Below are 111,088 nucleotides of genomic sequence, written 5' to 3'. Positions count from 1 at the left end.
GGGCGTGCGTGCCCAGTCCGGTGAAAAAACCGGTTTTGCCTACAGCAATGCCATCACCCTTGAAGCCCTGGGCCTGGCGGCTCGCGCTGCCCGTTCGATCTCCCGTGCCGGCCAGAACGGCACGGTGCAGGCGTTCAGCACCCAGGACGCGGCCCAGTTGTATGCGCCGGATAACCCGCTGGAAGTGATCAGCCGCGCCGAAAAGGTCGAGCTGCTCAAGCGTGTGGACGCCGCGACCCGCGCCCTGGACCCGCGCATCCAACAAGTCACCGTGAGCATGGCCGGCGTGTGGGAGCGCATCCTCGTGGCCTCCACCGATGGCGGCCTGGCGGCGGATGTGCGGCCACTGGTGCGTTTCAATGTCAGTGTGATTGTTGAGCAGAACGGCCGCCGCGAGCGCGGTGGCCATGGTGGTGGCGGGCGTACCGACTACCGTTATTTCCTCACCGAAGACCGCGCCATGGGGTATGCCCGTGAAGCGCTGCGCCAGGCGCTGGTCAATCTGGAAGCGATTCCGGCTCCGGCCGGTACGTTGCCGGTGGTGCTGGGTTCCGGCTGGTCCGGCGTGCTGTTGCATGAAGCGGTGGGCCACGGCCTGGAAGGTGACTTCAACCGCAAGGGCAGTTCGGCCTACAGCGGCCGCATGGGCGAGATGGTTGCGTCCAAGCTCTGCACCATCGTCGACGACGGCACCCTGGCCGGGCGTCGTGGTTCGTTGAGCGTCGATGATGAAGGCACGCCGACGGAGTGCACCACCCTGATCGAAAACGGCGTGCTCAAGGGCTACATGCAAGACAAGCTCAACGCTCGCCTGATGGGCGTGGCCCGCACGGGTAACGGTCGTCGCGAGTCCTACGCGCACCTGCCGATGCCGCGCATGACCAATACCTACATGCTCGGTGGCGAAAGCGACCCGGCGGAAATCATCGCCTCGGTGAAGCGCGGCATCTACTGCGCCAACCTCGGTGGCGGGCAGGTGGACATCACCAGCGGCAAGTTTGTGTTCTCCACCAGCGAGGCGTACTTGATCGAAGACGGCAAGATCACCGCGCCGGTCAAGGGTGCAACGTTGATTGGCAATGGCCCGGAAGCCATGAGCAAGGTGTCGATGGTCGGTAACGACCTGTCGCTGGACAGCGGTGTGGGGACGTGCGGGAAAGATGGGCAGTCGGTGCCGGTGGGTGTCGGCCAGCCAACCCTGAAAATTGATGCGATCACCGTGGGTGGCACGGGGTCGTAAGAACGGGAGCTTCGGGTGGCGAAGGCCGCCACCCGGGGAAGAGGGTCAGCGCAGGCCGCGTTGACTATCGTCCAGCTCACGGATGTATTTGAAGATTTTTCGGCTGGAAGCCGGTGGCTTGCTTTGCGCCAGTTCGTGCTGGGCCTGACGGATCAGGGAGCGCAATTGTTGGCGATCGGCATCCGGGTATTCGATGACGAACTTCTCCAGCACCGCGTCGTCGCCGGCGATCAGGCGATCACGCCAGCGTTCCAGGTTATGGAAGCGCTCGTTGTACTGGCGAGTGGAGGCGTCGAGTTGATCGAGCAACGTCAGAATCGCGTCAGTGTCCTGGTCGCGCATCAGTTTGCCGATAAACATAAGGTGCCGTTTACGCGCGATATTCGCGGTGTGCTTGGGCGCATCGTTCAGAGCCCGGCGCAGGGCGTCGGTCAATGGCAGTTTTGCACACAAGTCAGGCTTGAGTGTTGTAAGGCGCTCGCCGAGGTCAACCAGAGCATGTAGCTCACGTTTGACCTGAGATTTGCTTTTCTCCCCATCGAGGGAGTCGTCGTAAGAATCAACCATGGTGGCAGTCCGCAAAGAAACGCCGCCATGATAACCAGTCGGGGGCCGCTTGTCCGGCCCGGTCGCTAGAAGGCCTTAACCGAAAGCAGAATTTGAGTGGAGAAAACCATGAGTGCAGCCCAAAGCGTCGGTCCGCAAGCGTTACCGGCACTGCAGGAACAAGTCGAGCAGATCATTGCCGAGGCCAAGCGCCAGGGGGCCAGTGCCTGTGAAGTGGCGGTGTCCCTGGAGCAGGGGTTGTCGACTTCGGTGCGCCAGCGTGAAGTGGAAACCGTCGAATTCAACCGCGACCAGGGGTTTGGCATCACCTTGTACGTGGGCCAGCGCAAAGGCTCGGCCAGCACCTCCGCCAGTGGCCCGGAAGCGATTCGCGAAACCGTCGCCGCCGCACTGGCGATTGCCAAGCACACTTCCGAAGACGAAAGCTCGGGCCTGGCCGATGCGGCCTTGATGGCGCGTGACCTGAAGGATTTTGACCTGTTTCACGCCTGGGATATCACCCCGGAGCAGGCCATTGAACAAGCGCTGACCTGTGAGGCGGCGGCCTTTGATGCCGACAGCCGGATCAAGAACGCCGATGGCACCACCTTGAGCACCCACCAGGGCTGCCGTGTGTATGGCAACAGCCACGGTTTTATCGGCGGTTATGCCTCGACGCGTCACAGCCTGAGCTGCGTGATGATTGCCGAAGCCAACGGCCAGATGCAGCGTGATTACTGGTACGACGTGAACCGCCAGGGCGATTTGCTGGCGGACCCGGTGAGCATTGGCCAGCGTGCCGCGCAACGGGCCGCCAGCCGCCTGGGCGCGCGTCCGGTGCCGACGTGCGAAGTACCGGTGCTGTTCTCGGCGGAACTGGCCGGTGGTTTGTTCGGCAGTTTCCTTGGGGCGATTTCCGGCGGCAACCTGTATCGCAAGTCGTCGTTCCTGGAAGGGGCGATCGGCCAGAAGCTGTTCCCGGAGTGGCTGACCATCGATGAGCGTCCGCACCTGATGCGCGCCATGGGCAGTTCGTCGTTTGACGGTGATGGCCTGGCCACCTATGCCAAGCCGTTCGTCGAGAACGGTGAGTTGGTGTCCTATGTGCTGGGCACCTATGCCGGTCGCAAGCTCGGCCTGCCCAGCACCGCCAACGCCGGCGGCGTGCACAACCTGTTCATCACCCATGGCGATGAAGACCAGGCGGCGCTGTTGCGCCGTATGGGGCGCGGCTTGCTGGTCACCGAGTTGATGGGGCATGGCCTGAACATGGTCACGGGCGACTACTCCCGTGGCGCGGCGGGTTTCTGGGTTGAAAACGGCGAAATTCAGTTCGCCGTGCAGGAAGTGACCATCGCCGGCAACATGCGCGACATGTTCAAGCAGATTGTCGCGGTGGGTAATGACCTGGAACTGCGCAGCAACATCCGCACCGGTTCGGTATTGATCGAGAAGATGACCGTCGCTGGCAGCTAACCCTTCGAAAGACGCTGTAAACAAGGCGCGCCACCCATTGGGTGGCGCGTTTTTTTTTGTGCCTGGAATTCCGAGTGATTTTTTCAGGCTCTTGTTTTGATTCTCAATATCATTTAATAATAAATATCATTACCGAATGAGCGTGGATCATGAGTTCTGTCCTGCATGAGGATCCCTACCTGGAAAGCTGGCGTTGGATGAGCCGTCAGATTCGCTGCGGCCTTGATCCCGACGAGCCCCGCCTGATCGAACATTACCTGGCCGAAGGCCGGTACCTCGCCTGTTGCACGGCGACCCATCCGTGGACCATCGGCGAGACCTCATTCCGCCTGCTGCTCGACACCGCCTCCGACATCGCCTTGCCCTGGCACTGGCGGTCCATGTGCCTGGACCAGGCCTGGCGCCCGTTGCGCGACCTGGAAAAACTGTCCCACTGTGCCTGCCGCCTCAAGCGCTGGCAGACCTTTGCCTGGCAATTGGCGACCTGCGAATTGCTGCCATCGATTTCTCACTCTGACCTGGTGCAAGGATCTTCCGATGAGTAACACCCGTATCGAACGCGACAGCATGGGCGAACTGCAAGTGCCGGCCGAGGCACTGTATGGCGCACAAACCCAGCGAGCGGTGAACAACTTTCCCATCAGCCATCAACGTATGCCGGCGCAATTCATCCGTGCGCTGATCCTGGCCAAGGCCGCCGCCGCCAAGGCCAACGTGGAGCTGAAACAACTGAGCGAAGCCCAGGGCAAGGCCATCGTTGATGCGGCCCAAGGCTTGCTGGAAGGCGACTTCATGCAGCATTTCCCGGTGGATATCTTCCAGACCGGTTCTGGCACCAGCTCCAACATGAACGCCAACGAAGTGATTGCGACCCTCGCCAGCCGTTTGCTGGGCGAGCCGGTCAACCCTAACGATCACGTCAACTGCGGCCAGAGCAGTAACGACATCATCCCCACCACCATCCATGTCAGCGCGGCGCTGGTGCTGCACGAACAAACGCTGCCGGCACTGCTGCACCTGGTGCAGGTGATCGAACACAAGGCCGAAGAGGTGCATCGCTTCGTCAAGACCGGCCGGACGCACCTGATGGACGCCATGCCAGTGCGCATGAGCCAGGTGCTCAATGGCTGGGCCCAGCAACTCAAGGCGAATATCGGCCATCTGCAAGACCTGCTGCCGAGTTTGCAGGCGCTGGCCCAGGGCGGTACCGCCGTCGGTACCGGGATCAATGCCCATCCGGAATTTGCGGCGCGTTTCAGCCAGCAACTGAGCGGCCTGACTCAGGTTCAATTCACACCCGGCAAGAACCTGTTTGCACTGATTGGCTCCCAGGACACTGCCGTCGCGGTCTCCGGGCAACTCAAGACCACTGCGGTGTCCTTGATGAAAATTGCCAACGACTTGCGCTGGATGAACTCCGGCCCGTTGGCCGGCCTCGGTGAAATAGAACTGGAGGGCCTGCAGCCGGGCTCCTCAATCATGCCGGGCAAGGTCAACCCGGTGATCCCGGAAGCCACTGCGATGGTTGCCGCGCAAGTCATCGGCAATGACACGGTGATCACCATCGCCGGTCAGTCCGGCAACTTCGAACTCAATGTGATGCTGCCGATCATTGCCCAGAACCTGCTCGGCAGCCTGGAATTGCTGGCCAACTCAAGCCGTTTGCTGGCGGACAAGGCCATTGCCAGCTTCAAGGTCAACGAAGCCAAGCTCAAGGAGGCGCTGTCGCGCAACCCGATCCTGGTGACCGCACTCAACCCGATCATCGGTTACCAAAAGGCCGCCGAAATCGCCAAGAAGGCCTATCAACAAGGCCGTCCGGTGATTGATGTGGCGCTCGAACACACCGACTTGCCCCGCAGCCAACTGGAAATCCTGCTGGATCCGGAAAAGCTCACGGCCGGCGGCGTGTAATCACCGACCCTGCTTTGGAGGCTCACCATGGAGCACTGGAAACGCACGATCGAACGGGCCAATCGCTGCTTTATGGCGGGCGAGCTGGTAGATGCCCGCGAGGCCTACCTGCAAGCCCTGGCCCTGGCTCAAGTGTTGTTTGAGCGCTGGGCGGATGCCGACGAAGCAGTGGCGGCTTGCGTCATTTCCCATCACAACCTGGCGGACCTGCATCTGCGCCTGAACCAGCCGGAAGAAAGCGCGGAATACCTCTGCGCCATTCACCAGCGCCTGTTGCAGACCATTCAGGACACCCGTCTTAACCCGCTACTGAGGGAAGCGGCCCTGCGCCAGAGCAGCAAGACCTACGTCGAGCTGCTGAATTTCATCAGCGATCACGGTGAGTACCCGCGTACTCATCGCTTGCTGGGCAGCAACGTGGCGCCCTCGGATGCGTCGACCCGCAACAGCCCTTTTTATGGAGCTCATTGATATGTCCTACACCTTGCCGGCGTTGCCTTACGCCTACGATGCCCTTGAACCGCATATCGACGCGCAAACCATGGAGATCCACTACACCAAGCACCACCAGACCTACATCAATAACCTCAACGCGGCTGTCGAAGGCACCGAGTTTGCCGGTTGGCCGGTGGAGAAACTGGTGTCCAGCGTGCAGCAACTGCCGGAAAAACTCCGGGCGGCGGTGATCAACCAGGGCGGCGGTCACGCCAACCACTCGTTGTTCTGGGCCGTCATGTCGCCCAAGGGCGGCGGCAAGCCAGACGGCGCGCTGGGCAAAGCCATCGACGAGCAGTTGGGTGGTTTCGACGCCTTCAAAGAGGCCTTCACCAAGGCTGCCTTGACCCGCTTCGGCAGTGGCTGGGCGTGGTTGAGCGTTACCCCGCAAAAGATCCTGGTGGTGGAAAGCAGCGGCAACCAGGACAGCCCGCTGATGAACGGCAATACGCCGATCCTCGGCCTGGACGTCTGGGAGCACGCTTACTACCTGCTGTACCAGAACCGTCGCCCGGAATACATCAACGCGTTCTACAGCGTCATCAATTGGCCGGAAGTTGCCGAACGGTACCAGGCTGCGCTGGGCTGAAACTCCTCTATAACAAGATCTAAGGCCGACTATGGGCACTGAAACACTGGCGATCAGCAGCGTGCGAATGTTTCGTTATGCGTTTGGCTCGCTGCTGCTATTGGCAGGAACTGCATTGCTGGTGGCCCAAGGGTTGGCCTGGCTTGACCTGGAGCCCCGCATCCTGCGCGCGTTGCAGGGGGGGGCCATTTGCGCCCTTGGCACCGCCTTGGGCGCCGTGCCGGTACTGGTGATTCGCCGGATGCCATTGGCGGTGAGTGACACGCTGCTGGGCTTCGGTGCGGGGGTGATGCTGGCGGCCACCGCGTTTTCGCTGATCGTGCCGGGTATTGCTGCTGCTGAAAACCTCGGGCTGACGCCTTGGGCCGCCAGCGGCTTGATCAGTTTTGGCATCATGCTGGGCGCATTCGGGCTGTATCTGGTAGATCGCAAGGTCTCCGGCGCCAGCCCGGAAATGCTGGTGGGCAGTCCGGAACATCCGGTGATTCCGCCGCGCATCTGGCTGTTTGTGTTCGCCATCATTGCCCACAATATTCCCGAAGGCATGGCAGTGGGTGTCTCGGCGGGCGGCGGCATGCCCGATGCCGACAGCCTGGCCATGGGCATTGCCTTGCAGGATGTGCCGGAGGGCTTGGTGATTGCCTTGGTGCTGGCCGGGGCAGGGATGTCGCGGGTCAAGGCGTTCCTGATTGGCGCGGCGTCCGGGTTGGTGGAGCCGGTGTTTGCGGTGCTGTGTGCCTGGCTGGTAAGCCTGGCGGAGGTACTGTTGCCGTTGGGGTTGGCGCTGGCGGCCGGGGCGATGCTGTTGGTGGTGACCCACGAAGTGATTCCCGAATCGCGGCGCAATGGCCATGACAAGCTCGCCAGCCTGGGACTGTGTATCGGGTTTTGTTTGATGATGGTGATGGATACAGCGTTGGGGTGAAGCCGCTTGCGGGCTTCACCCTGTCACAGGGGAGGCGGGTTCTACTCGCCTTCGTCAAAATAGTTGTTGATCAACGCCACCAGCGCATCCATCGCTTCCTGCTCTTGCTCGCCTTCCGTCTTCAAGTGAATCTTCGTGCCCTTGCCCGCCGCCAGCATCATCATGGCCATGATGCTTTTGCCGTCGACCATGGATTCCGGGGTGCGCCCGGCGCGAATCTGGCAAGGGAACTGGCCGGCGACGCCGACGAACTTGGCCGAAGCCCGGGCGTGCAGGCCCAGCTTGTTGATGATTTCAATTTCCAGAGCGGGCATCGCGGGGGTGTTCCTTTCAGCTAAGGTCGCGGTGGCGAACCTGGACGTTCTTGAGGGTTTGTTGCAGCACCTTGCCCAGGCGTTCGGTCAGGTAGACGGAACGGTGATGGCCGCCGGTGCAGCCAATGGCGATGGTGACATAAGCCCGGTTGCTGGCCGCAAAGCGCGGCAGCCATTTGAGCAGGTAGCTGGAGATATCCTGGAACATCTCCTCTACATCCGGTTGCGCTGCCAAATATTCCGCCACAGGTTCGTCCAGCCCGGACTGATCGCGCAGTTCCGGCTTCCAGTACGGGTTGGGCAGGCAGCGCACATCAAACACCAGGTCGGCATCCACCGGCATGCCGCGCTTGAAGCCAAACGACTCCACCAGAAACGCGGTGCCCGGCTCCGGCTGATTCAGCAGGCGCAGCTTTATCGCATCGCGCAGTTGATACAGGTTCAGGCTGGTGGTGTTGATCTTGAGGTCGGCCAGGTCAATGATCGGCCCCAGCAGTTTGGTCTCGTCCTCGATGGCTTCTGCCAGCGAGCGATGCGGGCTGCTCAGTGGGTGGCGGCGACGGGTCTCGGAGAAACGCTTGAGCAGGGTTTCTTCGTCGGCGTCCAGGTACAGCACATCGCAGTGGATGTGCTTGGCCCGCACTTCTTCGAGCAGTTCAGGGAAGCGGGTGAGGTGGCTGGGCAGGTTGCGGGCGTCGATCGAGACAGCGACCAGCGGTTGCGCCAACTCGGTATGGATCAGTGCACGTTCCGCCAGTTCCGGCAGCAGGCCGGCGGGCAGGTTGTCGATGCAATAGAAGCCGTTGTCCTCAAGAACATTGAGAGCCGTGCTTTTTCCTGAGCCGGAGCGGCCGCTGACGATGATCAAACGCATGATTACTGCCCGTTTTGTTCATCCAGTACAACCTGATAAAGCGCCTCATTGCTGGGAGCGCTGCGCAGTTTGTCGCGTACTTCCTTGCGGTCGAGCATGCTGGCGATCTGCCGAAGCAGTTGCAGGTGCGCATCGGTGGCAGCTTGCGGGACCAGCAGAACAAACAGCAGGTCGACCGGCGCGCCGTCGATGGCGTCGAAATCGATGGGGGCGTCCAGGTGCAGCAGGGCGCTGACTGGAGACTCACAGCCTTGCAGGCGGCAGTGAGGAATGGCGATGCCGTTGCCAAAGCCGGTCGAACCGAGCTTTTCACGGGCGATCAGTGCCTCATACACAGCTTGCGTATCCAGCTCGGGCACTTCGCGGCCGATCAGGTTGGCAATTTGTTCGAGGGCACGTTTTTTACTGCCGCCCGGCACGTTCACGAGGGAACGGCCGGGGGTCAGGATGGTTTCAAGTCGAATCATGGGTGGGGAGTGTTAGCGGCCAGTGCCTTGAAGAAGACTCTGCTGCTTTTCCTTATGCTTTTTGATTTGGCGATCCAGCTTGTCGGTCAGGTCGTCAATGGCAGCATACATATCTGAATGCTCGGCATTGGCGACTACTTCCCCGCCGGGTATACGCAAGGTGGCTTCGATTTTCTGCTTGAGCTTCTCGACAGTCATGATGACTTGCACGTTGGTGATCTTGTCGAAATGCCCCTCAATTCGTTTGAGTTTTTCGCCGATATAGGCGCGCAGCGGTTCGGTCACTTCCAGTTGGTGTCCACTGATGTTGACTTGCATACAGCTTCTCCTTCGTTGCCAGTGCATAAAGCGGCAGGCCGGGGTGCCTGCCACTGGAACGCTATGGCCCGCCCGTCACATCAAACGTTTACGCTCGCTGGAAGGCGCGATCCCCAGGGACTCGCGGTACTTGGCGACGGTTCGACGGGCGACCTGAATGCCTTGTGCCTCCAGTAAACCAGCGATCTTGCTGTCACTCAACGGCTTTTTCTGATTTTCCGCGGCAACCAGTTTTTTGATGATCGCGCGGATCGCCGTGGACGAGCATTCGCCGCCTTCGGAGGTGCTGACATGGCTGGAGAAAAAGTATTTCAGCTCATAAATACCCCGTGGGGTATGCATGAATTTTTGCGTGGTCACCCGGGAAATCGTTGATTCGTGCATGCCCACCGCCTCGGCGATGTCGTGCAGTACCAGCGGCTTCATCGCCTCATCGCCGTATTCCAGGAAGCCGCGCTGGTGCTCGACGATCTGGGTGGCGACTTTCATCAGGGTTTCGTTGCGGCTTTGCAGGCTCTTGATGAACCAGCGGGCTTCCTGCAACTGGTTGCGCATGAAGGTGTTGTCGGCGCTGGTGTCGGCGCGGCGTACAAACCCTGCATATTGCGGGTTGACCCGCAGGCGCGGCACCGATTCCTGGTTCAGCTCCACCAGCCAGCGCTCGTTGTCCTTGCGCACGATCACATCGGGGACGACGTATTCGGCTTCGCTGGACTCGATCTGCGAGCCGGGGCGCGGGTTGAGGCTCTGCACCAGCTCGATGATCTGGCGCAGGTCATCTTCCTTGAGCTTCATGCGGCGCATCAGCTGGCTGTAGTCGCGGCTGCCGAGCAAGTCGATGTAGTCGGTGACCAGGCGCTGCGCTTCGGCCAGCCAAGGCGTCTTGGCCGGCAGTTGGCGCAGTTGCAACAGCAGGCACTCGCTGAGGCTGCGGGCGCCGATACCGGCTGGCTCGAATTGCTGGATGCGGTGCAGGACGGCTTCGATTTCGTCCAGTTCGATGTCCAGTTCCGGGTCGAAGGCCTCGAGGATCTCCTCAAGGGTCTCGTCCAGGTAGCCCTGATTGTTGATGCAGTCGATCAGGGTGACGGCGATCAGGCGATCGGTGTCGGACATCGGTGCCAGGTTCAGTTGCCAGAGCAAATGGCTCTGCAGGCTCTCGCCGGCGGAGGTGCGGGTGGTGAAGTCCCACTCGTCATCGTCATTGCTGGGCAGGCTGCTGGCGCTGGTCTGGTAGACGTCTTCCCACGCGGTGTCGACGGGAAGCTCGTTGGGAATGCGTTCGTTCCATTCACCGTCCTCGAGGTTGTCCACCGTGGGGGCGGTTTCCTGGTAGGAGGGTTCCTGTACGTCGGGGTTGGGTTTTTGCTCGATGTTGTCGGCCAGCGGGTCTGCATTATCGAAGTCGTCGCCTTCTTCCTGGCGTTCGAGCATCGGATTGGACTCCAGGGCCTCCTGGATTTCCTGTTGCAGGTCCAGGGTCGACAATTGGAGCAGGCGGATGGCCTGTTGCAGCTGCGGTGTCATCGTCAGCTGCTGGCCCATTCTCAGGACTAGCGATGGTTTCATGGCAGGGGCTTAACACCTTATTCGCCGGCGCAATGCGCCATCCACGACAGGGCGCGTGAGCGCCAAACATAAGCAAATTATATGCCTGATATCGGGGGCTTTGCCTAGAGCGCGGTAACAATAAAAATACTGAGGTTTTTATTGACTCCCGCGCTCCATGGCGAATGGCCTGATACCACCGTGTTTACAGGCGGAACTCGTGACCCAGATACACTTCCTTGACCAGTTCGTTGGCCAGGATAGTGGCAGAGTCACCTTCGGCAATCAGCTGTCCATCGTTGACGATGTAGGCGGTTTCGCAGATATCGAGGGTCTCACGGACGTTGTGGTCGGTGATCAACACACCGATGCCCTTGGCCTTGAGGTGATGGATGATCTGCTTGATGTCGCCGACGGAAATCGGGTCGACACCGGCGAAAGGTTCGTCCAGCAGGATGAACTTTGGCGCAGTGGCCAGGGCGCGGGCGATTTCCACGCGACGACGCTCGCCGCCGGAAAGGCTCATGCCGAGGTTGTCGCGAATGTGGTTGATATGGAATTCCTGCAACAGGCTTTCCAGTTCTTTCTTGCGCCCGGCGCGGTCGAGTTCCTTGCGGGTCTCGAGGATCGCCATGATGTTGTCGGAAACCGACAGTTTGCGGAAGATCGACGCTTCCTGGGGAAGATAGCCGATACCCGCCTGTGCACGACCGTGCATCGGCTGGTGGCTGACGTCCAGGTCGTCGATCAGCACGCGGCCTTGATCGGCCCGAACCAGGCCGACAATCATGTAGAAACAGGTGGTCTTGCCGGCACCGTTGGGGCCGAGCAAGCCGACGATCTGGCCGCTGTCGATCGACAGGCTGACGTCGCGCACGACCTGACGGCTTTTATAGGCCTTGGCCAGATGCTGGGCTTTCAGGGTTGCCATTAATTCGCCTTCTTCGCGTCGGTTTTCGGCGTCGGCTGGGCGGCGTCGGCTTTCTGCTTCGGCTGGATAACCATATCGATGCGCGGCTTCGGCGTGCCGATCTTCGTACCGGTGGCACGACCGGCCTGGGCAATCTGCTTCACCGTGTCATAGACGATTTTTTCGCCGTCAGTGGTGTTGCCGTCATTGATGACCCTGGCCTGATCGATCAGCACGATGCGGTTTTGCTGCGCGTGGTACTGGATCGTCTTGCCGTAGCCTTTGACCGGTGTAGGGTCGCCCACTTTTTGCAGTTGTTCGAAATACGCCAGGTTGCCGACCGAAGTAACCACGTCGATATCGCCTGCCGGGGTGCGAGTCAGTGTCACGGTATTACCCGTCACTTTCATCGAGCCTTGAGTGATGATGACGTCGCCGGTGTAGGTCGCAATACCTTTCTTGTCATCCAGTTGCGCATCATCGGCCTGAATGTGGATCGGTTGCTGGCTATCGTTCGGCAGAGCCCAGGCGCTCACGCTTCCCAGTGCTGCGCCCAGGCCGAGCAAAATAGGGAGGGTTTTAACGAGCCTCATACTGTCCTCTTACGTTCGATAGCAGGTGTATCCTGCTTTCTTTCAAATACGCTTTCATTCCCTTGCCAGTCGATACACCGCCAGCGCCGTCGATTCTAACGTCTTGCTCGGTCTGCGCATATTGCTTCTGTGGGAATACGGTCATGCGACTGCTGGTAATAATGGTGTCGCGGTTCTTGGCGTCGGTACGGGCTACACGCACCGAGTCAATCAATTCCACCTGGGTGCCGTCCGGGTTGACCTCGCCACGCTCACTGGTGACGTGCCACGGGAATTCGGCGCCGCGATACAGGTTCATGTCCGGCTTGGTCAGCAAAGTGACCTCGGATGCCTTCAAGTGTTCGACCTTGTCGGAGGTCATTTCATACTGAACCTTGCCATCGGGCAGGTACTGGATGCTGTGGGCGTTGATGGCGTAATAGTCGATAGCGCTCTCGTCGACCTGCGCAACAGGCTTGTCGAGGAAGCGCTCCGGGCTGATATTCCAGTAGCCGACCGCGAGAAACACGGCGGCGATGACGGCGAATATCAGAAAATTGCGAATCTTTTTACTCAGCATAAAACGCTCTATAGGTAGGCGGCGTGAGCCGCTTCAAGGCTGCCTTGGGCGCGCAGAATCAATTCGCAGAACTCGCGGGCGGCGCCTTCGCCGCCGCGGGCGGTGGTCACACCATGGGCGTGTTCGCGAACGAACGCCGCCGCATTGGCCACGGCCATGCCCAGGCCGACCCGGCGAATCACCGGCAGGTCGGGTAAGTCGTCACCGAGGTAGGCGACCTGTTCATAGCTTAGGTTGAGTTGGCCAAGAAGCTCGTCCAGAACCACCAGTTTATCCTCGCGGCCCTGATACAGGTGAGGAATCCCCAGGTTTTGTGCGCGGCGTTCCACAACCGGGGTCTTGCGACCGCTGATGATGCCGGTTTGCACGCCCGCGGCCATCAGCATCTTGATGCCCTGGCCATCGAGGGTGTTGAACGTCTTGAACTCGCTGCCGTCTTCCAGGAAGTACAGGCGGCCATCCGTCAGTACGCCGTCGACGTCGAAAATCGCCAGCTTGATGTTCTTGCCCCGTTGCAACAGATCGGTGGTCATTTACATCACTCCTGCACGCAGCAAGTCGTGCATGTTCAGGGCGCCAACCGGGCGGTCGTCGCCGTCGACCACCACCAGCGCCAGGATTTTATGGTCTTCCATGATCTTCAGCGCTTCGGCTGCGAGCATGTCGGGGCGGGCGGTCTTGCCGTGAGGCGTCATGACTTCGTCGATGGTTGCGGTCTGGATGTCGAGGTTGCGATCCAGGGTGCGGCGCAGGTCACCGTCGGTGAAAACCCCGGCCAGGCGCCCGTCGGGCTCCAGGATCACGGTCATGCCGAGGCGCTTGAGGGTCATTTCCATCAAGGCGTCCTTAAGCAAGGTGCCGCGCGCCACTTGTGGCAACTCGTCGCCGGCATGCATCACGTTTTCCACCTTCAGCAGCAGGCGACGGCCCAGGGCGCCACCCGGATGGGAGAACGCGAAGTCTTCGGCGGTAAACCCGCGAGCTTCCAGCAATGCCACGGCCAGTGCATCGCCCATGACCAGGGCGGCAGTGGTGGAGGAGGTGGGTGCCAGGTTCAGTGGGCAGGCCTCTTCGGCAACGTGCACGTTCAAATTCACTTCGGCTGCTTTGGCCAGCGTCGAGTCCGGGTTGCCGGTCACGCTGATCAGCTGGATGCCCAGGCGCTTGATCAGCGGCAGCAGGGTCACGATTTCGTTGGTGGTGCCGGAGTTGGACAGCGCGAGGATGATGTCATCCCGCGTGATCATGCCCATGTCACCGTGGCTGGCTTCGGCCGGGTGCACGAAGAACGCGGTGGTCCCGGTGCTTGCCAGGGTGGCGGCGATCTTGTTGCCGACATGCCCGGATTTGCCCATGCCGACCACGACTACGCGGCCCTTGCTGGCCAGAATCATCTCGCATGCGCGTACGAAATCCGCGTCGATATGGGCCAGTAAACCTTCTACGGCTTCAAGCTCGAGGCGGATGGTGCGTTGTGCGGATTGAATAAGGTCGCTGGATTGGCTCATGTCTGAAATCGTATAGCCTGACGAAAAGTCGGCGATTATAGCGGTAATGATCAATTCCCTCACGCAAGTTCGTCAGGCTTTATTCATTACCCTCTGTGGTTGAGATTGATCCTCAGCAAGGATTTTTTACCTGTCCTGTTTCTGAACAAGCTCTGTTCCGGCCTTGGGGGCGCTGTACCAGCAGTGATATAGTTCGCCGCCAGTTCGGTCCGCACAGCCTTTATGTCTATTCGGCGCAAGCATTTGTCGAAAATAAGGTGTCTGAGTGAAAGGCTGCATCCCAAGGAGTTTAGATGAGTGCCGATAACGCCTACGCGGTCGAGCTGAAGGGCCTTTCCTTCAAGCGCGGTACGCGCAGCATCTTCAATAATGTGGATATTCGCATTCCCCGTGGCAAAGTCACGGGCATCATGGGGCCTTCCGGCTGCGGCAAGACGACGCTGCTGCGGCTGATGGGCATGCAATTGCGCCCCTCCGCCGGTGAAGTCTGGGTCAATGGCCAGAACCTGCCGACCCTTTCGCGCAGCGACCTGTTCGATGCCCGCAAGCATATGGGCGTGCTGTTCCAGAGCGGTGCGCTGTTTACCGACCTCGACGTTTTCGAAAACGTGGCGTTCCCGCTGCGGGTGCATACACAGCTGTCCGATGAAATGATTCGTGACATTGTGTTACTGAAACTGCAGGCCGTAGGACTGCGCGGTGCCATCGACCTCATGCCCGACGAACTGTCCGGTGGTATGAAACGTCGCGTGGCCCTGGCGCGTGCCATCGCCCTCGACCCGCAGATTCTCATGTACGACGAACCGTTCGTTGGCCAGGACCCGATTGCCATGGGTGTCCTGGTGCGCCTGATCCGCCTGCTCAATGATGCGCTGGGTATCACCAGTATCGTGGTCTCCCACGACCTGGCCGAGACCGCGAGCATTGCCGACTACCTCTATGTAGTGGGCGATGGCCAGGTGCTGGGGCAGGGCACGCCTGAAGAGCTGATGAACGCAGATAACCCGCGCATTCGCCAATTCATGACCGGCGATCCCGATGGCCCGGTGCCTTTTCACTTTCCGGCAGCGGACTACCGCTCAGATCTTCTGGGGAAGCGTTGATGCGCAAGACATCTTTACTCGAAAAGGTTCGCCTTTTCGGCCGCTCCGGCATCGATATCATTGGCGTGCTGGGCCGTTCGACGATTTTCCTGTTTCATGCCTTGCTCGGCCGCGGCGGTATTGGCGGCGGCTTTGGCCTGTTGATCAAGCAACTGCACTCTGTGGGCGTGATGTCCCTGGTGATCATCGTGGTTTCCGGGGTGTTCATCGGCATGGTGCTGGCGCTGCAGGGCTTCAATATCCTGTCCAGCTACGGTTCGGAGCAGGCGGTGGGGCAGATGGTTGCCTTGACGCTGTTGCGTGAACTGGGTCCGGTGGTGACTGCGTTGCTGTTTGCCGGGCGCGCCGGTTCTGCGCTGACAGCCGAAATCGGCAACATGAAGGCCACCGAGCAGCTGTCCAGCCTGGAAATGATCGGTGTCGATCCGCTCAAGTACATTGTTGCCCCGCGCCTGTGGGCTGGCTTCATCTCTCTTCCACTGCTGGCAATGGTGTTCAGTGTGGTGGGGATCTGGGGCGGTTCGTGGGTGGCGGTTGACTGGCTGGGGGTCTACGACGGCTCCTACTGGGGCAACATGCAGAACAGCGTGACCTTCAGTGGTGACGTGCTCAATGGCATCATTAAAAGTATTGTTTTCGCCTTTGTAGTGACCTGGATCGCCGTATTCCAAGGCTATGACTGTGAGCCCACGTCTGAAGGGATCAGTCGCGCCACCACCAAGACCGTTGTGTACGCCTCGCTGGCGGTACTGGGCCTTGACTTCATTTTGACCGCCTTGATGTTTGGAGATTTCTGATGCAAAACCGCACTGTGGAAATCGGTGTCGGCCTTTTCTTGCTGGCTGGCATCCTGGCTTTACTGTTGCTCGCCCTGCGAGTCAGCGGCCTATCGGCCAGCCCCACCGCCGATACTTATAAACTTTACGCCTACTTCGACAATATCGCCGGTTTGACTGTCAGAGCTAAAGTGACCATGGCCGGTGTAACCATCGGCAAGGTCACGGCGATCGATCTGGACCGCGACAGCTTCACCGGCCGTGTGACCATGCAGGTGGACAAGAAGGTGGATAACCTGCCGACTGACTCCACTGCGTCTATCCTCACCGCTGGCCTGCTGGGCGAGAAGTACATCGGTATCAGCGTGGGCGGGGAAACAGCCCTGCTCAAGGATGGCTCGACCATTCATGACACACAGTCGTCGTTGGTGCTGGAGGACTTGATCGGTAAATTCCTGCTCAATACCGTCAATAAAGACGCCAAATGAGGAATGTGTTCATGATCTCTACTTTGCGACGTGGCCTGTTGGTACTGCTCGCGGCACTGCCGTTGATGGCTAACGCCGCTGCTGGCGGTTCCGCACATGATCTGGTGCAGGACACTACCAACAAGATGTTGGCTGACCTGTCGGCCAACAAGGAAAAGTACAAGCAGGATCCAAGTCAGTTCTACAACGCGCTCAACACCATCGTGGGCCCTGTTGTCGATGCTGAAGGTATTTCCCGCAGCATCATGACCGTCAAGTACTCGCGCAAGGCGACCCCTGCGCAGATGCAGACGTTCCAGGAAAACTTCAAGAAGGGCTTGTTCCAGTTCTACGGCAATGCCCTGCTCGAATACAACAACCAGGGTATTACTGTCGCTCCGGCCGGTGACGAATCGGGTGATCGCACCAGCGTCAACATGAGCGTCAAGGGCAACAATGGCGCGGTGTACCCGGTGCAGTACACGCTGGAGAAGGTCAACGGCGAGTGGAAACTGCGTAACGTGATCATCAACGGCATCAACATCGGCAAGCTGTTCCGTGACCAGTTTGCGGATGCAATGCAGCGCAATGGCAACGACCTGGACAAGACCATCAATGGTTGGGCCGGTGAAGTGGCCAAGGCCAAGGAAGAAACCGACAAAGCTGCCGGGAAGCCTGCCCAATGACCGAGTCGGCCATTCGCCTTGGCGAGTCCGGTGAGCTGCTGCTCAGCGGCGTGCTGGATTACAGCACCGGGCCAGCCCTGCGCAAGCAGGGGCAAGCGCTGATCAATGCCAGTACGGCGTCCGCGCTGGTGCTGGATTGCTCGGCGGTGGTGAAGTCCAGCAGCGTCGGCTTGTCGTTGCTGCTGTGTTTCATGCGTGATGCGCAGGCCGTCAAAAAGCCGGTAAGCATCCGTGCATTGCCCGAAGACATGCGTGAAATCGCTGAGGTTTCCGGTCTGACCGAGCTGTTGGCGCATCCTTAATACACATTATTAAAGAAGCCCCCCGTCAGAGTCCTGCTATGCGGGGTTCGCAGGCGCGGGGCTTTTTTGTATGATGTGCGACCCGCGCGCACTGGGCGCCCATAGAGGTTGATCATGCAGGCCCTAGAAGTTAAAAGCTTCCTTGAAGGAAAGCTGCCCCAAACTAATGTTGAAGTTGAGGGCGAAGGCTGCAATTTCCAGCTGAACGTGATTAGCGATGAACTGGCGGCGTTGAGCCCGGTCAAGCGTCAACAGCAGATCTATGCCCATTTGAACCCGTGGATCACCGATGGCAGCATCCATGCGGTCACTATGAAATTTTTCAGCCGCGCGGCCTGGGCCGAGCGCACCTGAGCCCCCAAGGCGTCGAGATTCTTATGGATAAATTGATTATTACCGGCGGTGCTCGTCTTGATGGCGAGATCCGCATTTCCGGGGCGAAGAACTCCGCCCTGCCGATCCTGGCAGCGACCTTGCTGTGCGATGGCCCGGTTACCGTGGCCAACCTGCCGCACCTGCACGACATCACCACCATGATCGAACTGTTCGGTCGCATGGGCATTGAGCCGGTGATCGACGAGAAACTCAGCGTCGAAATCGACCCGCGTACCATCAAGACCCTGATCGCGCCGTACGAACTGGTGAAAACCATGCGCGCCTCGATCCTGGTACTGGGCCCGATGGTTGCCCGTTTCGGCGAAGCAGAAGTCGCACTGCCTGGCGGTTGCGCCATCGGTTCACGTCCGGTTGATCTGCACATTCGTGGCCTTGAAGCCATGGGCGCAACCATCGACGTCGAAGGCGGCTACATCAAGGCCAAGGCGCCGGAAGGCGGCCTGCGTGGCGCGAACTTCTTCTTCGATACCGTCAGCGTGACCGGTACCGAGAACATCATGATGGCTGCTGCCCTGGCCAACGGCCGCAGCGTGCTGCAGAACGCCGCGCGCGAGCCGGAAGTAGTCGACCTGGCGAACTTCCTGATCGCCATGGGTGCCAACATCACTGGCGCCGGCACCGACACCATCACCATTGAAGGTGTTAAGCGCCTGCACTCGGCCACCTACAAAGTGATGCCGGACCGCATCGAGACCGGTACCTACCTGGTGGCTGCTGCCGTTACCGGTGGCCGCGTCAAGGTCAAGGACACCGATCCGACCATCCTTGAATCCGTCCTGGAAAAACTCAAGGAAGCCGGCGCTGAAATCACCACCGGTGAAGACTGGATCGAGCTGAACATGCACGGCAAGCGGCCAAAAGCCGTCAACGTGCGTACCGCTCCGTACCCGGCGTTCCCGACCGACATGCAAGCGCAGTTCATTTCCCTGAACGCGATTGCCGAAGGCACCGGCGCTGTGATCGAGACCATCTTCGAAAACCGCTTCATGCACGTGTATGAACTGCACCGCATGGGCGCCAAGATCCAGGTCGAAGGCAATACTGCCATCGTGACCGGCATCGAGAAGCTCAAGGGCGCGCCAGTGATGGCCACCGACCTGCGTGCCTCGGCCAGCCTGGTGATCTCGGCGCTGTGCGCTGACGGCGACACCCTGATCGACCGCATCTACCACATAGACCGTGGCTACGAGTGCATCGAAGAGAAACTGCAGATGCTCGGCGCGAAAATCCGCCGCGTACCGGGCTAATACCCGTAACTGCAAAGACCGTCACTGTGGCGAGGGAGCAAGCTCCCTCGCCACAGGAAGGTGTTTGTTGTTAAATGGTTTGTTTCAAATCGAGGCTGTAATGGCCTCGATCTGTGTCTGGCGCCGATTGCGACCGGACAGCAATAGCCTGATGAAGGACTGACGTTTCCCATGTTGACCATCGCACTGTCCAAGGGCCGCATCCTTGACGACACTTTGCCGCTTCTGGCTGAAGCGGGCATCGTGCCGACCGAGAATCCGGACAAGAGCCGCAAGCTGATCATCCCCACGACCCAGGACGACGTTCGTCTGTTGATCGTGCGGGCCACCGACGTGCCAACCTACGTTGAGCATGGCGCGGCCGACCTGGGCGTGGCGGGTAAAGACGTGTTGATGGAATACGGCGGCCAGGGCCTGTACGAGCCGCTGGACCTGCGTATTGCCCTGTGCAAGCTGATGACCGCCGGCCGTGTCGGTGACGTCGAGCCTAAGGGCCGCCTGCGGGTGGCAACCAAGTTCGTCAACGTCGCCAAGCGTTACTACGCCGAGCAAGGCCGCCAGGTCGACATCATCAAGCTTTACGGCTCGATGGAGCTGGCGCCGTTGATCGGCCTGGCCGACAAGATCATCGACGTGGTCGACACCGGCAACACCCTGCGCGCCAACGGCCTGGAGCCCCAGGACTTTATCGCCGACATCAGCTCCCGCCTGATCGTCAACAAAGCTTCGATGAAAATGCAGCACGCCCGTATCCAGGCGTTGATCGACACCCTGCGCAAGGCAGTGGAGTCTCGACACCGCGGTTGACTCACCCGCGCGGCCCTAAGCCGCGCCCGTCTATCCGCCTCATAGCCAGAATTCTCAGGTGCCCAAGCGGAAACGACTGCTAGTTTAGGGCGCCTGAGTTTTTGCCAATTCTATTGAGGCCCTCGCTATGACCACGTCCACTGCAATTGCCCGACTCAACGCTGCCGACCCGGATTTCGCCCATCATCTGGATCATCTGCTGAGCTGGGAAAGCGTGTCCGACGATTCGGTCAACCAGCGGGTGCTCGACATCATCAAGGCCGTGCGCGAGCGCGGTGACGCGGCGCTGGTGGATTTCACCCGGCAGTTCGATGGCCTGGACGTCGCCTCCATGGCCGACCTGATCCTGCCTCGCGAACGCCTGGAACTGGCCCTGACCCGCATCACCGCGCCCCAGCGCGAAGCCCTGGAAGTAGCGGCCGCGCGGGTGCGCAGCTACCACGAAAAACAGAAACAGGACTCCTGGAGCTACACCGAGGCCGACGGCACCGTGCTGGGCCAGAAGGTCACGCCGCTGGACCGCGCCGGCCTGTACGTGCCGGGCGGTAAAGCGTCGTACCCGTCCTCGGTACTGATGAACGCGATTCCGGCCAAGGTGGCCGGCGTGACCGAAGTGGTCATGGTGGTGCCGACCCCGCGTGGCGAAATCAACGAACTGGTGCTGGCCGCCGCGTGCATTGCAGGGGTTGATCGCGTGTTCACCATCGGCGGCGCCCAAGCGGTAGCCGCCCTGGCCTATGGCACTGAAAGCGTGCCGAAGGTCGACAAGGTGGTGGGCCCTGGCAACATCTACGTGGCCACCGCCAAGCGCCACGTGTTTGGCCAGGTCGGCATCGACATGATCGCCGGCCCTTCGGAAATCCTCGTGGTGTGTGACGGCCAGACCGACCCGGACTGGATCGCCATGGACCTGTTCTCCCAGGCCGAGCACGACGAAGACGCCCAGGCGATCCTGGTCAGCCCGGACGCCGAATTCCTCGACAAGGTCGCCGCCAGCATCGCCAAACTGCTGCCGACCATGGAGCGCGCCGAGATCATCGAAAAGTCGATCAACGGCCGTGGTGCTCTGATCCAAGTGCGCGACATGGAACAAGCCATCGAAGTGGCCAACCGCATTGCCCCGGAACACCTGGAGTTGTCCGTCGCCGACCCGCAAGCCTGGCTGCCGCTGATTCGTCACGCCGGTGCGATCTTCATGGGCCGCCACACCAGCGAAGCCCTGGGCGACTACTGCGCCGGTCCCAACCACGTGTTGCCGACCTCGGGCACCGCGCGTTTTTCCTCGCCGCTGGGTGTGTATGACTTCCAGAAGCGTTCGTCGATCATCTTCTGCTCGCCCCAGGGCGCGTCGGAGTTGGGCAAGACCGCTTCCGTGCTGGCCCGTGGCGAGTCGCTGACTGCCCACGCCCGCAGTGCCGAATACCGCATCGTTGACGATAAGCCGCAGGGGAACTGAAACATGAGCAAATTCTGGAGCCCGCTCGTCAAGGATCTCGTTCCTTACGTGCCCGGTGAGCAACCGAAGCTGACCAAACTGGTCAAGCTGAATACCAATGAAAACCCCTACGGCCCATCGCCCAAGGCGCTGGCCGCCATGCAGGCCGAGCTGAACGACAACCTGCGTTTGTACCCGGACCCCAACAGCGACCTGCTCAAGCAGGCGGTGGCGAAGTATTACGGGGTCGACGCGGGCAAGGTGTTCCTCGGCAACGGTTCCGACGAAGTCCTGGCGCACATCTTCCACGGTTTGTTCCAGCACGACTTGCCGCTGCTGTTCCCGGACATCAGCTACAGCTTCTACCCGGTGTACTGCGGCCTGTACCGCATTGCGTTCGACGCGGTGCCACTGGATGAACAGTTCCAGATCCGCGTGTCGGACTACGCCAGGCCCAACGGCGGGATCATCTTCCCCAACCCGAACGCGCCGACGGGTTGCGTGATGGCGCTGGACGCCGTGGAGCAGATCCTCAAGGCCAGCCCGGATTCGGTGGTGGTGGTCGATGAAGCCTATATCGACTTCGGCGGCGAGACCGCCATCAGCCTGGTGGACCGCTACCCGAACCTGCTGGTGACCCAAACCCTGTCCAAGTCGCGCTCCCTGGCCGGTTTGCGGGTGGGCCTGGCCGTGGGCCATCCGGACCTGATCGAGGCGCTGGAGCGGGTCAAGAACAGCTTCAACTCCTATCCGCTGGATCGTTTGGCGATTGTCGGCGCGGCCGCTGCGTTTGAAGACCGTGAGCACTTCCAGAAGACTTGCCAGTTAGTGATCGACAGCCGTGAAAAGCTGGTGGCGCAGTTGCAGGCCAAAGGTTTTGAGGTGCTGCCGTCTGCAGCCAACTTCATCTTTGCCCGTCACCCACGGCACGACGCCGCCGGGCTGGCAGCCAAGGTGCGGGAGCAAGGGGTGATTGTGCGGCACTTCAAGCAGGAGCGGATTGCCCAATTCCTGCGGATCAGCATCGGCACGCCTGAGCAGAATCAGGCGCTGATTGATGCGTTGGGTGAGCTGTAATCTTTATTGACTGAACCGGCGCCATCGCGGGCAAGCCCGGCTCCCACATTGGAATGCATTGTCAGAAAGAATGCAGTCCCCTGTGGGAGCCGGGCTTGCCCGCGATGGCGCCATCAGCAACACCAAAAAGCTAAAGCCTTACAGCAACGGCTCATCCGGTTTCTTGTTCTTCCAGCCGTCATTGCCCGGCAGCAGCAGATTCAACGCAATCGCTACCACCGCACACAGGGCAATGCCCTTCAGGCCAAAGTCATCCGGGCCGGTGCCGGTACCTACCAGCACACCGCCAATCCCGAACACCAGGGTCACCGACACAATCACCAGGTTGCGTGCTTCGCCGAGGTCTATCTTATGGCGGATCAGGGTGTTCATCCCCACCGCGGCAATCGAGCCGAACAGCAGGCACAAAATACCGCCCATCACCGGGACTGGAATGCTTTGCAGCAGCGCGCCGAACTTGCCGATAAACGCCAGGCTGATGGCAAACACTGCCGCCCAGGTCATGATCTTCGGGTTGTAGTTCTTGGTCAGCATCACCGCGCCGGTCACTTCCGCGTAGGTCGTGTTGGGCGGGCCGCCGAAGAGGCCGGCAGCGGTGGTGGCGATACCATCACCCAACAGCGTGCGGTGCAGGCCAGGCTTTTTCAGGTAGTCGCGACCGGTCACGCTGCCCACGGCAATGACGCCGCCGATGTGTTCGATCGCCGGGGCCAGGGCCACCGGGACGATAAACAGGATCGCCTGCCAGTTGAATTCTGGCGCGGTGAAGTGGGGCAGGGCGAACCATGGTGCGGCGGCGATCTTCGCGGTGTCGACGACACCGAAGTAGAACGACATGGCGAAACCCACCAACACACCGGAGATGATCGGCACCAGGCGGAAAATGCCTTTGCCGAACACCGCGACGATCAATGTGGTCAGCAGCGCTGGCATCGAGATCAGCATGGCGGTTTGGTAGTGGATCAACTCGCTACCGTCGCCCGCCTTGCCCATTGCCATGTTGGCGGCAATCGGCGCCATGGCCAGGCCGATGGAAATGATCACCGGCCCGATCACCACCGGCGGCAGCAGCCGGTCGATGAAACCGGTGCCCTTGATCTTCACAGCCAGGCCCAGGAAGGTGTAAACGAAACCGGCCGCCATCACGCCGCCCATGGTCGCCGCGAGGCCGAATTGGCCTTTGGCGAGAATGATCGGGGTGATAAACGCAAAGCTCGACGCCAGGAACACCGGCACTTGGCGCCCGGTGACCACTTGGAACAGCAAGGTGCCCAAGCCTGCGGTAAACAGGGCGACGTTTGGATCGAGACCGGTGATCAGCGGCATCAACACCAGCGCGCCAAATGCCACGAAGAGCATCTGTGCGCCAGACAGGATCTGGCGCCAAAGCGGGTCGTTGAACTCATCCTGCATGGTCACGCGTCCTTCTGCTTGGTACCGAAGATCTTGTCGCCGGCATCGCCCAGGCCCGGGATGATGTAGCCGTGTTCGTTCAGGCGTTCATCGATGGATGCGGTGTAGATCAGCACGTCCGGGTGGGCTTTCTCGACGGCGGCGATGCCTTCGGGAGCGGCCACCAGCACCATGGCGCGGATGTCCTTGCAACCGGCTTTTTTCAGCAGGTCGATGGTGGCAACCATGGAACTGCCGGTGGCGAGCATCGGGTCGATGATCATCGCCAGGCGTTCGTCGATTTCCGGGACCAGTTTTTCCAGGTAGGTGTGGGCCTGCAGCGTCTCTTCATTGCGGGCCACGCCCACGGCGCTGACCTTGGCGCCCGGGATCAGGCTGAGTACGCCTTCGAGCATGCCGATACCGGCGCGCAGGATCGGTACCACGGTAATCTTCTTGCCGGCGATTTTCTCGACCTGGACGGGACCACACCAACCGGCGATCTCGTAGTTTTCCAGGGGCAGGTCTTTGGTCGCCTCGTAGGTGAGCAGCGCTCCGACTTCCTGAGCAAGCTCACGGAAGTTCTTCGTGCTAATGTCGGCGCGGCGCATAAGGCCGAGTTTATGTCGGATCAGCGGATGGCGGATCTCACGGATGGGCATGGGGAAAGGCTCCGGCGGCGGGCAAAAAAACCGGCCTAGATTAATCTATCCGAGGGTGTTGTCCTATAGACATCTAGTACGTTAGTCCATTAAGGCTTGAACGTTGCGCCTCACATGCGTACCTTTGCCCGCTTTTCTTGCCACAGCACCCCCTTGGAGAGCGCCATGTCCGCTGATCTCGAGCATATCCGTCAAATCATGCGCGAGGCTGACTGCCTGTACACCGAAGCGCAAGTCGAAGAGGCCATCGCCAAGGTCGGCGCGCACATCTCCCGCGAAATGGCCGACACCAACCCGGTGGTCTTTTGCGTGATGAACGGTGGCCTGATTTTCGCCGGTAAATTGCTCACCCATCTGCAATTCCCGCTGGAAGCGTCCTACCTGCACGCCACCCGCTATCGTAACGAAACCAGCGGCGGCGACCTGTTCTGGAAAGCCAAGCCGGAAGTCTCGTTCATTGACCGCGACGTGCTGATCATCGATGACATCCTCGACGAAGGGCACACCCTGGGCGCCATCATCGACTTCTGCAAACACGCCGGCGCGCGCAACGTGCACACCGCCGTGCTGATCGACAAGGACCACGACCGCAAGGCCCGCCCGGACCTGAAAGCCGATTACGTGGGCCTGCCGTGCATCGACCGTTACATCTTCGGTTACGGCATGGACTACAAAGGCTACTGGCGCAACGCCAACGGGATTTACGCCGTTAAAGGGATGTAAGCGGGATTCAGGCGCAGGGCTGTCATGCTATCGTGCTTGGCCCCTGCGTCTGGAGCTGTTCATGAGCCTGTTGATTCGCACCTGCGCCGCCCTGGCGCTGACCTTCAGTTTGCCCCTGGCGGCCGCTCCTGCGCCGTTGCACGGCCAGTTCCTTCCTCCCGACGACCTTAATCTGCGAGCCGAAGCTGCGGACCAGCAGCAATTGCTGCAAGTCACCGACTATTCGGTGGTGGTGGGCAACCAGCGCCAATCCACCCAGCAGCCGATTCCGGTGACCTCGCCGTTGATGATCCGCCTCAAGGGCAAATCCTTGAACAAGGGCGCGACCATCGCCCAGGTGATCCTCAACTTTGACGCCGAAAGCAAAAGCCTGAAAAAACCGGTGTTCGACGATAAAAGCAAAACCCTCACCTTGTCGTATCCGATGACCCAGTACCGGGTGATTGTCGACCTGTTGCGCAATGACACGGTCTACGTGCAATTCCTCATTTACGCCAATGGCCATATCTGGGCTGATTTGCACACCGGGGCCGTTCGCGCCAAATAATCCAGTCGACGCGGATTCGGCCGTGTAAATACAGTCAATGTGGGAGCTGGCTTGCCTGCGATAGCGATGCATCAGTAACAGATGGGCCAACTGACCCACCGCTATCGCAGGCAAGCCAGCTCCCACATTGGTTCGCGTAGCTTTCGAAGCCGCTGTGCCGCAGGTAAACTGCTTTTCCCGTGTAAATGTCTGCAGGCTGGAGTCGGTAATGCGTAAAGATAAGAAACAGCTGATTGGTGATGAAATCGGCGACGAGCAAATCAAGCTGTTCCTGGATTTCGAGCCGGTAGACGCCACTTCGCCGTCCCTGCACAAACTGATCAAGGCTTACCGTGGCCTGCGCATCGATGATTTCGAGCGTTTCCTGGTTTTCTTCAAGGAAGCCGGCCTGGACCTCGATGGCAAGGATGAGCATGGCCTGACGTTTGTTGACGTGATCAAGGACCAGCGCAACGCCGCCGAGTACATCGAGCTGATCGAACAAGCCCGCGGCTGATTGCTACGGACAAAAAAAACGCCCCATCGGGGCGTTTTTCGTTCCCACGCTCTGCGTGGGAATGCATCCACTGACGCTCTGCGTCACGACGCTCAAGCGTAGCTTTCGGTCTCGCTGCTTTGCTCAACCAGTTCCAGGCTGATGTTGTTCTGCGTGTTGATCTTGCGATACAGCTGCGCATCGGTCTCCAGGACCTTTTCCCGAGCCGGGAAGATCTCGTGCAGCTTGGCTGCCCACTCACCGGCCGCTTTCGTCGGGAAGCAGCGTTCGATGAGTTCCAGCATGATCGACACCGTCACCGAAGCACCCGGAGATGCGCCCAGCAGGGCGGCCAACGAACCGTCCTTGGCCGCAACCAGTTCGGTACCGAATTGCAGCACGCCGCCTTTCTTCGGGTCTTTCTTGATGATCTGCACCCGTTGGCCGGCCACTTCCAGGCGCCAGTCTTCGGCTTTCGCTTCAGGGTAGAAGCGGCGCAGGGATTCCAGGCGCTGCTCCATGGACTGGCGCACTTCGCTGACCAGGTACTTGGTCAGGTCCATGTTGTCCCGGGCCACGGCCAGCATCGGGCCGATGTTGCCTGCACGAATCGACAGGGGCAGGTCGAGGAACGAACCGTGCTTGAGGAACTTGGTGGTGAAGCCGGCATAGGGCCCGAACAACAGGGACTTCTTGCCATCCACCACGCGGGTGTCGAGGTGCGGTACCGACATCGGTGGCGAACCCACGGCCGCCTGGCTGTAGACCTTGGCCTGGTGGTGCTTGACCACTTCCGGGTTGTCACAACGCAGCCATTGGCCGCTGACCGGGAAGCCGCCGAAGCCTTTGCTTTCTTCGATGCCCGAGGCCTGCAGCAGCGGGAGGGCCGCGCCGCCGGCGCCGAGGAACACGAACTTGGCGTCCACATCACGGGAATTGCCGCTGTTGACATCCTTGATGCTCACGGTCCAGCCGGCGCCGTTGCGCTTGAGGCCGGTGACGCGCTTGCTGTACTTGACCTGGGCATCCGGCGCGCTGGTCAGGTGCGAGAGCAACTGGTTGGTCAGGGCGCCGAAGTTGACGTCGGTGCCATTCATCACGCGGGTGGCAGCGATTTTTTCGTCCAGCGGGCGGCCGGGCATCATCAGCGGCATCCACTCGGCCATTTCGCTGCGGTCTTCGGTGTAGTGCATGTCCGAGAACGCGTGGTGCTGGCTGAGGGTTTCAAAGCGCTTCTTGAGGAACGACACGCCTTTCTCGCCCTGCACGAAGCTCAGGTGCGGCACGGGGCTGATAAAGGACTTGGACGACCCAAAGGTGCCTTTCTTGGTCAGGTAGGCCCAGAACTGCTTCGACACCTCGAATTGGGTGTTGATGTGCACGGCTTTCTTGATGTCGATGGAGCCGTCGCCCGCCTGCGGTGTGTAGTTCAGCTCACACAGCCCGGCATGGCCGGTACCGGCGTTGTTCCACGGGTTGGAACTTTCCGCGGCACCCGAGTCCATCAGCTCAACGACTTCCAGCTTGAGGCCGGGGTCGAGCTCTTTGAGCAGTACGGCGAGGGTGGCACTCATGATGCCCGCACCTACCAGTACTACGTCGACTGCTTCGTTATGCGCCATTTAACGCGTCTCCAAAATCTGCAGCACCAAATTGACGGCATGGCTGCCAGGAGTGACGGGGCGGTTCACGTGATGCCCCAGGTTACCCATGGCCAGGATCGCCATGTCCGATTCTTCGCAATTTATCGCAAGCGGACGCTGCCGACCGGGCCTGATCTGCGTATGAACGCATTTACGGGCGCCTGTGGCAATTCGACTTATGGTCAAGCTCGTCCGATCGTGCAACCAAATCCGTAGCGGACAGGCTTCAAGCTCCGGTTCTTGAGGAGTACTCGGTCCTGTGTGGTGGGGCTGTTCCAGACGCTGATGGTGCTTGTACAAACGCAAAACTATTCATTTGCTCGCCACACTCTTGTGAAGTTGTGAAAACCCGTTTTTTTCACGCTCTTTTGAAGACGTGAACCTCAAAAAAGGGCTGCCCCAGCCTGGCACCTGGCCCGAAATCACTGCCGGCAAGCGGCAAAACGGGCAAACAACTCAAGTGGCCGAGCGCATGGCAGCTCTGGCAGATTCGGGTAAAGACGATGGTTTGCAGAGAAAACAGCAAGCTCGCCAGCTTCACTCGATCTGTGTGGGCGGCTCTCTGTGGGCGGTGCGGGGAGCTAATACAAGCGCATTAGCGATGCTGCGAGGCCCGATCAGGAGACGTCCTTATAATCGGGGGAGATTGTAGCGAAGAAATGCGCGCAAATGGACGTGTTTAATGACTTTTATTAGCAGTCTGGTCAGGAGACCAACGCATGCCGTGGCTGTGGCTGCGAAACCCGTGGGCTGACACGGGCGCTGGCGGGCAGCGGACGGTGCATCCAGCTCAGGCGGGTCTCTTCGACTTCGACCCAGCCTTCACCGACGGGCGGCAAGCTGCACTGCTTGAAGGCCTGGCAGCAGCCTTGGGCATCGAGCAGGGCAAAGTGGCGATGGCTGGTGTGGGAAAAGAACAGTGATTTGAGAAGGCGCATGGTTTTGTACCCGGTTCGTTACATGCTGCGAAGGTTGGCAGTCTGGCATGACATTGAGGTGACGGTTCTGTGTGAAAATTGTAATTTCGCCGACAGTTCAGCCACCGTTCAGGAATTCTGGTGAGTGGCGAGCGCTCACCGTTATACTGGCGCCCTGTTTGCATCTAGTCCTGGAGAAATGAGTATGTTGCAACGCCTGTTGTTCGGTTTGATCACTGTGACCAGTTTGACCCTGGTTGGCTGCGCCCACAGCCCGCAACAACTCAGCCCGCAACCGAAAATCACCACCCAGTTGGCGCCTGTCGGCCATGGCCAGCCGGTGTCGGTGCGTGTGGTTGACGGGCGTCCGTCGCCGACCCTCGGCACCCGTGGCGGCCTGTACCCGGAAACCAGCGCCATCACGGTGACCGGTGCCGACGTGCTGCCCAAGCTGCAAGCCCAGGCCGAAGCGGCTGTGCGCCTGCTGGGCTTCACCCCGGCCAACTCGCCCGGCGCTCCACAACTGACCATTACCCTGGCCGAGCTGAAGTATCAGTCGCCCAAGGAAGGCCTGTACGTGACTGAAGCCACCATCGGCGCGACCTTCAAGTCCGACGTGACCGCCGGCACCCGTCGCTACACTGGCCGTTACGGCGCTTCGCTGGACCAGCGCTTCGGCATGGCGCCGAATCAGGAAACCAACACCAAGCTGGTCAGCGATGTGTTGAGCGATGCCCTGACGCGTCTGTTCAAGGACCCGAGCATCGGTTCGCTGCTCAGCTCACAGTAACCGTTCATAAAAAAACCGGGCTCGTCACTGAGCCCGGTTTTTTTTCGCCTGTCGGTGTCATGCAGCCGTTTCGACATAAAAGTCCAGCACACTCACACCCGTGAGCAAATCCAGCTCCGGCAGGTCGGCATGCTGATGCCCGCCGAGGGCGCAATACACCAGCCAGTGGCGGTCCTGAACATTGAACGCGAGGCCGCCCACCAGTGCTTCCTGCTCATCGCTTGGGGCAATCAGATACAGCCGATCCTGGTTTTGCGCGTGCAACATGACAAGCTCCCGGGCTTTCGAAGGGCAACAGAGTGGCTTGTTAAGGTGACGTTCAGGTGACGCTGTAAATTACTGGATACATTAGCCGTCAATGGGGAAGGAGCAATGACGCGCAGGCGGCGCATATCATTCAGGTTTGTATCTGAACTGATACCAAGACACTGATACATCGAGGTTTGCGATGTCGCTGACCGCACTACTGCTCAATTCCCTTGCCCTGTTGCTGGCCTGCCCGGCAGCCTGGTTGCTGTTTGTCACACGCCTGCACGAACAGCGCGCGATGGCCCGGCTTGACGCGCAAAGCGCACTGCGCGCGATTGATCAACCGATGCTGCTGCTTGATGTGCTGACGCAGCGCACCCATCGCCTGTTCTACCGGCTGGGGTTTGCCTGTCTTGGGCTGGCGTTGCTGGTTTCCTTGCTGAGCAAACACCTGTAGGCGCCTGCTGGCACCTACAGGTGATCGTCTTTAGAGCGCAATCCCGGCCTTGACCCGGTACTGATTCCTCACCGGCGTCGCGTATTGCAGCACCAGATACGGCCGATGCTCGGCCGGGCATGCGTTCAACCGCCGCTCCCACTCCGCTTTTGCCTTGGCCAACTCATCCGCCGGGAACACTTCGGCGGCGGTCGGTACCTGCAATTGCGGGTCGGCATCGCTCCATTGGGCGTACGCCAGGTAATGCACCGGGAACAACCGATAACCGCCCAGGATCTGCCGGTCCATCTCGATCGCCAGCAGCTTGGTGTCTTCGAACGCCTCGGTGATCGGCGGCGCGAAGTTGACGTGCACCCGGCCCTTGTAGCCGGTGATGCCCAGGGCAATGCTCACGTCATCTTCCCCCGGTGCCTTGCTGTAGGTGCCGGTGGTGGCGCGGATGTATAGCTCGCGGGCCTTGGCTGCATCGCACGGGTCGTATTCGTAGCTGATGGACACCGGCGTCAGGTTCAGTGACTGGATGACCTCGGCGAACGGCTCGTCCTTGCGGCTCATGTGGAACATCTTGAGGATCGCCGACTCGGTGCGATCATCCCCATCCTTGGCGCGGCCTTCGGCCTGGGCGATCCAGATCGACTGGCAGTCGTTGCGAATCGAATGGTTGATGTAGGCCGACAGCAGCTGGTAAGCGGCCATCTTCTCTTTGCGCCCGGTGATCGAGCGGTGCACGATGAAACTCTTGTTCAGGCGCATCAGGTCGCTGACAAACGGCTTTTGCAGCAGGTTGTCGCCGATGGCGATACGTGGCGTGGGCAGGCCGGCGTGGTACACGGCGTAGTTGACGAAGGCGGGGTCCATCACGATGTCGCGGTGGTTGGCCAGGAACAGGTAGGCGCTGCCAGACTTGAACTGCTCCACGCCGGTGTACGTCACGCCGTCGGTCGCGCGCTCGATGGTGTGGTCGACGTAAAACTCGACTTTGTCCTGCAGCGTGGCCACGGTGGTGACGCCGGCGAACTCACGGCGCAGCTTGTGGGCGATCATCGGCTTGAGCAGCCAGCCAAAGGCGCCGGCAAAGCGCGGGAAGCGAAAGTGGGTCAGGATGTCCAGAAAGGCCTTGTCACTGAACAGTCGGGCCAGCACTGCCGGGACTTCGCTGTCGTTGTAAGGTCGGATGGTATCGAATTCGCCCATCATGCTCTCTTGTTAGAAACGGCTAGGGTAAGTAAAGGTTTGGAACAATAAATATCAGGGCGTGGTCCGGGCAATTGGCCGGGACGAAAAATAGCCCTGTAAATAGACCGGCGATTATACGCACAAGTCACCTGGGAGACCGCGATGGAAGAGGAGTCGTACGAATGTCCTTATTGTGGAGAGGTAGTTACCGCGTTACTGGACCTGTCCGGGGGCGATCAGCACTATATTGAGGACTGCCCGGTGTGCTGCCGGCCCATTACCTTCATCCTGCAGATTCATGGTGATGAATGGATGCTCGAAGTGCGCAGCGAGAACGAATAAAGGTACGCCCATGCAGCGAATCTACGAACCGGAAAACCTGATGGAAGGCGAATTGCTGCAGGGCATGCTCGAGAGCGAGGGCATCACTGCACACCTGGTGGGGCGCGATTTGCTGGGTGGCACCGGTGAGTTGCCGATCTACGGCCTGCTGGCGCTGGCGGTGGAGAACGATCAGGCCGCCTACGCCCGTGAGTTGATCACCGCCTACAACGGGGCCCAACCCGTGCCGGGTGATGAACCCGACAGCTTCCCCGACGTGTTGGTCTGTTAGGCTGTCGGCCAGTTTCTCCAAGAGTCGTGTTGCCCCATGTGTGGACGTTATGCCCTGTTTCGCTGGAACCCCGCGTTTGCTGCCTTGCCGGGCTTTCCGGCCGACCAGCAGGCCCAGTGGAACATTTCTCCCAATGATTCGGTGCTGATCCAGCGCCTGAGCGACGGCCAGCACACCCTGGCGCGGGCGCGCTGGGGCCTCACGCCGCCCTGGCTGACCGATCTTTCCCGTACGCCGGCCCACGCCCGGGCGGAAACCCTGGCGGAGCAACCGATGTTTCGCGAAGCCTTTCGTCAGCGCCGCTGTTTGTTGCCGGCCAACGGTTTCTACGAATGGCGCGGTACCCAGCGCAAGCGCCCGTATTGGCTGACGCCGGGGGAGGGCAGCACGCTGTTCTTTGCGGCGATCTGGGAAGCGTATCCAGTGCAGGAGCAGGTGTGGTTGAGTACGGCGGTGGTGACCCAGGCGGCGCAGAGCCAGCGGCGGCCGCTCATTCTCGACGCGGCGGGGCAGGCAGCCTGGCTGAACCCCGAGACGCCGTTGCACACCTTGCAGGCCTTGTTGGCCAGTGAACCCACCGCGTTGCGCGAGCGGGTGCTGGCCAATATGGTCAACGATCCGAAACTCAATGGGCCGGAGTGCCTGACGCCGGGTTGAACCTGCAGGTTTTTGCTTGGGTTTAGGGCCCTATCGCAGGCAAGCCAGCTCCCACCTTTGATCTGTGAATACATTCAAAGTGTGGGAGCTGGCTTGCCTGCGATGAGGCCCTGAACTTCACCCAATAACCTCAAACCTTGAACTGATTGATCAGCCGGCGCTGCTGCTCCGCCAGCTTGGTCAAATCCGCGCTGGCCGCGCTCGACTCGTCCGCCCCGCCCGCCACTTCATTGGCCACTTGCCCGATATTGATCACGTTACGGTTGATGTCTTCGGCCACTGCGCTCTGTTCCTCGGCGGCGCTGGCGATCTGGGTGTTCATGTCGTTGATCACCGACACCGCCTGCGTGATGGTCTCCAGCGCCTGTGCCGCCTTGGCTGCGTGTTGCACGCTTTCGTCGGTGCGGTTCTGGCTGTCTTCCATCACCCGCACCACGTCGCGGGTGCCTTGCTGCAGTTGCTGGATCATGGTCTGGATTTCTTCGGTGGCCTTCTGGGTCTTCTGCGCCAGGTTGCGCACCTCGTCGGCCACCACTGCAAATCCGCGTCCTTGCTCACCGGCCCGCGCCGCCTCGATGGCTGCGTTGAGCGCCAGCAGGTTGGTCTGCTCGGCAATCCCGCGAATTGCCGTGAGGATGGCGTTGATGTTCTCGCTGTCCTTGGCCAGCGCCTGCACCACACCGACCGCTTTGCCGATTTCCTGGGCGAGGGCGCCGATGGAGGTGGAGGTGTCGCGCACAATCTGCATGCCCTGGCTCGCCGCCTGGTCGGCGTGGCTGGCGGCTTGGGCAGCCTGGGTGGCGTTGCGCGCCACGTCCTGGGCGGTTGCGGTCATCTCGTGTACGGCGGTGGCCACCTGATCGATCTCGACCATCTGCTTGTGCACGCCCTGGTTGGTGCGAATCGCGATGTCGGCGGTGTGTTCCGACGAGTCGCTGACCTTCTGCACCGAGCTCACCACCTGGGTAATCATCCCCTGCAATTTGGCCAGGAACGTATTGAAGCCACTGGCAATCGCCCCCAGTTCGTCGGTGCGATCACTGGTCAGGCGGCGGGTCAGGTCGCCTTCGCCCTGGGCGATGTCATTGAGCATCGCCACCATTTGCTTGAGCGGCCGGGCAATGCCGTGGCCCACCAGCCAGATCACCAGCAAGCCGATGCCGGCAATCAGCAATCCGGCCACGGCCATGCCGAAAATATCGGTTTTGCGCTGGGCGTCGAGGTCATGCTGCATGGCCTGCAAGTCGGCCATGACTGCGCTCAGGGGCAGCTGCAGCATCAGCGTCCAGCGGGCGTCGGTCTGGCCGATGTTGAACGGCAGGAACAACTCGATATGCCCGTGTTCCTTGTCCACGTCGTAGCGTACTTCGCCGATCTTCAGTTGGCTGAGGTTCGCCAGTTCGTTGCTGTCGAGCAGGTCACTGGCTTTTTCCCCCAGCTTGCTGGCGTCCTGGGTGTAGGCCACCAGGCGGCCGTTGCTGGAAATCAGCGCCAGTTCACCGGCGCCGTTGTACAAATTCTGATCAGCCTTGGTGAGCATTTCCTGGATGAAGTTCACCGACAGGTCGGCGCCGACGATGCCCTGGAAGGTGCCGTCGATCATGATCGGTTCGATAAACGAGGCGAGCATCACCATCGCGTTGCCCACCTTATAAGGGGCCGGGTCGATGGCGCAGGGCTTTTTGCTTTCCTTGGAGCAGAGGTAGTACTCACTGGCGCGCACGCCGGTAGAGAGGATGGTCTGGTCGGCCACGTCCGCGAGTTTATCCAGGCCCAGGCTGCCGTCGGCATTGCGGAACCACCAGGGCAGGAAGCGGCCGTTGGTTTCGATACCGACCACCGGGCTGTTCACATAGGCGGCGTCGTTGTGGTCGATGGCGTTGGCTTCCCAGCCTATATAGGCACCGAGAATCTTCGGGTTGCGCACCACGGTTTCGTGGATCAGGTTGATCAACTGTTCCCGGGAGACCGCCAGTTGCGGGTTGCCGTTGGCGTCTTTCATGCCCATCAGGGCGTTGGCGGTGGCCAGGCCCTTGGCGGTTACCAGCGGCGCTTCCAGTTCCCGCTGGATCAGCGTCGCCTGGGTTTGCGCCAGCGCGGTCAGGCGTTGCTCGATGATCTGTTCGAATTGCCCCTGGGTGCGTTCCTGCACCATCTCCTGGGTACGCGCCCCGGCGAACAAGGCGTACAGCACCAGCACCGCCACCACGCTCAGGACAATGGCCCCGGCCAGTGCCGCGACAGAAAATTGAATCGACTTGAACTTCATGACGGCTCCGGGCGCAGTGGGAGATTGGCTGCTTTTTTATATCGGCCGCGAGCGGGGGAGACATGAGGGGCATACCCTCGAAATGACTGTGCCGGATCGGCGAATGTCGCAAATGGAAAGGTCGTCGGCGGTTTATGAATTTTTTGCGGCAGTGTGGGATGTATCTGAAAATAGGCGGCTACACGTCTGTTGTATCTGGCGCCGATACATTTGGCCGACTACGATACGCGCCATGTTTTCAGGGAGCAGGTTGATGAAAAAGACAGTGGCGGTATGTGCGTTGGGCGCGGCGGTATTGCTCGCCGGTTGCCAGTCGGTCAACACCACCAGCGGCGGTGCCGTGGGTGTTGAGCGCAAGCAGTACATGTTCAGCATGTTGTCGAGCCAGGAAGTCGACCAGATGTATGCGCAGTCCTACCAGCAGACCCTGGGTGAAGCCAGCGGCAAAGGCCTGGTGGACAAGACCAGCGCCAACGCCAAGCGCGTGCAGGCGATTGCCAACCGCCTGATCGCCCAGGCGCCGACGTTCCGGCCGGATGCGGCGCAGTGGAAGTGGGAAGTGAACCTGATCAAAAGTGACGAGATGAACGCCAACTGCGGGCCTGGCGGCAAGATCTTCGTGTACAGCGCGCTGATCGACAATCTCAAGTTGACCGACGATGAACTCGCCGCCGTGATGGGTCATGAAATTGCCCACGCCTTGCGTGAACACGGTCGCGAAGCCATGTCCAAGGCCTACGGTATCGAGATGGCGAAGCAGGGGGCCGGCGCCTTGTTCGGGCTGGGTCAGGACAGCATGGCGTTGGCCGATACCGTGGCCAACTATGGCATGACCTTGCCCAACAGCCGCAGCAATGAAAACGAAGCGGACCTGATCGGCCTGGAGCTGTCGGCGCGTGCCGGTTACAACCCGAACGCGGCGATTACCCTGTGGAACAAAATGGCCAAGGCCTCGGAAGGCTCGCCACCTGAGTTCATGAGCACTCACCCGGCCTCCAGCAGCCGGATCGCCTCTTTGCAGGCGGCGATTCCGAAGGTGATGCCGTTGTATCAACAGGCCAAGAAGTCCTGATTCATAAGGCTGAAATGCAAATCTAAATGTGGGAGCCCGGCTTGTGTGGGAGCCGGGCTTGCCCGCGATGCAGGCACCTCGGTGTGTCAGTTGCACCGAGGTGATGCTATCGCAGGCAAGCCAGCTCCTACACAAGCCCAGCCCCACATGGGGTCGCGTTTAGATCCAGCCACTGCTCTGCATGGCCTTGTACACCGCAACAATGGCCAGGATGAAAAACGCCGTGGCCGCCAATCGACGAATCAGCGTCAGCGGCAATTTATCCGCCGCAAAATTCCCTGCCAGCACCACCGGTACGTTGGCAATCAACATGCCCAGGGTCGTGCCGATAATCACCAGCCACAGTTCCGGGTATTGCGCCGCGAGCATCACGGTAGCGATCTGGGTCTTGTCGCCGATTTCCGCGAGGAAGAATGCGATCAGCGTGGTCAGGAACGGCCCGAACTTGCGGGAGGTGCTGGCTTCGTCATCGTCGAGTTTGTCGGGTACCAGGGTCCACAGCGCCGTGGCGCAGAAGCTCGCCGCGAGGATCCAGTGCAGCACCGCGTCCGAGAAGAAACTCCCGAACCAGGCCCCCACGGCACCGGCGGCCGCATGGTTGGCCAGGGTCGCGGCGACGATGCCGGCGATGATCGGCCAGGGTTTGCGAAAGCGTGCAGCAAGAATGAGCGCGAGCAGTTGCGTCTTGTCGCCAATTTCGGCCAAGGCAACGATTGCGGTAGGGACGAGCAGAGAATCCAGCATCAGGTAAGTTCCAGGGGCGGGTCGACACGGCTATGACACGTACAGCCTTCCCGCCCCGGGTAAGGTGTTCGTGTCATAGGTCTTGTCAAACCCCGGTCCGTCTGTGCGGACTCCTGGGTCGCATACGCCATGGCCTGTTGACCAAGTATGTTGACGTATGCCGGACGAGCGTGGCGCTCGTGGGAGACTACTCCCCTAGGACGGAGCGGATTCTGCCTAGGCAAAATCCATTCGGCAAGCCTTCTTTTGGAAAAAAAGTTCAGCCGCGCTTGGCACGGTAAATGCGAAAACCCTGGCCTTCTGCCTTGATTGCGCACACGCCCAGATGCTCTTCGATCAGCGGTTGGTACTTCAGGAAGCTATTCGCGACCAGGCGAAGTTCGCCGCCTTTTGCCAGATGTTTGGCTGCTTTTCGCAGCAAATTCTCGGTGGCGAAATAATCGGTGTGCACCCCGACATGAAACGGCGGGTTGCTCAGAATCGTGTTCAGATTCATCGGTGCTGCGTCGATGCCATCACCGGTCAGCACCTCGGCTTCCAGGCCATTGGCCGCCAATGTCAGGCGACTGCTGGCAGCGGCAAAGGCATCCACGTCGAGCATCGTGACCGTGTTATGCGGATAGCGACGTTTGACCGCCGCCCCGAGCACGCCCGCCCCGCAACCGAAATCCAGCAAATGACCACTCGGCAACTTGTCCAGATGCTCCAGCAGCAGCGCCGTACCGCGATCCAGCCGACCGTGACTGAACACGCCCGGCAGGCTCACGACTTTTAGCGGCCCTTCAGCCAGCGGCACCTCGAACACCTGCGCCAGGCTTTCCAGCGCTACCGGTTCGGGGGCGTTGGCCACCGTGACCAGCCACAACTGACAGTGCCGCGCGTTATCGAGCTTGCGTGGTTTGCCGAACGGGTTCAGTTGTTTGGCGGCGCTTTCGATGCCGCCTTTCTTTTCCCCCACCAGGTACAGCTCTTTGCCGGGCAAGCGCGCCGCCACGGCATTGAGCAGGTAGTCGGTGAGGTCCTTGGACTTGGGCAGGAACACCACCGCCGTCTCGAACGAACGCTCGGGCACGTTCACGCCGAACTGGCTGCGCTCGGCAAAGCGTGCGTCCAGTGCCGCCTGATCGCCGGCGTGCCAGCTCCAGCCATGGGCATTGGGCAGGCGGCCCAGCAGGTCATCGGCGGGCAAGCCCACCAGCAGCACGTCGCCCTGAAAAAGTTCGGCCTGACGAAGCAGTACTTCACTGCGCGGATCCATGGTCTGCTCCTTGAAAAGGGGCGCAGTTTATCAACTGACGACGCGCAGCGGGGCGCCGCTGAAAAAGCCCTCGGCGTTTTCGATCAATTGGCCGACGATCCGCTGCCGGGCTTCGCGGCTGCCCCACGCATTGTGCGGCGTGACGATCAGTCGAGGGATGTCGCCGGCCAGCAGCGGGTTGCCGTTGACCGGGGGCTCCACGCTCAATACATCGGTCGCTGCGCCGCCCAGGTGTCCGCTGCGCAAGGCATCGGCCAGTGCCTGTTCGTTGATCAAACCACCGCGGGCCGTGTTGACGATAAACGCGCCGGGCTTGAGCAGCGCCAGTTCGCGGGCACCGATAAAGTCGCGGGTGTGCTCGTTGAGCGGGCAGTGCAGGGTCAGTGCGTCGACTTGCGCCAGCAACTCGTCCAGCGGCACGCGATCAGCCCGGGCAGGGCGTCCCGGGATCGCGCCGAGGATCACCCGCATGCCAAAGGCTTCAGCCAGGCGCGCCACGGCACCGCCCAATTCGCCATGGCCCAGCAGGCCCAGGGTCTTGCCTTCCAGTTCCACGATTGGATAGTCCAGCAGGCAGAACTGCTTGGCTTGCTGCCAGAGCCCAGCGTTTACATCCCGCTGATAGTCGTTCAGGCGTGTCGCCAGGTTGAGCAGCAGCATGATCGTGTGCTGCGCCACCGACGGCGTGCCGTAACCCTGGCAATTGCTCACGGTCACGCCGTGGGCGCGGGCGGCGTCGAGGTCGACGTTGTTGGTGCCGGTGGCGGTCACCAGGATCAGCTTCAGGTCGGGGCAGGCCGCCAGGGTCTCGGCGTTCAGCGCGATCTTGTTGCTGATGGCCACCTGCGCGCCTTGCAGGCGCTCTACAACGTTCTGCGGGGTGGTCTGCTCGTACAGGCTCAGTTCGCTGAAGATGGCCCGCAACCCGTTGAGGTCCAGGTCCCCGAGGTCCAGGGAAGGGTGATCAAGGAAGACGGCGCGGCGATTGTTCGTCATCAACTGTACCTTTTGCGGCGGGATGTGAAGGCGTAATCTGCCGAGCCTATCAGATGAAATAATCAGTTACTTCCTGGAGTGTGCATGTACCTCACCGAGTTCTTGACCGTGGCACTGATTCACCTGTTGGCGGTGGCCAGCCCTGGCCCGGATTTCGCCGTGGTGGTACGTGAAAGCGTGACCCATGGCCGGCGCGCCGGCACCTGGACGGCGCTGGGCGTCGGTTCGGCGATTTTCCTGCACGTGGGGTATTCGCTGTTGGGCATCGGCTTGATCGTGTCCCAGTCCATCGTGCTGTTCAACGCGCTGAAATGGGCGGCGGCGGCCTACCTGCTGTACATCGGCTTCAAGGCCCTGCGCGCCCAGCCGGCCAAGCCTGCCAGTGAAGAAGACCTGCACCTTGAGGTGGGCGAGCGCACCGCGCGCGGCGCGTTCACGTCGGGGTTTGTCACCAACGGCTTGAACCCCAAGGCCACGCTGTTCTTCCTGTCGCTGTTCACCGTGGTGATCAATCCCCACACGCCGCTGGCGATCCAGGCCGGTTACGGCGTGTACCTGGCCGTGGCCACCGCGATCTGGTTTTGCCTGGTGGCGATGCTGTTCAGCCAGCAACGCGTACGCGCCGGTTTTGCGCGGATGGGGCATTGGTTTGATCGGACGATGGGCGCGGTGCTGATTGCCATCGGTGTGAAGCTGGCGTTTACCAGCATGAAATAAGCCGGATGCTGGCGCAAAGCTAGCATTCATTGGGCTCTGCAAATCATTCCTTTGGCTGATTTGGCTGAAACATAAGCGCTCTACAGTGCAGATGTTTCAGCCAAGACCGTGCAGTCAGATAAGGGATTCGTATGTTGCAGACTCGTGTTATCCCGCCCGCCGAAGGCGCCTACCAATACCCGCTGTTGATCAAACGCCTGTTGATGTCCGGGACGCGCTACGAGAAGACCCGGGAAATCGTCTACCGCGACCAGTTGCGTTACACCTATCCAACCCTGATCGAGCGCGTCGCCCGCCTGGCCAATGTGTTGACCGAAGCCGGGGTCAAGGCCGGTGACACCGTGGCCGTGATGGACTGGGACAGCCATCGTTACCTGGAATGCATGTTCGCCATCCCGATGATCGGTGCGGTGATCCACACCATCAATGTGCGCCTGTCGCCGGAACAGATTCTCTACACCATGAACCACGCCGAGGACCGCTTTGTGCTGGTCAACAGCGAGTTTGTGGGGCTCTACCAGGCCATCGCCGGCCACCTCACCACCGTCAAAAAAACCCTGCTGCTCACCGACGGCGCAGAAAAAACCGCCGAGCTGCCCCACCTAGTGGGTGAGTACGAAACGCTGCTGGCGGCGGCAAGCCCCCGGTACGACTTCCAGGATTTCGACGAAAATTCCGTCGCCACCACCTTCTACACCACCGGCACCACGGGCAATCCCAAAGGCGTGTATTTCACCCACCGCCAACTGGTGCTGCACACCATGGGCGTGGCAACCATCATGGGCAGCGTCGACAGCGTGCGCCTGCTGGGCACCAACGATGTCTACATGCCGATCACCCCGATGTTCCATGTGCACGCCTGGGGCCTGCCGTATGTGGCGACCATGCTCGGCCTGAAGCAGGTCTACCCCGGCCGCTACGACCCCGAATACCTGGTGGAGCTGTGGCGCAAGGAGAAGGTCACGTTCTCCCATTGCGTGCCGACGATCCTGCAAATGGTGCTCAACGCCAAGGCCGGGCAGGGCGTGGATTTTGGCGGTTGGAAAATCGTGATCGGCGGCAGCGCCCTCAACCGTTCGTTGTACGAAGCTTCCAAGGCCCGCGGGATTCAACTGACGGCGGCGTACGGCATGTCCGAGACCGGGCCGCTGGTGTCCTGCGCCCACCTCAATGAAGAATTGATGGCCGGCACCGAAGACGAGCGCACCACCTACCGCATCAAGGCCGGCGTGCCCGGGCCGCTGGTGGAGGCGGCGATCATCGACGGTGACGGCAACTTCCTGCCCGCCGACGGTGAATCCCAGGGCGAGCTGGTACTGCGCGCGCCGTGGCTCAGCGAAGGCTATTTCAACGAGCCGCAGAAGGGCGCCGAACTCTGGGCCGGCGGCTGGATGCACACCGGCGACGTGGCGACCCTCGACGCGTTTGGCGTGATCGATATTCGTGACCGCATCAAGGACGTGATCAAGACCGGCGGCGAGTGGATCTCCTCCCTGGCGCTGGAAGACCTGGTCAGCCGCCACCCGGCGGTACGCGAAGTAGCGGTGGTGGGGATTGCCGACCCGCAGTGGGGCGAGCGCCCGTTTGCGTTGCTGGTGGTGCGTGATGGCCATGTGATAGGGGCCAAGGAGCTCAAGGAACATCTCAAACCGTTTGTGGAGTTGGGCCACTTGAGCAAGTGGGCGATTCCAAGCCAGATTGCCGTTGTTACGGAAATTCCCAAGACCAGCGTCGGCAAGCTCGACAAAAAACGTATCCGTGTCGACATCATCGAATGGCAGGCCAACAACAGCACCTTCCTTTCCACCCTCTGACGCTGCTTGCCGTGCCCTCGCGGGCACGGCAGCGCTCTAGTCCAAGCCTTCACTTGTGATTTGCCGATTTTCAGCCATCCTTGCCTCGCTGGTCTTCGCCAGCATGGCGAAAGGACTGTGGCAGACGGGTTGGTGATGCAAATCACACTTTAGAGGGATCAAGCGGTACCCCCTGCTGGCTATAGTCCATCCCAGAGTTTTTCAAGGTGCGGTGCTGTGAGCCCGGCGGGTTCATGTGTTCGCCCGGCATTGGAATCGTTGTATTCCGGCCGTTACAAGCCCTTAGAAACGACTCACTGCCATAACAATAATGCACATGGAGTAGCGTCGATGATCTCAGCACACCAGTTCTGGCGCCGGGCAAAACTGCCTTTGGCCGTCAGCCTCGCCTCTACGCTCGCCGGGCCTGCATTCGGCGTCAGTTTCAACATCGGTGAAATCGAAGGCAGCTTTGACTCGTCCCTGTCGGTCGGGGCCAGTTGGTCGACGGCGGGTCGCAACAAAGACCTGATTGGCGCCAACAATGGTGGCAGGGGGTTGTCGCAAACCTCTGATGACGGTCACCTGAACTTCGACAAGGGTGATTCCTTCTCGAAGATCTTCAAGGGTATCCATGACCTCGAGTTGAAATACGGCGACACCGGCGTGTTTGTCCGGGGCAAGTACTGGTATGACTTCAAGCTCAAAGACGACGACCTCGACTTCAAGAACATCAGCGACAAGGGTCGCCCGATGGGCGCCAGGTCCTCGGGTGGGCAGATTCTCGATGCGTTTGTCTACCACAACTACTCGGTTGCCGATGAGCCAGGCTCCGTGCGGTTTGGTAAACAGGTCATCAGTTGGGGGGAGAGTACGTTCATCGGTGGTGGTATCAACGCCATCAACCCGATTGACGTGGCCGCGTTCCGTCGTCCAGGCGCCGAGATCAAGGAAGGCCTGATTCCGGTCAACATGTTCTATGTGTCGCAGACCCTGACCGATAACCTGTCGGCAGAAGGCTTCTACCAGTTGGACTGGGACAAGACCGTCACCGATAACTGCGGGACGTTTTTCTCCCAGCCGGACATTATTACCGGTGGCTGTAACGACAATCTGCGGGTGCTGAACAGCTCTCGCACCCTGCCGGCAGCGCTGGTTCCTGCGCTGTCTCGCTATGGTGTGGATGTGAACAGTGAGGGTGTTCTGGTTCGTCGCGGCCCTGATCGTGACGCGAGAGATGGCGGCCAGTTCGGCGTGGCGTTCCACTACAACTATGAGCCGCTCGACACCGAGTTCGGCGCCTACGCCATTAACTATCACAGCCGGGCGCCGATCTTCAGCGCCCACGGTGCTCCGCAATCTGCTTACACCGGGGCGACGCCGGGGTTGCCGGCGCAACTGCGTCCATTGATTGTTGCGGGTAACTCCAATTACTTCGTCGAATACCCGGAAGATATACGTCTCTACGGCTTGAGCTTCTCCACCACCCTGCCTACGGGAACTGCCTGGAGCGGTGAGGTCAGCTACCGTCCCAATGCGCCGGTGCAGCTGAACTCCACTGACATTCTGTATGCCGGTGTTCGCCCTATTGGCGCCCCGGTGCTCAAAGATGCCTCGTTGTTGACCGGAGTGCCCGGCCAGGACTTGCATGGCTACCGCCGCAAGGAGATCACTCAACTCCAAACCACGTTCACCCACTTCTTTGACCAAGTGATGGGCGCCAGCCGCCTGACGCTGGTGGGCGAAGTCGGCATGACCTATGTCGGTGGTTTGGAGAGCAAGTCCAAAGTTCGCTACGGACGTGATCCGGTGTTTGGCCCAGGTACCCTGCCTAACGGCGCATGCCCTGCGCTCAACAACTCCACTGCCCAGGGCGCTGGCCTGCCTAACGCCAACGGCCTGAATACCAACTGCAACAACGACGGCTTTACCACTGCGACTTCCTGGGGCTACCGCGGCCGGGCGATCTGGGAATACCCGGACGTCTTTGCCGGTGTAAACCTCAAGCCTAACGTCGCCTGGTCCCATGACGTCAAAGGTTATTCACCTGGCCCTGGCGGCAACTTCGAGGAAGGCCGCAAGGCGGTCAGCCTCGGACTGGATGCTGAATACCAGAACACCTACACCGCGAGCCTGAACTACACCAACTTCTTCGGTGGCGACTTCAGCACCGTGGACGACCGCGACTTTGTCGCCCTCAGCGTCGGCGTGAACTTCTAAGCACACTCTCTTTAAGCAGTATGTTTTAAGGAAGAACCAGAACATGAAAATAACTAAAAATCTGTTGCAGGTGGGTGTGCTGGGGCTGTCGATCATGGCGAGCAGCGTCATGGCGGCAGTCTCGGCGGATGAAGCCGCCAAGCTGGGTACGACCCTGACGCCGATGGGCGCTGAAATGGCCGGCAACGCGGCCGGCACCATCCCTAAATGGTCGCCATTGCCCACCAACGCCGGCGCGGTGGATGCCCGTGGCTTCCTGGCCAACCCGTACGCCAGCGAGCAACCGCAATTCATCATCACCGCGCAGAACGTCGAGCAGTACAAGGACAAGCTGGCGCCGGGGCAGTACGCGATGTTCAAGCGCTACCCGGACACCTTCAAGATGCCGGTCTACCCGACCCATCGCGGCGCTACCGTGCCGGCTGATGTGTTTGCGGCCATCAAGAAAAACGCCACCAACACCAACCTGGTGTCCGGCGGCAACGGCCTGGAAAACTTCGAAACCGCCGTACCGTTCCCGATTCCGAAAAGCGGCGTGGAAGTCATCTGGAACCACATCACCCGCTATCGCGGCGGCAGCGTGACCCGCCTGGTGACCCAGGCCACGCCGCAAACCAACGGTTCGTTCAGCCTGGTGTACTTCCGCGACCAGTTCGTGTTCCGCGACAAGATGAAGGACTACGACCCGAAAAACCCGGGCAACATCCTGTTCTACTTCAAGCAGCAAGTGACCGCGCCGGCACGTCTGGCCGGGGGTGTGCTGCTGGTGCACGAAACCCTCGACCAGGTGAAAGAACCACGTTCGGCGTGGGTCTACAACGCCGGCCAGCGCCGTGTGCGCCGGGCGCCGCAAGTGTCGTATGACGGCCCGGGTACCGCCGCCGACGGCCTGCGTACCTCCGACAACCTCGACATGTTCAACGGCGCGCCGGATCGCTACGACTGGAAACTGGAAGGCAAGAAGGAGCTGTACATCGCCGAAAACAGCTACAAGCTCGACGATCCGAAGCTCAAGTATGTCGACATCATCAAGGCCGGCCACATCAACCAGGACCTGGCTCGCTACGAGCTGCGTCGTGTGTGGCATGTGGTCGCAACCCTGAAGGAAGGCCAGCGCCACATCTACGCCAAGCGTGACTTCTTCATCGACGAGGACACCTGGCAAGCCGCGGTCATCGACCACTACGACGGTCGTGGCCAACTGTGGCGCGTGGCTGAAGCCCATGCCGAGAACTACTACGACAAACAAGTGCCGTGGTATGCCCTCGAAACCCTCTACGACCTGCAGTCCGGCCGCTACCTGGCCCTGGGCATGAAGAACGAAGAGAAACAGGCCTATGACTTCGGCTTTACCGCCACCACCAGCGACTTCACCCCGGCGGCCCTGCGTCAGGATGGTGTTCGCTAACTTGCTGTAAACGAGGCCGCATCCTCGAAAAACGCCCCGACTGGTTCGGGGCTTTTTTTTGCGCGACCACTGTGGCGAGGGAGCTTGCTCCCGCTGGGCTGCGTAGCAGCCCCAAAAACGGGAGCGCTGCGCACTCCAGCGGGAGCAAGCTCCCTCGCCACAGAGTGTCGGTCGTTCCAGAAGAAGTCCGGATATTTTTTGTTGTAGTCTTTTTCAGACAATTGTTGCAAAGATCTACAAAGCTGCCGCTTTTACCGCTAGTCTGCGGACATCTGCAATGCCGACAACAGCCTTCTACAAGAGCCCGGCGATGACTGATCTGTCCCGAATTCAAGGGCCTGCCAGCGCGGTGATTCCGACCCTGGAAGGTCGCTTCTATCGACCCCCACTGCCTGATGGCTACGTGTTGCGACCGCGCCTGTGCGAACGGCTGAGTGAAGGGCTGGCCGGGCGTCTGTTGCTGGTCAGCGCGCCGGCCGGGTTCGGCAAGAGTTCGCTGGCGGTAGAGTTCTGCCAGAGCCTGCCGGCCCACTGGCAAAGCTTGTGGCTGGGCCTCAGCCCGCGGGACAACGACCCGGGACGTTTCCTTGAGCGCCTGCTCGACGGCTTGCAGCAATACTTTCCGCAGTTGGGCGCCCAGTCCCTGGGCTTGCTGAAAATGCGCCAGCGTCATCAACCTTTCGCCTTTGAAGAGTGGCTCGACGGCCTGCTGGATGAGCTGACGGTGCACCTTTCCACCCAGGCGCCGCTGTTGCTGGTGCTGGACGACTACCATCTGGCCCAGGGCCCGGTACTCGACCGCTGCCTGCAATTCTTCCTCAATCATCTGCCCGACGGCCTGCTTGTGCTGGTCACCAGCCGTCAGCGTCCCGACTGGCACCTGGCGCGCCTGCGCCTGTCCCGGCATTTGCTGGAACTGCACGAGCAGGACCTGCGCTTGACCCACGCCGAATCCCTGGCCTTGCTGGACCGCCACAGCAGTTCATTGCGCGGCGAAGCCCTGGACAACCTGATCCGGCGCAGTGAAGGCTGGGTGGCCGGCCTGCGTTTCTGGCTGCTGGCGGCTTCCGAGGCCGGCAGCGAAGGCGCGCTACCCCAAGGCTTGCACGGCGGGGAAGGGCTGATCCGCGACTACCTGCTCGAAGAAGTCATCGACTGCCTGCCCTCGGAGGTCCAGGCATTTCTCTACGACACCGCGTCCCAAGAGCGCTTTTGCAGCGAGCTGTGTGACGCGGTGCGCGAGGCCCACGACAGCACGGAAATCCTGCGCTACCTGCAAGCCCACCAGGTGTTCCTGGTGCCGCTGGACGAGCAGGGCCACTGGTACCGTTATCACCATCTGTTTTCCGACCTGCTGCGCACCCGGCGCGCGAGCAATGCCGTGTTGCCGGCAGCCAGCCTGCACCTGCGGGCCTGCCGCTGGTTCAATGCCCAGGGCTTGATCGACGAGGCAGTGGAGCAGGCGCTGCGTGCGGGCCACCTGGATGTGGCGGCAAACCTGGTGCAGAACCTGTCCGAAGAGCAACTGCTGGCGGAGCAAAACGTCGGCATGCTGCTGCGCTGGAAAATGGATTTGCCGGACAGTCTGTTGATGAGCACGCCACGCCTGATCGTGCTCTACAGCTGGGCGTTGGGCCTGGCCTGCCAGCTGGACGCGGCGCAGGAACTGGCCAGCCATCTCAGCCGCTTTCTGCCGGCGCCGTCGGCCACCGCGCAAAAGTCGATGTTGGCCCAGTGGCTGGCCCTCAGTGGAATCATTGCCCGGGGCCGTGGCGACCGCGAGCTGACCCAGTTGTATTGCAGCGAGGCCCTGGAAAGCCTGCCGCACAAACGCTATGGCCAGCGGCTGATGTGCCTGTCGACCCTGTCCAACCTGGCCATTGTCGACGCCGACCTGTGGCGCGCCCGTGGCCTGAACCGCGAATCCCTGGAACTGGCGCAGCGCGTCGGCAATCCGTTGTTCGAGGCGTTGGCCCATTACGACCGCGCGCGGGTGTTGCAGGCCCGCGGCGAGATCCTGCGGTCCCTGGATGAAGTGCGCCAGGGCCTGCAACGCTTGCAAGGCCTGGCGCCGCAACGGCTGTACGCGGTGCGCGCCCGACTGGCGTTGTATGAAGGCTACCTGTTGCTGATGCGCTGCCAGCCCGAAGCCGGGCTGGCTCGCCTGCGTGCCGGATTGGCCGAGGCACGGGCTTGTCGGGACATCAGCGTATTGATCGGCCATTGCGTGATTGCCAGCTTCGAAGGCCGCCGTGGCGATTTCCCCATGGCCTTTGCCGAGCTGGCCGAGGCTGAGCGCTTGATGCACATCTGGGACGTGCCGCCGATTTTCTATCTGGCGATGATCACCCTGGTCAAATGCGAGCTGTGGCTGGCCCAGGGGCGTACCGACCTGGCCGACGCCTGGCTGACCCGGCTGGGGCAAACCTACAACGGTGAACAGGCCGCCGCTGCGCCGGAGTTTCACCCGCACCTGCCGCAACATATCGAACTGCAACAGGCGGCGCTCGACGCCATCCGTCATCAGCCGACGGCTTCACTGCAACGGCTCGACGAACTGGCAAGCCAGGCCCATAACAGCGGCCGGCAGATGATCAGCCTGATGGCATTGACCCAGCAGGCGCTGTTATTGCTGGACGGCGGACAGGAGGCGCAGGCCCGCCCGGTGTTTGCCCGTGCGCTTGAGGCGGCTGCCGGTGGTGCGATGCAACCCTTCCAGCGCGTGCTGGAGCGCTATCCCGACTGGTCGCGGGAGCAGCTTGCCCGGGATTCCCATGGCCTGCTGAACCAGACCTTGCTGGCCCTCTTGCCGGAGGTCGCGGTGGTTGAAACCCCGCACACCCTTGAGACCCTGAGCACCCGCGAGCTGGCGGTACTGCACTTGATTGCCCAAGGCTGTTCGAACCAGGAGATCAGCAATCAGTTGTTCATCTCCCTGCACACCGTGAAAACCCATGCGAGCCATATCAACAGCAAGCTGGGGGTGGAGCGGCGAACTCAGGCAGTGGCGCGCGCCCAGGAGATGGGGTTGTTGGGGTAGCAACCTGGATCAATGGGATCGAAAGCCCCAGACGATTTCCACCACGCGGGCTGCCACCAGCACATAGACCAGGATAAGCAGCAGTTGCAGCACCAAGTGATAACGCAGCTTGGCGAGCCTGCGGATGCCATCGCTCACATTCAGTACCATCAGCAAGGTTGAAACCACGATCAACCCCCACCCGGCCACGCTGGAGGCCAGAATGCCGAGGAACAGCTCATGTTTCCCGGCCAGTGCATTGGTACCCGCCGCAAACAGCAGCGCGCATACCAGCAGGTTCTTCACATTGTCGAAGACCTGGGTGCTGAAGTCGTTCTCCAGCAGTTGCAGGTACCACTTCCAGAATGTGCGCATGGCTCAATCCCTTGGATCAATATTTACTGCGCTGCGGGGCATTCACTCGGTGATCTGTCGGCGACCTGGCTGAGCAACGCGGCGAACCGTTTGACGTTGTTTTGCTGCGCGATCACCAGATCATCAATGGTCGGACCGGAAGGCGACTGCACCACCGTGCGGCATGTCAGCGGCGTGCGCTCATCTGTGCCGGTCTGGCGCAGCCGCCATTTGACGTCGAGCAGGGCGTATTGCCCGGGAATCGAGTCAAAGCGCTGCACTTCAATGCGCACCGCGAGGTTTTTGCGGTGACTGGCGAGTTGATCCACCAGCGCGCTGCGCAACTCATCCACCAGGCTGGCGGCCCACCATTGCGTCTCAAGGATGGCCACGCCGCTGTCGCCCTCGCGGATGACAATCTGCGGCCGGTCGACCTGTGGCGGGACGGTGATGCTTTCAATGCGGATCTCACCCCCGGCGGCCAGTGACGCATTGCTGCGGTGCACCGGCGTCAGGGTGTGAAATTGAATCGGCTCACTGCGGCACGCCGCAAGCAGCAGCAACCCGGTGATCAGCGTGATCTTCAGCGGCAAAGCCATGGTGGTTGCTCCTGTGGTCATTTGCGCGGCGGCCCTTGCAGGTCCGAGGGCGCGGCGTTGTCGGGGCGACCGCGAATCAGCGATTCGGGATGGCGTGCCAGGTAGTCCGAGAGTTCTCGCAGGGAGCGCGACATGCGGCTCAGTTCATCCAGGGTCTGGGTCAACTGCTCCCGTTGCGGCGAATCCTCGGCCAGGGTCGAACTGGCGGACTGCAAGGTTTTACTCACGTCGGCCAGGGTGTTCTGCACGCCCGGCAGTGTCTTGGCATTGAACTGGCCGAGACCTTTGCGCAGTTCCACCAGGCTGCCGTCGAGGTTGCCGGCAATCCGCTCGATGGGCAGTTGGTTGATCTTGTTGACGATGCCTTCGAGTTTTTCCTGCAGTTGCTCCAGGTTGCCGGGGATGGTCGGGATGCTGACGGGGCGCTGGTTCGGGTCAAACACGACTTTGTCGGCCTTGGGGAAGAAGTCCAGGGCGATGTACAACTGGCCGGTGAGCAGGTTGCCGCTGCGGGCCTGGGCGCGCAGGCCGTGTTCGATGAAGCTGCCCATCAGGCGCACGCCGCCCGCTTCATCATTCGGGTCATGCTTCAAGACTGTGAGCATTTTGGTGTTGGCTTCGCCGAGACGCTGCGGGTAAATCACGATGCCGACGTTGACCGGGAAGCTGCGTTTTTTCTCGTCGAAATCCAGGTTGATCGATACCACTTTGCCGAACTCGATGCCCAGGAACTCCACCGGCGCACCCACCGTGAGCCCGCGCAAGGCCTGATCGAACCGCAGGTTCAGGTATTGCGCCTTGCCATTGGGCGGGGCCAGCGCGGTTTGCTGGTCGGCGAACAGTTCATAGGAGTGCTCCTCACTGGCCGGCTTGTCGTTGGGGCTGTACGGCGGGGCCAGGAAGGCGATGCCGCCCACCAGCATGGACGACAGGGATTCGGTTTTCAGCGCGAACCCGTTGGCGCCGACACTCACATCAATCCCGCTGGCGTTCCAGAATCGGGTGTTCTCGGTGACGTAGGCGTCATTCGGCGCATGCACGAACACGTCGATGTTCACGCCTTTGCCGTCTGCGTCCAGGGCATAGGCCACCACCTGGCCGACGGGGATTTTGCGGTAATAGACCGGGGAGCCGATGTCCAGTGAACCCAAATCCTGGGTGTGCAAGGTGAAGCGCTTGCCGGGCTCGCCATAGGTAATCGGCGGCGGGTTTTCCAGGCCTTTGAACTGGTTGGCGCGGGTATCGGACTGGCCGATGTCGGCGCCGATGTAATCCCCGGAAAGCAGCGTATCAATGCCGGAAACACCCCCGGCGCCGATACGCGGGCGGACCACCCAGAATTGCGAGTCTTCACGGGTGAAGCTTTCGGCCTGCTTGGACAGCTTGATCGTGGCGTTGACGCTTTTCTGGTCGTCGCTCAGCTCCACGTCGGTCACTTGGCCGATCACCACGTTGCGGTATTTGACGTCGGTCTTGTTGGCGGTCAGGCCGCTGCCGGTCTTGAAGGTAATGGTAATGCTCGGCCCCTGCTGAAGGATGCTGTGCACCACCAGCGAAATGCCCACCAGCACCGCGACAATCGGCACGATCCACACCAGCGAGACGCTGAAGCGCCGCGTCCTGATCGCGGGTTGGCCCGCAGGCTGCGGTTTGTCAGGGGGTTGCGACGCCATCCGGCCTCTCCTCGTTGTGTGGGGTTTCCCAGATCAGGCGTGGGTCAAAACTCATTGCCGACAGCATGGTAAATACGACCACCAGGCCAAAGAATAAAATCCCCAGGCGCGGCTCGATGGTGCCCAGGGCCTGGAACCTCACCAGGGCGGCCACCAGCGCCACCACGATCACATCCAGCATTGACCAATAGCCGATCACCTCGACAAAGCGAAACAGCTTCGAGCGCTCCTTGCGCGCCCACTGGTTATTGCGTTGCACGGTGACCAGCAGCAGGGTCAGCGCCACGAACTTGATGCCCGGCACCGCGATGCTGGCGATGAAAATGATCAGGGCAATGTCCCACGCGCCGTGCTGCCAGAACTCCAGCACACCACTCATGATGGTGCTGTCGGCGCCGGAGCCGAGCATCGAGGTGTTCATCACGGGCAGTAAATTAGCGGGAACGTAAAACGCCAGGGCCGTCAGCATGTAGGCCCAGGTGCGGGTCAGCGAATGGGTCTTGCGTCGATGCAAGGGCGCACCGCAACGCTCGCATTCGTCGGGGTTGGCGCTGACGTCGCAGGCCTGGCCGCAGCTGTGGCACAGGCACAGGTTCAGCTCGCTGGCGGTCGGTGGCCGGCTCATACAATGTCCCACAGGTCGCGAATATCACGCCCGGCAATGCGGATCAGCAACAGACTGAGGGCGGCCAGGGCAAACAGTCCGGTGCCGGGCAATACATCCAGCATGCCCGCCAGCTTGAATACCGCCACCATGGCGCCGAGCAGGCAGACCTCCAGCATGCTCCAGGGGCGCAGGGCTTCAAGCCAGCGCATGCATACCTTGAACGCCGGCGAGCGGCGGCCCTTCATCGCAAAGCTCAACACCCACATCAACAGCAGCAACTGGAACACCGGCGCGATGATGATGGAAATCGCCGCCACCAGGGCGATGAAGGTAATCGGGCCCTGGGCCAGCGCCACCACCGAATCCCATAACGTGGCGCTGCTTTTCAGGCCTTGCAGGCTGATGCTCATCACGGGGTAGAAGTTAGCGAAAATCCACAACACGGCGGCGGTCAGGGTCAGGGCCAGGCGCTGTTCCACCGACAGCCCGTTATAGCGCTGGAGCACGCCTGCGCAGCGGGTGCAGAGGGTCTTTTGATGTTTGGCGAGCGTGACTTTTTCGTACACGCAATCGCAGTGTTCACAGATGATCAACGGGCTGAGGGTCGCCATGAGTCCCACTCCAAGCGCTCTGGGTTGCGCGTTGTATGACGGGCGCCAGAATAGCTTAGCAGTTGGCAGGTTTGATACTCGTGCGCTTTCGGATCGGGCGCTTCGTCGAACATACTGTGCGCCAGAATGCAGTACAAAAGAGTGTGCCTTTGAATTTGCAGGAATACCCATGAATATTCAGTCCCCCGCGCTGATCCGCGAAACCTTCCCGGTCGGCCCGTTGCAGTGCAATTGCACGATCATCGGCGACCCGGTCACCAAAAAAGCCATCGTCGTCGACCCGGGTGGCAACCATGAGTTGATCCTGGCGCGGCTCGATGCGCTGGGCCTGAAAGTGGTCAGCATCATTCACACCCACGCCCATCTCGACCATTTCCTGGCCTCCGGGCAATTGAAGGAAAAGACCGGTGCCACCTTGCACCTGCACAAGGAAGACCAGTTTCTGTGGGACAACCTGGAAATGCAGTGCCAGATGTTCCGCGTGCCGTACACACCGGTGCCGTCGCCGGATCGCTGGCTGGAGGATGAGGAAGAGTTGGCCTGCGGCTGTGGCGTGGCGTTGCACACACCTGGACACACACCTGGTTCGATGAGTTTCTGGTTCGCCGATGCGAAGTTGCTGATTGCCGGCGACACCCTGTTTCGACGTGGTGTAGGGCGTACGGATTTGTGGGGCGGTGATCAGGCGACCATCGTGCGCTCGATCAAGCAACGGCTCTACACCCTGGATGAGGCGGCTGTGGTGGTGACCGGGCACGGGCCGGACACGCGCCTGGGGGATGAAATGCGTGAGAATCCGTTTGTGAGGGCGTAAAGCAAACGCCGGTATTTTTCCGGATACCAAGTGGCGACTATCAGACGAACCTTATAGAGAAAATGACAATTACCGTTCAGGTAGTCTCTGCTAGGGTTTCACTGTGCACACCGTTGGCCGGGCATGGAATTTTTACCGTTTGTCGTGTTCCAAGCTCGGCACAGGTCCATTGCCAATGTCCTCTGCATCACAGAATGCAAAAGTAGGAGCTTCCTTCATGTTCACTTCTCGTCGTCTGCTTGTTGTCGCTACTGCCGTAGCCCTGTTGTCCGGCTGCGCTTCACCTAATCCTTATGACGGCAGCCAGGCACAGGGTGGTGGCTCTTCCGGTGTGAGCAATACCGCCAAGTACGGCGGCCTGGGTGCCCTGGCCGGTGCGTTGGCAGGTGCGGCCATCGACCACAACAACCGCGGCAAAGGTGCGCTGATCGGTGCTGCCGTCGCCGGTCTCGGTGGTGCTGGGTATGGCTACTACGCCGACCAGCAGGAAAAGAAACTGCGCGAAAGCATGGCCAATACCGGGGTTGAGGTGCAGCGCCAGGGCGATCAGATCAAGCTGATCATGCCGGGTAACATCACCTTCGCCACCAACTCCGACGCGATCTCCAGCAGCTTCTACACGCCGCTGAACAACCTGGCGAACTCCCTCAAGCAGTTCAACCAGAACACCATCCAGATTGTCGGCTACACCGACAGCACCGGTACCCGCCAGCTCAACATGGACCTGTCCCAGCGTCGTGCGCAAAGCGTGGCTAACTACCTGACATCCCAAGGCGTGAGCCCGACCAACCTGAGTGCTCGCGGTGCCGGCCCGGACAACCCGATCGCCAGCAACGCCGACGTCAACGGTCGTGCCCAGAACCGTCGTGTAGAGGTCAACCTTGGCCCGATCCCTGGCCAGCAATACGGCCAGCCAGGCGCTCAGCAACAACAGGCGCCGCAACAGAACAATCAGTTCCAGGGCAACCCGTACTCGCAATACCAGTAACGGGCAGGCAATAAAAAGGGCGCCGTGCAGTAGTGCACGGCGCCCTTTTTTGTGGCTGTTGACGGGATCAGTCGATGTATTCGAACACCTTCACAATCTTCTGTACGCCCGATACGCCTTGTACCAGGTTGGCAGCGCGGGTGGCTTCTGCCTGGGTCAGCAGGCCCATCATGTAGACGATGCCGTTGTCGGTGACGATCTTGATCCGTGAGCCGGGGATCGCGCTGTCGGTCAGCATCTGGGTCTTGATCTTGGTGGTCAGCAGGGCGTCGTTGCTGATTGCCAGCAGCGTGATCGGCTCCATTACCTGCAATTCGTTGTGGACCTTCTTGACCCGTTGAACGGTGGAAGCGGCTTGTTCAGCCTGGGCCTTCAGGTCGGCGCGCGGGGTTTGCCCGGTGAGCAGTACCACACCGTTGAAGCTGACGACCACGATGCGCGAGGCGCCGTTGCCCAGGTCTGGAGCGGCCTTGGAAACGTTGACGGAAACCTTGGTTTCAATCAGCGAGTCGTCGATTTTGCTGCCGAAAGTACGGGTGCCTTTATCGTCCTGGATAGGCGTGTCACGGCTCGCTTCGATTACCGAGCTGCAGCCGCTGATGCCTAGGCACAGCGTGATTGCCAATAGGCTAAGGCGTTTAACGGTCATTCTTCACTCCCGAACAGTTGGCTGTCGATCAGATCGCACAGGCAGTGGATCGCCAGCAGGTGGACTTCCTGAATACGTGCGGTGACATTGGCCGGGACGCGAATTTCCACGTCTTCGGGCAACAGCAACGAGGCCATGCCGCCGCCGTCGCGCCCGGTCAATGCTACGACAATCATTTCACGATCATGTGCGGCCTGGATCGCTTGAATAATGTTCGCCGAATTACCGCTGGTGGAGATCGCCAGCAGTACGTCGCCCGGCTGGCCAAGGGCGCGAATCTGTTTGGAGAAGATTTCGTTGTAGCTGTAGTCGTTGGCGATCGAGGTGATCGTCGAGGTGTCGGTGGTCAGGGCGATGGCCGGCAGGCTCGGGCGCTCGCGCTCGAAGCGGTTGAGCAGCTCGGAGGAGAAATGCTGGGCATCACCGGCCGAACCGCCGTTGCCGCACGAAAGCATTTTGCCTTCGTTGAGCAAGGCGTTGACCATGACCTGACTGGCTTGCTCGATGTGCGGTGCAAGTACGTCCATCGCCTGTTGCTTGGTATCGATACTGGCCTGGAAAAGCTGGCGAATTCGGGATTGCATGTCCATCTGTGTGACCTTAAGTAGCGCGGCTGTTTGGCACAGGAATGTGCAGCCCGCAAAGCAAAGAGCAAAAGTGTGCGGTGTAGATGTCCGGCGAATCAGCTGTCAAAGGCATCTTGCAGCCAGTTCAGATCGGCTGTTCCCTGGGGAGTGCTTTCTATGGCAACCACATCGAAACGGCAGGGGTGATCGGCCCAGCGACGCTCCTTGAGCAGGAAAAACTGCGCGGCGAGTATCAGCTTCTGGCGCTTGCGCCCGTCGATACTGGCGAGCGCGCCACCCCATTGTGCGTGTTTTCTGTAGCGGACTTCGACAAATACTACTGTATCGCCGTCAAGCATGACCAGATCAAGCTCGCCGCGCTTGCACAACCAGTTCTGCGCCAGGAGGCGCAGACCCTGTTGTTGCAGGTACTCGAGAGCTTGAAGTTCGGCGTCCTTGCCGCTTTGCGCGCTTGACCGCTCGGGCATCAGCGCGGGGTATCAGGCAGGCGCTGGATATCGCCACCGACGAACTTCGCCCATGGCATCTGGCGGTCAACACGCTGGTTGGGGCTGATGCCCAGGCTGCCGGACAGGCCGTCAACGCGGGTGTCCGGCAGTGCCTTGAGTTGCCCCAGGCGCGGCGCCAGGCGGTAGGCGTCAACACCCATCGCGTACAGGCGGCCCAGGCTGCCGTTGGCCTGTGGCCATTGGGCAGCGACCTGGTTGCGCAGCGGGTCGGTGGTGTTCAGGAGCCAAGGGGTTTCGCAGAACATCACGTTGGTCATGTCCAGGTACTGGTTCTTGTCGCCACTGGCGCTGAACACGTGCGACGTCGCATACACCGGCACGTCACCGGCGTACTGGAAGTTCAGGGTCGGCTTGATCTGTTGGGCCAGTTGCGGGGTCACGGCCAGGAAGATGAACTCGATGTCCTGGCGGCGCGACGGCTGGGCCGAAACGTCCGAACCTACCGTGCTTTGCAGGCTCTTGGCGCGGCCTTCGCTTTTGCGCAATTGGAACAGGTCAGCGATCTGCTGAGCCAGGGCTACCGGCTGGTCAACGTATTCAACGCCTACCACGGTGCCGCCATTGGCTTCCCAATCCTGACGGAAAGCTTTGTAGACACGCTCGCCCCATTCGCCTCTCGGGACCATGGCGGCGGCGCGGTGCAGGCCGTCGGCACGGGCGCGACGGGACACTTCACGGGCTTCGTCTTCAGCGGCCAGGCCGAACTGGAACAGTTGTGCCGGGCTCTGGTCGGCTTCGCTGTAGTTCAGGGCCAGGGTGGTAATAGGCAATTGCGGACGTGCGCTGAGTTGTTTGACCAGCGGTTTTTCCAGCGGGCCGACCACCAGTTGCACGCCGGCGGCCTGGGCCTTGGCGTAGAACTCGTCGATGGAGGTGAGGCGCGAGCTGTCATAGAACTCGATCACTGGCGGCTTCTGCCCGGCTTGTTCGGCCTGGTAGTGCGCAGCCATGAAACCTTCGCGCAACGCTTTGGCGACGCCGGCCAGCGGGCCTTCCTGCGGCAGCAGCAGGGCGATCTTGTTCAGTGGCTGGCTGGCCAGTTGCTTGAGCTTGGTCAGCGGCTGCGGCAATTGCGAGGCCGCCGGGTGACCAGGGTTCTGGGCACGCCAGGTGTCGATGGCTGCCTGTTGTTGCTCCAGGGTGCCGGCGCTCTTGACCGCCTGGGCCAGGCTGATCCAGCCGTCCAGCGTCGGGTTGCCGCTGGCTTGCAGTTGTTCGGCAGGCAGGGCGGCAATCAATGCCCAGATGGCTTCGTGGTTGCTGTTGTAAGCGTCACCACTGAGCAACGGCGCCATGGCGACGCGCTCGCGCGCGGCGGCCAGGGTCTGGCCGTCGGCCTCATAAGCGCGGGCATGCACGGTGCCGGTACGGATCTGCTGTTCAGGCGGCAGCTCCTTCAGGCTTTGCAGGCTCGGGTGGTTCAACGCCGTCAACGCGGCCTTGGGCTGGTTGCGGGTCATCGCCAGTTCGGCCGACAGGGTGCTGGCAAATACCTGCGCCGCCGGTTTCAGGACGTCCAGTGGGACTTGGGCAAGAATCTGCGCCGAGCGTGCCGGATTGTTTTGGTGGAACGCCAGGTCAGCCGCACTCAAGCGCAACAGCGCGGCTTTTTCCGGAGTCTTGGCCGAAGTCGCCTGTTCGAGCAGTTGCTCGATGCTGGCATCCGGGGTCCGGGGGAGGTCGCCAAGGCTGGACGAGGGCGAGCTGGCGCAAGCCGCCAACAGGGCAGCGAGGCAGAGGGCAGAGAACAGCCGCAGGCAAGCGATCATGTAAGTGTTCCTGATACCGATCAAATTAGCGTGGAATTGTACCCAAGCACTGGCCGGGGCGCGATGTTACTGGCGTGAAACCGTCTATTTAGGTCGTGTAAATGTTGCAAGACCCAATGGATGGCTGAAATGGAGCCTGCCCGGAGGGCATATTTTCAAGGCGTCTACGCGCTACAATGTGGATTTTGCCAATCATCGAGGTGTGCGCTTTGACTGCTCCAGGTCCTTTGAATTCCACTGCAGGCTCGCTTTTTGTCGTGGCGACGCCCATTGGCAACCTGGACGACATCAGTGCGCGGGCGCTGAAAGTGTTGCGCGACGTAAAATTGATCGCCGCCGAAGACACCCGGCATTCCCAACGGTTAATGCAGCATTTTGGTATTCCAACGCCCCTGGCCGCGTGCCACGAACATAACGAGCGCGAAGAGGGCAGTCGTTTTATCACCCGCTTGCTGGCAGGCGATGATGTGGCCTTGATCTCGGATGCCGGTACGCCGCTAATTTCCGATCCCGGTTATCACCTGGTTCGCCAGGCGCGGGCTGCTGGTATCAATGTAGTGCCTGTTCCGGGAGCGTGCGCGCTGATTGCTGCATTGTCGGCGGCCGGCTTGCCATCGGACCGTTTTATCTTTGAAGGTTTCCTGCCGGCCAAGGCGGTGGGGCGCCGGGCGCGCCTTGAACTGGTGAAAGAAGAGCCGCGCACGCTGATTTTCTACGAAGCCCCGCACCGTATCCTTGAGTGCCTGCAAGACATGGAGCTGGTGTTCGGTGGCGATCGCCTTGCGCTGCTGGCGCGGGAAATCACCAAGACCTTCGAAACCCTCAAGGGCCTGCCGCTGGAAGAGCTGCGTGCGTTCGTCGAAGGTGACAGCAATCAGCAGCGCGGCGAGTGCGTGGTGCTGGTAGCGGGCTGGGCGGCGCCGGAAAGTGAAGACGCCGTGGGCAGCGAGGCGATGCGCATTCTTGATCTGCTGCTCAAGGAAATGCCATTGAAGCGTGCGGCCGCCCTGGCGGCGGAAATTACTGGCGTGCGCAAGAACGTGCTGTATCAAGTCGCGCTGGATAAACAAAAGGGCGAATAGTTCCAGGCTTTAACCTGCACTCCGTCTGAACATGATGGCATTAGTGTCTTTTAATACTTGTTCTAACGCCGCCGTGCCGTTAACCTGCGCGGCGGAGAGTCGATTGGACAGTCGCTGCCTTCTATGAAAATTAGAGGGGGGAGGAAAGTCCGGGCTCCATAGGGCGAAGTGCCAGGTAATGCCTGGGAGGCGTGAGCCTACGGAAAGTGCCACAGAAAATAACCGCCTAAGTACTTCGGTACCGGTAAGGGTGAAAAGGTGCGGTAAGAGCGCACCGCACGACTGGCAACAGTTCGTGGCTAGGTAAACCCCACTTGGAGCAAGACCAAATAGGGTCCCAAGGCGTGGCCCGCGCTGGGACCGGGTAGGTTGCTAAAGATGTCCAGTGATGGCCATCGTAGACGAATGACTGTTCAAGACAGAACCCGGCTTACAGATCGACTCTCCACCTTTTTTCCTTCTGTCCGAATCTCGGGCAGGAACCTGATAGTAACGCGAGAATCCCTCCCTGCTGAATCATTAGCAGATGCGTCTTCGTAATACCGAAAAAATCTTACTCTTAATAAATTACTTTAACTTTAAGTCATAGCTCTTTGAGCTATTTGGCGTTGTTGAATCAAAATCGCCCTCGAACTCTCGTTTCTCCTCGCTTTACCTTCCTAAATCTCCGTTCTGTAAGGCTTTTCCTTGAATCCGCGCCTTGACGGTGTGGTGGGCGCATTCCTATAGTGTGCGCAAGTGGCGGAAAGTGGCACAAAGTGGGTTTTTTGAACGTAAAACGCTAAAATTTGGAGAAACGCATCTGTGTTTCGCGGAGCTAACGCTATCAGTCTCGATGCAAAAGGCCGTCTCGCCATGCCGAGCCGGTATCGTGACGAGCTGATTTCGCGAAGTTCCGGACAGTTAATCATCACCATCGATGCCGTTGACCCTTGTTTATGTGTTTACCCGCTCGACGAGTGGGAGCTGATTGAAACCAAGTTGCGTGCGCTGCCTTCATTGCGTGAAGAAAACCGCCGCCTGCAACGTTTGCTGATTGGTAATGCCGTCGACCTCGAACTCGATGGCAGTGGTCGTTTCCTGGTTCCACCGCGTCTGCGCGAATACGCCAAGCTCGACAAGCGCGCAATGCTGGTAGGCCAACTGAACAAGTTCCAATTGTGGGACGAAGATGCCTGGGATGCTGTTTCTGCAGCTGACCTGGCTGCTATTCAACAACCGGGCGCCATGCCTGATGAACTGCGTGATTTGATCCTGTGACTATTGATAGCGGCTTTAACCACATCACCGTACTGCTTGACGAAGCCGTTGAGGCTCTCGCCGTACGCGCGGATGGCTGCTATTTGGATGGCACCTTCGGCAGGGGCGGGCACAGTCGGCTGATCCTCAGCCAGCTGGGTTCGGACGGAAAGCTCCTCGGGTTCGACAAAGACCCTCAAGCGATTGCCACCGGGCAAGCGCTAGCGGCCGAAGACGGCCGCTTTGTCGTTGTGCAGCGCAGCTTTGCCGAGCTCGGCGCAGAAGTCGCCGAACGTGGCATGGCGGGCAAGGTGGCCGGGGTTCTGCTGGACCTGGGCGTGTCTTCGCCGCAGCTGGACGACCCTGAGCGCGGCTTCAGTTTCATGAACGACGGCCCGCTCGATATGCGCATGGACCCGAGCCGTGGCATCAGCGCCGCGCAGTTCATCGCCACTGCGCCCCACGAAGAAATCACCCGTGTGTTCAAGGAATACGGCGAAGAGCGTTTCGCTGGCCGTATGGCGCGCGCCGTGGTCGAGCGTCGGGAAATCCAGCCGTTCGAACGCACCGCCGACCTGGCTGAAGTGCTGAAAGTCGCCAACCCGGCGTGGGAGAAGGGCAAGAACCCGGCAACCCGTGCGTTCCAGGGCCTGCGCATTCACGTCAACAACGAATTGGGCGATCTGGAAGCCGGCCTCGAAGCTGCCCTGGACGCCTTGGAAGTGGGTGGTCGCCTGGTGGTGATCAGCTTCCACTCGCTGGAAGACCGCATCGTCAAATTGTTCATGCGTCGTCTGGTCAAGGGCGAATCCGACAACCTGCCGCGCAACCTGCCGGTACGTTACGAAGCCTTTGTGCCGAAAATCAAAATCCATGGCAAAGCGCAGTTCGCTTCCGAAGCCGAACTCAAGGCCAACCCACGTGCCCGTAGCGCTGTCATGCGCGTTGCGGAGAAGTTGCGGTGAGCAAGCTTTTCGCCAAGCCCCTTCCGGGCGGCAGCTTCTTTATGTTGCTGTTGTTTGTTGGCGTGCTGGTGTCCGCGATTGCGGTGTCCTACAGCGCCCACTACAACCGTCAATTGCTCAATACCCTGTACGGGGAATTGAGTGTGCGCGACAAGGCGCAGGCGGAGTGGGGCCGGTTGATCCTGGAGCAAAGCACCTGGACCGCCCACAGCCGCATCGAAGTGCTGGCCACTGAACAGCTGAAGATGCACATCCCGGGCGCTGCAGAAGTTCGCATGGTGGCGCCATGATGAAACTTGAGGGCGCACTCTACCCGTGGCGTTTCCGTGTAGTGCTGGGGTTGCTGGCACTGATGGTGGGCGCGATCGCCTGGCGGATTATCGACCTGCAAGTGGTGGACCGTGACTTCCTGATCGGCCAGGGCGATGCCCGCAGCCTGCGTCATATCCCGATTCCTGCGCACCGCGGCCTGATCACCGACCGTAACGGCGAGCCCCTGGCCGTCAGTACGCCGGTGACCACCCTGTGGGCCAACGCCAAGGAAATGCAGACCGCCAAGGAGAAGTGGCCGGAACTGGCCGCCGCCCTGGGCCAGGACCCCAAAGCCCTGAGCGAACGCCTCGAAGCCCAGGCCAATAAAGAATTCATCTACCTGGTTCGCGGGCTTACCCCCGAACAAGGCCAGCAAGTGCTCGACCTTAAAGTCCCCGGTGTCTACGGCATCGAGGAATTTCGGCGTTTCTACCCAGCCGGCGAAACCACTGCCCATATGGTGGGTTTCACCGACATTGATGATCACGGTCGCGAAGGCGTCGAGCTTGCCTACGACGAATGGCTGGCCGGGGTCCCCGGCAAACGGCAGGTCATCAAGGATCGGCGCGGCAGACTGATCAAGGATGTCCAGGTCACCAAAAACGCCAAGGCCGGTAAGCCCTTGGCGTTGTCGATTGACCTGCGCCTGCAATATCTGGCCAACCGCGAGCTGCGTAACGCCATCATCGAGAACGGCGCGAAAGCCGGCAGCCTGGTGATCATGGACGTGAAGACCGGCGAGATTCTCGCCATGGTCAACCAGCCGACCTACAACCCCAACAACCGTCGCAACCTGCAACCGGCGATGATGCGCAACCGCGCGATGATCGACGTGTTCGAACCGGGTTCGACCATGAAAGCCATCTCCATGAGTGCCGCCCTGGAGACCGGGCGCTGGAAACCGGCCGACAAGGTCGAGGTTTACCCAGGCACCCTGCAGCTGGGCAAATACACCATTCGCGACGTGTCGCGCACCGAAGGTCCGGTGCTGGATTTGACAGGTATCCTGATCAACTCCAGTAACGTTGGCATGAGTAAGGTCGCCTTCGATATCGGCGGCGAAGCCATCTACCACCTCGCGCAGAAAGTCGGCCTGGGGCAACCCACCGGCCTGGACTTCCCGGGTGAACGTGTGGGCAACCTGCCGAACTACCGTGACTGGAAAAAGGCCGAGACCGCCACGCTTTCCTACGGTTATGGCCTGTCGGTGACCGCCATCCAGCTGGCCCATGCCTTCTCCGTGCTGGCCAACAATGGCCGCATGGTGCCGCTGAGCCTGATCCACCTGGACGAGGCACCGCCTGCGACCCAGGTGATCCCGGAAAACGTCGCCAAGACCATGCAAGGCATGCTGCAACAAGTGATCGAAGCGCCGCGCGGCGTGTTCCGTGCCCAGGTGCCGGCGTATCACGTGGCAGGCAAGTCCGGTACCGCGCGTAAAACTGCCGTGGGCACCAAGGGCTACGCCGAAAACTCCTACCGTTCGCTGTTCGCAGGCTTCGGCCCGATGAGCGATCCGCGTTACGCCATCGTCGTGGTGATCGATGAACCGAGCAAAGCCGGTTACTTCGGTGGCCTGGTATCGGCGCCGGTGTTCAGCAAAGTGATGTCCGGGACGCTGCGCCTGATGAACATCACGCCGGACAACCTGCCGACGACCCAACAAGCGAATGCCGGACCGCCGGCCGCTGCTGCAAAAGCCAATGGAGGGCGCGGCTGATGTCTCTTAGCCTGAACAAGATTTTTGCCCACGCTGGCCGCGATCTGCTGATTCGCGAGTTGACCCTGGACAGCCGTAACGTGCGTGCCGGTGACCTGTTCCTGGCCGTGCCGGGCGGCAAGTTCGACGGCCGTGACCATATCGCCGACGCGTTGAAGCGCGGCGCTGCGGCAGTGGCCTATGAAGTGGAAGGCGCCACCGTGTTGCCGATCACCGACGTGCCTTTGATTCCGGTCAAGGGCCTGGCGGCGCAACTGTCGGACATCGCCGGGCGCTTTTATGGCGACCCGAGCCGCACCCTGAACCTCGTAGGCGTGACCGGCACCAACGGCAAGACCAGCGTGACCCAATTGGTTGCCCAGGCGCTTGACCTGCTGGGCCAGCACTGCGGCATCGTCGGCACCCTGGGCACCGGTTTCTACGGCGCGCTGCAAAGCGGCCTGCACACCACGCCTAACCCGATTGCCGTGCAGGCGACCCTGGCCGACCTGAAAAAGGCCGGTGCCAAGGCGGTTGCCATGGAAGTTTCCTCCCACGGCCTGGACCAGGGCCGCGTGACCGCCCTGGCGTTCGACGTGGCGGTGATGACCAACCTGTCCCGCGATCACCTGGATTACCACGGCACCATGGAGGCGTACGCCGCCACCAAGGCCCGGCTGTTTGCCTGGAATGACTTGAAGTGCCGTGTGGTCAACCTGGACGATGAATTCGGTCGTCAGTTGGCCGCCGCGAACGGTGAGGGCCGCCTGATCAGCTACAGCCTGGAAGATTCCAGCGCCTACCTGTATTGCCGCGAAGCCACCTTTGATGACGAAGGCGTGCGCGCCACCCTGGTAACGCCGCAGGGCGAGCACCATTTGCGCAGCACCCTGCTCGGGCGTTTCAACCTGAGCAACATATTGGCTGCTGTCGGCGCCTTGCTCGGCCTGGATTACGCCCTGGACGAAATCCTGCGCGTGCTGCCGAAGCTGGAAGGCCCGGCCGGTCGCATGCAGCGCCTGGGTGGTGGCACCCAGCCGCTGGTGGTGGTCGATTACGCCCACACGCCGGACGCCCTGGAAAAAATCCTGCTGGCCCTGCGTCCCCACGCCAAGGGCAAGCTGCTGTGCCTGTTCGGCTGTGGCGGTGACCGCGATCGCGGCAAGCGTCCGTTGATGGCTGAAATCGTCGAGCGTCTGGCCGACGGTGTTCTGGTGACGGACGACAACCCGCGCAGCGAAGACCCAAGCCAGATTTTCGATGACATTCGTGTTGGCTTTAAAGACGCGTCCAAAGCGACTTTCGTGGCCGGTCGCGGTGCAGCCATCGCCCAATTGATCGCCAGCGCCAGCCCTGACGACGTGGTAGTGCTGGCCGGTAAAGGCCACGAGGACTACCAGGAAATCAACGGCGAACGCCACGCTTTCTCCGATCTGGTCGAGGCCGATCACGCCCTGACCGCGTGGGAGGTGGCCCATGCTTAAGGCGCTCAAGTTCAGCGAACTGACCCAGGCGTTGTCGGCCCGTGTGCTGTCGGCCGATTGCAGCTTTGATGGCGTGAGCATCGACAGCCGGACGATCAAGCCTGGGCAACTGTTTGTGGCCTTGGCTGGCCCGAGTTTTGATGGCCACAACTACCTGAACGACGTCGCCGCCAAAGGCGCTGTCGGCGCTCTGGTGCAGCGCGAAGTCGCTGACTCGACGCTCCCGCAGTTGCTGGTGGCAGACACCCGCCTGGCCCTCGGCCAACTGGGTGCCCTGAACCGTGCCGCTTTCACCAAGCCGGTTGCGGCGATCACCGGCTCCAGCGGCAAAACCACCGTCAAGGAATTACTCGCCGGCATCCTGCGCACGCGCGGCCCGGTCCTGGCGACCCGTGGCAACCTGAACAATGACTTCGGCGCGCCGCTGACCCTGCTCGAACTGGCCCCGGAACACACGGCGGCCGTGATTGAGCTGGGTGCTTCGCGCATTGGCGAAATCGCTTACACCGTGGCCATGACCAAGCCTCACGTTGCGCTGATCAACAACGCCGGCACTGCCCATGTGGGCGAGTTTGGCGGCCCTGAGAAGATCGTCGAAGCCAAGGGCGAAATCCTTGAAGGCCTCGACGCATCCGGCACCGCGGTACTGAACCTCGACGACAAAGCCTTCGAAACCTGGCGTGTACGTGCCGCCGGTCGCAAGGTCTTGAGCTTCGCGGTGCACAACGCCGCGGCCGACTTCCATGCCTCGACTATCACCGTCGACGCCCGTGGCTGCCCGGCCTTCACCCTGCACACCCCGCAAGGTGATGAGCACGTACAGCTGAACCTGCTGGGCAACCACAACGTCGCCAACGCCCTGGCCGCCGCCGCCGCTGCCCATGTGCTGGGGGTGTCGCTGTTTGGCATTGCCACAGGCCTCGGTGCCGTGCAACCGGTGAAGGGGCGTACCGTCGCGCATCTGGCCAGCAACGGCATGCGCGTGATTGATGACACCTACAACGCCAACCAGTCCTCGATCTGTGCCGCCATCGACCTGCTGACGGCCTTCGACGGTCGCAAGGTGCTGGTGCTGGGGGACATCGCCGAACTGGGCGAGTGGGCCGAACAGTCTCACCGTGAAGTCGGCGCCTATGCCGCCGGCAAGGTCGATGCTGTGTACGCCGTGGGCCCGAACATGCTTCACGCCGTGGAGACCTTCGGGCCGGGCGCCCGGCATTTTGCCAACCAGGCTGAGCTGATCCAGGCGCTGAGTGCGGCTGAACAAGACAAACACACCACTATTTTGATCAAGGGATCGCGCAGCGCGGTGATGGAAAACGTCGTCGTGGCCTTGTGTGGCTCAAGTACGGAGAAACATTAATGCTGCTGCTGCTGGCTGAGTATCTGCAACAGTTCCACAAAGGCTTCGCGGTCTTTCAGTACCTGACCCTGCGCGGGATTCTGGGTGTGCTGACCGCGCTGTCGTTGTCGCTGTTCCTCGGGCCATGGATGATCCGTACCCTGCAAAACCTGCAGATCGGTCAGTCCGTGCGCAACGACGGCCCGCAGTCGCACCTGTCCAAATCCGGCACCCCGACCATGGGCGGCGCGCTGATCCTGTCGTCCATCGGCATCAGTACGCTGCTGTGGGCTGACCTGCATAACCGCTACGTCTGGACCGTGCTGCTGGTGACTTTGCTGTTCGGCGCCATCGGCTGGGTGGATGACTACCGCAAGGTGATCGAGAAGAACTCCAAGGGGCTGCCAAGCCGCTGGAAGTATTTCTGGCAGTCGGTGTTCGGCCTGGGCGCGGCGATCTTCCTGTTTATGACTGCGCCAAGTGCGGTGGAAACCACCCTGATCATCCCGATGCTCAAGGATGCCAGCATTCCACTGGGCGTCGGCTTCGTGGTGCTGACCTACTTCGTGATCGTGGGCTCCAGCAATGCGGTCAACCTGACTGACGGCCTCGACGGCCTGGCGATCATGCCGACGGTGATGGTGGGCGGCGCGCTCGGCATCTTCTGCTACCTGTCGGGTAACGTGAAATTCGCTGAATACCTGCTGATCCCGTATGTACCGGGCGCGGGTGAACTGATTGTGTTCTGCGGCGCGTTGATCGGTGCGGGCCTCGGCTTCCTGTGGTTCAACACCTACCCGGCACAAGTCTTCATGGGCGACGTCGGCGCACTGGCGCTGGGCGCGGCCCTGGGCACCATCGCGGTGATCGTCCGTCAGGAAATCGTCCTGTTCATCATGGGCGGTGTGTTCGTGATGGAAACCCTGTCGGTGGTGATCCAGGTTGCTTCCTTCAAATTGACCGGGCGCCGCGTGTTCCGCATGGCGCCGATTCACCACCACTTTGAACTCAAGGGCTGGCCTGAGCCGCGGGTGATTGTCCGTTTCTGGATTATCACCGTGATTCTGGTCCTGGTCGGCCTTGCCACCCTGAAACTGAGGTAGAAACGAGTGTCCCTGATCGCTTCAGACCACTTCCGCATCGTTGTCGGCCTCGGCAAGAGCGGCATGTCCCTGGTTCGCTTCCTGGCGAACCGGGGCACGTCGTTTGCCGTGGCCGATACGCGGGAAAATCCACCGGAGCTGGTCACGCTGCGCCGTGACTACCCGCACGTGGAAGTGCGTTGTGGCGAGCTGGATGTGGAGTTTCTGTGCCGTGCCGACGAGCTCTACGTGAGCCCCGGCCTGGCGCTGGCGACCCCGGCCCTGCAAGCGGCTGCGGCCCGTGGTGTGAAGTTGTCCGGCGATATCGAGCTGTTCGCGCGTAACGCGAAGGCGCCGATCGTGGCCATCAGCGGTTCCAACGCAAAAAGCACTGTCACCACCCTGGTGGGCGAGATGGCGGCTGCGGCCGGCAAGCGTGTGGCGGTGGGCGGCAACCTCGGTACGCCGGCGCTGGACCTGCTCAACGACAACGTCGAGCTGTACGTGATGGAGCTGTCGAGCTTCCAGCTGGAAACCACCGACCAGCTCAACGCTGAAGTGGCCACCGTGCTGAACGTCAGCGAAGACCACATGGACCGCTACAGCGGCCTGCCGGCCTATCACCTGGCCAAGCACCGGATCTTCCGTGGCGCGCGGCAAGTGGTGGTGAACCGCCAGGATGCCCTGAGCCGTCCACTGATCGGCGAAGGCTTGCCGTGCTGGACCTTCGGCCTGAACAAACCTGACTTCAAGGCTTTCGGGCTTCGGGAAGAGAACGGCGAGAAATACCTGGCCTTCGAATTCCAGAACCTGATGCCGGTGCGTGAACTGAAGATCCGTGGTGCCCACAACCAGGCCAATGCCCTGGCGGCGCTGGCCCTCGGTCATGCGGTAGGTTTGCCGTTCGACGCCATGCTGTCGGCGCTGCGCACGTTTGCCGGGCTTGAGCATCGCTGCCAGTGGGTTCGCGACCTCGACGGCGTCGGCTATTACAACGATTCCAAGGCCACCAACGTCGGTGCGGCGCTTGCTGCCATCGAAGGATTGGGTGCCGACATTCAAGGCAAGGTCGTGCTGATCGCCGGTGGCGACGGCAAGGGTGCTGACTTCAAGGACCTCAAAGGGCCAGTCGCTGCACACTGCCGCGCCGTGGTGCTGATGGGCCGTGATTCCGGCTTGATTGCCGATGCGCTGGGCGACGCGGTACCGCAGGTGCGCGCGCAATCCCTGGACGACGCCATCGCCCAATCCAGATCCCTGGCCCAGCCGGGTGATGTGGTGCTGCTGTCGCCTGCCTGCGCCAGTTTCGACATGTTCAAGAACTACGAAGAGCGCGGCCAGCTGTTCGCCCGCGCCGTGGAGGCCTTGGCATGAGTATCAATTTGCGGAACATCATCAAGCCGTATCCGTCGCCGATCATTACCGGGCGCGGTATCGACCTTGATTTCCCGATGCTCGCCGGTTGCCTCGCGCTGCTGGGCCTGGGCCTGGTGATGATCACCTCGGCGTCCTCGGAAGTGGCCGCGGTGCAGTCGGGCAACACCCTTTACATGATGATCCGCCACCTGGTGTACCTGGTGATCGGCCTCGGTGCGTGCATTGTCACCATGATGATCCCGATCGCCACCTGGCAGCGCCTGGGGTGGCTGATGCTGGTGGGCGCGTTCGGCTTGCTGGTGATGGTGATACTGCCCGGCATCGGGCGTGAGGTGAATGGTTCGATGCGCTGGATCGGCTTTGGCGCGTTCAACGTGCAGCCGTCGGAAATTGCCAAGGTGTTCGTGGTGATCTACCTCGCGGGTTACCTGGTGCGGCGTCAGAAAGAAGTGCGCGAAAGCTGGATGGGCTTCTTCAAGCCGTTCATCGTGCTGCTGCCCATGGCCGGCCTGTTGCTGATGGAGCCGGACTTTGGTGCCACCGTTGTAATGATGGGCGCGGCGGCGGCGATGCTGTTCCTCGGTGGCGTGGGCCTGTTCCGCTTCACCTTGATGGTGGTGCTGGCGGTGGCCGCCGTGACGATTCTGGTGCAGGCGCAACCCTACCGGATGGCGCGCCTGATTACCTTTACCGACCCGTGGTCCGATCAGTTCGGTTCCGGCTACCAGTTGACCCAGGCGTTGATTGCCTTCGGTCGCGGCGAGTGGCTGGGCGTGGGCCTGGGCAACAGTGTGCAGAAGCAGTTCTACCTGCCGGAAGCCCATACCGACTTCGTGTTCTCGGTACTCGCCGAAGAGCTGGGCGTGGTCGGTTCGCTGTGCACCGTCGCGCTGTTCGTGTTTGTGTGTGTGCGCGGCATGTACATCGGCTTGTGGGCCGAAAAGGCCAAGCAATATTTTGCCGCCTACGTGGCGTACGGCTTGTCGTTCCTGTGGATCGGCCAGTTCCTGATCAACATCGGGGTGAACGTCGGCCTGCTGCCGACCAAGGGCCTGACCTTGCCGTTCCTCAGTTACGGCGGCAGTTCGTTGGTGATTTGCTGCGCCTGTCTCGGGTTATTGCTGCGCATCGAGTGGGAGAGTCGAACCCACCTGGGCAGCGAGGAGATGGAGTTCAGCGAAAGCGACTTCGCCGAGGAGCCGAACCATGGGCGCTAACGTGCTGATCATGGCAGGCGGCACCGGTGGCCACGTGTTCCCGGCGCTGGCCTGTGCCCGCGAATTCCAGAACCGCGGCTACACCGTGCATTGGCTCGGCACGCCCCGTGGCATCGAAAATGACCTGGTACCGAATGCCGGCTTGCCCCTGCATTTGATCAACGTCACCGGCCTGCGTGGCAAGGGCAAATTGTCCCTGCTCAAGGCACCGTTCGTGTTGCTCAAGGCGGTATGGCAAGCGCGCAAGGTGATCCGTGAAGTGAAGCCGGTGTGCGTGCTGGGCTTTGGTGGCTACGTCACCGGCCCCGGCGGCGTCGCGGCAAGACTCGCCGGCGTGCCGGTGATCGTCCACGAGCAGAACGCCGTGGCCGGCACTGCCAACCGCCTGCTGGTGCCATTGGCTGCACGGGTGTGCGAGGCCTTCCCGAAAACCTTTGGTGCCGCGGACAAACTGCGCACCACCGGTAACCCGGTGCGTACTGAACTGTTCATGGACATCGCCCGCCAGCCGTTGGCCGGGCGCAAGGCGCACCTGCTGATCCTGGGCGGGAGCCTGGGTGCCGAACCGTTGAACAAATTGCTGCCTGAAGCGGTGTCGCAACTCCCTGAGGCGCTGCGGCCCGAGATCTTCCATCAGGCCGGCAAGAATCACGATGAAGTGACCGCTACGCGTTATCGCGATGCGGGCGTGGAGGCGAATGTGCAGCCTTTCATCAAAGACATGGCCCAAGCCTATGGCTGGGCCGACCTGGTGGTCTGTCGCGCAGGTGCGTTGACCGTCAGTGAACTGGCCGCCGCCGGTCTGCCGTCCTTGCTGGTGCCTTTGCCCCACGCCATCGACGACCACCAGACCCGCAACGCCGAATATTTGGCCGGGGAGGGCGCTGCCTTCCTGCTGCCGCAAAGAACGACTGGCGCCGCCGATTTGGCCGCACGCCTGACCGAGGTATTGATGCAACCGGAACGACTGAACAGCATGGCGAGCACCGCAAGCCGCCTGGCCAAACCTGACGCAACCCGCACCGTGGTCGATATCTGCCTGGAGGTGGCCCATGGTTGAGAATCAGAAAGCCATGCCACAACCGGAAATGCGCCGCATCCGTCGTATCCACTTCGTCGGCATCGGCGGCGTGGGCATGTGCGGCATCGCCGAAGTGCTGCTGAACCTGGGTTACCAGGTGTCCGGCTCCGACCTGAAAATGTCGCCGGTCACCGAGCGCCTGGAATCGTTCGGCGCAAAAATCTTTATCGGCCACCGTGCCGAGAACGCTGCCGAAGCCGACGTGCTGGTGGTCTCCAGTGCCGTGAACACCTCCAACCCGGAAGTGGCCACTGCCCTTGAACGCCGCATTCCCGTAGTGCCGCGTGCCGAGATGCTGGCCGAGCTGATGCGCTACCGCCATGGCATCGCCGTTGCCGGTACCCATGGCAAGACCACCACCACCAGCCTGATCGCCTCGGTGTTCGCCGCCGGTGGCCTGGACCCGACGTTCGTCATCGGTGGCCGCCTGAATGCAGCCGGTACCAATGCACAGCTCGGCACCAGCCGTTACCTGATCGCCGAAGCCGATGAAAGCGACGCCAGCTTCCTGCACCTGCAACCGCTGGTGGCCGTGGTGACCAACATCGACGCCGACCATATGGCGACCTACGACGGTGACTTCAACAAACTGAAGAAAACCTTCGTCGAGTTCCTGCACAACCTGCCGTTCTACGGTTTGGCGGTGGTGTGCCTGGACGATCCGGTGGTGCGTGAAATCCTGCCGCTGGTCAAGCGCCCGACCGTGACCTACGGCTTCAGCGAAGACTGCGACGTGCGCGCGATCAATGTGCGCCAGCAAGGCATGCAGACCTTCTTCACGGTGCTGCGCCCTGACCGCGAGCCGCTGGATGTCTCGGTGAACATGCCGGGCAACCACAACGTACTCAACTCCCTGGCGACCATCTGCATCGCCTCCGACGAAGGCGTCAGCGATGAAGCCATCGTTGAAGGCCTGTCGGGTTTTGCCGGCGTGGGTCGTCGCTTCCAGGTCTACGGCGAGCTGCCGGTGGACGGCGGCAACGTGATGCTGGTGGACGACTACGGTCACCACCCGACGGAAGTCGCTGCGGTGATCAAGGCCGTACGCGGTGGCTGGCCGGAGCGCCGCCTGGTGATGGTGTATCAGCCGCACCGCTACAGCCGTACCCGCGACCTGTACGACGATTTCGTCAATGTACTGGCGGACGCCAACGTGTTGCTGCTGATGGAAGTCTACCCGGCCGGAGAAGAGCCGATCCCGGGTGCCGACAGCCGCAAGCTGTGCAACAGCATCCGTCAACGTGGCCAGTTGGACCCGATCTACATCGAGCGCGGTGTGGACCTCGCGCCGATCGTCAAGCCGCTGCTGCGTGCCGGCGACATCCTGCTGTGCCAGGGTGCCGGTGATATCGGTGGTCTCGCTCCTAAATTGCTGGCAAGCCCGCTGTTTGCCGCAGTAAAGGGGAAGTCGAAATGACCACTGACTACGGCTCCCTGTTCTCGACCATTCAACCTGCCGACTTCGGCCGCGTTGCGGTGCTGTTCGGTGGCAAGAGCGCTGAACGTGAAGTGTCGCTGAAGTCCGGCAATGCCGTGCTGGAAGCGCTGCAGAGCGCCGGCGTGAATGCATTCGGCATCGACGTGGGCGATGACTTCCTGTCGCGCCTGCAGGCCGAGAAAATCGACCGCGCGTTCATCATTCTTCACGGCCGTGGCGGTGAAGACGGCAGCATGCAGGGCCTGCTGGAGTGCCTGGGCATTCCGTACACCGGCAGCGGCATCCTGGCGTCGGCGCTGGCCATGGACAAGTTGCGCACCAAACAGGTGTGGCACAGCCTGGGTATTCCGACCCCGCGTCACAGCGTGTTGTGCAGCGAAGACGATTGTATTTCTGCAGCCAAGGAACTGGGCCTGCCTTTGATCGTCAAACCAGCCCATGAAGGCTCCAGTATCGGCATGGCTAAAGTGAACTCAGCCGCCGAATTGATTGACGCATGGAAAGCGGCCAGTACCTACGATTCGCAAGTGTTGGTGGAACAGTGGATTCAAGGTCCCGAGTTCACCATCGCTACTCTGCGTGGCCAGGTATTGCCGCCTATCGCATTGGGCACGCCCCACACCTTTTACGACTACGACGCCAAGTACGTGGCTTCCGATACCCAGTACCGGATCCCGTGCGGCCTCGATGCAACCAAGGAACAGGAATTGATGGACCTCACGGCGAAAGCCTGTGAGGCGCTGGGTATCGCCGGTTGGGCGCGGGCAGACGTGATGCAGGATGACCAACGGAATTTCTGGTTCCTTGAAGTCAACACCGCACCTGGGATGACCGACCACAGCCTGGTACCCATGGCCGCTCGTGCCGCCGGCCTGGATTTCCAGCAGTTGGTGCTGGCGATCCTGGCCGCAAGCATTGAGCCACGAGGCTAAGACCATGAACGGCGCATCGCTTCGTCATCAGCAACCCGCTCCCGGCCGCAAGCCGGTGCCGCGTGGTGCCAGCCGAATGGTGGCTAAAGAGCCGATGTCGGCGCGCATGCCGAAAGCCAACTTTGGTTTTCTCAAGGCGCTGTTCTGGCCGGTGATTCTGGTGGCGTTGGGGTTTGGTACATACGAAGGCGCCCAGCGTCTGTTGCCGTATGCCGACCGGCCGATCACCAAGATCAGCGTGCAGGGCGACTTGAGCTACATCAGCCAGCAGGCCGTGCAGCAGCGAATCGCCCCGTTTGTGGCGTCGAGCTTCTTCACCATCGACCTGGCCGGCATGCGTTCCGAGCTGGAACAGATGCCATGGATTGCCCACGCCGAAGTACGTCGTGTGTGGCCGGATCAAGTCACGATCCGCCTGGAAGAACAACTGCCCGTGGCCCGTTGGGGAGATGGGCAGTTGTTGAACAACCAGGGCCAGGCGTTTGCGCCTCGCGAGGTGGCGAATTACGAACACCTGCCGCAGTTGTTCGGGCCGCAGCGGGCGCAACAGCAAGTGATGCAGCAGTACCAGGCCTTGAGCCAGATGCTGCGGCCATTGGGTTTCTCGATTGCGCGACTGGAATTGCGTGAGCGGGGCAGCTGGTTTTTGACCACGGGTGCAGGCAGTTCCGGCCCGGGTATCGAGTTGCTGCTGGGACGCGGCAACCTGGTAGAAAAGATGCGCCGTTTTATCGCCATCTATGAAAAGACCTTGAAAGAACAGATTACGAACATTGCGAGCATCGACCTGCGTTACGCCAACGGCCTTGCCGTCGGCTGGCGGGCCCCTGCGGCGCCCACGGCAGCGCAACCTGCTGTCGCGAAGAATTAAGAAGAGGCAGGACCCATGGCAAACGTGCAAAGCGGCAAAATGATCGTCGGTCTGGATATCGGCACCTCCAAGGTGGTGGCGCTGGTAGGCGAGGTCGCGGACGACGGCACGCTGGAAATCGTCGGAATCGGCACGCATCCGTCCCGGGGCCTGAAGAAGGGCGTGGTGGTGAATATTGAATCCACCGTGCAATCGATCCAGCGCGCCATCGAAGAAGCGCAGCTGATGGCCGGTTGCCGGATTCACTCGGCATTCGTCGGCGTTGCCGGCAACCACATTCGCAGCCTGAACTCCCACGGCATCGTGGCGATTCGCGACCGCGAAGTCAGCTCGGCTGATCTGGAGCGGGTACTCGACGCAGCGCAAGCCGTGGCGATCCCGGCTGACCAGCGCGTGCTGCATACCCTGCCGCAGGACTACGTGATCGATAACCAGGAAGGTGTTCGTGAGCCCCTGGGCATGTCGGGCGTACGCCTGGAAGCCAAGGTTCACGTGGTGACCTGCGCCGTCAACGCTGCACAGAACATTGAAAAATGCGTGCGCCGCTGTGGCCTGGAAATCGACGACATCATTCTCGAGCAGCTTGCCTCCGCGTATTCGGTACTGACCGACGACGAAAAAGAACTGGGCGTGTGCCTGGTGGACATCGGCGGCGGCACCACTGACATCGCGATCTTCACCGAGGGTGCGATCCGTCACACCGCCGTGATCCCGATTGCCGGTGACCAGGTGACCAACGACATCGCGATGGCGTTGCGCACACCGACCCAGTACGCCGAAGAAATCAAGATCCGTTACGCCTGCGCCCTGGCCAAGCTGGCCGGTGCCGGCGAAACCATCAAGGTGCCGAGCGTGGGCGACCGTCCACCGCGCGAACTGTCGCGCCAGGCGTTGGCCGAAGTGGTCGAGCCGCGCTACGACGAGCTGTTCACCCTGATCCAGGCTGAACTGCGCCGCAGCGGCTACGAAGATTTGATCCCGGCCGGCATCGTGCTGACCGGTGGCACCTCGAAGATGGAAGGCGCGGTCGAACTGGCCGAGGAAATCTTCCACATGCCGGTCCGCCTGGGCGTGCCCCATGGCGTGAAAGGCCTGGGCGACGTAGTGCGCAACCCGATTTATTCCACCGGTGTGGGCTTGCTGTTGTACGGGCTGCAAAAGCAGACCGACGGCATTTCCCTGTCGGGCCCGAGCAACCGCGACAGCTACAGAAGCGACGACGAAGCGAAAGCGCCGTTGTTCGAGCGGTTGCAGGCTTGGGTGAAAGGCAATTTCTGACGATTTACCGCAACACCGTTTCAAAGCAGTAGGCGAAAAAACTAGAGAAATGAAAGGAGAGGGAAAATGTTCGAACTCGTAGACAACATCCCCGCAAGCCCGGTCATCAAAGTGATCGGCGTCGGCGGTGGCGGCGGCAACGCTGTCAACCACATGGTCAAAAGCAACATTGAAGGCGTTGAATTCATCTGCGCCAACACTGACGCCCAGGCCCTCAAAAGCATCGGTGCACGCACCATCCTGCAATTGGGCACAGCCGTGACCAAGGGCCTGGGTGCCGGCGCGAATCCGGAAGTCGGCCGTCAAGCCGCTCTGGAAGACCGCGAGCGCATTGCTGAAGTGCTGCAAGGCACCAACATGGTGTTCATCACTACAGGCATGGGCGGTGGTACCGGTACCGGTGCTGCGCCGATCATTGCCGAAGTGGCCAAGGAAATGGGGATCCTGACGGTTGCCGTCGTGACCCGTCCGTTCCCGTTCGAAGGTCGCAAGCGCATGCAGATCGCCGATGAAGGCATCCGTCTGCTGTCCGAAAGCGTCGACTCGTTGATCACCATTCCCAACGAGAAGCTGCTGACCATCCTCGGTAAAGACGCCAGCCTGCTGTCGGCTTTCGCCAAGGCTGACGATGTACTGGCCGGCGCCGTTCGCGGTATCTCCGACATCATCAAGCGTCCGGGCATGATCAACGTCGACTTTGCCGACGTACGTACCGTGATGAGCGAAATGGGCATGGCGATGATGGGCACTGGCTGCGCCAGCGGTCCGAACCGTGCACGTGAAGCCACTGAAGCGGCCATCCGCAACCCGTTGCTGGAAGACGTGAACCTGCAAGGTGCACGCGGCATCCTGGTGAACATCACCGCCGGTCCTGACCTGTCCCTGGGTGAGTACTCCGACGTGGGTAGCATCATCGAAGCCTTCGCTTCCGAGCACGCCATGGTCAAGGTCGGTACGGTTATCGATCCGGACATGCGCGACGAACTGCACGTGACCGTTGTTGCTACCGGCCTGGGTGCAAAAATCGAGAAGCCTGTGAAGGTCATCGACAATACCGTCCATACCAGCCACGCCAGCCAGCAAGCTGCCGCTCCAGCGCCTGCGCGCCAGGAACTGCCGTCTGTGAACTACCGTGACCTGGATCGTCCGACCGTGATGCGCAACCAGGCTCAGGCCGGTGCTGCTGCCTCCCGTAGCCCGAATCCGCAAGATGACCTGGACTACCTGGACATCCCGGCTTTCCTGCGTCGTCAGGCCGATTAATGGAATGTATCAGGGCTATGAAGGTGATTGGTGTTCAGCAAAGGTCTGGTCTGCTATTATCGCCAGCCTTTGTTGATACCAGTTCGCAATTTGCGCTGAAGCGGTCCAAGCCATGATTAAACAACGCACCCTGAAGAATATTATCCGTGCCACAGGTGTAGGTCTGCACTCCGGGGAGAAGGTATACCTGACCCTCAAGCCCGCACCTGTCGACACCGGCATCGTGTTTGTTCGTGCCGACCTGGACCCTGTGGTGCAGATTCCTGCTCGCGCGGAAAATGTTGGCGAAACCACGATGTCGACCACGTTGGTCAACGGTGACGTCAAAGTGGACACGGTGGAGCACTTGCTCTCGGCCATGGCCGGTTTGGGCATCGATAACGCCTACGTCGAGCTCTCCGCGTCCGAAGTCCCAATCATGGATGGCAGCGCTGGACCCTTCGTATTCTTGATTCAATCTGCCGGCCTGGAAGAACAGGACGCAGCCAAGAAGTTCATTCGCATTCTGCGGGAAGTGACAGTAGAAGACGGCGACAAGCGCGCCACCTTCGTCCCGTTCGAAGGCTTTAAAGTGAGCTTTGAGATCGATTTCGATCACCCGGTATTCCGTGACCGCACCCAGAGTGCAAGCGTGGATTTTTCCAGCACTTCGTTCGTAAAAGAAGTCAGCCGCGCCCGTACCTTTGGTTTCATGAGTGACATCGAGTACCTGCGCAAGCACAACCTCGCACTCGGCGGCAGCGTTGAAAACGCCATTGTGGTCGACGCGGATGGTGTACTGAACGAAGACGGCCTTCGCTATGAAGACGAGTTCGTGAAGCACAAGATCCTCGATGCAATCGGTGACCTCTACCTGCTGGGCAATAGCCTGATAGGCGAGTTCAAAGGCTTCAAGTCGGGCCACGCCCTGAACAACCAACTGCTGCGCAAGCTGATTGCACAGACAGATGCCTGGGAAGTCGTGACCTTCGAAGATGCCAGCACCGCACCGATCTCTTACATGCGTCCCGTCGCGGCGGTGTAAGTAACAACTCTCTTTCCTTTTGTTTTTAAAGGCTGCCTTCGGGTGGCCTTTTTTTATGCCTGATCGTTCCCCACGCTCTGCGTGGGAACGCCTCCTGTGACGCTCCGCGTCACGCCTTTAAAGCGGACGCATCCACAATGCGATTACGCCCGGTGTGCTTGGCCTCATACAACGCCTGATCCGCACTGAGCAGTAACGCTTCCAGGGTGATACGGCTTTTTTTGGTCCAGGTACTCAGGCCAATGCTGACGGTAATCGGCACCCTGTCCCCGCCGACCCTTGGCAGGTGCTCGACGCTGCTGCGGATATGTTCGGCAATCAACAACGCACCCTGGCTGTCGGTATGCGGCAGCACCACCGCAAATTCTTCACCGCCATACCGGGCCGCGAGGTCGGCAGGGCGGCGGATATTGCCCTCGACCACCTGCGCCACCGTGCGCAATGCCTCGTCGCCACCCTGGTGGCCATGCCGGTCGTTGAAGGCCTTGAAGTGGTCCACATCAATCATCAGCACCGTCAACGGCTCGCCCGAACGCTGGGCGCGGTCCCATTCCAGGCGCAGGCGCTGGTCCAGCGTGCGGCGGTTGGCCAGGCCGGTGAGGGCATCGGTGGCTGCCAGTTCTGACAGTACCTGCTCGGCGCGGTGGCGCCTGCGCAGTTCCATGCAGAGCATCCAGGTCAGCCACAGCAGGCCGATGCATAAAATCCCGGTGGCACCGCTGATCAGCAACGCCGCACGTTTCCAGGGCGCGAATATGTCGTTGGTGGACAGGGCCACCACAACAATCAGTGGTAAGTCCCCCACGGTCGAGAAGGTGTAGAGGCGGCTCTCCTCATCCACACTGGAGGTGCCACGAAAGCTGCCGTCGCCGTCGTGCAGTATGCGCGCGACGTTGGGGCGCTGGCTGAGGTCCTTGTCGATCATGTCCCGTTCCAGCAACGGCTGTTGGGCCAGCAGGATGCCTCGCTGGTTAATCAGGTTGATGGTGCTGTCATTGCCGATATTCAGGCTGCGAAACAGCTGCTGGAAATAGGACAGGCGCATGGACGCCACGGCAACCCCGAGGAACCGCCCGTCGGGCCCTGAAACCCGGCGGCTGAAAGCGATGCGCCATTGGTCGTCGCACACGCAGCGCGCCATAAAGGGCCGGCTGATGAACAGGCCCAGGTCAGGATTCTGCCGGTGGGCCTGAAAGTAGTCGCGGTCGGCGAAGTTGGCGGCTTTTGGCGTCAGCAGCGAAGAGTCGGCAATCACCTCGCCGTTCTTGTCCAACAGCAGGATATCGCCCTTGTACGGCGCCGCCTCCGAGCGGTCGAACAGCACCAGATGGCGGATGCTGGCCGATACGTCGGCCAAATCGCTGCGCTCGGCGGCTGCGATCAGGCCTTTGATCGACAAGTCGTACAGCTCGACGTTGCGCAGCACGTCTGCGTCGATCAGTTGGGTGATGTTGTTGGCCGTGCGCTGGGCGGCCTGCAAGGTGTTGGCGTGTTCGCGGATCAGCAACACCGCGACCACTGACAGGATCAGCAACACCGTGACGCAACTGCCGATAATCAGCAGCAGCTCCGGACGGTGGGTCGGGCGGGGCGGGCGGGTGGTGCTTGGGCTCATCGGGCGTACTTCTGCTTCGAGGATGCCCTTAGCGTAGTTGCTGATAACGGCTCATGTGGCCTGACTGTGAACGATGCGGTTGCGCCCGGAATGCTTGGCTTCATACAGCGCCCGGTCGGCACTCAGCAGCAGCTCTTCCAGTGCGCCACGGCTGCGTTTGTCCCAGGTGCTGACGCCGACGCTGACCGTCACCGACAGCGCGTCACCGTCGGCGGGCGGCAAGTGCTCCACGGCGCTGCGGATATGTTCGGCTATGACGCTCGCGCCGTCGCCGTCGGTGTCCGGCAGGATGACTGCGAACTCTTCGCCGCCATAACGGGCGGCAAGGTCGGCAGGGCGGCGAATGTTGCTGCCGATGACCCGGGCCACGTTACGCAATGCCTCGTCACCGCCCTGATGGCCGTGCCGGTCGTTGAAGGCCTTGAAGTGGTCGACATCGATCATCAGCAGGGCCAGCGGCTCGCCGGAGCGTTGCGCACGCTCCCACTCCAGGCGCAGGCGCTGGTCCAGGGTGCGGCGGTTGGCCAGGCCGGTGAGGCCATCGGTGGCTGCCAGTTCAGACAAGACCTTTTCGGCGCGATAACGACGGCGCAGCTCCAGGCGCAGCATCCAGGTCAGCCACAGCAGGCCGACACACAGCACGCCGGTGGCGCCACTGATCAGCAGGGCCGCGCGCTTCCAGGCGGCGAACACGTCATCGCTGGACAGCGCCACCACCACAATCAGCGGCAGTGCGCCGACGTTGGTGAAGGTGTACAGCCGTTGCGTGCCGCTGATGGCGGAGATGCCGCTGAAGCTGCCGCTGCCTTCACGCAGCATGCGTTTGAAGTTCGGTCGCGCGCTCAGGTCCTTGTTGATCATGTCTTTTTCGAGCAGGGGCTGCTGGGCCAACAGAATGCCGTCGTTGTTCAGCAGGTTGATGCTGCTGCCGCTGCCGATGGTGAGGCTGTTGAACAACTGGTCGAAGTACGCCAGGCGCATGGTCGCCACCGCCACCCCGGCAAACTCGCCGTTCGGCCCGGGCACGCGGCGGCTGAACGCAATGCGCCAGACTTGATCGCAGTCGCAGCGGATCTTGAAGGGACGGCTGATGAACAACCCGGCATCGGGGTTCTGCTGGTGCACCTGGAAATAGTCGCGGTTGGCAAAGTTGCGCGGCGAGGGTGTCAGCGTCGAGGAGTCGGCGGTGACCTCACCGGCCTTGTCCAGCAGCAGGACTTCGCCTTTGAAAGGCGCGGCCGTGGACTGGTCGAACTGCACCATGTGCAGCACTTCGGCCGAGACCTGGGGCAAGTCGTTGCGGGTGGTCGCGGTGATCAGGCCGTTCAGGGCCAGGTCGTAGAGTTCAACGTTGCGCAACACATCGGCGTTGATCAACTGCGTGATGTTGCTGGTGGAGCGTTTGGCGGCCTGCAGGGCGCTGGCGTGTTCGCGAATCAGCAGGACGGCAACGATGATCACGATCAGCGTGACGGTAAGGCCACTGCCCAGAATCAGCAAAAGCTCCGGGCGTGCAGGCAGGGTGAAGGCGCGGCGTTGACTCATGGGACTGGCTTCGGCACTCAAGATGCTGGCAGTTTAGTTCCATGCTGTGAAAAATAAGTCGTCGCCGCAAAAAGAAAGCCCGAACGTTAAAAAACGTCAATCGGGTAGTCGACGATCACCCGGTATTCATCCACGTCCCGGTCCACTGCCGCGTAGCCATTGCCGCCGCGGTTGGTCGCCCATTGCAGGCGCACGGCCAGGTCCTTGGCCTTGCCGCCTTGCACCACGTACTTGAGGTCGATGTCGCGCTCCCAGTGTTTGGCGTTCTTGCCGTCGGCGCTGTACCAGGAGGAATAGCCACGGCTGTCCGGGTCCACCGTGGTCAGGTCAGTCTTGCCGCTGATGTACGACACCGCCGAGGTCAGGCCCGGCAGGCCCAGCCCGACGAAATCGTAGGCGTACTTGAGCTTCCACGAACGCTCGTTGGGGCCGTTGAAGTCGGAGTATTGCTGGGAGTTATCCAGGTAGATGCTGTCGCCCTGGCTGATGTAGTCGAACGGGGTGTTGCCGTTGACCCGCTGGTAGGCGGCAGTGACGCTGTGATGGCCCACGCCCACGGTGAAATGCAGGCTGTAGGTGTTGTTGTCGATGTTACCCAGCAGGGCCTTGCCGGTTTCCTGGGTGTGGTAGTAGTGCAGGCCCGGGTTGAGGCTGACCAGTTCGTTCAGTTGCCAGGTGTAGTCGAGGTCGTAGTAGTACTGGTTCCAGATGTCCTTGAGCTCGGACGCGTACAGGTTGCTGGTCAACCCCGGCACGCCGCTGAAGGACACGCCGGCCCAGTCCAGGTGGCGGCTGTCTTCGCCGCTGGGCAATGCACCGTAGCTGGTGCCGATGCGCCGGTGGCCGCTCTGGTTGTAGAGCTTGGTGAAACTGGCCTGGCCGCCTTCGAACATCCAGCCGTCGAGGCTGTGATTGGTCAGGCTGACGCCACGGAACGTCTGGGGCAGCATGCGGGTCATGCCGCCGGCGATCACCGGGTTGTTGAGAAACAGGTCTCCGGCTTTCAGCTCGGTGTCGAAGGCGCGCATTTTCAGGGTGGCGCCGGCGGTGGAGAACGAGCCGGGAGCTTTGCCGTTGCCGGAGCTCACCGGCAGGATGCTGGAGCCGTCAGTGCCGCCACCGCCGTCGAGCTTGAGGCCGAGCATGGCGTTCGCGTCCAGGCCAAAGCCGACGGTGCCGGGGGTGTAGCCCGACTCGAAGATCCCGATGAAGCCCTGGCCCCATTCCTTGCTGTCATCGGTGTGAATGTCACGGCGGTCGCGGTTCATGTAGTAGTTGCGGGTGTTGATCTTGAAGCTTGCACCGTCGACGAAACCGTCGGCGGCCGGGGTGTCTGCCGCGTGGGCAAGGGGAACGATCGTTGCAGCAATCGCGAGGAATAACGGGGTGAACGTCAGCGAGGTTTTCACCGGTGGAGCTCCTTTGGGTCAATCGTAACCGGCCAGTGTTGTTGGGGTTCCTGGCCTTTTTTCAGCGCAAAAAAAAGCCGCTGAACTCAGCGGCTTTAAGACAGATTCCCAGTGTAGAGCCCTGGAAATAAGTCGAGGGAAATCGGGGGAGAGCGGGTCGGTCTTAACCGCTGCGCTCATCGATGCGACAAATTAGCGCAGGTGAGCGGTGCGATACAGAGTGTAACAAGATAATGACTGTTGCCCAAATCGCAACAGTCTGGTGGTAAGGCTGCGGGGCGTCCTGACAACCCCACGCAAGAATGTTAGCGTGCTTGCCATTCCCACGTAGTCGATGAGCCCGCCTTCCATGAAAAAGACTGTCCTCGCCTTCAGCCGCGTCACCCCGGAAATGATCGAACGCCTGCAACAGGATTTCGACGTCATCGCCCCCAACCCCAAGCTGGGGGACATCAACGCCCAGTTCAACGAAGCCTTGCCCCATGCCCACGGCCTGATCGGCGTAGGACGCAAACTGGGGCGTGCGCAACTGGAAGGCGCGAGCAAGCTGGAAGTGGTCTCCAGTGTTTCGGTGGGCTATGACAACTACGACCTGGCGTACTTCAATGAGCGCGGGATCATGCTCACCAACACCCCCGATGTACTCACCGAAAGCACTGCCGACCTGGCCTTTGCCCTGCTGATGAGCAGCGCCCGCCGCGTCGCCGAGCTGGACGCCTGGACCAAGGCCGGCCAGTGGAAAGCCAGCGTGGGGGCGCCGTTGTTTGGCTGTGATGTACACGGCAAGACCCTGGGCATCGTCGGCATGGGCAACATCGGTGCGGCCATCGCCCGTCGGGGTCGCCTGGGGTTCAATATGCCGATTCTTTACAGCGGCAACAGCCGCAAGGCCGAACTGGAACAGGAACTGGGCGCGCAATTCCGCAGCCTCGACCAGTTGCTGGCCGAAGCCGACTTCGTTTGCCTGGTGGTACCGTTGAGCGAGAAAACCCGTCACCTGATCAGCCATCGTGAGCTGGGCCTGATGAAATCCAGCGCGATCCTGGTGAACATCTCCCGTGGCCCGGTGGTGGATGAGCCGGCGCTGATCCAGGCTCTGCAAAACCAGACCATCCGTGGTGCAGGCCTGGACGTGTATGAGCAGGAGCCGCTGTCCGAGTCGCCGCTGTTCCAGCTGAGCAACGCCGTGACCCTGCCGCACATCGGCTCGGCCACCCATGAAACCCGCGAAGCCATGGCCAACCGCGCCCTGGAAAACCTGCGCAGCGCCTTGCTGGGCCAGCGCCCGCAGGATCTGGTCAACCCGCAGGTGTGGAAGGGTTAAACTCCGGCGACTTTCACGGCCCATCACGCTAAAGCATGGGCCGTGGGAGTCGATAACCCTCTATAGATCGTCATCCGTGATCCACAGAAGGTTTTTATGTCCACCACCAAAGTCCGCGCAGACTCACTCTCGCTTCTGCTCTTTACCTTGCGCAGCGGCAAGCTGATGGCGATCAACCTGCTGAAAGTCAGTGAAATCATTCCCTGCCCGCCGCTGACCAAGCTGCCGGAGTCGCACCCCCACGTCAAAGGCATCGCCACCTTGCGCGGCGCGGCCTTGTCGGTGATCGACCTGAGCCGGGCGCTGGGGGAAATGCCCCTGCAAGACCCGGACGGCGGCTGCCTGATCGTCACCGATGTGAGCCGTTCCAAGCAGGGCCTGCATGTGCAGGCGGTGAGCAAGATCGTGCACTGCCTGACCACGGATATCCGCCCGCCACCGTTTGGCTCTGGCGGCACGCGTTCGTTTATCACCGGCGTGACCCAGGTTGAGGGCGCTCTGGTGCAGGTACTGGACATCGAAAAAGTCATCCATGGCATCGCCCCGGCGCAGATCGAAGCGGCGCCCACCGACCTGACCATGGAAGAAGCCGAAGTGCTGGGCAACGCCCGAATCCTGGTGGTGGATGACAGCCAGGTGGCGCTGCAGCAGTCGGTGCATACCCTGCGCAACCTCGGCCTCACTTGCCACACCGCCCGCAGCGCCAAGGAAGCGATCGACCGTTTGCTGGAGCTGCAAGGCACGGTCGAGCAAATCAACGTGGTGGTCTCGGACATCGAAATGTCTGAAATGGACGGTTACGCCTTCACCCGCACCTTGCGGGAAACCCCGGACTTCCAGGACCTCTATGTGCTGCTGCACACCTCCCTGGACAGTGCGATGAACAGCGAAAAAGCCCGCCTGGCCGGCGCCAACGCGGTGCTCACCAAGTTTTCGTCGCCTGAGCTGACCAAGTGCCTGGTGATCGCCGCCCAGACCGTGGCGCAACAGGGCATCTGACCGGTGGGTGAATACTTCCAGCTGCTGCGCCGGGACCTCACCGGCAGCCTGCCCGCCCCGCAATGGCCGGCGGACATTCAGCTGGATCATTACCACGAAGCACTGGCCCCGGCGATTCACGCGGTATTAAGCCTGGCCCAGGAGCAGGGCGGCGGACGTGTGGGTCCTCTTGAGCATTGGCGCCAGCAGTTCGTCACCGACGCCGAGTTCGACCCGAAGCTGTGCCTGGTGGCCAGTAACGCCAGCGGCATTCTTGGGGTGGCGCAATGCTGGACCAGCGCCTACATCAAGAACCTGGCCATTCATCCGTGCGCCCAGGGCATGGGACTGGGCCGGGCCTTGCTGTTGCACACGTTCCAGGTGTTCAAGCAACGCGGCGAGGCGTTTGTCGACCTCAAGGTGCTGGAGTCAAACCTGCGGGCCCGGCACGTGTATGAGCGTGCGGGCATGGTGTTTGTGCTGCGGGACATCGCCCCCGAGGACTGAAGGCGCTGGCGCATAACTTGCTTTGTACAGGGGCAGAACGGTGAACAGAGGCAAAAACCCGCCACCGTTGATGAGTGCCTTCTGACCTTGCCTGGTGACAGATCCTCCATGAATACCCATTTTTCCTGCGTCGGTTGCGGCAAGTGCTGCACCGACCACCATGTACCCCTGACCCTTGAAGAAGCCCGGAGCTGGGCGGCTGACGGCGGTAATGTCATCGTGCTGGTGGAAGGATTCCTGGGCAGTGGCCTGGGGCTGCCCGAGTTGCAGCGCGAGCATGCACAACGCCGGTCCGCCGTCGTGCCCAGCGGCAATACCGAGGCGTATGTGGCAATCACCTTTGCTGCCTACAACGCCGGGCGCTGCCGGAATCTTGACGAAGACAACCGTTGCGGCATCTATGAGCGCCGGCCTTTGGTGTGCCGTATCTACCCGATGGAGATCAACCCGCATATCCCGTTGAACCCGGGCGCGAAGGATTGCCCGCCGGAATCCTGGGAACAGGGGCCGGCGCTGATCGTCGGCGGCGAGTTGATGGACAAGCAACTGGCCGAGTTGATCCGCCGTTCACGCCAGGCTGACCGCGACGATATCCAGGCCAAGGAAGCGGTGTGTGGGCTGCTGGGTATTCACACCACCGCCCTCAAGGGTGACGGGTTTACCGCGTACTTGCCGGACATGGGCCTGTTCGCCCAGGCCATCGAGCTGGCGCTGCACGAGACGGTGCAGGCCAATGAGTGGGTGTTTCATGTGTCCGGGATGGATATTGCCGAGCAGTTGCTGGATGCCGGCGCCCGGATTGCCACCGAGGTGCCGGCCAACTATGCGTTCATTTCGTTGCGCGCGGCTTGAGTGGGAACGATGCCCGTTATGGTGAGGGAGCTTACTGTGGCGAGGGAGCTTGCTCCCGCTGGAGTGCGTAGCGCTCCCAAGATTTTGGGGCCGCTGCGCAGCCCAGCGGGAGCAAGCTCCCTCGCCACAGCAAGCCCCCTCACCACAAAAATAGCTCATGCCGCTACTGGCGCCGCTTGCCCCAGAACTCCTCCGCCAGCCGCCGCAAGTCATCCGCCAGCCCTGCCACATCCCCCGAGCTGAGCTGGCTTTGCTGGCCGGCGGTGACCGTCACTTCCCCGGCGTTGCGAATGCCGATGATGTTGCGGTTGATGTCTTCGCTCACCGCGCTCTGCTCTTCCACCGCCGCTGCGATCTGCTGGCTCATGGCGGTAATCCGGGTCACCCGCTGGCTGATCCCGTCCAGCGCGGCGGCGGCGCGCTGGGCCTGATCGACGCTGGCTTCGACATGCTGGCTGCTTTGCGCCATCGCCTGCACCGCGTCCCGGGCGCCGCCTTGCAGGGTGCTGATCATGCGCTGGATTTCATTGGTCGACTGCTGCGTGCGCTGGGCCAGGCCGCGTACTTCATCGGCCACCACGGCAAACCCACGTCCCTGTTCCCCGGCCCGTGCTGCTTCGATGGCGGCATTGAGTGCCAGTAGATTGGTCTGCTCGGCAATCGCGCGGATCACTTCCAATACCCCGGAAATATCGCCGCTGTGGCTTTCCAGTTGATGGATCACTTCGGTGGCACGCGCCAGTTCCTGGGACAGCCGCAGCACCGCGTCGCGGCTTTCATCCACGCGCTGGTGGCCTTCCCGGGTCTCGCTGCCGGCCTGGTCAGCGGCTTTTGAGGCTTGTAATGCGTGTTCGGCGACTTGGGCCACGCTGGCGGCCATTTGATTGATCGCGGCGGCGACCTGATCGGTCTGGGTCTGTTGGCCGAGGCTGCTGCTGTGGCTGCTGTCCAGCTGCCGCACCAAAGCTGCGGCATGCCCGGACAAGCGTTGCGAGGCGTCGCCAATACGCCCCACCACGGCGCCCACCTGGGCTTCCAGCATCTGCATGGCAAACTCGATGCGCCCGAACTCATCCTCACGCCCGGTGTAGATCGCCTGGCTCAGCGGGTTGTCAGCAATCAACCGCGCTCGCCGGTTCAACCGGGCCAGGGGTCGCAACAACCCGTGAACGCCCGCTACCCCCACGGCACACCCCGCCGTTACCGCCAGCAGTTGCCAGATCACCGGGTAGCTCGCAAGCCCCAGACCCAATGCCCAGGTGGCGGCGCAAGTCCCCAAAACCCAGGCCGACAGTTTGAGGGGCATGCCCACCACGGGCCGCACTCGCCGCGTGCCGGCACGCAGGCGGGCATAGGCGCGCTCGGCCACGTGCACCCGCCGCGCATCGGGCTTGGTGCGCACCGACTGATACTCCACCGTCACGCCCTCCCGGGTGACCGGCGTGGCATAGGCGCTGACCCAGTAGTGATCGCCGTTCTTGCAGCGATTTTTCACCATGCCCATCCACGAACGGCCGCTCTTCAACACCTGCCACATGTGGGCAAAGGCAGCCGCGGGCATGTCCGGGTGGCGCAGCAGGTTATGGGGCGCGCCCAGCAACTCCTCTCGGGTGTAGCCGCTGATGTCGATGAAGTCCTGGTTGGCGTAGGTGATTGCGCTGGTCAGGTCGGTGGTCGAGAGGATGTTGGCGTCGGGGGCAAAGTCCACATTTCGACCGGTGACCGGCAGATTGATCTTCATGGAAACGCGCGCTCGTGATTGTTGGAGGAGTCGGCAGGGCGTCGACTCTAAGCGCACCGTTTGGGCAAATACTGATCCAGCTCATGTTCTGCGCAATTAATTGGCCATTACGGTTTGGAGGGCGGCGCCTCCAGGTGGTAGGGCTGGACGATGCGTTGGTACTCGCCACTCTGCATCAGTTTCTCAAGGGCGCCGTTGAGGGCATTGCGCAAGGCAATGTCGGGCTTGCGCAGCGCAATCGCCACGCCGTTGCCCAGCGATTCGGTGGAAATGGCGGGGCCGAGGAGGTCGAAATTCTGGCCCTCGTCGGTGTCGAGCAGTGCCTCACGGATCTCCACCATGCCTTGCAATGTGGCATCGATGTCACCCGCCAGCAGGCTGCGGATCAGTTCGTCATTGCGCCAGAAACTCTTGACGATCACACCCTTCGGCGCCCATTTCGACAGGGCAAAGGCCTCCCGGTTGCTGCCCACCAGCACGCCCACACGCTTGCCCTTCAGCGATCGTGGGGTCGGTTTGAAGCCTGATCGTTTACGGGCCACCAGGTGCGTGGTGATCGGATAAAGGTTATCGGTGAAGTTCACCCACTGGTGCCGCCTCGACGTAGGGGCCATGCCCATGATCGCGTCGAATTGCCTGGCTTCAAGGGCCGGGAAATTCTCCACAAGGATCTGATCCACCCAGGTGCACCGCACATTGAGCTGTATGCACAAGGCGTTGCCCAACTCGATGTTCAGCCCGACCAGTTCACCTTGTTGATTGCGACTTTGGAAAGGGGGGAATTGCGCGGCGACGGCGAAACGAATTTCGCGCCGTGGTTGATCACCGGCCGCAGCGGCGGAGAAAACACCGACCATCAGCGACAGGCCCAGCAGAGCACAGTTGCGTATCCGAATCACGGGAACGTCCTTTTCCGGAAAACCAGCGTCACCGCGGCGGGTCCCGAGAACAAGAATCGGGGCCCGCGGGTGTCGTGCAAGCTTTCAAGAATTGGACGCAGGCCTACAAGGCGAAACGTCAGTAAACGTTGTAGGCACTCATCGCGATTGCGAAGGATTTATTACCGGTCAGCGCTTGCCCATCGAACGACGGGTGCCGGGAGGTGCCATGCCCGGGCTCTTGGTATGACCGTTCTTCGCGCCGTTTTTGTACCACGGCTGGCTGGCATTTTTCGCCCCGGCCAGTTCGCCCGGCTTGAACGGAAACTTGAATGCCGGGATCTCGGCCTTGGTTTCGCCTTCGACGCTGTCAGGATTGGCCTGTGGGTCGATGTCGACCGCTTCAGCAGCGGGTTGTGTCGGGGAATTCATGGTGGCTCCGGGGAGTGCTGAAAATGACGCGGGCCCGACTTGCAGGCCACACCGGCGCGCAGTATACCTGCGCGCCTCGGATCTTTAACCACTGCTCGTACGAATGGTCGGACTTTACTGACGGCGCTGTCAGTTAGCAGTCACTTTGCTGACCGGGTTGGCGGGCTATAAAGAACCTTCATTCTTCCGATCCTTTGCCCTGGCGCCTCACCCCATGCACATTCAACGAAAACCTGCCTTGATCGTGGGCGTCCTCGTGGTACTGGCCGTGGTTGCCTGGGCGCTGACCCGCCCGGCCAAGACCAAACTGACCGCGCCCACGGCGATTCCGGTGCGGGTGATCAGCGTCAAGGAGCAGGACATCCCGCGTTTTGTCAGCGGCATCGGCTCGGTATTGTCGTTGCACAGCGTGGTGATTCGACCGCAGATCGACGGCATCCTCACCAAATTGCTGGTCAAGGAAGGCCAACTGGTGAAAACCGGCGACCTGCTGGCGACCATTGATGACCGTTCGATCCGCGCCAGCCTGGACCAGGCCAAGGCGCAACTCGGGGAAAGCCAGGCGCAACTGCAAGTGGCGCTGGTCAACCTCAAGCGCTACAAGGAACTGAGCATCGACGACGGCGTGTCCAAGCAGACCTATGACCAGCAGCAAGCCTTGGTCAATCAGCTCAAGGCCACGGCCCAAGGCAACCAGGCCGCTATTGATTCGGCCCAGGTGCAGCTTTCGTACACCCAGATTCGCTCACCGGTCACCGGTCGCGTCGGGATTCGCACCGTGGATGAAGGCAACTTCCTGCGCATGAGCGACACCCAGGGGTTGTTCTCCGTCACCCAGATCGACCCGATTGCCGTGGAGTTCTCCCTGCCGCAACAAATGCTCCCGACCCTGCAAGGCCTGATCGCTGCGCAACTGCCTGCGGACGTCAACGCCTACATGGGCGCCGACACCGATGGCGAGACCGGCGACCTGCTGGGAGAAGGCCGCCTGAGCCTGATCGACAACCAGATCAGCGGCACCACCGGCACCATCCGCGCCAAGGCCGAGTTCAGCAACGGTGCGCAAAAACTCTGGCCGGGGCAGTTGGTGACCATCAAGATCCAGACCGCCCTGCACAAGAACGCCCTGGTGGTGCCGACCACGGTGGTGCAACGCGGGCTGGATTCGCACTTCGTGTACCGGGTCAACGGTGACAAGGTCGACATCGTGCCGGTGCAAGTGGTGTATCAGGACAGCGACATCAACATCCTCCGGGGTGTGCAGGCCGGTGATGTACTGGTCAGCGATGGCCAGTCGCGGCTCAAGGCCGGCGCTCAGGTCGATGTGCTCAAGGAACCGCCACAAGCGATCCAGACGGTTGATGCCAAGGTGCAGCCATGAGTGGCAGTCGTTCGCCGTCGGCCTGGTGCGTCGACCACCCGGTCGCCACCTTGCTGCTGACCTTCGCCCTGGTGTTGCTCGGGATGATTGCCTTCCCGCGCCTGGCCATCGCCCCACTGCCGGAAGCCGAGTTTCCGACGATCCAGGTCAGCGCCACGCTGCCCGGCGCCAGCCCGGACACCATGGCTTCCTCCGTGGCCACCCCGCTGGAGGTGCAATTCAGTGCCATCCCCGGCATGACCCAGATGACCTCCAGCAGTGCCTTGGGCTCCAGCCTGCTGACCCTGCAATTCACCCTCAACAAGAGCATCGACACCGCCGCGCAAGAAGTGCAGGCGGCGATCAACACCGCGTCCGGCAAACTGCCCAGCGACATGCCGAGCCTGCCGACCTGGAAGAAGGTCAACCCGGCGGACAGCCCGGTGCTGATCCTCAGCGTCAGCTCCGACAGCATGCCCAGCACCGAGCTGAGCGACTACGTTGAAACCCTGCTGGCCCGTCAGATCAGCCAGATCGACGGTGTCGGCCAGATCAACATCACCGGCCAGCAACGCCCGGCGATCCGCGTGCAGGCGTCGCCCGATAAACTCGCGGCCATCGGCCTGACCCTGGCAGACGTGCGCCTGGCGATCCAGCAATCGAGCCTCAACCTGGCCAAGGGCGCGATCTACGGCGAGAACAGCGTGTCGACCCTGTCGACCAACGACCAGCTGTTCCATCCCGAGGAATACGCCCAGTTGATCGTGTCCTACAAGAATGGGGCACCGGTCCAGCTGCGCGACATCGCCAAAGTGATCAACGGTTCAGAAAACGCCTACGTGCAGGCGTGGTCCGGCGACACGCCGGGGGTCAACCTGGTGATCTCCCGCCAGCCCGGCGCGAACATCGTCGAGACCGTGGACCGTATTCAATCCGAGCTGCCGCGCCTGCAAGCCATGTTGCCGGCCTCGGTGCAGGTCAGCGTATTGACCGACCGCACCAAGACCATCCGCGCGTCCCTGCATGAAGTGGAAGTGACCCTGCTGATCGCCATCCTGCTGGTGGTGGCGGTGATGGCGCTGTTCCTGCGCCAGTTGTCGGCCACGTTGATCGTGTCCAGCGTACTGGGTGTGTCGCTGGTGGCCAGTTTTGCGCTGATGTACCTGATGGGCTTCAGCCTGAACAACCTGACCCTGGTGGCGATCGTGATCGCCGTGGGGTTTGTGGTGGACGATGCCATCGTGGTGGTGGAAAACATTCACCGGCACCTGGAGGCGGGCCTCGACAAACGCGAAGCCGCGATCAAGGGCGCGGGGGAAATCGGTTTTACCGTGGTGTCCATCAGCTTCTCGCTGGTGGCGGCGTTTATTCCACTGCTGTTCATGGGCGGTGTGGTGGGGCGGTTGTTCAAGGAGTTTGCGCTGACGGCCACCTCGACCATCCTGATCTCGGTGGTGGTTTCACTGACCCTGGCGCCGACCCTGGCCGCCTTGTTCATGCGCGCGCCGACCCATCACGCCCACGACAAACCCGGCTTCAGCGAACGCCTGCTCGCCGGCTATGCGCGCAATCTGCGCCGCGCCCTGGCCCACCAACGCACCATGGCCGCGATCTTCATGGTGACCCTGGCCCTGGCCGTGGTCGGCTACGTATTTATTCCCAAGGGCTTCTTCCCGGTACAAGACACCGGCTTCGTCCTCGGCACCAGCGAGGCGGCGGCCGACGTGTCGTTCCCGGACATGGTCGCCAAGCACAAGGCGCTCGCCGAGATCGTCAAGGATGACCCGGCAGTGGAAGCGTTCTCCCATTCGGTGGGCGTGACCGGCAGCAACCAGACCATCGCCAACGGCCGGTTCTGGATCGCCTTGAAGGATCGCGGGGACCGCGACGTGTCGGCCAGCCAGTTTATCGACCGTATCCGGCCAAAACTGGCGAAAGTGCCGGGCATCGTGCTGTACCTGCGTGCCGGCCAGGACATCAACTTGAGCTCCGGCCCCAGCCGCGCCCAGTACCAGTACGTGCTCAAGAGCAATGACGGCCCCACGCTGAATACCTGGACCCAGCGCCTCACCGAAAAACTGCGGGCCAACCCGGCGTTCCGCGACCTGTCCAACGACTTGCAACTGGGGGGCAGCATCACCCACATCAGCATCGACCGTCAGGCCGCCGCGCGGTTTGGCCTCACTGCCACCGATGTGGACCAGGCGCTGTACGACGCCTTCGGCCAGCGCCAGATCAACGAATTCCAGACCGAGATCAACCAATACCAAGTGGTGCTGGAGCTGGACACCCAGCAGCGCGGCAAGGCCGAAAGCCTGAACTACTTCTACCTGCGCTCGCCGCTGACCAACGAGATGGTACCGCTGTCGGCACTGGCCAAGGTCGACCCGCCTACGGTCGGGCCGTTGTCCATCAGCCATGACGGCATGTTCCCGGCGGCCAACCTGTCGTTCAACCTGGCGCCGGGCGTCGCGTTGGGCGATGCGGTGATCATGCTCAACCAGGCCAAGAATGAAATCGGCATGCCGACCACCATCATCGGCAACTTCCAGGGCGCGGCCCAGGCGTTCCAGAGTTCGCTGGCCAGCCAGCCCTGGCTGATCCTCGCGGCACTGGTGGCGGTCTACATTATCCTGGGCGTGCTGTACGAGAGCTTCGTGCACCCGCTGACGATCATTTCCACCTTGCCGTCGGCGGGGTTGGGAGCGCTGATCATGTTGTCGCTGATGGGCCAGGACTTCTCGATCATGGCGCTGATCGGCCTGGTGCTGCTGATCGGGATCGTGAAGAAGAACGGTATCCTGATGATCGACTTCGCCCTGGACGCCCAGCGGGTACGCGGCCTGCCGCCTGAAGAGGCGATTTATGAAGCGTGCGTCACGCGGTTCCGGCCGATCATCATGACCACTCTGGCCGCACTGCTGGGTGCGGTGCCGCTGATGCTGGGCTCCGGCCCCGGTGCGGAAATGCGCCAGCCGCTGGGCATTGCGGTGGTGGGCGGGTTGCTGGTGAGCCAGGCGCTGACGCTGTTCACCACGCCGGTCATATACTTGTACCTCGAGAAGTTTTTCCATAGACCCAAACCAGCTCCCCAGCTGGCAACCACACACTGAGGCTGAGGCCCCGTCCTGGAACAAAAGGCTCATGCGTGTACTGATTATTGAAGACGAAGAAAAAACTGCCGACTACCTGCATCGCGGGCTGACGGAGCAGGGCTATACCGTCGACGTCGCCCGTGAAGGCGTCGAAGGGTTGCACCTGGCCCTGGAGAACGATTACGCGGTGATCGTGCTCGACGTGATGCTGCCCGGCCTGGATGGCTTTGGCGTATTGCGCGCGCTGCGGGCCCGCAAGCAAACACCGGTGATCATGCTCACCGCCCGCGAGCGCGTGGAAGACCGCATCCGTGGCCTGCGCGAAGGGGCGGACGATTACCTCGGCAAGCCGTTCTCGTTCCTTGAACTGGTGGCGCGCCTGCAAGCCCTGACCCGTCGCAGCGGCGGGCACGAGCCGGTGCAGGTGACCATCGCCGACCTGTGGATCGACCTGATCAGCCGCAAGGCCAGTCGCAACGGGGTTCGGCTCGACCTGACCGCCAAGGAGTTCTCGCTGCTCAGCGTTTTGGCCCGGCGCCAGGGTGAAATCCTGTCCAAGACCTCGATTGCGGAAATGGTCTGGGACATCAATTTCGACAGCGACGCCAACGTGGTGGAAGTGGCGATCAAGCGCCTGCGGGCCAAGCTCGACGGGCCGTTCGAACAAAAGCTGCTGCACACCATTCGCGGCATGGGTTACGTGCTGGAGAACCGCAGTGTCGGCTAACTCCATCGCCCTGCGCCTGAGCGGGATGTTCACGCTGGTGGCGCTGCTGATCTTCCTGTTGATCGGCGGCGCGCTGTACCAGCAGGTGGACAAAGGCCTGGGCTTGCTGCCCGGTGCCGAGCTGGATGCGCGTTACAGCGTGCTGGAGTCCTCGGTGAATCGCTTTGGTACGCCGGACCATTGGGCCAAGATCACCGCCAAGCTCAAGCTGTTGGGTGAGGAAGACAAGCGCATCCGTTTCTGGGTGGTGAGCAGCGACCCCACCTACGAATATGGCAACCCGGACGCGCAGATTCGCGCCTTCGCCGAGGGCCCGACCGGCAAGCGTGATTTGCATCTGCCAGGCCATCATCATCCGTTCAAGGTGCTGGTCAGCCAGTTCCCGGCCAAGGACCAGCGCCCGCCGCTGCGCTTCATGATCGCGGTCGACACCGAGAATTTCCGCGCCACCCAACATCAACTGCTGGTGGCGCTGATCGGCCTGGCCTTCGTGGGGGTGCTGCTGGCGTCGTTGCTGGGGTTCTGGGTGGCACGTATCGGCCTCAAGCCGTTGATCAAGCTGTCGGATGAGGCACAGAAACTCGCGCCGCCGAAACTCTCCGGGCGCCTGCAATTGTCGCCATTGCCGCCGGAGCTGAAGCAGTTCGTCAATTCCTTCAACTCGACCCTCGACCGGGTGGAGCAAGCGTACTCGCGCCTGGAATCGTTCAACGCCGACGTGGCCCATGAACTGCGCTCGCCGTTGACCAACCTGATTGGCCAGACCCAGGTGGCGCTGACCCGTGGGCGTTCGGCCGAGCATTATTTCGAAGTGCTGCAATCGAACCTGGAAGAACTGGAGCGCCTGCGTTCGATCATCAATGACATGTTGTTCCTGGCCAGCGCCGACCAGGGCAGCAAGGCCACCAAGCTGATCACCAGTTCACTGGCGGATGAAGTGGCGACCACCCTGGATTACCTCGACTTCATCCTGGAAGACGCCCAGGTGCAGGTACGCGTGAGCGGCGATGCCCAGGTGCAGATCGAGAAGGCGCATCTGCGCCGGGCGTTGATCAATCTGTTGAGCAACGCGGTGCAGCACACGGCCCCGGGGCAGGTGATCGAAGTGAAGATCGAAGTGCTGGAGGATCACGTGGCGATCGGGGTGACCAACCCGGGCGATGAGATTGCCAGCGAGCATCTGCCTCGGTTGTTCGAGCGGTTCTATCGGGTGGACGCGTCCCGCAGCAATAGCGGGGCGAATCACGGATTGGGGCTGGCGATCGTCAAGGCGATCGCGCTGATGCACGGCGGGGATGTGTTTGTGCGCAGCGAGGGTGGCGGCAACACCTTTGGCATTACGCTGCCGGTGTAGCCGCTGACCACCCTCAGTTACTCAGCCGGACCCCACCCAGACTGCCACTCAGCTCATAGGCGGCCAGTTCCGCCTGATGTGCGGCCATGATTTCCGGCAGTGAGCTGCGCAGGTATTCGACCCACGTCTTGATCTTCGCATCCAGGTACTGGCGCGAAGGGTAGATGGCGTACAGGTTGAGTTCCTGGGAACGATAGTTGGGCATCACCCGCACCAGCGTGCCGTTGCGCAGCCCTTCAATCGCCGCATACACCGGCAACAGGCCAACCCCCATGCCGCTGGTGATCGCGGTTTTCATCGCATCCGCCGAGTTCACCAGGAACGGTGAGCTGTTGATCGCCACGCTCTCCTGGCCCTCTGGCCCGTTGAACGACCATTTGTCCAGCTGAATCACCGGGCTGACCAGGCGCAGGCACGCGTGGTTGAGCAGGTCACTGGGCCGTTGTGCACAGCCGTTGGCCTTGACGTAGGCCGGCGAGGCACAGGCGATGCTGTAAGTTATCCCCAGGCGCTGCGAGACAAAACCCGAATCCGGCAGCTCGCTGGCGAGCACGATGGACACGTCGTAACCCTCGTCCAGCAGGTCCGGCACGCGGTTGGCCATGGTCAGGTCAAAGGTCACGTCCGGGTGGGTACGGCGGTAGCGGGCAATCGCATCGATCACGAAGTGCTGGCCGATGCCGGTCATGGTGTGCACTTTCAGCTGGCCGGCGGGGCGGGCGTGGGCGTCGCTGGCTTCGGCTTCCGCTTCCTCGACATACGCCAGGATCTGCTCGCAGCGCAGCAAATAGCGCTTGCCGGCCTCGGTCAGGGCGATGCGGCGGGTAGTGCGGTTGAGCAAACGGGTTTGCAGATGGGCCTCAAGGTTGGAGACCGCGCGCGAGACGTTGGCAGTGGTGGTATCCAGTTGCACGGCGGCGGCGGTGAAGCTGCCGGCTTCGGCCACACAACTGAAGGCGCGCATGTTTTGCAAAGTGTCCATGGGGTGCTCTCAAGGGAGATGGCAAATTGTGACACGAAGTTGCAGGATCCAGTGATCCCTACCAAAAGATTATCGCCTGAACGGTAACAAAGATTCACAAGAATCCCACCTTATCGCCATCCGGCCCGCCCCTTAGAATTGCGCCACCTTCCCCGCAACACCCTCTCAGGAATTCGCAGCAGTGCCGCGTCGCATCAGCAGAGAGCTGAAGACTCTCAGTGTTTGGGCCTTATCGTTAGCAATCAGCGGCTGCATCGGAACCGGAGGAATTGCCCCCAAAGGGCAGGCACTCGCCGCCAATACATTGGCCACCGACGAAGCGATCAAAACCGCTGCCCAGGACGCCCACTGGCCCACTGCGCAATGGTGGCAAGCCTACGGCGACCCGCAACTCAACCACTGGATCGACCTCGCCGTGCAAGGCAGCCCGAGCATGGCCATGGCCGCAGCGCGGGTGCGTGAAGCCCGGGCCATGGCCGGGGTCGCCGAGTCGGCCGAGTCGGTGCAAGTCAATGGCGACGCCACGCTCAAACGCCATAACTGGCCGAGCGACCAATTCTACGGCCCGGGCGCGCTGGACAATTCCACCACCTGGGACAACAACGCGTCCCTGGGCTTCAGCTATGCCCTCGACCTTTGGGGCCGCGAAAGCAATGCCACCGAGCGCGCCGTGGACATGGCCCACATGAGCGCCGCCGAAGCGCGCCAGGCCCAGCTCGAATTGCAGAGCAACGTGGTGCGCGCCTATATCCAGCTCTCGCTGCACTTCGCCCAGCGCGACATCGTCGCCGCCACCCTGGCCCAGCAACAACAGATCCTCGATCTTGCGCAAAAGCGCTTGAATGGCGGGATCGGCACCCACTTCGAAGTCAGCCAGGCCGAGACACCGTTGCCGGAAACCCATCGGCAACTGGACGCCCTGGACGAAGAGATTGCCCTGAGCCGCAACCAGTTGGCTGCGCTGGCGGGCAAAGGGCCGGGGGCGGGCGCGCAGTTGCAGCGGCCCACCCTGTCCCTCGGTGCACCGCTGAAATTGCCCTCGAGCTTGCCCGCCGAACTGCTCGGCCAGCGCCCGGACGTGGTCGCCAGCCGCTGGCAAGTGGCGGCCCAGGCCCGTGGCATTGATGTGGCCCACGCCGGGTTCTACCCCAACGTCGACCTGGTGGGCAGCCTCGGCTACGTCGCCACCGGCGGCGGCATGCTGGAGTTCCTGACCGGCAAGAAACTCAATTACACCGCCGGCCCGGCCATCAGCCTGCCGATCTTCGACGGCGGCCGCCTGCGCTCGCAACTGGGTGAAGCCAGTGCTGGCTACGACATCGCCGTGGCCCACTACAACCAGACCCTGGTCAACGCGCTCAAGGGCATCAGCGACCAATTGATCCGCCGCGAGTCGATGGACAAGCAGCAGGCCTTCGCCGCCGAGTCCGTGGCCTCGGCGCAGAAAACCTACGACATCGCGATGATCGCCTACCAGCGCGGCCTTACCGACTACCTCAACGTGCTGAATGCCCAGAGCCTGTTGTTCCGCCAGCAGCAGGTGCAGCAACAGGTCCAGGCCGCACGCCTGAGTGCCCACGCCGAACTGGTGACCGCATTGGGCGGTGGCCTCGGCGCCGGCAGCGATGTGCCTCAGGACAGCAAGACCTTACCGAGCAAGACCCCGGCGGCCCTGGCCGTGTTTGATCACTGAGTAGGATGCGATGACTCCCTTGCCTGCACCGCTGCGCTGGTTGCACTCGCTTGAGTGGCGCCGTGGTTTCTTCGATTGGGCACGCAGTGACGGCGTGACCTGGGTCTATATCTTCAAGGTGCTGATCGCGGCCTTCCTGACCTTGTGGCTCGCCATGCGCCTGGAGTTGCCGCAACCGCGCACCGCGATGATCACCGTATTTATCGTGATGCAGCCGCAAAGCGGCCAGGTGTTCGCCAAGAGTTTTTACCGCTTCCTTGGCACCCTGGCGGGGTCGGCGGTGATGGTGTTTCTGATCGCGTTGTTTGCGCAGAACACTGAGCTGTTCCTCGGTTCGCTGGCGATCTGGGTCGGCATCTGCACCGCTGGCGCGACCCGTAACCGCAACTTCCGCGCCTACGGTTTTGTACTGGCCGGCTACACCGCCGCGATGGTCGGGCTGCCGGCCCTGGCCCATCCCGACGGCGCGTTCATGGCGGCGGTCTGGCGGGTGCTGGAAATTTCCCTGGGGATTGTCTGCTCCACGCTGGTCAGCGCCGCGATCCTGCCGCAAACCGCCAGTGCCGCGATGCGCAATGCCTTGTACCAGCGCTTCGGGGTGTTTGCGTTGTTCGTCACCGACGGCCTGCGCGGTCGCAGCGAGCGCGAAGGGTTTGAACGCAGCAACGTGCGCTTTATCGCCGAAGCCGTGGGCCTGGAAGGGCTGCGCAGCATCACCGTGTTTGAAGACCCGCACATGCGTCGGCGCAATGGCCGTCTGACCCGTTTGAACAGCGAGTTCATGGGCATCACCACCCGTTTCAACGCCTTGCACCAATTGCTGGAACGCCTGCGCAGCAATCAGGCTGACCATGTGGTGGCGGCCATCAAGCCGGGCCTGCAAGACCTGGCCGAATTGCTCGACGGCTTCTCCGGTCGCGCCCTCACCAGCCCCGACGCGGCGCGCCTGGTCAGCCAACTGACGGCTTACAAAGAGGGCCTGCCCGCCAAGGTCCGCAGCCTGCGGGCGAGCTTTCAGGAAAGCGCCCCCAGCGACGCCGAGCAGCTGGATTTCCACACCGCCTACGAGCTGCTGTACCGCTTCGTCGACGAGTTGCACAGCTACGCACAAACCCATGCGTCCCTGGCCGACCACAGCCATGAGCGCGAACACTGGGACGAACCCTACACCCCGAAAACCAACTGGCTGGCCTGCGCTGCCTCGGGGATTCGCGCGTCATTTATCCTGATCGTGCTCGGCAGTTATTGGGTGGCCACCGCCTGGCCCAGCGGCGCCACCATGACCCTGATCGCTGCTGCGACGGTGGGCTTGTCCGCCGCCACACCCAACCCCAAGCGCATGGCGTTTCAGATGGCTTGCGGCACGTTGATCGGGGCGCTGGTGGGCTTTGTCGAGATGTTCTTCGTGTTCCCCTGGATCGACGGGTTCCCGCTGCTGTGCGTGATGCTCGCCCCGGTGATCATCTTCGGCTCGTTCCTGGCCTCGCGCCCGCAATACGCGGGAGTCGGCGTCGGGTTGCTGATCTTCTTCAGTACCGGTTCGGTGCCGGATAACCTGACGATCTACAACCCCTACACCTTCATCAACGACTACATCGCCATGGTCATCGGCATGCTGGTGTGTGCGGCCGCGGGCGCGATCATTCTGCCGCCCAACAGCCGCTGGTTGTGGCGCCGGCTGGAGCAGGATTTGCGCGAGCAAGTGGTGTTCGCCATCAGCGGCAAGCTCAAGGGCCTGGCGTCAGGTTTCGAAAGCCGCACCCGCGACCTGCTGCACCAGGCCTATGGTTTTGCCGCCGGGCAACCGCAGGTGCAACGCAACCTGCTGCGCTGGATGTTCGTGGTGCTGGAAGTCGGCCACGCAATTATCGAGTTGCGCAAGGAACAGGCGATCTTGCCGGTGCACCCGGCGTATGCCGAGTCCCAGCCGTGGCGCCAGGCGATCCGGGTGATGGGCCGTTCGCTGGTGCGGCTGTTCCTGCAGCCCAGCGCCAGCAACCTGGAGCGCAGCCTGATCGCCGTCGACCATGCCATCAGCCGCGTGCAGGCCACCGACGAACCCTTCGCCCCGCACTTCGACACCTCGGCCCTGCGCCGGGTGAAAAGTTACCTGCACTTTATCCGCACCTCACTGCTGGACCCGCAATCACCCCTGGCTGCCCTCAAGCCCGAAGGACCCGCTCATGCCTCGTGAAATCGCCTTCCACGGCGTGTACATGCCCACCATGACCCTGATGTTCCTGATCGCGGCGGGCCTGGCCTGGGCCCTCGACCGGTTCCTGGCCGGCTTTGACCTGTACCGTTTTTTCTGGCACCCGGCGCTGCTGCGCCTGAGCCTGTTCGCTTGCTTGTTCGGCGCCCTGGCGCTGACCGTCTACCGTTGAGAATGCCCCGATGAAAAAGTTTTTCAGCCTGCTCGCGACCTTGCTGGTACTGGCCCTGGCGATCTGGATTGGCCGCACGTTGTGGGTGCAGTACATGGAAACCCCCTGGACCCGCGATGGCCGGGTGCGTGCCGATATCATCAACGTCGCCGCCGACGTGACGGGCGAGGTGGTCAACGTCCCGGTGCGTGACAACCAATTGGTGAAAAAGGGCGACCTGCTGATGCAGATCGACCCCGAGCACTACCAGATTGCCGTCAAGCAGGCGCAGTCGCTGGTGGCGTCCCGCAAGGCCACCTGGGAAATGCGCAAGGTCAACGCCCACCGCCGCGCCGACCTCGATGCCCTGGTGATCTCCAAGGAAAACCGTGACGACGCCAGCAACATCGCCGACTCGGCCCTGGCGGATTACCAGCACGCGCTGGCGCAACTGGAAGCGGCCGAACTCAACCTCAAGCGCACCCAGGTGGTGGCGGCGGTGGATGGCTACGTCACCAACCTCAACGTGCACCGGGGCGACTACGCGCGCATCGGCGAGGCGAAGATGGCGGTGGTGGATATGAACTCGTTCTGGGTGTACGGCTTCTTTGAAGAAACCAAGCTGCCTCACGTCAAGGTCGGCGACAAGGCTGACATGCAACTGATGAGCGGCGAAACCCTCAAGGGCCACGTGGAAAGCATCTCGCGCGGGATCTACGACCGTGACAACCCGGAAAGCCGCGAACTGATTGCCGATGTGAATCCGACGTTCAACTGGGTGCGCCTGGCCCAGCGGGTGCCGGTGCGGATTCACATCGATGAAGTGCCGGAGGGTGTGCTGTTGGCGGCGGGCATCACCTGCACCGTGATTGTTAACCAAACACAGAACTGATTTTCTGTGTTGATGAGGGGCTTGTCCCCCTCACCACAGGTCAGCAAAACGTCTCGTGCAAGTGGCGCCACAGCAGGGCGCCACTGGCCTGCTTTTCAAACACCACCGTCGAACGCCGGTCGGTGTGTGTACCGCTGCCATCCACCTGTTGCTCGCGATAACTCACTGTTGCGCCACGAGCATGTCGGTCAATCCCGGCAAATTCGCTGAGGCTGATCTTGAACCCGGACCGCTTGCCGCCCGCCTGGCTGAACAGCTGCTTGAGCATCGCAAAGTCCAGTTGTTTGCCAGCCGGGGTGATCATGGAAAAGTCCGGCGAAAAACGCCCCAGCAAAACCTGCAGTGTTCCCTCGGGTGCCGTCCCGGCAAACCATTGTTCGATCTCGACATGGGCCTGGATCACTTCATCAAAAAAGTCGCGGTAATCAATCATCGTGTGGGCTCGCTGGCAGGGTGAAGCAGTGTCCGTACCGTGGACGCATCCAGGCACAGTACTGCAAATAAGGGGAACAGGGTCAACGCCGCAGCAACCACGAAAGTCGCGGTGAAGGAATGCAGTGTCGCCAGTACCGCACTGAGCAACGCCGCCGCGAGGCAAAAACTTAACTGCCGATTGATGTTCCACAACGCGCTGGCGTGGCCCATGCGGTCGGCCGCAATGTCGAGAAAGGCCAGGGTTTGCGCGGTGCTGCTGCACAGGCTGCCGCCCAGGCCCATCAGGGTGTAGGCGAGCACCACGACCAGCGGGTGTGGCTCGATCAACAACACGATGCCAATGGCTTGCAGCAGCATGCCCGCCAACAACAACGGCCTCGGCCCGCAGCGATTGAACAGTTTTTTGCTCAAGGCGATGGCTACGCCTGAGGCCAGCGCCCAAGGCAGCATCAGCGCGCCGATGTGGCTGGCGGTAAACCCCAGGCCGTGCAGGTAAAGAATCGCCACCAGGCTGGTGCCGATAAAGACGCCCGGAATGAACAGGTAGACCAGCATCGCGACCCGCAGCATTGGCTGGCGAATCTGCCCCAGGATGGCGCCGAGGTCCAGGGACGGGCGCGCGGAAGCCGGGGTGTCGGTCTCCAGCCAGCGCCACGTCAGCATCAGGGTGATCAGCGCTAACGGCAGGTTGGCGAAAAAGATCCAGCGCCACGACACACTGTCCACCACCACCCCGCCCAAGGCGGGCGACAGGGCTGGAATCAGCAGCGCCACGAACATGACTTTGGCTGTCAACTGGCTGCGTTCTGCCGGTGGAAATTGCCGATAAGCCAACGCCTGGCCCACCGGGATCAGCAAGCCGCCGCCCAAACCTTGCAGCAGGCGCCAGCCGATCAGCGCTTCAATCGATGCGGCCTGGCCCACCAGCACCGAGGCCACGCCGAACAGCAACAGGCTGACGGCAATCAACCGGCGCTCACCCAGCAGCGCCGCCAGCCACACACTCAGGGGAATGACGACGGTCAGGCCGAGCATGTAGGCGTTGCCGATCCACGCCAGTTGCGTGACCGAAGCGTGCAACTCGCTGGCGATATCCGGGTAGGCGATGGTGGCGACAAACATGTTCACCAGGTCCAGGGCGAAGCCCAGTAGAAAGATCCAGGTGACTTTCGAGCGGTAGGTCATTGCGCTGTTCCTGCAGTGGATGGCGGCAGGGTAGGCGGATGCGGGCACTTGGGAAACAGCGGTTTGACTGTTAGTTTGTCAAAAATATTTTGACAATGGAGGGTTTGGACAATGGTCAGCCTCGATCGATTCGACACCTTCAAGGCCGTAGTCGAGGCCGGTTCATTGACTGCAGCCGCGGATTTCCTCGGGCAGACGCGGGCGGTGGTGAGCTTCAACCTCAAGCGCCTCGAAGCCGAGCTGGGCGTCACTCTGTTGACCCGCAGTACCCGCCAACTGGCGCTGACCGATGCCGGTGAACGCTTTTACCTGCGCTGCACACGGATGCTGGAAGAAGCGCGGCTGGCAGTGGAAGAGGCGCGTTCGGAGCACAGCCAGCTCAAGGGCACGCTGCGCGTCACCACCACCGTCGAATACGGATTGGCGGTGGTGGTGCCGGCGCTGGAAACCTTTCGCGGCCTGCACCCGGAATTGAACATTCAGTTATCCACCTCCTCCAGCCATGCCGACCTGATCTCCGAGCGGTTTGATGTGGCTATCCGGTTGGGGCGCATGCTCGACTCCAATCATCGGGCGGTGCAGCTGTCGAGCTATGAGATCTTTGCCGTGGCCGCGCCGGGGTTTGCCGGAATCTCCACGCTGGCTGAACTGGAGCAACTGCCCAGGCTCGGTCATGGACGGCTGACGGAGTTGGCGGTGGTTGACCCGGCAGGCCACGAGCACCTGTATCGCCCCGGGCCTGGCAAGGCTTCACTGGTTGCGGACAGTGCCGCCATTCTCCAGGCCTTCGCCGTGCGCGGGCATGGCGTGGCGATCCTGCCCCAGTGGCTGGTGCAGGATGACCTCGATGCCGGGCGTTTGGTACGGCTGCTGCCGGATCATCGATTTACGCCGCAGGGCGTGTATGCCCTGTACCCGGACACCCGGCACCTGCCGCTGAAAGTGCGGGCCTTCATTGATTTCATGAAGGGCTGATCCGTCGAGAAACCGTGTGGCGAGGGAGCTTGCTCCCGCTGGGGGGCGAAGCACCCCTGAAGAGGTCAGCGCATTCTTTCAGGAAAACTTGGGCGGATGGGTTTGGGGCTGCTGCGCAGCCCAGCGGGAGCAAGCTCCCTCGCCACGGGGAGGCGGGGGCTCTTAGAGCTGGCCGCTCAGGCCAAAGCGTTTTTTCAATACGGTCTCCAGCAACCCCTTGGGCAACAACGCCGCCATCCACGGCAGCGCCTGGCTGCCATTGCCCGAGCGCAACAGGCGTGGCGGTGTGGTCTGTTGCACGGCCTTGAGCACGTCCGCTGCAAAACGGCTGGCAGGCGTAGGCCGGTCCTGGGAGGCTTTGGCCCGCGCGCGGATACTTTCGCGCAGCGGCCACCAGGGCGATTGCTCATTGATCAACAGCTCGGCCTGGGTACCGGCGTTTTTCGCGAAGCTCGTGTCAATGGCGCCCGGCTGCACTTCCATCACCCGCACGCCAAACGGCGCCAGTTCCATTCGCAACGCGTCGCTCAAGGCGTGCACCGCCGCTTTCGAGGCGCAGTAGGCACCGGCAAACGGCGTGACCAGCACCCCCGAGACGCTGCCGATATTCACCACCAACCCTTTGCGCCGGCGCAGGGCCGGGAACAGCGCCTGGGTCACCCCGACCACGGAAAACACATTGGTCTCAAACTGCTGTTGCATCGCCTGGGTGCCGCCGTCGAGCAACGGGCCCATGGCGCCGTAGCCGGCGTTGTTGATCAGCACGTCCAGTTCGCCGATCTGCCCGGCCAATTCAACGAGCGCGGTGCTGTCGTTGACGTCCAGCCGTACAGCGTTGAAGCCGGCGGCGCTCAGTGCGGCGACATCTTCGGTGCGTCGGGCGCTGGCCCACACGTCAAAACCGGCGTGCTTGAAGGCGTCCGCCAGGGCACGGCCGATGCCACTGGAACACCCGGTGATGAGTACGTTGGGCATGGATCAGTCCTTTGTCGTGATTAGTCGGAGAAGCTGCCTTGCAAATGCTCGGCGCGAAACTCCAGGGTTTGCGGGCGGTAGCCGGGGCGCAGCGGCGGCACCGGCAGGCAGTCTTCCCAGGTGGCGCCGGCCTGCAATTCGCCGGGGCCGCGATAGCGCGGGGCAGCGTACACGTTGTCGGCCAGGTTGACCGTATCGCCCGGCGCATAGGCAGCGATGCGCCAGCGCAGTTCAGTCAGCGGGACGCTGTTGCCGTTGTTCAAGGTGAGCTTGAGCGGGCGGTCCGCCGGGCATTCTTTGGGGGCGTAGACGGTGCGCAGTTCCAGGCGCGCCAATTGCTGGGCTTCGCGGTTGTCCAGCCACACCACCCATACCGCCACCAGGCCCAGCCCGACGGCAGCCGCGAGGGAAACCGGCAACGCCTTGGCCGGGTAGCGCAGCAGGAGGATCAGCCAGGTGATAATCAGCAAGACACCAAAGAACATGGCAACAACCTCGAAAACGGAACGAGCATCCTAACCAAGCGTAGGTGGAGTTGACCATCTTCGGGTTCCCGGCCCCAAAGAAAAAGCCCCCGGCCCACCGGCTGCGGATAGGGACGCAGTCGGTGGGGCGGGGGCTTCTTGTGTTGCTCTGTTTACTGCGCGATGGTTTTCACCGACACGCCACGCTCGATCGGCGTAGACCGCCCGTAGATATCTTCAAAGCGCTCGATATCGTCCTCACCCAGGTAGCTGCCGGACTGCACCTCGATAATCTCCAAGGGAATCTTGCCCGGGTTGCGCAAACGGTGCACCGAGGCAATCGGGATGTAGGTGGACTGGTTTTCGGTGAGCAGGAACACGTTCTCGTCACAGGTGACTTCGGCGGTGCCGCTGACCACAATCCAGTGTTCGGCGCGGTGGTGGTGCATCTGCAACGACAGGCACGCGCCCGGCTTGACCGAGATGTGCTTGACCTGGAAGCGGCCGCCCATGTCCACCGAGTCATACGAGCCCCACGGACGGTACACCTCGCAGTGGTTCTGGGTTTCGCTGCGGCCCTGTTCGTTGAGGGTGTTGACCATCTGCTTGACGCCCTGGACCTTGTCCTTGTGGGCAATCATCATCGCGTCCTTGGTTTCCACCACCACGATGTTTTCCAGGCCGATCACCGACACCAGTTTGCCGTTGCCGTGGATCATGCAGTTGCGGCTGTCCTGGATCACCACGTCGCCTTTGCTGACGTTGCCGTTGGCGTCTTTTTCATTCACGTCCCACAGCGATGCCCAGCAACCCACGTCGCTCCAGCCGGCGGTCAATGGCACCACGCAGGCCAACTGGGTTTTTTCCATCACGGCGTAGTCGATGGAGTTGTCCGGGCAGCAGGCGAAGGTGGACTCGTCGATGTCGATGGTGTCGGCGGTGTGGTTGCTGCGTTCCAGGGTCAGCAGGCAGGTGTCGTAGATGTCCGGGTCGTGCTTTTTCAGCTCTTCCAGGAAGCGGCTGGCGCGGAACAGGAACATGCCGCTGTTCCAGAAATAACCACCGCTTTTGACGAACTCGGTGGCGCGTTTTTCATCGGGTTTTTCGACGAACTGCTGTACCCGGCTGACGCCCTCGGGCAGCAGCGAATCGTTGGTCGACTTGATGTAGCCGTAGCCGGTTTCCGGACGGGTGGCCGGTACGCCGAACAGCACCATCTCGCCGCGCTCGGCGGCCACGGTGGCCAGGGCCAGGGCGCGTTGCAGGGCTTTCTGGTCGTCCAGCACGTGGTCGGCGGGCAGCACCAGCATCAGCTCGTCACGGCCTTCGTTGACCAGCATCATCGCGGTCAGGGCCACGGCCGGCGCGGTGTTGCGGCCGAACGGTTCCATCAGGATGCGCTGGGTGTCCAGTTTGCGGGCGGCCAGTTGCTCGTTGACGATAAAGCGGTGGTCCTTGTTGCAGACCACGATGGGCGCGTCCATGCCGTCGAATACCAGGCGCTCCAGGGTTTGCTGGAACAAGGTGTGCTCGCCGGTCAGGGCCAGGAACTGCTTGGGAAACTGTTTGCGGGAAAGCGGCCAAAGACGTGAGCCGCTACCACCGGAAAGGATTACTGGGATCATGTGTTTCTCCTTGAATCGATATGGGTCAGAGCTACGAAGGTTTGTCGTTTCACTCTTGTTTTTGTCTCGTGCCGGGCTGGCCCCGTCCCCTGTAGGAGCGAGCTTGCTCGCGAAAAACCTGAGAGCGCCGCGATAAACCAGGGGCGCTGCGTCATCGTTAACGTTCTTCGCGAGCAAGCTCGCTCCTACAGGGGTTGCGGTCAGTCCGGGAAATAGTTAGCGGGTCGACACAGGGCGCTTGACCCATACTGGCGACAGGTTGGCGCCGGTGCCGGTGACGTACAGCACTGCTGCCTCACCGCGCTCCAGGGCCACCGGCTTCACATCACCGACTTTCTTGTCGCCTTCGTACAAGGCCAGGCTGACCTTCACCGGGTTGATCTCGCGCTCGCCACGGCCCTTGGCAGCCACGGCCTGGACCACGTCGGTCTTGCCGTCGGCGGTTTTCAGGGTCAGCGACTTGTCACTGAGGTTCTGCACGCGCACCAGGGATTTCTGCTTGTTCTTGAACGGCGGTTCTTCGATCAGTTGTGGCTGACCGCTGCCGCTGCTGACCAGGGTGTAGTAGTGGTCGGCGGCGAGCTTGACCGGCAGGGTCTGGCTGCCGACCTTGGCGCTGTAGTCACCGCCCGGCATGAAGCTGAAGTCACTGCTGGCCAGCGGTGCAACCTCGTTGAGGTTGGTGCTGCCGACGGTGGCGCTGACCTCCTGGTTGCTGGCGTTGTACACCCGTACAAAGCTGGAGCCTTTTGGCGCGACGGGACCGTAGAGGGCGGCGTCGCCACCGGCGAAGGCAGACATCGAAACAACGCTCATGCCGGCGACGAGAGCAAAAGTTTTTGCGAGGTTAGTAGTGAAAGTCATGTGAGTTACCTCTCTTTCAGTTTTGCGCCCGGTCGGGCGTCTCGGATTTTTGGGTTTTAACTGGGGTGTTCAGTGCCATGTTCTGTTGGCGCGTACCGGCTTGTTTGAGCTGCGCAACCCACTGCGGGTCGGCGTCGCCGATTTCGTTGTTCACGGGCAGATAACGTTCAGGAAACTCCCAGATCAGCACCTGGGGCGGGCTGTTCTTGAAGTCGTCGCTTTTCAGGTAGCTGAGCATCGGCAGGATCGGGCCGTGGCCGTCTTCGGAGTAATTGATGACGTCGCTGCCCAGGGCTTGCTTCAGCGCGCCGACAAAGTTCCAGTTCGGGTTGGCGCTGTAGCTGGTGCCTACCAGCGCCACCGGGGTTTCGCTGTCGGTGAACAGCGCGTCGTCGCCTTTGGTTTCAGCCAGGTGAGTCACGCGCTTTTGCAGTGGCTCCTTGGGCGGCATCAGGTTTTCGAACAGCGGGTCCAGGGGCAGGAACAGGCGCAGGTCGCCCTTGTGCGGTTCGGTCTTCTCGGCTTCGGTGACAAAGCGTTGAGGCTCGCCGCTCAGTGGGGTTTTATCTTTAATCGTCTTGGCCAGTTGCTTGGCCGCGACTTCAGCGCCGTCCGGTGTCCAGTGGGTGTCGGTACGCAGGAACACTTGCTGGCCGTGCAGCTTGGCCTGTTGCAGCGGGCCCATCAGATCGGGGGCGACGATCTTGGCGGCGGCCATGCGGGCATGGAAGTCCTGGTACAGGCCGGCGTGGATGCTGGCCGGCTGCACTTCACCCAGGTGTTCCGGGTACAGGCGCACCTTGGCCGGCACGATCGCCATCACCAGTTGGATGCCCTGGGCTTTGAGCTTCTGGCGCACGCCTTCCACCAGGGCGTAGTTCCCCTGCAGGTTCTGGTCTTCGTTGACGATGGGGTTGAATTCCTCGTCGCTGTACAACCAGTGATCGCGGCCAATCACCACGCCGGGACGGCCTTCGTTGAACAGCTTGTAGTCCAGGGCTGCCCAGAGGTTGGTGCCCAGGCGCTTGATCGGGAACTGGTCGTCGTAATGGGTCTCGACGGCCTTGGTCCAGCGACCGTTGAGCACGGTCGCGTCGGCGTTGGTGCTGAAGCCCAGGAAACTGCGCATCGACCAGGCACCCAAGGCCAACAGCACGGCCAGGAACAAGGCGATATAGAGGACGCGTAATGAACGGGTCATGGTCGGCTCCCTCAGAACTGGAAGTAAAGGAACGGCGAGAAGCTCTGCGCCGAAAGTTTGAGAATCGATGCCACGAACAGCAGTAGCACTGCAGCGCGCATGGCGTAGCGTGGCCAGGTGGCGCTCCAGTAGGCCGGTTGCACGGTGGCCTCGGTGCCCACGGTGTAGCCGGGCTCATGGATGCTGCCCGGGTTGTCGCCCGGTACGGACTTGATCAAGCCCGGTTGGGCAGTGGCCGGGCCATCGGCCTGGGTGTTGACCGCAGGCTTGGTTTTTTCCGGTGGGCGGTTGCTGTAGAAATCCCGCAGGCCGAAGAACGCCAGGGTTGCGTACGCCACCACCAGGGTTGCCACTTGCAGGCCGGTGAGGCTGGCGCGGTTGAGTTCCGACAGCGACCATTCGCCGAAGCTGAACATCGCGCCGTACATGCGGCCGGCGACGTGCAGGTTTTCCGAGCGGAAGATCACCCAGCCCATCACCACCAGCAGGAAGGTGAAGGCCCAGCGGACGACGTTGAAACTGCGCGGTGCGGTGTTGAGGCCGATGGCTTTTTCAATCGCCAGCCACATGCCGTGCCAGGCGCCCCACACGATGTAGGTGATGTTCGCACCGTGCCACAGGCCACCGAGGAGCATGGTCAGGAACAGGTTGCGGTAGGTGGTCAGCGTGCCTTTACGGTTGCCGCCCAGGGTGATGTAGAGGTAGTCACGCAGCCAGGTGGACAGGCTGATGTGCCAGCGCCGCCAGAACTCGGTGATCGACTGGCTGATGTACGGCTGCTTGAAGTTTTCCATGAAGCGGAAACCCATCATCAAGCCCAGACCGATGGCCATGTCGCTGTAGCCGGAGAAGTCGAAGTACAGCTGCGCGGTGTAGGCCAGCGCGCCGAGCCAGGCGTCGCCCGTTGTCGGGTTTTGCAGGGCGAAGCAATGGTCGGCGACCACCGCCAGGGTGTCGGCGATGAACACCTTCTTGATGAAACCCTGCATGAACCGCGTGCAGCCCTCGGAGAATTTATCGAGGGTGTGGGTGCGGTTGTTGAACTGGTCGGCCAGGTCGCGAAAGCGCAATACAGGGCCGGCAATCAGGTGCGGGAAGATCGCCACGAACGCCGCAAAGTCGATCAGGTTGCGGGTGGCCGGGGTGTCGCCGCGGTACACGTCGATGATGTAGCTGATGGACTCGAAGATGTAGAACGAGATCCCGATCGGCAACAGCACGTGGGTCAGGATGAAGGGCTCCAGGCCCGCCGACTTCATCATCAGGTTGATGCTGTCGACGCCGAAGTTGGCGTACTTGAAGTAGCCGAGAATGCACAGGTCGACCGCCACGCCCAACAGCAGCCAGCGCTGGGCCGGTTTGGTGCGCACGCCTGCCGCACCGACCTTGAGGCCGATCCAGTAGTTCCACAGCGTCACGGCGGCGAACAGTGCCAGGAAGTCCACTCGCCACCAGGCGTAGAACACGTAGCTGGCAATCAGCAGCAGCAGATTGCGATAGCGTTGCCCGCTCAAGTAGTACAAGCCGAGGAAGATCGGCAAGAACAGAAACAGGAACACATTGGACGAGAAAACCATCCCGATCTCTCCATGTTTAACCAACAGTCAAGGGCCAACGGCCCCCCCAAACCCCCCACGAATCTGGGAGGGTGTACGCGTTCAGTGTGGGAGCAGGCAAGCCAGCTCCCACCTTTGGACCGAGTCCAGATGTGGGCGCTTTGTATCAGCTGCCTTTGTTGCCTTTCTCGTGCGTCGGGTCGAAGACCTTGGTCAGGTCACCCCCGAGGCGGAAGGTCTTGAACGGCTGCATCCCGTGCTTGCGTTCGATCACGTCCGGCGCGCAGGTGTAGAGGGTGCAGAAGGGCTCAAGCCAGGCAAATTTCATGTCCTCCTTGAGGTCCTTCATGTCCTGCTCCTTGCCGTTCTTCTTCTCGAAGATTTCCGGGTCTTTCACCCCGGCCAGCACCTTGTCACCCAGGCGTTTCAGCGCGCCGTTGTTTTCCTGGCGCAGGTCCACACCGTTGACCAGCGCAAAACTGGCGATCATCGACAGCGGCGGCAGGGCGTAGTTGTGGTACGACAACGCCCGTTGCTGACGCTTCAATTCGTTCGGCAGGAAGCCCTGGTCGTCGACCTGATTGGCGCCGACCTTGTATTCCTTCACGGCCCAGTCAAACAGGTCGCGGCGGTTCACGGCGATGGAAGTCGCCATGACGGACCAGGCGGCCCAGTAGGAGTGGTTGTTGGTTTTATCCAGCGGCAGGTTGTCCCAGTCGCTCACCACCTGGTCAGCCATTTTGCTGAACCAGGCCTCGATCAACTGTGACTCCTGCTGATGGTTGGCCAGCGGGTGGGAGTCGGAGAACTTCAGGCGCACATAGGCCGAGGCCATGCTGCCCAGCG

At 61.4% G+C, this 111,088-nt stretch carries 108 protein-coding genes, 1 other RNA gene, 3 pseudogenes and 1 riboswitch (2 of these 113 running past the window's edge); of the genes and pseudogenes, 64 read left to right on the top strand and 48 right to left on the bottom strand.

Annotation, left to right across the window (positions count from 1 at the left end; genetic code table 11):
* On the top strand, positions 1 to 1,240 hold the 3' portion of the coding sequence (tldD, locus tag JFV30_RS24100) for a metalloprotease TldD (protein ID WP_201125366.1). 203 nt of this gene lie to the left of the window's left edge; only the last 1,240 of its 1,443 coding nucleotides appear in the window; the start codon falls outside the window, past its left edge; it ends in the stop codon at positions 1,238 to 1,240.
* A gap of 45 nt (positions 1,241 to 1,285) precedes the next feature.
* Here the strand turns inward: tldD and yjgA are convergent, their stop codons facing one another.
* Entirely contained in the window at positions 1,286 to 1,807 is a 522-nt protein-coding gene (yjgA, locus tag JFV30_RS24095; protein WP_003216092.1) for a ribosome biogenesis factor YjgA, read from the bottom strand.
* 108 nt (positions 1,808 to 1,915) lie between these two features.
* Between yjgA and pmbA the strand changes: the two genes are divergently transcribed.
* From pmbA to JFV30_RS24065, 6 genes are all read left to right on the top strand, one after another.
* Positions 1,916 to 3,262 (top strand): metalloprotease PmbA, encoded by a 1,347-nt coding sequence (gene pmbA / locus JFV30_RS24090; protein ID WP_010170604.1) that lies wholly within the window; start codon positions 1,916 to 1,918, stop codon positions 3,260 to 3,262.
* Between the two features lie 149 nt (positions 3,263 to 3,411).
* Positions 3,412 to 3,807, top strand: coding sequence for a hypothetical protein (locus tag JFV30_RS24085; protein ID WP_010170602.1), 396 nt, complete (start codon positions 3,412 to 3,414; stop codon positions 3,805 to 3,807).
* Positions 3,800 to 5,176, top strand: a complete 1,377-nt coding sequence (locus tag JFV30_RS24080; RefSeq protein WP_201125365.1) for a class II fumarate hydratase — start codon at positions 3,800 to 3,802, stop codon at positions 5,174 to 5,176. The genes JFV30_RS24085 and JFV30_RS24080 overlap by 8 nt, the downstream gene beginning before the upstream one ends.
* A gap of 27 nt (positions 5,177 to 5,203) precedes the next feature.
* Positions 5,204 to 5,647: a hypothetical protein gene (locus tag JFV30_RS24075; protein ID WP_010170597.1), complete on the top strand. Its 444-nt coding sequence runs from the start codon at positions 5,204 to 5,206 to the stop codon at positions 5,645 to 5,647.
* Position 5,648: 1 nt separating this feature from the next.
* The gene (locus JFV30_RS24070; RefSeq protein WP_201125364.1) at positions 5,649 to 6,260 is read left to right on the top strand and encodes a superoxide dismutase; all 612 of its coding nucleotides are present in this window, start codon (positions 5,649 to 5,651) and stop codon (positions 6,258 to 6,260) included.
* Between the two features lie 31 nt (positions 6,261 to 6,291).
* The gene (locus JFV30_RS24065; RefSeq protein ID WP_201125363.1) at positions 6,292 to 7,185 is read left to right on the top strand and encodes a ZIP family metal transporter; all 894 of its coding nucleotides are present in this window, start codon (positions 6,292 to 6,294) and stop codon (positions 7,183 to 7,185) included.
* A 41-nt stretch (positions 7,186 to 7,226) separates the two neighbouring features.
* Here the strand turns inward: JFV30_RS24065 and JFV30_RS24060 are convergent, their stop codons facing one another.
* From JFV30_RS24060 to JFV30_RS24015, 10 genes are all read right to left on the bottom strand, one after another.
* Entirely contained in the window at positions 7,227 to 7,499 is a 273-nt protein-coding gene (locus tag JFV30_RS24060; protein ID WP_012722237.1) for an HPr family phosphocarrier protein, read from the bottom strand.
* A 16-nt stretch (positions 7,500 to 7,515) separates the two neighbouring features.
* Positions 7,516 to 8,373: an RNase adapter RapZ gene (rapZ, locus tag JFV30_RS24055; protein WP_201125362.1), complete on the bottom strand. Its 858-nt coding sequence runs from the start codon at positions 8,371 to 8,373 to the stop codon at positions 7,516 to 7,518.
* A gap of 2 nt (positions 8,374 to 8,375) precedes the next feature.
* On the bottom strand, positions 8,376 to 8,840 hold the full coding sequence (ptsN, locus tag JFV30_RS24050; protein ID WP_201125361.1) for a PTS IIA-like nitrogen regulatory protein PtsN: 465 nt from the start codon (positions 8,838 to 8,840) through the stop codon (positions 8,376 to 8,378).
* A 12-nt stretch (positions 8,841 to 8,852) separates the two neighbouring features.
* Positions 8,853 to 9,158, bottom strand: a complete 306-nt coding sequence (gene hpf / locus JFV30_RS24045; RefSeq protein ID WP_010170586.1) for a ribosome hibernation-promoting factor, HPF/YfiA family — start codon at positions 9,156 to 9,158, stop codon at positions 8,853 to 8,855.
* Positions 9,159 to 9,233: 75 nt separating this feature from the next.
* Positions 9,234 to 10,727, bottom strand: coding sequence for an RNA polymerase factor sigma-54 (locus JFV30_RS24040; RefSeq protein ID WP_010170584.1), 1,494 nt, complete (start codon positions 10,725 to 10,727; stop codon positions 9,234 to 9,236).
* A 184-nt stretch (positions 10,728 to 10,911) separates the two neighbouring features.
* Positions 10,912 to 11,637 (bottom strand): LPS export ABC transporter ATP-binding protein, encoded by a 726-nt coding sequence (lptB, locus tag JFV30_RS24035; RefSeq protein WP_201125360.1) that lies wholly within the window; start codon positions 11,635 to 11,637, stop codon positions 10,912 to 10,914.
* Entirely contained in the window at positions 11,637 to 12,209 is a 573-nt protein-coding gene (gene lptA, locus JFV30_RS24030; protein WP_010170582.1) for a lipopolysaccharide transport periplasmic protein LptA, read from the bottom strand. The genes lptB and lptA overlap by 1 nt, the downstream gene beginning before the upstream one ends.
* Entirely contained in the window at positions 12,196 to 12,768 is a 573-nt protein-coding gene (gene lptC / locus JFV30_RS24025) for an LPS export ABC transporter periplasmic protein LptC (protein ID WP_177043443.1), read from the bottom strand. The genes lptA and lptC overlap by 14 nt, the downstream gene beginning before the upstream one ends.
* An 8-nt stretch (positions 12,769 to 12,776) precedes the next feature.
* Positions 12,777 to 13,301, bottom strand: coding sequence for a KdsC family phosphatase (locus JFV30_RS24020; RefSeq protein ID WP_010170579.1), 525 nt, complete (start codon positions 13,299 to 13,301; stop codon positions 12,777 to 12,779).
* A complete protein-coding gene (locus tag JFV30_RS24015; RefSeq protein ID WP_010170577.1) occupies positions 13,302 to 14,276 on the bottom strand; it encodes a KpsF/GutQ family sugar-phosphate isomerase in 975 nt (324 codons plus the stop codon).
* 293 nt (positions 14,277 to 14,569) lie between these two features.
* Between JFV30_RS24015 and JFV30_RS24010 the strand changes: the two genes are divergently transcribed.
* The 10 genes from JFV30_RS24010 (at position 14,570) to hisC (ending at position 22,572) form a co-directional block, all read left to right on the top strand.
* Positions 14,570 to 15,379: an ATP-binding cassette domain-containing protein gene (locus JFV30_RS24010; protein WP_003216128.1), complete on the top strand. Its 810-nt coding sequence runs from the start codon at positions 14,570 to 14,572 to the stop codon at positions 15,377 to 15,379.
* On the top strand, positions 15,379 to 16,176 hold the full coding sequence (mlaE, locus tag JFV30_RS24005) for a lipid asymmetry maintenance ABC transporter permease subunit MlaE (protein ID WP_003216131.1): 798 nt from the start codon (positions 15,379 to 15,381) through the stop codon (positions 16,174 to 16,176). Before JFV30_RS24010 ends, mlaE begins: the two co-directional genes overlap by 1 nt.
* On the top strand, positions 16,176 to 16,643 hold the full coding sequence (gene mlaD / locus JFV30_RS24000; protein ID WP_010170575.1) for an outer membrane lipid asymmetry maintenance protein MlaD: 468 nt from the start codon (positions 16,176 to 16,178) through the stop codon (positions 16,641 to 16,643). The genes mlaE and mlaD overlap by 1 nt, the downstream gene beginning before the upstream one ends.
* A gap of 11 nt (positions 16,644 to 16,654) precedes the next feature.
* Positions 16,655 to 17,308, top strand: a complete 654-nt coding sequence (locus tag JFV30_RS23995) for an MlaC/ttg2D family ABC transporter substrate-binding protein (protein ID WP_010170573.1) — start codon at positions 16,655 to 16,657, stop codon at positions 17,306 to 17,308.
* Positions 17,305 to 17,610 carry an STAS domain-containing protein gene (locus JFV30_RS23990; RefSeq protein ID WP_010170571.1) on the top strand — a complete coding sequence of 102 codons (306 nt, stop codon included), beginning with the start codon at positions 17,305 to 17,307 and terminating at the stop codon, positions 17,608 to 17,610. Before JFV30_RS23995 ends, JFV30_RS23990 begins: the two co-directional genes overlap by 4 nt.
* Positions 17,611 to 17,724: 114 nt before the next feature.
* Entirely contained in the window at positions 17,725 to 17,964 is a 240-nt protein-coding gene (locus JFV30_RS23985) for a BolA family protein (RefSeq protein ID WP_010170570.1), read from the top strand.
* A gap of 23 nt (positions 17,965 to 17,987) precedes the next feature.
* Positions 17,988 to 19,253: a UDP-N-acetylglucosamine 1-carboxyvinyltransferase gene (gene murA / locus JFV30_RS23980; protein WP_177084230.1), complete on the top strand. Its 1,266-nt coding sequence runs from the start codon at positions 17,988 to 17,990 to the stop codon at positions 19,251 to 19,253.
* A gap of 171 nt (positions 19,254 to 19,424) precedes the next feature.
* Positions 19,425 to 20,060, top strand: a complete 636-nt coding sequence (hisG, locus tag JFV30_RS23975; protein ID WP_003188599.1) for an ATP phosphoribosyltransferase — start codon at positions 19,425 to 19,427, stop codon at positions 20,058 to 20,060.
* A gap of 127 nt (positions 20,061 to 20,187) precedes the next feature.
* Positions 20,188 to 21,516 (top strand): histidinol dehydrogenase, encoded by a 1,329-nt coding sequence (gene hisD, locus JFV30_RS23970; protein WP_010170565.1) that lies wholly within the window; start codon positions 20,188 to 20,190, stop codon positions 21,514 to 21,516.
* Between the two features lie 3 nt (positions 21,517 to 21,519).
* Entirely contained in the window at positions 21,520 to 22,572 is a 1,053-nt protein-coding gene (gene hisC, locus JFV30_RS23965) for a histidinol-phosphate transaminase (RefSeq protein WP_201125359.1), read from the top strand.
* A 138-nt stretch (positions 22,573 to 22,710) separates the two neighbouring features.
* Here the strand turns inward: hisC and JFV30_RS23960 are convergent, their stop codons facing one another.
* Both JFV30_RS23960 and upp read right to left on the bottom strand, forming a co-directional pair.
* Positions 22,711 to 23,985, bottom strand: coding sequence for a uracil-xanthine permease family protein (locus JFV30_RS23960; RefSeq protein ID WP_010170563.1), 1,275 nt, complete (start codon positions 23,983 to 23,985; stop codon positions 22,711 to 22,713).
* A 2-nt stretch (positions 23,986 to 23,987) separates the two neighbouring features.
* Positions 23,988 to 24,626 (bottom strand): uracil phosphoribosyltransferase, encoded by a 639-nt coding sequence (gene upp / locus JFV30_RS23955; RefSeq protein WP_003216149.1) that lies wholly within the window; start codon positions 24,624 to 24,626, stop codon positions 23,988 to 23,990.
* 165 nt (positions 24,627 to 24,791) lie between these two features.
* Here upp and JFV30_RS23950 point away from each other — a divergent pair, with 165 nt between their 5' ends.
* From JFV30_RS23950 to JFV30_RS23940, 3 genes are all read left to right on the top strand, one after another.
* Positions 24,792 to 25,349: a hypoxanthine-guanine phosphoribosyltransferase gene (locus tag JFV30_RS23950; protein WP_177084221.1), complete on the top strand. Its 558-nt coding sequence runs from the start codon at positions 24,792 to 24,794 to the stop codon at positions 25,347 to 25,349.
* A 61-nt stretch (positions 25,350 to 25,410) separates the two neighbouring features.
* Positions 25,411 to 25,896 carry a hypothetical protein gene (locus JFV30_RS23945; RefSeq protein ID WP_201125358.1) on the top strand — a complete coding sequence of 162 codons (486 nt, stop codon included), beginning with the start codon at positions 25,411 to 25,413 and terminating at the stop codon, positions 25,894 to 25,896.
* Positions 25,897 to 26,104: 208 nt separating this feature from the next.
* Positions 26,105 to 26,392, top strand: coding sequence for a PA4642 family protein (locus tag JFV30_RS23940; RefSeq protein ID WP_010170557.1), 288 nt, complete (start codon positions 26,105 to 26,107; stop codon positions 26,390 to 26,392).
* A gap of 92 nt (positions 26,393 to 26,484) precedes the next feature.
* Here the strand turns inward: JFV30_RS23940 and mqo are convergent, their stop codons facing one another.
* Positions 26,485 to 27,993 carry a malate dehydrogenase (quinone) gene (gene mqo, locus JFV30_RS23935; RefSeq protein ID WP_201125357.1) on the bottom strand — a complete coding sequence of 503 codons (1,509 nt, stop codon included), beginning with the start codon at positions 27,991 to 27,993 and terminating at the stop codon, positions 26,485 to 26,487.
* A 725-nt stretch (positions 27,994 to 28,718) separates the two neighbouring features.
* The gene (locus tag JFV30_RS23930; RefSeq protein ID WP_169386297.1) at positions 28,719 to 28,952 is read right to left on the bottom strand and encodes a hypothetical protein; all 234 of its coding nucleotides are present in this window, start codon (positions 28,950 to 28,952) and stop codon (positions 28,719 to 28,721) included.
* 184 nt (positions 28,953 to 29,136) lie between these two features.
* Between JFV30_RS23930 and JFV30_RS23925 the strand changes: the two genes are divergently transcribed.
* The gene (locus JFV30_RS23925) at positions 29,137 to 29,721 is read left to right on the top strand and encodes a YajG family lipoprotein (RefSeq protein ID WP_201125356.1); all 585 of its coding nucleotides are present in this window, start codon (positions 29,137 to 29,139) and stop codon (positions 29,719 to 29,721) included.
* A 57-nt stretch (positions 29,722 to 29,778) separates the two neighbouring features.
* Here the strand turns inward: JFV30_RS23925 and JFV30_RS23920 are convergent, their stop codons facing one another.
* The gene (locus JFV30_RS23920; protein WP_008434269.1) at positions 29,779 to 29,988 is read right to left on the bottom strand and encodes a hypothetical protein; all 210 of its coding nucleotides are present in this window, start codon (positions 29,986 to 29,988) and stop codon (positions 29,779 to 29,781) included.
* 181 nt (positions 29,989 to 30,169) lie between these two features.
* On the opposite strand from JFV30_RS23920, the gene JFV30_RS23915 reads away from it, so the two are divergent.
* Positions 30,170 to 30,427, top strand: coding sequence for a hypothetical protein (locus JFV30_RS23915; RefSeq protein WP_010170543.1), 258 nt, complete (start codon positions 30,170 to 30,172; stop codon positions 30,425 to 30,427).
* A 30-nt stretch (positions 30,428 to 30,457) separates the two neighbouring features.
* Here the strand turns inward: JFV30_RS23915 and JFV30_RS23910 are convergent, their stop codons facing one another.
* Positions 30,458 to 31,621: a 1-acyl-sn-glycerol-3-phosphate acyltransferase gene (locus JFV30_RS23910; protein ID WP_029615884.1), complete on the bottom strand. Its 1,164-nt coding sequence runs from the start codon at positions 31,619 to 31,621 to the stop codon at positions 30,458 to 30,460.
* Between the two features lie 144 nt (positions 31,622 to 31,765).
* On the opposite strand from JFV30_RS23910, the gene JFV30_RS23905 reads away from it, so the two are divergent.
* Genes JFV30_RS23905 through JFV30_RS23895 form a run of 3 tightly spaced genes read left to right on the top strand, consistent with a single transcriptional unit; the run spans position 31,766 to position 32,873 of the window.
* On the top strand, positions 31,766 to 31,945 hold the full coding sequence (locus JFV30_RS23905; RefSeq protein ID WP_010170539.1) for a CPXCG motif-containing cysteine-rich protein: 180 nt from the start codon (positions 31,766 to 31,768) through the stop codon (positions 31,943 to 31,945).
* A 10-nt stretch (positions 31,946 to 31,955) separates the two neighbouring features.
* A complete protein-coding gene (locus JFV30_RS23900; RefSeq protein WP_010170538.1) occupies positions 31,956 to 32,216 on the top strand; it encodes a putative signal transducing protein in 261 nt (86 codons plus the stop codon).
* Positions 32,217 to 32,252: 36 nt separating this feature from the next.
* On the top strand, positions 32,253 to 32,873 hold the full coding sequence (locus tag JFV30_RS23895; protein ID WP_003216163.1) for an SOS response-associated peptidase: 621 nt from the start codon (positions 32,253 to 32,255) through the stop codon (positions 32,871 to 32,873).
* Between the two features lie 130 nt (positions 32,874 to 33,003).
* Here JFV30_RS23895 and JFV30_RS33750 read toward each other — a convergent pair whose 3' ends face one another.
* Together JFV30_RS33750 and JFV30_RS33745 are read right to left on the bottom strand one after the other, a co-directional pair.
* Positions 33,004 to 33,747 (bottom strand): methyl-accepting chemotaxis protein, encoded by a 744-nt coding sequence (locus JFV30_RS33750; RefSeq protein ID WP_371318568.1) that lies wholly within the window; start codon positions 33,745 to 33,747, stop codon positions 33,004 to 33,006.
* Positions 33,748 to 33,861: 114 nt separating this feature from the next.
* Positions 33,862 to 34,062 (bottom strand): annotated as a pseudogene (locus JFV30_RS33745) (HAMP domain-containing protein); the annotation flags it as partial.
* 1,333 nt (positions 34,063 to 35,395) lie between these two features.
* On the opposite strand from JFV30_RS33745, the gene JFV30_RS23885 reads away from it, so the two are divergent.
* On the top strand, positions 35,396 to 36,214 hold the full coding sequence (locus tag JFV30_RS23885; RefSeq protein WP_201125354.1) for a M48 family metallopeptidase: 819 nt from the start codon (positions 35,396 to 35,398) through the stop codon (positions 36,212 to 36,214).
* Between the two features lie 159 nt (positions 36,215 to 36,373).
* Here the strand turns inward: JFV30_RS23885 and JFV30_RS23880 are convergent, their stop codons facing one another.
* From JFV30_RS23880 to JFV30_RS23870, 3 genes are all read right to left on the bottom strand, one after another.
* Complete coding sequence (locus JFV30_RS23880; RefSeq protein ID WP_003216166.1) at positions 36,374 to 36,958, bottom strand: TMEM165/GDT1 family protein; 585 nt, start codon at positions 36,956 to 36,958, stop codon at positions 36,374 to 36,376.
* Between the two features lie 87 nt (positions 36,959 to 37,045).
* A riboswitch (yybP-ykoY riboswitch) is annotated at positions 37,046 to 37,167 on the bottom strand.
* A gap of 50 nt (positions 37,168 to 37,217) precedes the next feature.
* Complete coding sequence (locus JFV30_RS23875; RefSeq protein WP_010170534.1) at positions 37,218 to 38,216, bottom strand: class I SAM-dependent methyltransferase; 999 nt, start codon at positions 38,214 to 38,216, stop codon at positions 37,218 to 37,220.
* A gap of 30 nt (positions 38,217 to 38,246) precedes the next feature.
* Positions 38,247 to 39,212, bottom strand: a complete 966-nt coding sequence (locus tag JFV30_RS23870) for a 2-hydroxyacid dehydrogenase (protein WP_201125353.1) — start codon at positions 39,210 to 39,212, stop codon at positions 38,247 to 38,249.
* Positions 39,213 to 39,296: 84 nt separating this feature from the next.
* Here JFV30_RS23870 and JFV30_RS23865 point away from each other — a divergent pair, with 84 nt between their 5' ends.
* From JFV30_RS23865 to JFV30_RS23845, 5 genes are all read left to right on the top strand, one after another.
* A complete protein-coding gene (locus JFV30_RS23865; RefSeq protein WP_010170532.1) occupies positions 39,297 to 39,929 on the top strand; it encodes a LysE family translocator in 633 nt (210 codons plus the stop codon).
* 131 nt (positions 39,930 to 40,060) lie between these two features.
* The gene (locus tag JFV30_RS23860; RefSeq protein ID WP_010170531.1) at positions 40,061 to 41,743 is read left to right on the top strand and encodes a fatty acid--CoA ligase; all 1,683 of its coding nucleotides are present in this window, start codon (positions 40,061 to 40,063) and stop codon (positions 41,741 to 41,743) included.
* Positions 41,744 to 42,073: 330 nt separating this feature from the next.
* Positions 42,074 to 43,942 (top strand): DUF1302 domain-containing protein, encoded by a 1,869-nt coding sequence (locus JFV30_RS23855; protein ID WP_201125352.1) that lies wholly within the window; start codon positions 42,074 to 42,076, stop codon positions 43,940 to 43,942.
* 43 nt (positions 43,943 to 43,985) lie between these two features.
* Positions 43,986 to 45,350: a DUF1329 domain-containing protein gene (locus JFV30_RS23850; RefSeq protein ID WP_169386294.1), complete on the top strand. Its 1,365-nt coding sequence runs from the start codon at positions 43,986 to 43,988 to the stop codon at positions 45,348 to 45,350.
* Between the two features lie 310 nt (positions 45,351 to 45,660).
* The gene (locus JFV30_RS23845; protein WP_201125351.1) at positions 45,661 to 48,390 is read left to right on the top strand and encodes a LuxR C-terminal-related transcriptional regulator; all 2,730 of its coding nucleotides are present in this window, start codon (positions 45,661 to 45,663) and stop codon (positions 48,388 to 48,390) included.
* Between the two features lie 9 nt (positions 48,391 to 48,399).
* Here JFV30_RS23845 and JFV30_RS23840 read toward each other — a convergent pair whose 3' ends face one another.
* From JFV30_RS23840 to JFV30_RS23820, 5 genes are read right to left on the bottom strand one after another with little or no spacing between them, the layout of a single operon-like run.
* A complete protein-coding gene (locus tag JFV30_RS23840) occupies positions 48,400 to 48,744 on the bottom strand; it encodes a hypothetical protein (protein WP_201125350.1) in 345 nt (114 codons plus the stop codon).
* A 23-nt stretch (positions 48,745 to 48,767) separates the two neighbouring features.
* A complete protein-coding gene (locus JFV30_RS23835) occupies positions 48,768 to 49,322 on the bottom strand; it encodes a PqiC family protein (RefSeq protein ID WP_169386292.1) in 555 nt (184 codons plus the stop codon).
* A gap of 17 nt (positions 49,323 to 49,339) precedes the next feature.
* Positions 49,340 to 50,995 (bottom strand): PqiB family protein, encoded by a 1,656-nt coding sequence (locus tag JFV30_RS23830; RefSeq protein ID WP_201125349.1) that lies wholly within the window; start codon positions 50,993 to 50,995, stop codon positions 49,340 to 49,342.
* Positions 50,976 to 51,620: a paraquat-inducible protein A gene (locus tag JFV30_RS23825; RefSeq protein WP_201125348.1), complete on the bottom strand. Its 645-nt coding sequence runs from the start codon at positions 51,618 to 51,620 to the stop codon at positions 50,976 to 50,978. The genes JFV30_RS23830 and JFV30_RS23825 overlap by 20 nt, the downstream gene beginning before the upstream one ends.
* On the bottom strand, positions 51,617 to 52,213 hold the full coding sequence (locus JFV30_RS23820) for a paraquat-inducible protein A (protein WP_010170513.1): 597 nt from the start codon (positions 52,211 to 52,213) through the stop codon (positions 51,617 to 51,619). The genes JFV30_RS23825 and JFV30_RS23820 overlap by 4 nt, the downstream gene beginning before the upstream one ends.
* Before the next feature lie 169 nt (positions 52,214 to 52,382).
* Here JFV30_RS23820 and JFV30_RS23815 point away from each other — a divergent pair, with 169 nt between their 5' ends.
* Both JFV30_RS23815 and JFV30_RS23810 read left to right on the top strand, forming a co-directional pair.
* A complete protein-coding gene (locus JFV30_RS23815) occupies positions 52,383 to 53,027 on the top strand; it encodes an MBL fold metallo-hydrolase (RefSeq protein ID WP_003216184.1) in 645 nt (214 codons plus the stop codon).
* 217 nt (positions 53,028 to 53,244) lie between these two features.
* On the top strand, positions 53,245 to 54,015 hold the full coding sequence (locus JFV30_RS23810; RefSeq protein WP_029615883.1) for an OmpA family protein: 771 nt from the start codon (positions 53,245 to 53,247) through the stop codon (positions 54,013 to 54,015).
* Positions 54,016 to 54,082: 67 nt separating this feature from the next.
* On the opposite strand, the gene JFV30_RS23805 is transcribed toward JFV30_RS23810, so the two are convergent.
* From JFV30_RS23805 to JFV30_RS23790, 4 genes are all read right to left on the bottom strand, one after another.
* Positions 54,083 to 54,664: a BON domain-containing protein gene (locus JFV30_RS23805; RefSeq protein ID WP_010170507.1), complete on the bottom strand. Its 582-nt coding sequence runs from the start codon at positions 54,662 to 54,664 to the stop codon at positions 54,083 to 54,085.
* A complete protein-coding gene (locus tag JFV30_RS23800; protein WP_003216190.1) occupies positions 54,661 to 55,254 on the bottom strand; it encodes a phosphoheptose isomerase in 594 nt (197 codons plus the stop codon). The genes JFV30_RS23805 and JFV30_RS23800 overlap by 4 nt, the downstream gene beginning before the upstream one ends.
* Positions 55,255 to 55,346: 92 nt before the next feature.
* The gene (locus tag JFV30_RS23795; RefSeq protein WP_010170499.1) at positions 55,347 to 55,718 is read right to left on the bottom strand and encodes a YraN family protein; all 372 of its coding nucleotides are present in this window, start codon (positions 55,716 to 55,718) and stop codon (positions 55,347 to 55,349) included.
* Positions 55,718 to 57,529 carry a penicillin-binding protein activator gene (locus JFV30_RS23790; protein ID WP_201125347.1) on the bottom strand — a complete coding sequence of 604 codons (1,812 nt, stop codon included), beginning with the start codon at positions 57,527 to 57,529 and terminating at the stop codon, positions 55,718 to 55,720. Before JFV30_RS23790 ends, JFV30_RS23795 begins: the two co-directional genes overlap by 1 nt.
* A 176-nt stretch (positions 57,530 to 57,705) precedes the next feature.
* Here JFV30_RS23790 and rsmI point away from each other — a divergent pair, with 176 nt between their 5' ends.
* The 18 genes from rsmI (at position 57,706) to lpxC (ending at position 77,215) form a co-directional block, all read left to right on the top strand.
* Positions 57,706 to 58,611 (top strand): 16S rRNA (cytidine(1402)-2'-O)-methyltransferase, encoded by a 906-nt coding sequence (rsmI, locus tag JFV30_RS23785; protein WP_201125346.1) that lies wholly within the window; start codon positions 57,706 to 57,708, stop codon positions 58,609 to 58,611.
* 95 nt (positions 58,612 to 58,706) lie between these two features.
* An RNA gene (gene rnpB, locus JFV30_RS23780) (RNase P RNA component class A) lies at positions 58,707 to 59,060 on the top strand.
* A gap of 355 nt (positions 59,061 to 59,415) precedes the next feature.
* Positions 59,416 to 59,871, top strand: coding sequence for a division/cell wall cluster transcriptional repressor MraZ (mraZ, locus tag JFV30_RS23775; RefSeq protein ID WP_003171868.1), 456 nt, complete (start codon positions 59,416 to 59,418; stop codon positions 59,869 to 59,871).
* Positions 59,868 to 60,815: a 16S rRNA (cytosine(1402)-N(4))-methyltransferase RsmH gene (gene rsmH / locus JFV30_RS23770; protein ID WP_010170491.1), complete on the top strand. Its 948-nt coding sequence runs from the start codon at positions 59,868 to 59,870 to the stop codon at positions 60,813 to 60,815. The genes mraZ and rsmH overlap by 4 nt, the downstream gene beginning before the upstream one ends.
* The gene (gene ftsL / locus JFV30_RS23765) at positions 60,812 to 61,105 is read left to right on the top strand and encodes a cell division protein FtsL (RefSeq protein WP_003216203.1); all 294 of its coding nucleotides are present in this window, start codon (positions 60,812 to 60,814) and stop codon (positions 61,103 to 61,105) included. The genes rsmH and ftsL overlap by 4 nt, the downstream gene beginning before the upstream one ends.
* Positions 61,105 to 62,847, top strand: coding sequence for a peptidoglycan D,D-transpeptidase FtsI family protein (locus tag JFV30_RS23760; protein WP_169389246.1), 1,743 nt, complete (start codon positions 61,105 to 61,107; stop codon positions 62,845 to 62,847). Before ftsL ends, JFV30_RS23760 begins: the two co-directional genes overlap by 1 nt.
* The gene (locus JFV30_RS23755) at positions 62,847 to 64,310 is read left to right on the top strand and encodes a UDP-N-acetylmuramoyl-L-alanyl-D-glutamate--2,6-diaminopimelate ligase (protein WP_201125345.1); all 1,464 of its coding nucleotides are present in this window, start codon (positions 62,847 to 62,849) and stop codon (positions 64,308 to 64,310) included. The genes JFV30_RS23760 and JFV30_RS23755 overlap by 1 nt, the downstream gene beginning before the upstream one ends.
* The gene (locus JFV30_RS23750) at positions 64,303 to 65,673 is read left to right on the top strand and encodes a UDP-N-acetylmuramoyl-tripeptide--D-alanyl-D-alanine ligase (protein ID WP_201125344.1); all 1,371 of its coding nucleotides are present in this window, start codon (positions 64,303 to 64,305) and stop codon (positions 65,671 to 65,673) included. Before JFV30_RS23755 ends, JFV30_RS23750 begins: the two co-directional genes overlap by 8 nt.
* Positions 65,673 to 66,755, top strand: a complete 1,083-nt coding sequence (mraY, locus tag JFV30_RS23745) for a phospho-N-acetylmuramoyl-pentapeptide-transferase (protein ID WP_017738698.1) — start codon at positions 65,673 to 65,675, stop codon at positions 66,753 to 66,755. Before JFV30_RS23750 ends, mraY begins: the two co-directional genes overlap by 1 nt.
* Positions 66,756 to 66,761: 6 nt before the next feature.
* Positions 66,762 to 68,108: a UDP-N-acetylmuramoyl-L-alanine--D-glutamate ligase gene (murD, locus tag JFV30_RS23740; RefSeq protein WP_201125343.1), complete on the top strand. Its 1,347-nt coding sequence runs from the start codon at positions 66,762 to 66,764 to the stop codon at positions 68,106 to 68,108.
* Positions 68,105 to 69,328 (top strand): putative lipid II flippase FtsW, encoded by a 1,224-nt coding sequence (gene ftsW / locus JFV30_RS23735; protein WP_010170479.1) that lies wholly within the window; start codon positions 68,105 to 68,107, stop codon positions 69,326 to 69,328. The genes murD and ftsW overlap by 4 nt, the downstream gene beginning before the upstream one ends.
* The gene (gene murG / locus JFV30_RS23730; RefSeq protein WP_201125342.1) at positions 69,318 to 70,388 is read left to right on the top strand and encodes an undecaprenyldiphospho-muramoylpentapeptide beta-N-acetylglucosaminyltransferase; all 1,071 of its coding nucleotides are present in this window, start codon (positions 69,318 to 69,320) and stop codon (positions 70,386 to 70,388) included. Before ftsW ends, murG begins: the two co-directional genes overlap by 11 nt.
* A complete protein-coding gene (murC, locus tag JFV30_RS23725; RefSeq protein ID WP_201125341.1) occupies positions 70,381 to 71,826 on the top strand; it encodes a UDP-N-acetylmuramate--L-alanine ligase in 1,446 nt (481 codons plus the stop codon). Before murG ends, murC begins: the two co-directional genes overlap by 8 nt.
* A complete protein-coding gene (locus JFV30_RS23720; protein ID WP_201125340.1) occupies positions 71,823 to 72,779 on the top strand; it encodes a D-alanine--D-alanine ligase in 957 nt (318 codons plus the stop codon). The genes murC and JFV30_RS23720 overlap by 4 nt, the downstream gene beginning before the upstream one ends.
* 4 nt (positions 72,780 to 72,783) lie before the next feature.
* Positions 72,784 to 73,650 carry a cell division protein FtsQ/DivIB gene (locus JFV30_RS23715; protein WP_029615882.1) on the top strand — a complete coding sequence of 289 codons (867 nt, stop codon included), beginning with the start codon at positions 72,784 to 72,786 and terminating at the stop codon, positions 73,648 to 73,650.
* 15 nt (positions 73,651 to 73,665) lie between these two features.
* On the top strand, positions 73,666 to 74,928 hold the full coding sequence (ftsA, locus tag JFV30_RS23710) for a cell division protein FtsA (protein ID WP_003216224.1): 1,263 nt from the start codon (positions 73,666 to 73,668) through the stop codon (positions 74,926 to 74,928).
* Positions 74,929 to 74,994: 66 nt separating this feature from the next.
* The gene (gene ftsZ, locus JFV30_RS23705; protein ID WP_010170471.1) at positions 74,995 to 76,191 is read left to right on the top strand and encodes a cell division protein FtsZ; all 1,197 of its coding nucleotides are present in this window, start codon (positions 74,995 to 74,997) and stop codon (positions 76,189 to 76,191) included.
* 112 nt (positions 76,192 to 76,303) lie between these two features.
* Entirely contained in the window at positions 76,304 to 77,215 is a 912-nt protein-coding gene (gene lpxC / locus JFV30_RS23700) for a UDP-3-O-acyl-N-acetylglucosamine deacetylase (protein WP_003216227.1), read from the top strand.
* Between the two features lie 109 nt (positions 77,216 to 77,324).
* Here lpxC and JFV30_RS23695 read toward each other — a convergent pair whose 3' ends face one another.
* The 3 genes from JFV30_RS23695 to JFV30_RS23685 all read right to left on the bottom strand — a co-directional run bounded on the left by JFV30_RS23695 (position 77,325) and on the right by JFV30_RS23685 (position 81,784).
* Positions 77,325 to 78,830: a diguanylate cyclase gene (locus tag JFV30_RS23695; protein WP_201125339.1), complete on the bottom strand. Its 1,506-nt coding sequence runs from the start codon at positions 78,828 to 78,830 to the stop codon at positions 77,325 to 77,327.
* A 51-nt stretch (positions 78,831 to 78,881) separates the two neighbouring features.
* A complete protein-coding gene (locus JFV30_RS23690; RefSeq protein WP_201125338.1) occupies positions 78,882 to 80,375 on the bottom strand; it encodes a sensor domain-containing diguanylate cyclase in 1,494 nt (497 codons plus the stop codon).
* An 86-nt stretch (positions 80,376 to 80,461) separates the two neighbouring features.
* Positions 80,462 to 81,784: an OprD family porin gene (locus tag JFV30_RS23685; RefSeq protein WP_201125337.1), complete on the bottom strand. Its 1,323-nt coding sequence runs from the start codon at positions 81,782 to 81,784 to the stop codon at positions 80,462 to 80,464.
* Between the two features lie 349 nt (positions 81,785 to 82,133).
* On the opposite strand from JFV30_RS23685, the gene JFV30_RS23680 reads away from it, so the two are divergent.
* From JFV30_RS23680 to JFV30_RS23665, 4 genes are all read left to right on the top strand, one after another.
* Positions 82,134 to 83,108, top strand: coding sequence for a 2-hydroxyacid dehydrogenase (locus JFV30_RS23680; protein WP_201125336.1), 975 nt, complete (start codon positions 82,134 to 82,136; stop codon positions 83,106 to 83,108).
* 96 nt (positions 83,109 to 83,204) lie between these two features.
* Positions 83,205 to 84,107, top strand: a complete 903-nt coding sequence (locus JFV30_RS23675; RefSeq protein ID WP_010170462.1) for a chemotaxis protein CheV — start codon at positions 83,205 to 83,207, stop codon at positions 84,105 to 84,107.
* A 3-nt stretch (positions 84,108 to 84,110) separates the two neighbouring features.
* Complete coding sequence (locus JFV30_RS23670; RefSeq protein ID WP_201125335.1) at positions 84,111 to 84,593, top strand: GNAT family N-acetyltransferase; 483 nt, start codon at positions 84,111 to 84,113, stop codon at positions 84,591 to 84,593.
* 108 nt (positions 84,594 to 84,701) lie between these two features.
* A complete protein-coding gene (locus JFV30_RS23665) occupies positions 84,702 to 85,445 on the top strand; it encodes a YkgJ family cysteine cluster protein (RefSeq protein WP_201125334.1) in 744 nt (247 codons plus the stop codon).
* Between the two features lie 163 nt (positions 85,446 to 85,608).
* On the opposite strand, the pseudogene JFV30_RS33740 reads toward JFV30_RS23665, so the two are convergent.
* The 4 genes and pseudogenes from JFV30_RS33740 to JFV30_RS23650 form a co-directional block, all read right to left on the bottom strand.
* Positions 85,609 to 86,607: pseudogene (locus tag JFV30_RS33740) on the bottom strand (methyl-accepting chemotaxis protein); the annotation flags it as partial.
* A gap of 297 nt (positions 86,608 to 86,904) precedes the next feature.
* Positions 86,905 to 87,186: pseudogene (locus tag JFV30_RS33735) on the bottom strand (PAS domain-containing protein); the annotation flags it as partial.
* A 107-nt stretch (positions 87,187 to 87,293) separates the two neighbouring features.
* Complete coding sequence (locus tag JFV30_RS23655) at positions 87,294 to 88,085, bottom strand: transporter substrate-binding domain-containing protein (protein ID WP_201125332.1); 792 nt, start codon at positions 88,083 to 88,085, stop codon at positions 87,294 to 87,296.
* A 168-nt stretch (positions 88,086 to 88,253) separates the two neighbouring features.
* A complete protein-coding gene (locus JFV30_RS23650) occupies positions 88,254 to 88,496 on the bottom strand; it encodes a hypothetical protein (protein WP_010170456.1) in 243 nt (80 codons plus the stop codon).
* Positions 88,497 to 88,710: 214 nt separating this feature from the next.
* Between JFV30_RS23650 and JFV30_RS23645 the strand changes: the two genes are divergently transcribed.
* Genes JFV30_RS23645 through JFV30_RS23630 form a run of 4 tightly spaced genes read left to right on the top strand, consistent with a single transcriptional unit; the run spans position 88,711 to position 95,032 of the window.
* A complete protein-coding gene (locus tag JFV30_RS23645) occupies positions 88,711 to 89,877 on the top strand; it encodes an efflux RND transporter periplasmic adaptor subunit (protein WP_010170455.1) in 1,167 nt (388 codons plus the stop codon).
* Complete coding sequence (locus JFV30_RS23640) at positions 89,874 to 92,969, top strand: multidrug efflux RND transporter permease subunit (RefSeq protein ID WP_201125331.1); 3,096 nt, start codon at positions 89,874 to 89,876, stop codon at positions 92,967 to 92,969. Before JFV30_RS23645 ends, JFV30_RS23640 begins: the two co-directional genes overlap by 4 nt.
* 31 nt (positions 92,970 to 93,000) lie before the next feature.
* Entirely contained in the window at positions 93,001 to 93,678 is a 678-nt protein-coding gene (locus JFV30_RS23635; protein ID WP_003216255.1) for a heavy metal response regulator transcription factor, read from the top strand.
* Positions 93,668 to 95,032, top strand: a complete 1,365-nt coding sequence (locus JFV30_RS23630; RefSeq protein WP_010170451.1) for a heavy metal sensor histidine kinase — start codon at positions 93,668 to 93,670, stop codon at positions 95,030 to 95,032. Before JFV30_RS23635 ends, JFV30_RS23630 begins: the two co-directional genes overlap by 11 nt.
* Before the next feature lie 13 nt (positions 95,033 to 95,045).
* On the opposite strand, the gene JFV30_RS23625 is transcribed toward JFV30_RS23630, so the two are convergent.
* A complete protein-coding gene (locus JFV30_RS23625) occupies positions 95,046 to 96,014 on the bottom strand; it encodes a LysR family transcriptional regulator (RefSeq protein WP_003216257.1) in 969 nt (322 codons plus the stop codon).
* Positions 96,015 to 96,195: 181 nt separating this feature from the next.
* Between JFV30_RS23625 and JFV30_RS23620 the strand changes: the two genes are divergently transcribed.
* Genes JFV30_RS23620 through JFV30_RS23605 form a run of 4 tightly spaced genes read left to right on the top strand, consistent with a single transcriptional unit; the run spans position 96,196 to position 100,962 of the window.
* The gene (locus JFV30_RS23620) at positions 96,196 to 97,707 is read left to right on the top strand and encodes an efflux transporter outer membrane subunit (RefSeq protein WP_201125330.1); all 1,512 of its coding nucleotides are present in this window, start codon (positions 96,196 to 96,198) and stop codon (positions 97,705 to 97,707) included.
* Positions 97,708 to 97,717: 10 nt separating this feature from the next.
* Complete coding sequence (locus tag JFV30_RS23615) at positions 97,718 to 99,901, top strand: FUSC family protein (RefSeq protein WP_010170447.1); 2,184 nt, start codon at positions 97,718 to 97,720, stop codon at positions 99,899 to 99,901.
* Positions 99,891 to 100,091: a DUF1656 domain-containing protein gene (locus tag JFV30_RS23610; protein ID WP_003216262.1), complete on the top strand. Its 201-nt coding sequence runs from the start codon at positions 99,891 to 99,893 to the stop codon at positions 100,089 to 100,091. Before JFV30_RS23615 ends, JFV30_RS23610 begins: the two co-directional genes overlap by 11 nt.
* 10 nt (positions 100,092 to 100,101) lie before the next feature.
* A complete protein-coding gene (locus JFV30_RS23605; RefSeq protein ID WP_010170446.1) occupies positions 100,102 to 100,962 on the top strand; it encodes an efflux RND transporter periplasmic adaptor subunit in 861 nt (286 codons plus the stop codon).
* Between the two features lie 40 nt (positions 100,963 to 101,002).
* Here JFV30_RS23605 and JFV30_RS23600 read toward each other — a convergent pair whose 3' ends face one another.
* Entirely contained in the window at positions 101,003 to 101,395 is a 393-nt protein-coding gene (locus JFV30_RS23600; protein ID WP_201125329.1) for a DUF4440 domain-containing protein, read from the bottom strand.
* Positions 101,392 to 102,582 carry an MFS transporter gene (locus tag JFV30_RS23595; protein WP_201125328.1) on the bottom strand — a complete coding sequence of 397 codons (1,191 nt, stop codon included), beginning with the start codon at positions 102,580 to 102,582 and terminating at the stop codon, positions 101,392 to 101,394. Before JFV30_RS23595 ends, JFV30_RS23600 begins: the two co-directional genes overlap by 4 nt.
* A 111-nt stretch (positions 102,583 to 102,693) precedes the next feature.
* Here JFV30_RS23595 and JFV30_RS23590 point away from each other — a divergent pair, with 111 nt between their 5' ends.
* Positions 102,694 to 103,557, top strand: coding sequence for a LysR family transcriptional regulator (locus tag JFV30_RS23590; RefSeq protein ID WP_201125327.1), 864 nt, complete (start codon positions 102,694 to 102,696; stop codon positions 103,555 to 103,557).
* Between the two features lie 162 nt (positions 103,558 to 103,719).
* Here JFV30_RS23590 and JFV30_RS23585 read toward each other — a convergent pair whose 3' ends face one another.
* From JFV30_RS23585 to JFV30_RS23555, 7 genes are all read right to left on the bottom strand, one after another.
* Entirely contained in the window at positions 103,720 to 104,532 is an 813-nt protein-coding gene (locus tag JFV30_RS23585) for an SDR family oxidoreductase (protein ID WP_201125326.1), read from the bottom strand.
* 20 nt (positions 104,533 to 104,552) lie between these two features.
* Positions 104,553 to 105,017: a multidrug transporter gene (locus JFV30_RS23580; protein ID WP_201125325.1), complete on the bottom strand. Its 465-nt coding sequence runs from the start codon at positions 105,015 to 105,017 to the stop codon at positions 104,553 to 104,555.
* A gap of 152 nt (positions 105,018 to 105,169) precedes the next feature.
* Positions 105,170 to 106,621 carry a mannose-1-phosphate guanylyltransferase/mannose-6-phosphate isomerase gene (locus JFV30_RS23575; protein WP_010170433.1) on the bottom strand — a complete coding sequence of 484 codons (1,452 nt, stop codon included), beginning with the start codon at positions 106,619 to 106,621 and terminating at the stop codon, positions 105,170 to 105,172.
* 216 nt (positions 106,622 to 106,837) lie between these two features.
* The gene (locus tag JFV30_RS23570; RefSeq protein ID WP_008434181.1) at positions 106,838 to 107,485 is read right to left on the bottom strand and encodes an alginate O-acetyltransferase AlgF; all 648 of its coding nucleotides are present in this window, start codon (positions 107,483 to 107,485) and stop codon (positions 106,838 to 106,840) included.
* Positions 107,486 to 107,501: 16 nt separating this feature from the next.
* Positions 107,502 to 108,686 carry an alginate O-acetyltransferase gene (locus JFV30_RS23565; RefSeq protein WP_201125324.1) on the bottom strand — a complete coding sequence of 395 codons (1,185 nt, stop codon included), beginning with the start codon at positions 108,684 to 108,686 and terminating at the stop codon, positions 107,502 to 107,504.
* Positions 108,687 to 108,697: 11 nt separating this feature from the next.
* On the bottom strand, positions 108,698 to 110,263 hold the full coding sequence (locus JFV30_RS23560; RefSeq protein WP_201125323.1) for an MBOAT family O-acyltransferase: 1,566 nt from the start codon (positions 110,261 to 110,263) through the stop codon (positions 108,698 to 108,700).
* 145 nt (positions 110,264 to 110,408) lie between these two features.
* Positions 110,409 to 111,088: the 3' portion of a mannuronate-specific alginate lyase gene (locus tag JFV30_RS23555; protein ID WP_201125322.1), read on the bottom strand. Its footprint extends 430 nt past the window's final position; only the last 680 of its 1,110 coding nucleotides appear in the window; the start codon falls outside the window, past its right edge; it ends in the stop codon at positions 110,409 to 110,411.

It is taken from the genome of Pseudomonas sp. TH32 (assembly GCF_016650855.1).
Lineage (GTDB): Bacteria > Pseudomonadota > Gammaproteobacteria > Pseudomonadales > Pseudomonadaceae > Aquipseudomonas.
This window is presented reverse-complemented; position numbering and strand designations above follow the sequence as displayed.

What these genes read in the sequence shown, in the direction of transcription:
- JFV30_RS24060 (WP_012722237.1), bottom strand. Translation starts at nt 7,499, where the DNA reads ATGCCCGCTCTGGAAATTGAAATCATCAACAAGCTGGGCCTGCACGCC.
- JFV30_RS23675 (WP_010170462.1), top strand. Translation starts at nt 83,205, where the DNA reads ATGTCCACCACCAAAGTCCGCGCAGACTCACTCTCGCTTCTGCTCTTT.
- hisC (WP_201125359.1), top strand. Translation starts at nt 21,520, where the DNA reads ATGAGCAAATTCTGGAGCCCGCTCGTCAAGGATCTCGTTCCTTACGTG.
- JFV30_RS23720 (WP_201125340.1), top strand. Translation starts at nt 71,823, where the DNA reads ATGACCACTGACTACGGCTCCCTGTTCTCGACCATTCAACCTGCCGAC.
- JFV30_RS23885 (WP_201125354.1), top strand. Translation starts at nt 35,396, where the DNA reads ATGAAAAAGACAGTGGCGGTATGTGCGTTGGGCGCGGCGGTATTGCTC.
- JFV30_RS23640 (WP_201125331.1), top strand. Translation starts at nt 89,874, where the DNA reads ATGAGTGGCAGTCGTTCGCCGTCGGCCTGGTGCGTCGACCACCCGGTC.
- JFV30_RS23575 (WP_010170433.1), bottom strand. Translation starts at nt 106,621, where the DNA reads ATGATCCCAGTAATCCTTTCCGGTGGTAGCGGCTCACGTCTTTGGCCG.
- JFV30_RS23565 (WP_201125324.1), bottom strand. Translation starts at nt 108,686, where the DNA reads ATGACCCGTTCATTACGCGTCCTCTATATCGCCTTGTTCCTGGCCGTG.
- JFV30_RS23625 (WP_003216257.1), bottom strand. Translation starts at nt 96,014, where the DNA reads ATGGACACTTTGCAAAACATGCGCGCCTTCAGTTGTGTGGCCGAAGCC.
- murA (WP_177084230.1), top strand. Translation starts at nt 17,988, where the DNA reads ATGGATAAATTGATTATTACCGGCGGTGCTCGTCTTGATGGCGAGATC.
- rsmI (WP_201125346.1), top strand. Translation starts at nt 57,706, where the DNA reads ATGTGGATTTTGCCAATCATCGAGGTGTGCGCTTTGACTGCTCCAGGT.
- JFV30_RS23825 (WP_201125348.1), bottom strand. Translation starts at nt 51,620, where the DNA reads ATGAGCCGGCCACCGACCGCCAGCGAGCTGAACCTGTGCCTGTGCCAC.
- JFV30_RS33750 (WP_371318568.1), bottom strand. Translation starts at nt 33,747, where the DNA reads ATGGTCGAGATCGATCAGGTGGCCACCGCCGTACACGAGATGACCGCA.
- JFV30_RS23570 (WP_008434181.1), bottom strand. Translation starts at nt 107,485, where the DNA reads ATGACTTTCACTACTAACCTCGCAAAAACTTTTGCTCTCGTCGCCGGC.
- JFV30_RS23580 (WP_201125325.1), bottom strand. Translation starts at nt 105,017, where the DNA reads ATGTTCTTTGGTGTCTTGCTGATTATCACCTGGCTGATCCTCCTGCTG.
- JFV30_RS23750 (WP_201125344.1), top strand. Translation starts at nt 64,303, where the DNA reads ATGCTTAAGGCGCTCAAGTTCAGCGAACTGACCCAGGCGTTGTCGGCC.
- JFV30_RS23895 (WP_003216163.1), top strand. Translation starts at nt 32,253, where the DNA reads ATGTGTGGACGTTATGCCCTGTTTCGCTGGAACCCCGCGTTTGCTGCC.
- JFV30_RS23915 (WP_010170543.1), top strand. Translation starts at nt 30,170, where the DNA reads ATGTCGCTGACCGCACTACTGCTCAATTCCCTTGCCCTGTTGCTGGCC.
- JFV30_RS23860 (WP_010170531.1), top strand. Translation starts at nt 40,061, where the DNA reads ATGTTGCAGACTCGTGTTATCCCGCCCGCCGAAGGCGCCTACCAATAC.
- hisD (WP_010170565.1), top strand. Translation starts at nt 20,188, where the DNA reads ATGACCACGTCCACTGCAATTGCCCGACTCAACGCTGCCGACCCGGAT.
- JFV30_RS23925 (WP_201125356.1), top strand. Translation starts at nt 29,137, where the DNA reads ATGTTGCAACGCCTGTTGTTCGGTTTGATCACTGTGACCAGTTTGACC.
- JFV30_RS24070 (WP_201125364.1), top strand. Translation starts at nt 5,649, where the DNA reads ATGTCCTACACCTTGCCGGCGTTGCCTTACGCCTACGATGCCCTTGAA.
- JFV30_RS23715 (WP_029615882.1), top strand. Translation starts at nt 72,784, where the DNA reads ATGAACGGCGCATCGCTTCGTCATCAGCAACCCGCTCCCGGCCGCAAG.
- JFV30_RS24040 (WP_010170584.1), bottom strand. Translation starts at nt 10,727, where the DNA reads ATGAAACCATCGCTAGTCCTGAGAATGGGCCAGCAGCTGACGATGACA.
- JFV30_RS23910 (WP_029615884.1), bottom strand. Translation starts at nt 31,621, where the DNA reads ATGGGCGAATTCGATACCATCCGACCTTACAACGACAGCGAAGTCCCG.
- JFV30_RS23755 (WP_201125345.1), top strand. Translation starts at nt 62,847, where the DNA reads ATGTCTCTTAGCCTGAACAAGATTTTTGCCCACGCTGGCCGCGATCTG.
- JFV30_RS23635 (WP_003216255.1), top strand. Translation starts at nt 93,001, where the DNA reads ATGCGTGTACTGATTATTGAAGACGAAGAAAAAACTGCCGACTACCTG.
- JFV30_RS23800 (WP_003216190.1), bottom strand. Translation starts at nt 55,254, where the DNA reads ATGGACATGCAATCCCGAATTCGCCAGCTTTTCCAGGCCAGTATCGAT.
- ftsW (WP_010170479.1), top strand. Translation starts at nt 68,105, where the DNA reads ATGAGTATCAATTTGCGGAACATCATCAAGCCGTATCCGTCGCCGATC.
- JFV30_RS23830 (WP_201125349.1), bottom strand. Translation starts at nt 50,995, where the DNA reads ATGGCGTCGCAACCCCCTGACAAACCGCAGCCTGCGGGCCAACCCGCG.
- JFV30_RS23930 (WP_169386297.1), bottom strand. Translation starts at nt 28,952, where the DNA reads ATGCGCCTTCTCAAATCACTGTTCTTTTCCCACACCAGCCATCGCCAC.
- JFV30_RS23880 (WP_003216166.1), bottom strand. Translation starts at nt 36,958, where the DNA reads ATGCTGGATTCTCTGCTCGTCCCTACCGCAATCGTTGCCTTGGCCGAA.
- ftsZ (WP_010170471.1), top strand. Translation starts at nt 74,995, where the DNA reads ATGTTCGAACTCGTAGACAACATCCCCGCAAGCCCGGTCATCAAAGTG.
- JFV30_RS23835 (WP_169386292.1), bottom strand. Translation starts at nt 49,322, where the DNA reads ATGGCTTTGCCGCTGAAGATCACGCTGATCACCGGGTTGCTGCTGCTT.
- ptsN (WP_201125361.1), bottom strand. Translation starts at nt 8,840, where the DNA reads ATGATTCGACTTGAAACCATCCTGACCCCCGGCCGTTCCCTCGTGAAC.
- JFV30_RS23990 (WP_010170571.1), top strand. Translation starts at nt 17,305, where the DNA reads ATGACCGAGTCGGCCATTCGCCTTGGCGAGTCCGGTGAGCTGCTGCTC.
- JFV30_RS24020 (WP_010170579.1), bottom strand. Translation starts at nt 13,301, where the DNA reads ATGACCACCGATCTGTTGCAACGGGGCAAGAACATCAAGCTGGCGATT.
- JFV30_RS23795 (WP_010170499.1), bottom strand. Translation starts at nt 55,718, where the DNA reads ATGCCCGAGCGGTCAAGCGCGCAAAGCGGCAAGGACGCCGAACTTCAA.
- JFV30_RS24065 (WP_201125363.1), top strand. Translation starts at nt 6,292, where the DNA reads ATGGGCACTGAAACACTGGCGATCAGCAGCGTGCGAATGTTTCGTTAT.
- hisG (WP_003188599.1), top strand. Translation starts at nt 19,425, where the DNA reads ATGTTGACCATCGCACTGTCCAAGGGCCGCATCCTTGACGACACTTTG.
- JFV30_RS23560 (WP_201125323.1), bottom strand. Translation starts at nt 110,263, where the DNA reads ATGGTTTTCTCGTCCAATGTGTTCCTGTTTCTGTTCTTGCCGATCTTC.
- JFV30_RS24015 (WP_010170577.1), bottom strand. Translation starts at nt 14,276, where the DNA reads ATGAGCCAATCCAGCGACCTTATTCAATCCGCACAACGCACCATCCGC.
- JFV30_RS23960 (WP_010170563.1), bottom strand. Translation starts at nt 23,985, where the DNA reads ATGCAGGATGAGTTCAACGACCCGCTTTGGCGCCAGATCCTGTCTGGC.
- JFV30_RS23950 (WP_177084221.1), top strand. Translation starts at nt 24,792, where the DNA reads ATGTCCGCTGATCTCGAGCATATCCGTCAAATCATGCGCGAGGCTGAC.
- upp (WP_003216149.1), bottom strand. Translation starts at nt 24,626, where the DNA reads ATGCCCATCCGTGAGATCCGCCATCCGCTGATCCGACATAAACTCGGC.
- JFV30_RS23815 (WP_003216184.1), top strand. Translation starts at nt 52,383, where the DNA reads ATGAATATTCAGTCCCCCGCGCTGATCCGCGAAACCTTCCCGGTCGGC.
- JFV30_RS23690 (WP_201125338.1), bottom strand. Translation starts at nt 80,375, where the DNA reads ATGAGTCAACGCCGCGCCTTCACCCTGCCTGCACGCCCGGAGCTTTTG.
- JFV30_RS24075 (WP_010170597.1), top strand. Translation starts at nt 5,204, where the DNA reads ATGGAGCACTGGAAACGCACGATCGAACGGGCCAATCGCTGCTTTATG.
- pmbA (WP_010170604.1), top strand. Translation starts at nt 1,916, where the DNA reads ATGAGTGCAGCCCAAAGCGTCGGTCCGCAAGCGTTACCGGCACTGCAG.
- JFV30_RS23995 (WP_010170573.1), top strand. Translation starts at nt 16,655, where the DNA reads ATGATCTCTACTTTGCGACGTGGCCTGTTGGTACTGCTCGCGGCACTG.
- lptA (WP_010170582.1), bottom strand. Translation starts at nt 12,209, where the DNA reads ATGAGGCTCGTTAAAACCCTCCCTATTTTGCTCGGCCTGGGCGCAGCA.
- JFV30_RS23665 (WP_201125334.1), top strand. Translation starts at nt 84,702, where the DNA reads ATGAATACCCATTTTTCCTGCGTCGGTTGCGGCAAGTGCTGCACCGAC.
- JFV30_RS23650 (WP_010170456.1), bottom strand. Translation starts at nt 88,496, where the DNA reads ATGAATTCCCCGACACAACCCGCTGCTGAAGCGGTCGACATCGACCCA.
- JFV30_RS23695 (WP_201125339.1), bottom strand. Translation starts at nt 78,830, where the DNA reads ATGAGCCCAAGCACCACCCGCCCGCCCCGCCCGACCCACCGTCCGGAG.
- yjgA (WP_003216092.1), bottom strand. Translation starts at nt 1,807, where the DNA reads ATGGTTGATTCTTACGACGACTCCCTCGATGGGGAGAAAAGCAAATCT.
- JFV30_RS23610 (WP_003216262.1), top strand. Translation starts at nt 99,891, where the DNA reads ATGCCTCGTGAAATCGCCTTCCACGGCGTGTACATGCCCACCATGACC.
- JFV30_RS24080 (WP_201125365.1), top strand. Translation starts at nt 3,800, where the DNA reads ATGAGTAACACCCGTATCGAACGCGACAGCATGGGCGAACTGCAAGTG.
- JFV30_RS23865 (WP_010170532.1), top strand. Translation starts at nt 39,297, where the DNA reads ATGTACCTCACCGAGTTCTTGACCGTGGCACTGATTCACCTGTTGGCG.
- JFV30_RS24010 (WP_003216128.1), top strand. Translation starts at nt 14,570, where the DNA reads ATGAGTGCCGATAACGCCTACGCGGTCGAGCTGAAGGGCCTTTCCTTC.
- mlaE (WP_003216131.1), top strand. Translation starts at nt 15,379, where the DNA reads ATGCGCAAGACATCTTTACTCGAAAAGGTTCGCCTTTTCGGCCGCTCC.
- JFV30_RS23790 (WP_201125347.1), bottom strand. Translation starts at nt 57,529, where the DNA reads ATGATCGCTTGCCTGCGGCTGTTCTCTGCCCTCTGCCTCGCTGCCCTG.
- JFV30_RS23600 (WP_201125329.1), bottom strand. Translation starts at nt 101,395, where the DNA reads ATGATTGATTACCGCGACTTTTTTGATGAAGTGATCCAGGCCCATGTC.
- hpf (WP_010170586.1), bottom strand. Translation starts at nt 9,158, where the DNA reads ATGCAAGTCAACATCAGTGGACACCAACTGGAAGTGACCGAACCGCTG.
- JFV30_RS23850 (WP_169386294.1), top strand. Translation starts at nt 43,986, where the DNA reads ATGAAAATAACTAAAAATCTGTTGCAGGTGGGTGTGCTGGGGCTGTCG.
- JFV30_RS23840 (WP_201125350.1), bottom strand. Translation starts at nt 48,744, where the DNA reads ATGCGCACATTCTGGAAGTGGTACCTGCAACTGCTGGAGAACGACTTC.
- JFV30_RS23905 (WP_010170539.1), top strand. Translation starts at nt 31,766, where the DNA reads ATGGAAGAGGAGTCGTACGAATGTCCTTATTGTGGAGAGGTAGTTACC.
- JFV30_RS23870 (WP_201125353.1), bottom strand. Translation starts at nt 39,212, where the DNA reads ATGACGAACAATCGCCGCGCCGTCTTCCTTGATCACCCTTCCCTGGAC.
- JFV30_RS23945 (WP_201125358.1), top strand. Translation starts at nt 25,411, where the DNA reads ATGAGCCTGTTGATTCGCACCTGCGCCGCCCTGGCGCTGACCTTCAGT.
- JFV30_RS23645 (WP_010170455.1), top strand. Translation starts at nt 88,711, where the DNA reads ATGCACATTCAACGAAAACCTGCCTTGATCGTGGGCGTCCTCGTGGTA.
- ftsA (WP_003216224.1), top strand. Translation starts at nt 73,666, where the DNA reads ATGGCAAACGTGCAAAGCGGCAAAATGATCGTCGGTCTGGATATCGGC.
- JFV30_RS23805 (WP_010170507.1), bottom strand. Translation starts at nt 54,664, where the DNA reads ATGACCGTTAAACGCCTTAGCCTATTGGCAATCACGCTGTGCCTAGGC.
- JFV30_RS23605 (WP_010170446.1), top strand. Translation starts at nt 100,102, where the DNA reads ATGAAAAAGTTTTTCAGCCTGCTCGCGACCTTGCTGGTACTGGCCCTG.
- JFV30_RS23875 (WP_010170534.1), bottom strand. Translation starts at nt 38,216, where the DNA reads ATGGATCCGCGCAGTGAAGTACTGCTTCGTCAGGCCGAACTTTTTCAG.
- mlaD (WP_010170575.1), top strand. Translation starts at nt 16,176, where the DNA reads ATGCAAAACCGCACTGTGGAAATCGGTGTCGGCCTTTTCTTGCTGGCT.
- murG (WP_201125342.1), top strand. Translation starts at nt 69,318, where the DNA reads ATGGGCGCTAACGTGCTGATCATGGCAGGCGGCACCGGTGGCCACGTG.
- rapZ (WP_201125362.1), bottom strand. Translation starts at nt 8,373, where the DNA reads ATGCGTTTGATCATCGTCAGCGGCCGCTCCGGCTCAGGAAAAAGCACG.
- JFV30_RS23845 (WP_201125351.1), top strand. Translation starts at nt 45,661, where the DNA reads ATGACTGATCTGTCCCGAATTCAAGGGCCTGCCAGCGCGGTGATTCCG.
- JFV30_RS23820 (WP_010170513.1), bottom strand. Translation starts at nt 52,213, where the DNA reads ATGGCGACCCTCAGCCCGTTGATCATCTGTGAACACTGCGATTGCGTG.
- murC (WP_201125341.1), top strand. Translation starts at nt 70,381, where the DNA reads ATGGTTGAGAATCAGAAAGCCATGCCACAACCGGAAATGCGCCGCATC.
- mraY (WP_017738698.1), top strand. Translation starts at nt 65,673, where the DNA reads ATGCTGCTGCTGCTGGCTGAGTATCTGCAACAGTTCCACAAAGGCTTC.
- JFV30_RS23585 (WP_201125326.1), bottom strand. Translation starts at nt 104,532, where the DNA reads ATGCCCAACGTACTCATCACCGGGTGTTCCAGTGGCATCGGCCGTGCC.
- JFV30_RS23615 (WP_010170447.1), top strand. Translation starts at nt 97,718, where the DNA reads ATGACTCCCTTGCCTGCACCGCTGCGCTGGTTGCACTCGCTTGAGTGG.
- lptB (WP_201125360.1), bottom strand. Translation starts at nt 11,637, where the DNA reads ATGGCAACCCTGAAAGCCCAGCATCTGGCCAAGGCCTATAAAAGCCGT.
- JFV30_RS23940 (WP_010170557.1), top strand. Translation starts at nt 26,105, where the DNA reads ATGCGTAAAGATAAGAAACAGCTGATTGGTGATGAAATCGGCGACGAG.
- JFV30_RS23985 (WP_010170570.1), top strand. Translation starts at nt 17,725, where the DNA reads ATGCAGGCCCTAGAAGTTAAAAGCTTCCTTGAAGGAAAGCTGCCCCAA.
- JFV30_RS23680 (WP_201125336.1), top strand. Translation starts at nt 82,134, where the DNA reads ATGAAAAAGACTGTCCTCGCCTTCAGCCGCGTCACCCCGGAAATGATC.
- mqo (WP_201125357.1), bottom strand. Translation starts at nt 27,993, where the DNA reads ATGGCGCATAACGAAGCAGTCGACGTAGTACTGGTAGGTGCGGGCATC.
- JFV30_RS23595 (WP_201125328.1), bottom strand. Translation starts at nt 102,582, where the DNA reads ATGACCTACCGCTCGAAAGTCACCTGGATCTTTCTACTGGGCTTCGCC.
- JFV30_RS23855 (WP_201125352.1), top strand. Translation starts at nt 42,074, where the DNA reads ATGATCTCAGCACACCAGTTCTGGCGCCGGGCAAAACTGCCTTTGGCC.
- JFV30_RS23920 (WP_008434269.1), bottom strand. Translation starts at nt 29,988, where the DNA reads ATGTTGCACGCGCAAAACCAGGATCGGCTGTATCTGATTGCCCCAAGC.
- lpxC (WP_003216227.1), top strand. Translation starts at nt 76,304, where the DNA reads ATGATTAAACAACGCACCCTGAAGAATATTATCCGTGCCACAGGTGTA.
- JFV30_RS23900 (WP_010170538.1), top strand. Translation starts at nt 31,956, where the DNA reads ATGCAGCGAATCTACGAACCGGAAAACCTGATGGAAGGCGAATTGCTG.
- JFV30_RS23810 (WP_029615883.1), top strand. Translation starts at nt 53,245, where the DNA reads ATGTTCACTTCTCGTCGTCTGCTTGTTGTCGCTACTGCCGTAGCCCTG.
- JFV30_RS23760 (WP_169389246.1), top strand. Translation starts at nt 61,105, where the DNA reads ATGAAACTTGAGGGCGCACTCTACCCGTGGCGTTTCCGTGTAGTGCTG.
- lptC (WP_177043443.1), bottom strand. Translation starts at nt 12,768, where the DNA reads ATGCTGAGTAAAAAGATTCGCAATTTTCTGATATTCGCCGTCATCGCC.
- JFV30_RS24085 (WP_010170602.1), top strand. Translation starts at nt 3,412, where the DNA reads ATGAGTTCTGTCCTGCATGAGGATCCCTACCTGGAAAGCTGGCGTTGG.
- JFV30_RS23590 (WP_201125327.1), top strand. Translation starts at nt 102,694, where the DNA reads ATGGTCAGCCTCGATCGATTCGACACCTTCAAGGCCGTAGTCGAGGCC.